Annotated in this window: 76 protein-coding genes (1 of these 76 cut by a window edge); 44 read left to right on the forward strand and 32 right to left on the reverse strand. The window is 69.7% G+C overall.

Annotation, left to right across the window (positions count from 1 at the left end):
* The 4 genes in view from FHU39_RS22055 to FHU39_RS22070 are tightly spaced (at most 8 nt apart) and all read left to right on the forward strand, a layout consistent with a single transcriptional unit that may run on beyond the window.
* Positions 1–233: the 3' portion of a DivIVA domain-containing protein gene (locus FHU39_RS22055; protein ID WP_183322883.1), read on the forward strand. 73 nt of this gene lie to the left of the window's left edge; only the last 233 of its 306 coding nucleotides appear in the window; its start codon lies beyond the left edge, outside the window; the stop codon is at positions 231–233.
* Between the two features lie 8 nt (positions 234–241).
* The gene (locus tag FHU39_RS22060; protein WP_183322884.1) at positions 242–685 is read left to right on the forward strand and encodes an SRPBCC family protein; all 444 of its coding nucleotides are present in this window, start codon (positions 242–244) and stop codon (positions 683–685) included.
* On the forward strand, positions 678–1,262 hold the full coding sequence (locus FHU39_RS22065; RefSeq protein ID WP_183322885.1) for a DNA-3-methyladenine glycosylase I: 585 nt from the start codon (positions 678–680) through the stop codon (positions 1,260–1,262). Before FHU39_RS22060 ends, FHU39_RS22065 begins: the two co-directional genes overlap by 8 nt.
* Positions 1,262–2,548, forward strand: coding sequence for a hypothetical protein (locus FHU39_RS22070; protein WP_246336827.1), 1,287 nt, complete (start codon positions 1,262–1,264; stop codon positions 2,546–2,548). The genes FHU39_RS22065 and FHU39_RS22070 overlap by 1 nt, the downstream gene beginning before the upstream one ends.
* 162 nt (positions 2,549–2,710) lie before the next feature.
* Here the strand turns inward: FHU39_RS22070 and FHU39_RS22075 are convergent, their stop codons facing one another.
* Together FHU39_RS22075 and FHU39_RS22080 are read right to left on the reverse strand one after the other, a co-directional pair.
* Positions 2,711–4,096: an SPFH domain-containing protein gene (locus tag FHU39_RS22075; protein ID WP_183322886.1), complete on the reverse strand. Its 1,386-nt coding sequence runs from the start codon at positions 4,094–4,096 to the stop codon at positions 2,711–2,713.
* Positions 4,096–4,527 carry an NfeD family protein gene (locus FHU39_RS22080; RefSeq protein WP_183322887.1) on the reverse strand — a complete coding sequence of 144 codons (432 nt, stop codon included), beginning with the start codon at positions 4,525–4,527 and terminating at the stop codon, positions 4,096–4,098. The genes FHU39_RS22075 and FHU39_RS22080 overlap by 1 nt, the downstream gene beginning before the upstream one ends.
* A gap of 186 nt (positions 4,528–4,713) precedes the next feature.
* Between FHU39_RS22080 and kdpF the strand changes: the two genes are divergently transcribed.
* The 7 genes from kdpF to FHU39_RS22115 all read left to right on the forward strand — a co-directional run bounded on the left by kdpF (position 4,714) and on the right by FHU39_RS22115 (position 14,206).
* Positions 4,714–4,800 (forward strand): K(+)-transporting ATPase subunit F, encoded by an 87-nt coding sequence (kdpF, locus tag FHU39_RS25275; protein ID WP_183322961.1) that lies wholly within the window; start codon positions 4,714–4,716, stop codon positions 4,798–4,800.
* Positions 4,800–6,446, forward strand: coding sequence for a potassium-transporting ATPase subunit KdpA (gene kdpA / locus FHU39_RS22090; protein ID WP_183322888.1), 1,647 nt, complete (start codon positions 4,800–4,802; stop codon positions 6,444–6,446). The genes kdpF and kdpA overlap by 1 nt, the downstream gene beginning before the upstream one ends.
* Entirely contained in the window at positions 6,443–8,515 is a 2,073-nt protein-coding gene (kdpB, locus tag FHU39_RS22095) for a potassium-transporting ATPase subunit KdpB (RefSeq protein ID WP_183322889.1), read from the forward strand. The genes kdpA and kdpB overlap by 4 nt, the downstream gene beginning before the upstream one ends.
* Positions 8,516–8,521: 6 nt before the next feature.
* Entirely contained in the window at positions 8,522–9,100 is a 579-nt protein-coding gene (kdpC, locus tag FHU39_RS22100; protein WP_183322890.1) for a potassium-transporting ATPase subunit KdpC, read from the forward strand.
* An 84-nt stretch (positions 9,101–9,184) separates the two neighbouring features.
* Positions 9,185–11,638, forward strand: coding sequence for an ATP-binding protein (locus FHU39_RS22105; protein WP_246336851.1), 2,454 nt, complete (start codon positions 9,185–9,187; stop codon positions 11,636–11,638).
* Entirely contained in the window at positions 11,638–12,312 is a 675-nt protein-coding gene (locus FHU39_RS22110; RefSeq protein WP_183322892.1) for a response regulator, read from the forward strand. Before FHU39_RS22105 ends, FHU39_RS22110 begins: the two co-directional genes overlap by 1 nt.
* On the forward strand, positions 12,302–14,206 hold the full coding sequence (locus FHU39_RS22115) for a potassium transporter Kup (protein ID WP_246336828.1): 1,905 nt from the start codon (positions 12,302–12,304) through the stop codon (positions 14,204–14,206). The genes FHU39_RS22110 and FHU39_RS22115 overlap by 11 nt, the downstream gene beginning before the upstream one ends.
* A gap of 12 nt (positions 14,207–14,218) precedes the next feature.
* Here FHU39_RS22115 and FHU39_RS22120 read toward each other — a convergent pair whose 3' ends face one another.
* Positions 14,219–15,022, reverse strand: coding sequence for an enoyl-CoA hydratase/isomerase family protein (locus FHU39_RS22120; protein WP_183322894.1), 804 nt, complete (start codon positions 15,020–15,022; stop codon positions 14,219–14,221).
* A gap of 269 nt (positions 15,023–15,291) precedes the next feature.
* Here FHU39_RS22120 and FHU39_RS22125 point away from each other — a divergent pair, with 269 nt between their 5' ends.
* A complete protein-coding gene (locus tag FHU39_RS22125) occupies positions 15,292–15,459 on the forward strand; it encodes a DUF3117 domain-containing protein (protein WP_183322895.1) in 168 nt (55 codons plus the stop codon).
* 68 nt (positions 15,460–15,527) lie between these two features.
* Here the strand turns inward: FHU39_RS22125 and FHU39_RS22130 are convergent, their stop codons facing one another.
* Positions 15,528–16,160 (reverse strand): O-methyltransferase, encoded by a 633-nt coding sequence (locus tag FHU39_RS22130; RefSeq protein WP_183322896.1) that lies wholly within the window; start codon positions 16,158–16,160, stop codon positions 15,528–15,530.
* A 194-nt stretch (positions 16,161–16,354) separates the two neighbouring features.
* Here FHU39_RS22130 and sigE point away from each other — a divergent pair, with 194 nt between their 5' ends.
* From sigE to FHU39_RS22145, 3 genes are all read left to right on the forward strand, one after another.
* Positions 16,355–16,990: an RNA polymerase sigma factor SigE gene (sigE, locus tag FHU39_RS22135; protein ID WP_246336829.1), complete on the forward strand. Its 636-nt coding sequence runs from the start codon at positions 16,355–16,357 to the stop codon at positions 16,988–16,990.
* Positions 16,987–17,592: a zf-HC2 domain-containing protein gene (locus FHU39_RS22140; RefSeq protein ID WP_183322897.1), complete on the forward strand. Its 606-nt coding sequence runs from the start codon at positions 16,987–16,989 to the stop codon at positions 17,590–17,592. Before sigE ends, FHU39_RS22140 begins: the two co-directional genes overlap by 4 nt.
* A 103-nt stretch (positions 17,593–17,695) precedes the next feature.
* A complete protein-coding gene (locus tag FHU39_RS22145; protein ID WP_183322898.1) occupies positions 17,696–18,079 on the forward strand; it encodes a twin-arginine translocase TatA/TatE family subunit in 384 nt (127 codons plus the stop codon).
* A gap of 623 nt (positions 18,080–18,702) precedes the next feature.
* Here the strand turns inward: FHU39_RS22145 and FHU39_RS22150 are convergent.
* From FHU39_RS22150 to FHU39_RS22165, 4 genes are all read right to left on the reverse strand, one after another.
* A complete protein-coding gene (locus FHU39_RS22150) occupies positions 18,703–19,836 on the reverse strand; it encodes an Mrp/NBP35 family ATP-binding protein (RefSeq protein WP_183322899.1) in 1,134 nt (377 codons plus the stop codon).
* Between the two features lie 302 nt (positions 19,837–20,138).
* Complete coding sequence (locus tag FHU39_RS22155; RefSeq protein ID WP_183322900.1) at positions 20,139–20,717, reverse strand: DUF1003 domain-containing protein; 579 nt, start codon at positions 20,715–20,717, stop codon at positions 20,139–20,141.
* A complete protein-coding gene (locus FHU39_RS22160; protein WP_183322901.1) occupies positions 20,717–22,024 on the reverse strand; it encodes a magnesium transporter MgtE N-terminal domain-containing protein in 1,308 nt (435 codons plus the stop codon). Before FHU39_RS22160 ends, FHU39_RS22155 begins: the two co-directional genes overlap by 1 nt.
* A gap of 10 nt (positions 22,025–22,034) precedes the next feature.
* The gene (locus FHU39_RS22165; RefSeq protein WP_183322902.1) at positions 22,035–22,517 is read right to left on the reverse strand and encodes a hypothetical protein; all 483 of its coding nucleotides are present in this window, start codon (positions 22,515–22,517) and stop codon (positions 22,035–22,037) included.
* Between the two features lie 239 nt (positions 22,518–22,756).
* Here FHU39_RS22165 and FHU39_RS22170 point away from each other — a divergent pair, with 239 nt between their 5' ends.
* On the forward strand, positions 22,757–23,458 hold the full coding sequence (locus FHU39_RS22170; RefSeq protein ID WP_183322903.1) for a L,D-transpeptidase family protein: 702 nt from the start codon (positions 22,757–22,759) through the stop codon (positions 23,456–23,458).
* 182 nt (positions 23,459–23,640) lie between these two features.
* On the opposite strand, the gene FHU39_RS22175 is transcribed toward FHU39_RS22170, so the two are convergent.
* Genes FHU39_RS22175 through cysC form a run of 4 tightly spaced genes read right to left on the reverse strand, consistent with a single transcriptional unit; the run spans position 23,641 to position 27,956 of the window.
* On the reverse strand, positions 23,641–25,149 hold the full coding sequence (locus FHU39_RS22175; protein WP_183322904.1) for an aminopeptidase P N-terminal domain-containing protein: 1,509 nt from the start codon (positions 25,147–25,149) through the stop codon (positions 23,641–23,643).
* A gap of 45 nt (positions 25,150–25,194) precedes the next feature.
* Positions 25,195–25,812: a hypothetical protein gene (locus tag FHU39_RS22180; protein ID WP_183322905.1), complete on the reverse strand. Its 618-nt coding sequence runs from the start codon at positions 25,810–25,812 to the stop codon at positions 25,195–25,197.
* A gap of 52 nt (positions 25,813–25,864) precedes the next feature.
* Positions 25,865–26,794, reverse strand: coding sequence for a sulfite exporter TauE/SafE family protein (locus FHU39_RS22185; RefSeq protein ID WP_183322906.1), 930 nt, complete (start codon positions 26,792–26,794; stop codon positions 25,865–25,867).
* Position 26,795: 1 nt separating this feature from the next.
* Complete coding sequence (cysC, locus tag FHU39_RS22190; RefSeq protein ID WP_221185807.1) at positions 26,796–27,956, reverse strand: adenylyl-sulfate kinase; 1,161 nt, start codon at positions 27,954–27,956, stop codon at positions 26,796–26,798.
* A 96-nt stretch (positions 27,957–28,052) separates the two neighbouring features.
* Between cysC and cysD the strand changes: the two genes are divergently transcribed.
* On the forward strand, positions 28,053–28,964 hold the full coding sequence (cysD, locus tag FHU39_RS22195) for a sulfate adenylyltransferase subunit CysD (RefSeq protein WP_183322907.1): 912 nt from the start codon (positions 28,053–28,055) through the stop codon (positions 28,962–28,964).
* Between the two features lie 21 nt (positions 28,965–28,985).
* Complete coding sequence (locus FHU39_RS22200) at positions 28,986–30,230, forward strand: sulfate adenylyltransferase subunit 1 (RefSeq protein ID WP_183322964.1); 1,245 nt, start codon at positions 28,986–28,988, stop codon at positions 30,228–30,230.
* Positions 30,231–30,284: 54 nt separating this feature from the next.
* On the opposite strand, the gene FHU39_RS24845 is transcribed toward FHU39_RS22200, so the two are convergent.
* Entirely contained in the window at positions 30,285–31,112 is an 828-nt protein-coding gene (locus FHU39_RS24845) for an acyltransferase (protein ID WP_183322908.1), read from the reverse strand.
* A gap of 204 nt (positions 31,113–31,316) precedes the next feature.
* Between FHU39_RS24845 and FHU39_RS22210 the strand changes: the two genes are divergently transcribed.
* The 3 genes from FHU39_RS22210 (at position 31,317) to FHU39_RS22220 (ending at position 35,341) form a co-directional block, all read left to right on the forward strand.
* Positions 31,317–32,129, forward strand: coding sequence for a CDP-alcohol phosphatidyltransferase family protein (locus FHU39_RS22210; RefSeq protein WP_183322909.1), 813 nt, complete (start codon positions 31,317–31,319; stop codon positions 32,127–32,129).
* Positions 32,126–33,838, forward strand: coding sequence for a CDP-glycerol glycerophosphotransferase family protein (locus tag FHU39_RS22215; protein WP_183322910.1), 1,713 nt, complete (start codon positions 32,126–32,128; stop codon positions 33,836–33,838). The genes FHU39_RS22210 and FHU39_RS22215 overlap by 4 nt, the downstream gene beginning before the upstream one ends.
* An 87-nt stretch (positions 33,839–33,925) precedes the next feature.
* On the forward strand, positions 33,926–35,341 hold the full coding sequence (locus FHU39_RS22220) for an SDR family NAD(P)-dependent oxidoreductase (RefSeq protein WP_183322911.1): 1,416 nt from the start codon (positions 33,926–33,928) through the stop codon (positions 35,339–35,341).
* A 31-nt stretch (positions 35,342–35,372) separates the two neighbouring features.
* Here FHU39_RS22220 and FHU39_RS22225 read toward each other — a convergent pair whose 3' ends face one another.
* Positions 35,373–37,970: a CDP-glycerol glycerophosphotransferase family protein gene (locus FHU39_RS22225; RefSeq protein ID WP_183322912.1), complete on the reverse strand. Its 2,598-nt coding sequence runs from the start codon at positions 37,968–37,970 to the stop codon at positions 35,373–35,375.
* 189 nt (positions 37,971–38,159) lie between these two features.
* On the opposite strand from FHU39_RS22225, the gene FHU39_RS22230 reads away from it, so the two are divergent.
* Entirely contained in the window at positions 38,160–40,277 is a 2,118-nt protein-coding gene (locus FHU39_RS22230; protein WP_183322913.1) for an SGNH hydrolase domain-containing protein, read from the forward strand.
* An 18-nt stretch (positions 40,278–40,295) separates the two neighbouring features.
* On the opposite strand, the gene FHU39_RS22235 is transcribed toward FHU39_RS22230, so the two are convergent.
* Positions 40,296–43,040 carry a UPF0182 family protein gene (locus tag FHU39_RS22235; RefSeq protein ID WP_183322914.1) on the reverse strand — a complete coding sequence of 915 codons (2,745 nt, stop codon included), beginning with the start codon at positions 43,038–43,040 and terminating at the stop codon, positions 40,296–40,298.
* Between the two features lie 337 nt (positions 43,041–43,377).
* On the opposite strand from FHU39_RS22235, the gene FHU39_RS22240 reads away from it, so the two are divergent.
* The 3 genes from FHU39_RS22240 to FHU39_RS22250 all read left to right on the forward strand — a co-directional run bounded on the left by FHU39_RS22240 (position 43,378) and on the right by FHU39_RS22250 (position 46,318).
* Complete coding sequence (locus tag FHU39_RS22240) at positions 43,378–44,289, forward strand: ABC transporter permease (protein ID WP_183322915.1); 912 nt, start codon at positions 43,378–43,380, stop codon at positions 44,287–44,289.
* Positions 44,282–45,145: an ABC transporter ATP-binding protein gene (locus FHU39_RS22245; protein ID WP_343066068.1), complete on the forward strand. Its 864-nt coding sequence runs from the start codon at positions 44,282–44,284 to the stop codon at positions 45,143–45,145. Before FHU39_RS22240 ends, FHU39_RS22245 begins: the two co-directional genes overlap by 8 nt.
* A 135-nt stretch (positions 45,146–45,280) precedes the next feature.
* A complete protein-coding gene (locus tag FHU39_RS22250; protein ID WP_183322917.1) occupies positions 45,281–46,318 on the forward strand; it encodes a sulfotransferase family protein in 1,038 nt (345 codons plus the stop codon).
* Between the two features lie 3 nt (positions 46,319–46,321).
* On the opposite strand, the gene FHU39_RS22255 is transcribed toward FHU39_RS22250, so the two are convergent.
* Both FHU39_RS22255 and FHU39_RS22260 read right to left on the reverse strand, forming a co-directional pair.
* On the reverse strand, positions 46,322–47,092 hold the full coding sequence (locus FHU39_RS22255; protein ID WP_183322918.1) for an inositol monophosphatase family protein: 771 nt from the start codon (positions 47,090–47,092) through the stop codon (positions 46,322–46,324).
* A gap of 10 nt (positions 47,093–47,102) precedes the next feature.
* Positions 47,103–47,636: a hypothetical protein gene (locus FHU39_RS22260; RefSeq protein ID WP_183322919.1), complete on the reverse strand. Its 534-nt coding sequence runs from the start codon at positions 47,634–47,636 to the stop codon at positions 47,103–47,105.
* A 78-nt stretch (positions 47,637–47,714) separates the two neighbouring features.
* On the opposite strand from FHU39_RS22260, the gene FHU39_RS22265 reads away from it, so the two are divergent.
* The gene (locus FHU39_RS22265; RefSeq protein ID WP_183322920.1) at positions 47,715–48,563 is read left to right on the forward strand and encodes a PHP domain-containing protein; all 849 of its coding nucleotides are present in this window, start codon (positions 47,715–47,717) and stop codon (positions 48,561–48,563) included.
* A 306-nt stretch (positions 48,564–48,869) separates the two neighbouring features.
* On the opposite strand, the gene FHU39_RS24480 is transcribed toward FHU39_RS22265, so the two are convergent.
* Positions 48,870–49,856: a helix-turn-helix transcriptional regulator gene (locus FHU39_RS24480; protein WP_343066069.1), complete on the reverse strand. Its 987-nt coding sequence runs from the start codon at positions 49,854–49,856 to the stop codon at positions 48,870–48,872.
* Positions 49,857–49,864: 8 nt separating this feature from the next.
* Positions 49,865–51,340: a DEAD/DEAH box helicase gene (locus FHU39_RS22275; RefSeq protein WP_183322921.1), complete on the reverse strand. Its 1,476-nt coding sequence runs from the start codon at positions 51,338–51,340 to the stop codon at positions 49,865–49,867.
* Between the two features lie 268 nt (positions 51,341–51,608).
* Between FHU39_RS22275 and FHU39_RS22280 the strand changes: the two genes are divergently transcribed.
* On the forward strand, positions 51,609–52,319 hold the full coding sequence (locus tag FHU39_RS22280; protein ID WP_183322922.1) for a ferritin-like fold-containing protein: 711 nt from the start codon (positions 51,609–51,611) through the stop codon (positions 52,317–52,319).
* A gap of 73 nt (positions 52,320–52,392) precedes the next feature.
* Here FHU39_RS22280 and FHU39_RS22285 read toward each other — a convergent pair whose 3' ends face one another.
* On the reverse strand, positions 52,393–52,665 hold the full coding sequence (locus FHU39_RS22285) for a GlsB/YeaQ/YmgE family stress response membrane protein (RefSeq protein WP_183322923.1): 273 nt from the start codon (positions 52,663–52,665) through the stop codon (positions 52,393–52,395).
* A 343-nt stretch (positions 52,666–53,008) separates the two neighbouring features.
* Between FHU39_RS22285 and FHU39_RS22290 the strand changes: the two genes are divergently transcribed.
* Both FHU39_RS22290 and FHU39_RS22295 read left to right on the forward strand, forming a co-directional pair.
* Positions 53,009–53,806: an ABC transporter ATP-binding protein gene (locus tag FHU39_RS22290; RefSeq protein WP_183322924.1), complete on the forward strand. Its 798-nt coding sequence runs from the start codon at positions 53,009–53,011 to the stop codon at positions 53,804–53,806.
* 6 nt (positions 53,807–53,812) lie between these two features.
* Entirely contained in the window at positions 53,813–56,386 is a 2,574-nt protein-coding gene (locus FHU39_RS22295; RefSeq protein WP_221185808.1) for an ABC transporter permease, read from the forward strand.
* 136 nt (positions 56,387–56,522) lie between these two features.
* Here FHU39_RS22295 and FHU39_RS22300 read toward each other — a convergent pair whose 3' ends face one another.
* Together FHU39_RS22300 and FHU39_RS22305 are read right to left on the reverse strand one after the other, a co-directional pair.
* Positions 56,523–56,744, reverse strand: coding sequence for a DUF3107 family protein (locus FHU39_RS22300; RefSeq protein WP_183322925.1), 222 nt, complete (start codon positions 56,742–56,744; stop codon positions 56,523–56,525).
* A 64-nt stretch (positions 56,745–56,808) separates the two neighbouring features.
* Positions 56,809–57,438, reverse strand: a complete 630-nt coding sequence (locus tag FHU39_RS22305; RefSeq protein ID WP_343066070.1) for a TetR/AcrR family transcriptional regulator — start codon at positions 57,436–57,438, stop codon at positions 56,809–56,811.
* Positions 57,439–57,513: 75 nt separating this feature from the next.
* Here FHU39_RS22305 and moeB point away from each other — a divergent pair, with 75 nt between their 5' ends.
* The 5 genes from moeB (at position 57,514) to FHU39_RS22330 (ending at position 66,815) form a co-directional block, all read left to right on the forward strand.
* On the forward strand, positions 57,514–58,680 hold the full coding sequence (gene moeB / locus FHU39_RS22310; protein WP_343066072.1) for a molybdopterin-synthase adenylyltransferase MoeB: 1,167 nt from the start codon (positions 57,514–57,516) through the stop codon (positions 58,678–58,680).
* A 1-nt stretch (position 58,681) separates the two neighbouring features.
* A complete protein-coding gene (locus tag FHU39_RS22315) occupies positions 58,682–59,047 on the forward strand; it encodes an MGMT family protein (RefSeq protein WP_183322926.1) in 366 nt (121 codons plus the stop codon).
* A gap of 141 nt (positions 59,048–59,188) precedes the next feature.
* Positions 59,189–62,308 (forward strand): ATP-dependent helicase, encoded by a 3,120-nt coding sequence (locus FHU39_RS22320; protein WP_183322927.1) that lies wholly within the window; start codon positions 59,189–59,191, stop codon positions 62,306–62,308.
* Complete coding sequence (locus FHU39_RS22325) at positions 62,305–65,646, forward strand: UvrD-helicase domain-containing protein (RefSeq protein ID WP_183322928.1); 3,342 nt, start codon at positions 62,305–62,307, stop codon at positions 65,644–65,646. The genes FHU39_RS22320 and FHU39_RS22325 overlap by 4 nt, the downstream gene beginning before the upstream one ends.
* A gap of 347 nt (positions 65,647–65,993) precedes the next feature.
* Positions 65,994–66,815, forward strand: coding sequence for a 3-oxoacyl-ACP reductase family protein (locus FHU39_RS22330; RefSeq protein WP_183322929.1), 822 nt, complete (start codon positions 65,994–65,996; stop codon positions 66,813–66,815).
* Positions 66,816–66,825: 10 nt separating this feature from the next.
* Here FHU39_RS22330 and FHU39_RS22335 read toward each other — a convergent pair whose 3' ends face one another.
* The gene (locus tag FHU39_RS22335) at positions 66,826–68,028 is read right to left on the reverse strand and encodes a phosphotransferase (RefSeq protein WP_183322930.1); all 1,203 of its coding nucleotides are present in this window, start codon (positions 68,026–68,028) and stop codon (positions 66,826–66,828) included.
* A 41-nt stretch (positions 68,029–68,069) separates the two neighbouring features.
* On the opposite strand from FHU39_RS22335, the gene nudC reads away from it, so the two are divergent.
* The 4 genes from nudC to FHU39_RS22355 all read left to right on the forward strand — a co-directional run bounded on the left by nudC (position 68,070) and on the right by FHU39_RS22355 (position 72,112).
* Complete coding sequence (gene nudC / locus FHU39_RS22340; RefSeq protein ID WP_183322931.1) at positions 68,070–68,996, forward strand: NAD(+) diphosphatase; 927 nt, start codon at positions 68,070–68,072, stop codon at positions 68,994–68,996.
* Positions 68,997–68,998: 2 nt separating this feature from the next.
* Positions 68,999–71,125 carry a UvrD-helicase domain-containing protein gene (locus FHU39_RS22345; RefSeq protein ID WP_183322932.1) on the forward strand — a complete coding sequence of 709 codons (2,127 nt, stop codon included), beginning with the start codon at positions 68,999–69,001 and terminating at the stop codon, positions 71,123–71,125.
* Between the two features lie 222 nt (positions 71,126–71,347).
* Positions 71,348–71,623: a hypothetical protein gene (locus tag FHU39_RS22350; protein ID WP_183322933.1), complete on the forward strand. Its 276-nt coding sequence runs from the start codon at positions 71,348–71,350 to the stop codon at positions 71,621–71,623.
* A 96-nt stretch (positions 71,624–71,719) separates the two neighbouring features.
* Positions 71,720–72,112 (forward strand): WhiB family transcriptional regulator, encoded by a 393-nt coding sequence (locus FHU39_RS22355; protein ID WP_425484821.1) that lies wholly within the window; start codon positions 71,720–71,722, stop codon positions 72,110–72,112.
* Between the two features lie 880 nt (positions 72,113–72,992).
* Here FHU39_RS22355 and FHU39_RS22360 read toward each other — a convergent pair.
* The 5 genes from FHU39_RS22360 to FHU39_RS22380 form a co-directional block, all read right to left on the reverse strand.
* Entirely contained in the window at positions 72,993–74,315 is a 1,323-nt protein-coding gene (locus FHU39_RS22360; protein ID WP_183322934.1) for an AarF/UbiB family protein, read from the reverse strand.
* Positions 74,312–75,166 (reverse strand): TOMM precursor leader peptide-binding protein, encoded by an 855-nt coding sequence (locus tag FHU39_RS22365; RefSeq protein WP_183322935.1) that lies wholly within the window; start codon positions 75,164–75,166, stop codon positions 74,312–74,314. Before FHU39_RS22365 ends, FHU39_RS22360 begins: the two co-directional genes overlap by 4 nt.
* A 98-nt stretch (positions 75,167–75,264) precedes the next feature.
* Entirely contained in the window at positions 75,265–77,934 is a 2,670-nt protein-coding gene (locus FHU39_RS22370) for a multicopper oxidase domain-containing protein (protein ID WP_183322936.1), read from the reverse strand.
* Positions 77,931–79,070 carry a hypothetical protein gene (locus FHU39_RS22375; RefSeq protein ID WP_343066074.1) on the reverse strand — a complete coding sequence of 380 codons (1,140 nt, stop codon included), beginning with the start codon at positions 79,068–79,070 and terminating at the stop codon, positions 77,931–77,933. The genes FHU39_RS22370 and FHU39_RS22375 overlap by 4 nt, the downstream gene beginning before the upstream one ends.
* The gene (locus FHU39_RS22380) at positions 79,043–79,333 is read right to left on the reverse strand and encodes a DUF2249 domain-containing protein (RefSeq protein WP_183322937.1); all 291 of its coding nucleotides are present in this window, start codon (positions 79,331–79,333) and stop codon (positions 79,043–79,045) included. The genes FHU39_RS22375 and FHU39_RS22380 overlap by 28 nt, the downstream gene beginning before the upstream one ends.
* Before the next feature lie 124 nt (positions 79,334–79,457).
* Here FHU39_RS22380 and FHU39_RS22385 point away from each other — a divergent pair, with 124 nt between their 5' ends.
* The gene (locus tag FHU39_RS22385; protein ID WP_183322938.1) at positions 79,458–80,021 is read left to right on the forward strand and encodes a M48 metallopeptidase family protein; all 564 of its coding nucleotides are present in this window, start codon (positions 79,458–79,460) and stop codon (positions 80,019–80,021) included.
* Between the two features lies 1 nt (position 80,022).
* Here FHU39_RS22385 and FHU39_RS22390 read toward each other — a convergent pair whose 3' ends face one another.
* On the reverse strand, positions 80,023–80,253 hold the full coding sequence (locus tag FHU39_RS22390) for a hypothetical protein (RefSeq protein ID WP_183322939.1): 231 nt from the start codon (positions 80,251–80,253) through the stop codon (positions 80,023–80,025).
* Positions 80,254–80,425: 172 nt separating this feature from the next.
* On the opposite strand from FHU39_RS22390, the gene FHU39_RS22395 reads away from it, so the two are divergent.
* Together FHU39_RS22395 and FHU39_RS22400 are read left to right on the forward strand one after the other, a co-directional pair.
* Positions 80,426–82,444, forward strand: a complete 2,019-nt coding sequence (locus FHU39_RS22395; protein ID WP_183322940.1) for a sensor histidine kinase — start codon at positions 80,426–80,428, stop codon at positions 82,442–82,444.
* Entirely contained in the window at positions 82,441–83,103 is a 663-nt protein-coding gene (locus FHU39_RS22400) for a response regulator (RefSeq protein ID WP_183317822.1), read from the forward strand. The genes FHU39_RS22395 and FHU39_RS22400 overlap by 4 nt, the downstream gene beginning before the upstream one ends.
* 16 nt (positions 83,104–83,119) lie before the next feature.
* Here FHU39_RS22400 and FHU39_RS24485 read toward each other — a convergent pair whose 3' ends face one another.
* On the reverse strand, positions 83,120–83,671 hold the full coding sequence (locus FHU39_RS24485) for an NUDIX domain-containing protein (protein ID WP_183317824.1): 552 nt from the start codon (positions 83,669–83,671) through the stop codon (positions 83,120–83,122).
* Between the two features lie 20 nt (positions 83,672–83,691).
* The gene (locus FHU39_RS22410) at positions 83,692–85,155 is read right to left on the reverse strand and encodes a zinc-dependent metalloprotease (protein WP_183317827.1); all 1,464 of its coding nucleotides are present in this window, start codon (positions 85,153–85,155) and stop codon (positions 83,692–83,694) included.
* A gap of 141 nt (positions 85,156–85,296) precedes the next feature.
* On the opposite strand from FHU39_RS22410, the gene FHU39_RS22415 reads away from it, so the two are divergent.
* Complete coding sequence (locus FHU39_RS22415) at positions 85,297–85,725, forward strand: molybdenum cofactor biosynthesis protein MoaE (RefSeq protein WP_183317829.1); 429 nt, start codon at positions 85,297–85,299, stop codon at positions 85,723–85,725.
* A gap of 5 nt (positions 85,726–85,730) precedes the next feature.
* The gene (locus FHU39_RS22420) at positions 85,731–86,882 is read left to right on the forward strand and encodes a YlbL family protein (protein ID WP_183317831.1); all 1,152 of its coding nucleotides are present in this window, start codon (positions 85,731–85,733) and stop codon (positions 86,880–86,882) included.
* Between the two features lie 50 nt (positions 86,883–86,932).
* On the opposite strand, the gene FHU39_RS22425 is transcribed toward FHU39_RS22420, so the two are convergent.
* Positions 86,933–87,475, reverse strand: a complete 543-nt coding sequence (locus tag FHU39_RS22425; protein WP_183317833.1) for a PPA1309 family protein — start codon at positions 87,473–87,475, stop codon at positions 86,933–86,935.
* A 113-nt stretch (positions 87,476–87,588) separates the two neighbouring features.
* On the opposite strand from FHU39_RS22425, the gene FHU39_RS22430 reads away from it, so the two are divergent.
* A partial coding sequence (locus FHU39_RS22430; protein WP_183322941.1) for a UPF0182 family protein occupies positions 87,589–87,958 on the forward strand: 370 nt, incomplete at its 3' end.

Genomic DNA, 87,958 nt, shown 5'->3' on the forward strand with positions numbered 1-87,958 from the left:
GCACCCACCTGGAGGACCCGACCCACACCTCGCCCTTCGAGTCGTTGCCGCGGGGCATCGTCACTCCGGAGGACATCGACGACATCCGCTTCGACCAGACCCTGCGCGGTTACCGGATGGGGCAGGTCGACGAGGTGCTCGATCGACTGCGCGCGGAGCTGGAGGCGCGCGACGACGAGATCGCGATGTTGCGCGGAGAGAACGTCGGCGGCACGCACCCGCCGCGAGCCTAAGGCGCGACATGGGGGATCTGGTGGTGGAGCGCGCGAGTTCGGCGTCGGTCGCCGAACTCTGGCAGGTGGCGACCGACTGGGACGGTCACGGCCGCTTCTTCCCGGGCACCTCGGTGCGTGCCCTGACGCCTGATTCAGCTGTGGGGCAACGTGTTTCGGCGATCACCCGGATCGGGCCGTTGCGCTTGCACGACGAGATGCGGGTGACCCGCTGGGAGCCGCCGGGGGCGAGCGGTCGCTGTGAGGTCCGCAAGGTCGGCCGGGTGTTCGGTGGCCGCACCGTGATCGAGGTCGAACCCGTCGGCTCCGGCTCACTGCTGCGCTGGACCACCGACGTCGGACCGGCGCCGCGGCTGGCGCATCGGCTGCTCTCGCCGGTCTCGAAGCTGATCGCGGCACCGCTCTACCGGCGGGTGGTCGGCGGCATGGTGGCGGAGGCCGGGCATGGCTGAGGCTGCCTCGGTGGCCGTCGGACCGGACGGTCTGGCGCGCTGTGCCTGGGGTGACGGCAGCGACGACTACCGGATCTACCACGACACCGAGTGGGGTGTGCCGGTCCACGGCGAGCGGGCGCTTTACGAGCGCATCACCCTGGAGGCTTTCCAGTCCGGCCTGTCCTGGATCACCATCCTGCGCAAACGGCCCGCCTTCCGCGCGGCCTTCGCCGATTTCGACCCCGAGGTCGTGGCGTCGTATGGCGCCCGCGACGTGCAGCGTCTCATGCAGGACGCCGGCATCGTGCGTAACCGGCGCAAGATCGACGCGGCGATCACCAACGCGCAGGCGGTGCTGCGGTTGCGGGACGGCGGCGGCCTCGACGAGCTGATCTGGTCGCACCGGCCCGCCTCGCACCGTCGGCCCCGCGACTTTTCCGAGACCCCGGCCCAGACCACCGAATCCGTCAGCCTGGCAAAGGCGTTGAAGAAGGCCGGCTTCGCACACGTCGGTCCCACCACCATGTATGCCGCGATGCAGGCGTGCGGCCTCGTCGACGACCACGTGGTGGGCTGCTTCCGGGGCGGCGCGTGATGGCCGCGGCGACGACGACCGCGAGCGACCGGGCCGACGGCGAGCAGCCTGACGTCATACCACCCACCCGGCTGCAGGACTGGCGGGCCCGGGGGAGTGCGTTGGTGCAAGGGCACCTGCTGCTGTGCGTGGTCGCCGCCTACCTGGTGCTGCGGGTCTTCTCCGCCGTCGTGATGCAGGCCGTGGCGTGGCGGCAGGACCCCAGCTACATCTTCTACTCGACCGGGCACCAGGACTACTGGCAGATGACCCATGTGTGGGACGGCCGGTGGTACCAGACGATCGTGGAGGAGGGCTACCCGGCGCAGCTGCCGGGCAGCGACGGCACGGTCGACCAGAACCAGTGGGCGTTCTATCCGATGTACCCCTTCCTGGTCTGGGTGCTGATGCACCTCACCGGTGGGTCGTTCGCCGTCGTCGGCTCGCTGCTGTCGCTCGCGCTCGGCGCGGTCGCCGTGTGCCTGATGGCGGTGCTGATCCGGGAGAAGGTCGGCGCGTTCGCGGCGTTCTGTGTGGTCTGCGTGTTCGCCGCGTCGCCGCCGTCACCGGTGCTGCAGATGACCTACACCGAGTCGTTGGCGCTGGTGCTGCTGATCGGCGCGCTGCTCGCGCTGCAACGCCGGCAGTGGTGGCTGGCCGCCAGCCTGGCGCTCGCGACCGGCCTCGCCCGCCCGGTGGCGGTTCCGCTCGCGGTCGTCGCCGTCGTCGCGCTGTGGCTGCGCTGGCGCGCCCGCGCGGACGACCCGATCGAACGCCGGGAATGGGTCGCCATGGGCTCCACCCTCGTCGGGTGCGGCATCGCGAGCGGTATCTGGCCGCTCATCGCGTGGTGGCGGACCGGCGTGCCTGCGGCATACACCGAGACGATGGGTGCCTGGCGCGGCGGTGGCAAGGTCGTCTACTTCGAGCCGTGGGTGGCCAATTTCGACCAGCTGTTCGGCAACGGCCTCCTGGCCGTCACGGTCCTGGTGGTCCTGCTCGTCGGCTTCATGGTGATCACCATCGGTCCCTGGTCGGACGCGATGGGCCCGATCATGCGCACCTGGCTGCTCGCCTACGGGTTCTACCTGCTCGCGGTGCTGGACGTGTGGACCAGCACCTACCGCTACCTGCTGTTCATGTTCCCGATCCTGATCGCCTTCATCGGCGCCGGCTCGACGCAGCGGTCGCAGCGGCTGCTCGTCGGCTGGCGCACGGTGATCTGGGTGGGTCTGGGTCTCGGCTGGCAGGTGTGGTGGTGCTGGACGCTGCTGGTGCTCAAGCACGTCAGCGGCGACCCGATCTGAGCCTCGCCGACCCTGGCGATCCGACCAGCACCGGCTCCGCCCGGTCGGGGCACCGCCTCGCCTCGCCGAGAGGACACAAAAACGCCGAGCGGCCCAGTAGATCCGACGGTACGAGCCGGATCTAACTGGGCCTCTCGATCATTGCTGGGCCTCTCGCGCTGACTACTGCTGTGGCGGCTGCCCCTGGCCGGGTTGTCCCGGCTGGTATGGCGGTTGCTGCTGGGGCGAACCCTGGTGCGGAGCACCCTGCGGCGGCGCGGGCTGCTGGTGACCCGGCAGCTGCACACCCTGCGGCGGGTACTGCGGCGGCGGGCCGGCGATCTGCGGCTGCGCCTGGGTGGCCTCGATGTCGGGTGCGGGCTCCGCATCGTCCTCGTCGGGCTCCGGTGCGGATGTCGACGGGGGCAGCGCGGTCGACGGCCGCTGCGACCGGGCCGGTCGCGGCGGCCGGACGTCGTCCAGGTCCGTGGTCTGCCGGGCGACGGCCTCGGCAGCAGCGACGGCCTCAGCGACGGCCGGGTCGCGCTCCAGGGTGAACCAGTCGGCCACGTCCTCGTCATCGACGGGAGCACGCTCCTCCGCCGGCGGCATCTCGTAGCGGAAGGTGCCGTCGTCACCCTGGGCGCCGAACGACTTGGCGAAGCCCTGCAGCGCGGAGCCGAAGTCGCTCGGCACGACCCAGACCTTGCTCGCCTCGCCCTTGGCCATCTCCGGCAGCATCTGGAGGTACTTGTAGGCCAACAGTTCGGGGGTGGGTTTGCTGGACCGGATCGCGTTGAACGTCTTCTCGATCGCCTTGGCCTCGCCCTGCGCGTGCAGGTACTTGGCGGCGCGCTCGCCCTCGGCGCGCAGCACCTGGGACTTGCGGTCGGCCTCGGCCTCGAGGATCGCCGCCTGCTTGGCGCCCTCCGCGGCGAGGATCCGGCTCTGCTTGTCACCCTCGGCCGACTTGATCGCGGCTTCCCGGTGACCTTCCGCGGCGAGGATGGTCGCCCGCTTCTCGCGGTCGGCCTTCATCTGCTTCTCCATCGACTCCTGGATCGACGGCGGCGGGAAGATCGACTTCAGCTCGACGCGGGCGACGCGCAGCCCCCAGTGGCCGGTCGCCTCGTCCAGCACCCCTCGCAACTGGGCGTTGATGGTCTCGCGCGAGGTGAGCGTCTCCTCCAGCGTCATACCACCGACGACGTTGCGCAGCGTGGTGGTGGCCAACTGCTCGACACCGACGATGTAGTCGTTGATCTCGTAGACCGCCGACCGCGGATCGGTCACCTGGAAGTAGACGACGGTGTCGATGTTGACCGTCAGGTTGTCCTCGGTGATCACCGGTTGCGGCGGGAAGGAGACGACGCGCTCACGCAGGTCGACCCGGGCCCGGACCCGGTCGATAAACGGCATCAGCAGCGTCAGCTGCCCCGACACGGTCTTGGTGTAGCGACCGAGTCGCTCGATCACCGCGGCCTCGGCCTGCGGGATCAGTGCCACGGATTTCGCGACGACCGCGATCACCAGGATCACGATCACCGCGACGACTATCAGGACTACCATCAGTCATCTCCCCTTCTCACGACGGCCGTTGCGCCGTCGATGTCTTGGACGATCACGCTCTCGCCGGTGCGGAACGTGTCGTTCTCGTCCGCCGGGCGGGCCGACCAGATCTGTCCGGCGAGCCGCACCTGGCCGCCGTCGTTGCCGAACGCGCGGAGGACGGTCGCCTCCCGGCCGCGTAGCGCCTCGATGCCGGTGGGGACCGTCGGGCTGCTCAGCAGGTGTCGTTTGAGCACCGGCCGCAGTCCGAAGACGAGACCCACCGAGACGATCGCGAACACGATCGTCGCCAGCCACAGCGGTGCTCCGATGAACATCGCGATGCCGGCGGCGATCGCTCCGCCGCCGATCATCAGCAGCACGAAGTCACCGCTGAGCGCCTCCGCGGCGGCCAGCAGCACCCCGCCCGCGAACCAGATCAGTGCCGCCATGACGAGAGTCTTTCATGTATGCCGGGCCGCGGCGTGACCGCCATCACAAGTCAACGCCCCGGAAACGGGATTCCCCGTGTGGGTCCGCACGGGTGGAGGGGCCGCGGCCGTCAAGAACGCGTGAGGAAGCGTTAAGACCGCGTCAAGACCCCGACCTGACCGGTCCGGCACGGGTTCGCTGGAGACATGACTGAATATGTCGTTGCGGGTGTCATCGCCGCGGCGTTGCTCGCGTACCTCGTCTACGCACTCGTCCACCCGGACAAGTTCTGATGAGCGAGCAGGCAAGTGGGCTGTTGACCATCGCCCTCCTCGTGGCAGTGCTCGCCGTCGTGCACGTACCGCTCGGTGACTACATGGCGCGCGTGTTCAGCAGCGACAAGGACCTGGCGATCGAGCGTGCCTTCTATCGGGCCAGCGGCGTCGATCCCAAGTCGCAGCAACGCTGGTCGCGGTATGCCGTGTCGGTGCTGGCCTTCTCGGGCGTGAGCATCGTGGTGCTGTGGGCGCTGTGCACCTGGCAGGGGCGGCTCCCGCTGGACCGTGGCGCGTCCATGGACTGGCACACGGCGATCAACACCGCGATCTCCTTCGTCACCAACACCAACTGGCAGAGCTACGCCGGCGAGGCGGGCGCGAGCGCCCTGCTGCAGGCGCTCGGGCTGGCCGTCCAGAACTTCGTCTCCGCGGCCGTCGGCATCGCCATCGCGGTCGCCCTCGTCCGGGGTCTGGTCGCGCACAAGACCGGCGTGGTCGGCAACTTCTGGGTCGACCTGACCCGTGCCACGGTGCGCATCCTGCTGCCGATCGCGTTCCTCGGTGCCCTCGTCCTGCTGGCCGGAGGCGTGATCCAGGACCTCGCAGCGCCGCAGGTCATCGACACGATCACAGGCGGCCACCAGACGATCGAGAGCGGACTGGTCGCGAGCCAGGAAGCGATCAAGGAACTCGGCACGAACGGCGGCGGCTACTTCAACGCCAACTCCGCGCACCCCTTCGAGAACCCCAACGGCTTCACCAACTTCATCGAGATCCTGCTCATCCTGGTGATCCCGTTCTCACTCCCTCGCACCTACGGCCGGCTGGTCGGCGACAAGCGCCAGGGCCTTGCCGTGCTCGGTTTCATGGCCTTCCTCTGGGCGGCGATGCTCGTCGTCATCACCTGGGCCGAGCAGGCGGCGTCCACTGCCCCGACCGGTGCCATGGAGGGCAAGGAAGTCCGCTTCGGGGTCTGGGCGTCGTCGCTGTTCGCCAACTCCACGACCGCGACATCGACCGGTGCCGTCAACTCGTGGCACGAGTCATTCAGCCCGATCGGCGGCGGTGGCGCACTGATCAACATGCTGCTCGGCGAGATCACGCCCGGCGGCGTCGGTTCCGGGCTGTACGGCGCACTCGTGGTCGCCGTCCTCGCGGTCTTCATCGCCGGCCTGATGGTCGGCCGCACACCCGAGATCCTCGGCAAACAGGTGGGGCGCAAGGAGATCACGTATGCCGCGCTCTACTCGGTCACCACTCCGGCCCTGGTGCTGCTGGGTACCGCGACGGCGCTGGCGGTGAAGAGCGCGACGGGCGCCATATTCGCGACCGGGCCGCACGGGCTGACCGAGATCCTCTACGCCTACGCGTCCGCCTCGAACAACAACGGCTCCGCCTTCGGCGGGCTGAGCGCCGACCAGCCGTATCTCAACCTCACACTCGGCGCGTGCATGCTGCTCGGCCGGTTCCTGCCGATGCTGGCCGTGCTCGCCCTGGCCGGCTCGTTCGCGGCACAACGCCGTCGGCCGGCCACGGACGGCACGATGCCGACGCACACCCCGCTCTTCGGAGCATTGATGGTCGGCGTCGCCCTGCTGGTCACCGGCCTCACCTTCCTACCCGTACTCGCGCTCGGGCCGCTCGCAGAGGCTTTGTCGTGACGACTCGATCCACTTCGCCCGCAACACGACCCGAAAAATCGAGGACTCCTGGTCGGGCAACCGCTGCCTTGTGTCGACAAGCGGGCACCGCCCTGCCCAGCGCGCTGGCCAAGCTCGATCCGCGGCACGTGTGGCGTCAGCCGGTGATCTTCGTGGTATGGGTCAGCGCCGTTCTCACGACCGTGCTGGCGGCGCTGCACTCTTCCTGGTTCTCCTGGCTCGTCGCGATCTGGCTCTGGGCCACCATCCTGTTCGCCAATCTCGCCGAGTCCGTCGCCGAGGGGCGGGGGAAGGCGCAGGCGGACACACTGCGCAATACCCGCGCTACTGCCACAGCCCGGCGACTGACCGGCTCCGGCGAGGAGCAGATCGCGGCCGCGGAGTTGCGGCTCGGTGACCGGGTCGTGGTGGAGGCCAGTCAGCTCATTCCCGGTGACGGAGACATCGTGGAAGGCATTGCCACGGTCGACGAATCAGCGATTACCGGCGAGTCCGCGCCCGTCGTCCGGGAGGCGGGCGGCGACCGGTGCGCGGTCACCGGCGGCACCACCGTGCTGTCGGACCGGATCGTCGTGCAGATCACCGCGAAGCCCGGCGAGACGTTCATCGACCGGATGATCGCGCTGGTCGAAGGCGCCGAGCGGCAGAAGACGCCGAACGAGATCGCCCTCGGCATCCTCCTCACGGTGCTGACGATCATCTTCCTGCTCGCGGTCAGCACCATTCCGGCGTTCGCCGGCTGGGCCGGGCACAGACCGAGTGTCCTGGTCCTCGTCGCACTGCTCGTGTGCCTCATCCCGACGACGATCGGCGCGCTGCTGTCGGCGATCGGCATCGCCGGCATGGACCGGCTGGTCCAGCACAATGTGCTCGCGATGTCCGGACGCGCCGTCGAGGCCGCCGGTGACGTGTCGACCCTCCTGCTCGACAAGACCGGCACGATCACGCTCGGCAACCGGCAGGCGTCCGACATCGTCGTGCTTGGCGGCCACGACGCTGCCGAGGTGCATTGCGTGGCGCACCTGTCATCACTGTCCGACGAAACACCGGAGGGTCGCTCCATCGTCGCGTGGACCGCGGACCGCATTGGTATGACCATGGATTTGCCATCGGAAGTGGTCGTCGTACCTTTCACGGCACAGACCAGGATGAGCGGCCTGGATCTGGCCGACGGCACGCAGCTGCGCAAGGGCGCGGCCAGCTCGGTGTGCCGCGTGGTGCGGGAGTCGGGAGGTTCCGGCGCCGACGAGGCGATGGCCGCCGCGGACCGCATCTCCGCGGCGGGAGGCACGCCGCTGGTGGTCGCCGCCGGCGCAGCCGGAGCCGCGATGGACGCGATCGGTGTGATCCACCTGAAGGACGTCATCAAGCCCGGGATGGTCGACAGGTTCGCGCAGTTACGCCGGATGGGCATCCGGACCGTGATGATCACCGGCGACAACCCGCTGACGGCCAGGGCGATCGCCGACGAGGCCGGAGTCGACGACTTCCTGGCGGAGGCGACTCCCGAGGACAAGATGCGGCTGATCAAGAGTGAGCAGGAAGGCGGCCGGCTGGTCGCCATGACCGGCGACGGCACCAATGACGCGCCGGCGCTGGCCCAGGCGGACGTCGGTGTCGCCATGAACACCGGCACGTCGGCCGCGAAAGAGGCCGGCAACATGGTTGACCTCGACTCGAATCCCACCAAGCTGATCGACATCGTCGCGATCGGCAAGCAACTGTTGATTACCCGCGGCGCGCTCACGACGTTCTCGATCGCCAACGACCTGGCCAAGTACTTCGCGATCATCCCCGCAATGTTCGTGGCGAACTATCCCGGCCTGTCGGACCTCAACATCATGGGGCTGCACTCGCCTGACTCCGCAATCCTGTCTGCGGTCATTTTCAACGCCCTGATCGTCGTCGCGCTGATTCCGCTGTCGCTCAAAGGCGTTCGGTACCGGCCGTTGCGAGCCGATCAGCTCCTCGCGCGCAACATCCTGATCTATGGCGTCGGTGGCGTGATCGCACCGTTCATCGGGATCAAGCTCATCGACCTCATCATTTCGCTACTCCCCGGGATGTGATCTCACATGGCAACCGCCTCACTCACCATCGGCCGGCAGTCGCTGGCGGCGGTGCGCATCTTCCTCGTCCTCACCGTGCTGCTGGGCGTGCTCTACCCCGCAGCGGTCTGGGGTGTCGGCCGCATCGCATTCCACGACCAGGCGACCGGATCACTGATCCGCAGTAATGGCAAGGTGATCGGCTCGTCATTGATCGGCCAGCAGTTCACCGGCCGGCAATGGTTCCACGGTCGTGCCTCGGCCACGGACTACGCGGGCAACTCCAGCGCCGGCTCCAACCTGGCGGCGGACGACAAGCGGCAAGAGGCAACGGTCATTGCTCGCGAGAAGGCGCTGTCGCCGCTGGGTGGCACAACACCGGACGCGCTCACCATGAGCGCGAGCGGCCTGAACCCGGACATCTCCCCGGCATACGCCCGGTTGCAGGCACCACGGGTCGCGAAGGCTCGCGGGGTGTCGGTCGCGCAGGTCCGCAGACTGATCGGGGACGCCACCACCGGACGCGCTGCCGGGTTCCTCGGCGCACCGAAAGTGAACGTGCTGCAGCTAAATCTCTCGCTGCAGCGCCTGGCCAGCGGACAGTGACGAACGATGGACAATCGACGTATGACGCGTGGCCGACTTCGCATCTACCTGGGGGCTTCACCCGGTGTGGGCAAGACCGTGAAGATGCTCCAGGAAGCTCATCGCCGGCAGCAACGCGGCACCGATGTCGTCGTCGGCATCGTCGAAACCCATGACCGCGCTTACACCGCCGAGCAGCTCGAAGGTCTGGAAATCGTTCCACCACGGGAGATCCAGCATGGTGGCACCACGTTGAACGAGCTCGACGTCGAGGCGGTCCTGCGGCGGCGGCCGGATGTTGTGCTCGTTGACGAGCTCGCGCACCGCACGATCGGCGGTCCGCACGAGCGTCGTTGGGAGGACATGGAGCAACTGCTGGAGGCCGGCATCGATGTGCTGTCGACTGTCAATGTGCAACACCTGGAGTCCCTGAACGACGCGGTCTCGCAGATCACCGGTGTCCGGCAGCAGGAAACCGTACCGGACGCTGTGGTCCGCGCCGCCGACCAGATCGAGCTGGTCGACATGACGCCAGAAGCGCTTCGCCGCCGCCTCGCCCACGGACACGTCTATCCCGCGGAGCGGGTCGATGCCGCGCTGGCCAACTACTTCCGTGCTGGCAATCTCTCGGCATTGCGAGAGCTCGCGCTCCTCTGGACCGCCGATCGGGTGGACGAGGTGCTTGCCCGCTACCGCGATGACCACGACATCGAGTCGATCTGGCCGGTCCGCGAGCGGGTCGTCGTCGCGCTCACCGGCGGTCCGGAGCAGGAGACCTTGCTGCGCCGCGGCGCCCGCATCGCCGGCCGAGGTGCTGGGGGAGAGTTCTATGCCGTGCAGGTCGTCGCGGACACGGGTCTGCGCGATGTGAGGGTCGAATCCGCCGCCGCAACAAGGCAATTGGTGACCGAGTTAGGCGGAACGATGCACACCGTCACCGGCTCGGACGTCGGAGGGGCGATCCTGGAGTTCGCTCGTGGGGTAAATGCGTCCCAGATCATCATCGGCGCGAGCCGCCGGACACGGTGGCAGCGGATCGCCGGCCGTGGTGTCGGCGACACCGTCGTCGACGGTTCCGGCGACATCGACGTGCTGATGGTCACTCACGAGCTGGCACACAGTGGCCGGCGACCGGCGGTCAGCTGGGGCGAGATCGGACGTGGTCGTGAAATCGCTGGCTGGTTGCTCGCCACGGTCGGCCTGGCGCTGCTCACGGCGATCCTCGACGTCACCGGTTCGTCGCATGCGTTGCCTCTTGAGGTCCTGATCTATCTCGCGTTCACCGTCGCGACCGCCATCGTCGGTGGCATCTGGCCGGCGCTGGTCACGGCGGTGCTGGCAAGCCTGTCGCTCAACTGGTTCTTCGCGCCACCGACCGGCACACTCACGATCAATCATCCGCAGAACGCCGTGGCCCTGCTCGTCTTCGTGATCGTCGCCGCCTCGGTCGCGTCCGTCGTGCATCTGTCCGCCCGACGTGCGGCGCAATCGGTTGCCGCTGAATACGACTCCCGCGTGTTGGCGGAACTCACGCACTCGCTGCTCGCCGTCAAGGACCCGTTGCCGGAGTTGCTGGCGCAGGCACGTGACATCTTCGCCACCGACGGTGCGGCGATCGTTCGCACCACCCACACAGGGGTGCCCGGACAGATCGTGGTTCTCAGCGGTACCGTCCCGCTGGCCGACCTGGACGCCCGGCTGAGCCGCGTTCGTGTCGACGACGAGCACCAATTGGTGCTCGAAGGCGATGTCGTGGACGCCGGCCGGCAGCGGCTGATGGAGGCATACGCGAGCGTGGCAGCAGCGATCCTCCATCGCAACGAACTCGCACTCCAGGCCGCGGCCGCTGCCGGACTGGCGAAGGACAACCGCTCGCGGGCGGCACTGCTCGCCGCCGTCTCCCATGACTTGCGCACGCCCCTGGCCGCGATCAAGGCTGGAGTGTCCAGCCTACGCAGCACGGATATAGAGCTGTCCGCCGAAGATCAGCGTGAACTGCTGGAAACCGTTGAGGATGCTACGGATCGGTTGGACGATCTGATCGAGAACCTGCTCGACATGTCGCGGATCCAGTCGGGCAACATCACCGCCCGCACAGACGACGTGCTGGTTGCCGACATGGTGGCGGCAACGTTGCGCACCCTCAGTGCTCCGGACCGGGTCCACCCGTGGCTGCCAGACCCGCAGATCAGCGTCCTGGCCGACGCCGGCCTGGTGGAGCGGGTGCTGGCGAACTTGTTGGAGAACGCCCTGCGCTACTCTCCCGGCCGCCAGGAGGTCGTGCTCACCGCCGAACGCCTGGGCCGCTGGGTCGAGTTGCGCGTCATGGACCGGGGCCCCGGCGTGCCGGAGTCGGAGCGGACCGGTATTTTCGCGCCGTTCCAGCGGTACGGCGACGGTCACCGCGGCGACGGTGTCGGCCTCGGGCTCGCCGTGTCGAAAGGGCTCACCGAGGCCATGGACGGCACGCTGGAGGCCGAGGACACACCCGGCGGCGGCCTCACCATGTGCGTGCGGCTGCCCGTCGCCGGACAAAGCGCTATGACGCGAGGGGCGTGATGACCAGAGTGCTGGTAGTTGACGACGAGCCCGCCCTGGTGCGAACACTCAGCATCAATCTGCGCGCGCGGGATTACGAGGTGGAGCATGCCTTCGACGGCCGCACCGCGGTGCAGTGTGTTGCCGAGGACGAGCCGGATGTGATGGTGCTCGATCTGGGCCTGCCGGACCTGGACGGGGTCGAGGTCATCCGGCGGGTGCGACAGATCAGCGAGCTGCCGATCATCGTCCTGTCCGCGCGGCACGGCGGTGACGACAAGGTGGAGGCGCTGGACGGAGGTGCCGACGACTATGTAACCAAGCCCTTCGGCATCGACGAACTGCTGGCGCGACTACGCGCCATCCGGCGCCGGACGGGTGCGAGTGCGCATCCGGAGCCGGTCATCACCGAGCACTTCTCTCTCGACTTCTCCGAGCGCATCGCAAGCAAGGGTGGGGTTGCCGTCCGGCTGACCCCGACCGAATGGCATCTGCTCGAGGTCCTCGCCGTACAGCCGGGCCACTTGGTGCCCCAGCGGGAGCTGCTCCGTCAGGTTTGGGGTCCCGGGTACGAGAGCGACACCAACTACCTTCGGGTCTATGTCGCGGGTTTGCGCCGGAAGCTGGAGCCGACACCTGCGCGGCCGCGGTATCTGCTCACCGACTCCGGGCAGGGGTACCGGCTTGTTCTCTGAACGCCGAGCCCACCAGGGGCGTCGTGCAGGCTTCTGGACGCTGGCGGTCGGCGCAATGGGCGTGGTCTTCGGCGACATCGGCACCAGCCCGCTCTACTCGCTGCAGACGGTTTTCTCGATCGACCACAACACGGTGCGCACGACGCCCGGTGATGTGTACGGCGTGGTCTCGCTGGTCTTCTGGTCGGTCACCGTCGTCGTCAGCATCAAGTACGTCAGCCTGATCCTGCGCGCAGACAACGACGGCGAGGGCGGCATCATGGCACTGGCTGCCCTCGTCCGCCGGCACGTGCGGCCGGGTGGTCGGCGGTTCGGTCTGGTGATGCTGCTGGGCGTGCTCGGCGCGTCGCTCTTCTACGGTGACAGCGTCATCACGCCGGCGATCTCGGTCATGTCGGCGATCGAGGGCCTCGAGGTGCCGGCGCCCGGTCTTGCTGAATGGGTCGTCCCGCTCGGCGCCGTCATCATCACAGCGCTGTTCCTGGTGCAGCGGTTCGGAACGGCGATCGTCGGTCGCTTCTTCGGGCCGGTGATGATCCTGTGGTTCCTGGTCATCGGGGTGTTGGGGCTGGCCAAGATCATTCCGGATCCGGGTGTCATCAAAGGTCTTTCACCGACCTACGCACTCGCCTTCCTCTTCGATCGCCCGTTCGTGGCCTTCATCGCCATGGGTGCGGTGGTGCTGTCGATCACCGGTGCCGAGGCGCTGTATGCCGACATGGGTCATTTCGGCAAGGCACCTATCCGCAGGTCGTGGTTCGCGCTGGTCTTTCCGTGCCTGACGCTGAACTATCTGGGCCAGGCGGCGCTGATCCTGCGGAGGCCGACAGCGGTGCGCAATCCGTTCTTCCTCCTGGCGCCGTCCTGGATGCAGTGGCCGCTCGTGGTGCTCGCGACCGCGGCCACGGTCATCGCTTCTCAGGCGGTCATCTCCGGCGCCTATTCGGTGTCGCGACAAGCGGAGCGGCTCGGTTATCTGCCGCGGCTGACCGTCCGGCACACGTCACAGAGCGAAGGAGGCCAGATCTACCTGCCGGCGGTCAACTGGATCCTGTTCGCCGGGGTGATGGTGCTCCTGCTGTCCTTCCGGTCCTCCGCGCGGCTCGCCACGGCATACGGGCTGGCGGTGACCGGGACCTTCCTGCTCACCACGACCCTCTTCCTGCTGTATGCCGACTCGGCCTGGCACTGGTCCCGGCGCCGACTGATCTTGGTCGGGTTGTTGTTCGGAATCCTCGAGATCATCTACTTCGCCGCAAATCTGACCAAGATCGTGCACGGCGGCTGGCTGCCGATCCTCATCGCAGTCGCGGTGGCGACGTGCATGATCACCTGGCGCAAGGGTGGTCGAGTCGTGACGGAGCACCGGACCGCGAAGGAGGGCTCGCTGGGCCAGTTCGTCGACTGGCTGGACCAACACGAGCCGACCCGGGTGCCGGGGACTGCCGTGTTCCTCCACCCCGACCTGCCCACCGTGCCGCTGGCGCTGCGCGAGAACGCCGCCGTCAATCACGTCCTGCACGAGCATGTTGTCATCGTCTCGGCGATCTCGCACAACGTGCCGCACATCAGGGGCAGGGGCCGGGTGGAGCTCGAGGCGATCGGTCGCGAGTCCGACCGCATCACCCGGGTCCGGCTGCACTTCGGCTTCCAGGACGACCAGGACGTACCGGCAGCATTGCGGCTTGCGCGCGACCGCGGGGTCGATGTCGATCCTGAGGCGGCGTACTACTTCCTGTCGCGGATCACCCTGCACCGCGGGACGGCGCCAGTCATGCCTACCTGGCGCAAGCGGCTGTTCCTGGCGATGGCGCACAACGCGGCGAACCCCACCGACTACTACCGGCTGCCGGAGGAGCGCACCGTCATCATGGGCGCCCAGGTGAAGTTCTGAGGCGCTGCGCGGTCAGCGGCCCTCGAAGACCGGCTTCTCCTTGGCGAGGAACGCGTCGACGGCCGCCTTGTGGTCCCGGGTGCCGCCGGTGAGGTTCATCAGGTCACCCTCGTGCGCCAGCGACTCGGCGAGCGTGTGCGTGGCCGAGAACTCCACGGCGCGCCGGATGGCGCCATACGCCTTGGTGGGGCCGGCCGCCAGCCGCGCCGCCAGTTCGTGCACGGTGCCCTCGTAGTCGTCGGCGGGCACGACCTGGGTCGCCAGCCCCAGCGACAGCGCCTCGTCGGCCTTGACCGTGCGCGGCATCAACAGCAGTTCCTTGGCCTTGGCGACCCCGACCAGCCGCGGCAGCCAGAACGACGAACCCGAGTCGCTGGACAGGGCGATGCCGGTGAATGCCAGGTTGAACCCGGCCGACTCGTGCAGGATCCGCAGGTCGGCCGCGAATGCGAACGCCGCACCCGCACCGGCCGCGACACCGTTGACCGCCGCGATCACCGGCTTGTCCATCGTCGACAGCAGCGTGACGATCGGGTTGTAGTGATCGGGCACGGTGGTGAACAGCCGCTCCGCGCCCTCGGCGAGCAGGCCGACGTGCTCCTTGAGGTCCTGCCCCACGCAGAAGGCACGTCCGGTGCCGGTGAGCACGACGCACCGGACCGTGTCGTCTTCGGCCACCTCCTGGAGGTCGGCGAGCAGGGCCTCCTTGGTCGCCAGATCCAGCGCGTTCATCGCATCCGGCCGGTTGAGCCGCACGACGGCGACGCCGTCCGCCTTCTCGGTGACGACGGGAGCGGGGGCGGACGACTCGGTCATGCGGTCTCCTGGTCGGTGGTCGGGAGGTGCGTCGAGGTGCCCGCCGGTATGCCGGGGCACAGGACAGCAGGGTAGCCGTGGGCGCGGCTGCGGCTTCGCCGGGCGCGACCGCACAGTGCGTCCACAGTGGCAGGATTTCCCTCCGCGCGACAACAACTGAAATAATGCTTCGGACTGTTGGTCGCACCCGCCGGGAAGCCGGCGCCGAAATCACCGCGTGGCAGTGGTGCGCCCGAAGATTTGAGCCGCGCGGACGGAAGGGGAAGCCCATGGCGGCAATGAAGCCGAGGACCGGAGACGGCCCTCTCGAGGTCACCAAGGAAGGCCGCAGCATCCTTCTGCGTATGCCGCTCGAGGGTGGTGGCCGCCTGGTCGTCGAGATGAACGCCGAAGAGGCCGAGGCCCTCGGCGCGGCCATCAAGGGCTGCATCGGCTGACGTTCGGCTCCGTGAGCAACGAAGCGGCCGCCCACCGACGTTCGGTGGGCGGCCGCTTCGCGTCCCCGTCAGACCTTGACCGCGGCGAGCAGTCCGTCCCCGACAGGCAGCAGGGTGGTCGTCCAGTCGGGGTCGTCGCGCAGTTGTTTGCCCAGATCACGCAGCAGGACCGTCGTCTCGTCGCGTACGGCCGGATCGGCCACCTTGTCGTGCCAGAGCATGTTGTCCATCAGCAGCAGCCCACCGGCGCGCAACAGTCGCCCGGCGGCGTCGACGTAGGCCGGGTAGTCCGGTTTGTGGCCGTCCACGAACACCAGGTCGTAGCCGCCGTCGGTGAGGCGGCCCATGACCTGCAGGGCGTCGCCGGTGATCAGGCGCGTGCGTGCCGCGGGTATGCCGGCCTCGGCATACGCCTTGCGCGCGGCGTTCTGGTGCTCGGCCTTGATGTCGATGGTGGTGAGGACGCCGTCGTCCGGCATACCCAGCAGCAGCCACAGGCCCGACGAGCCCGCGCCGGTGCCGACCTCGACGGCGGACCGGGCGCGGCAGGCCGCGGCGAGCAGCCGCAGGGCCGGTCCGGTGCCGGGGCCGACCGGGACCGCACCGAACTGCTCGCCGCGCACGCGGGCGCGTTCGATGACTTCCGGCTCGGGCACGAAGTCTCCGGCATACCCCCAGCTGGCCGCTCGCTGTGTTGACATACCACCGAACCTAGTGCTTTGTGAGCCGTCGCGCCGAACCGACCAAAACAGACCTGACCGGCGGGTAACGATCCGGGGGTGTCGTTCGTTGTGCTGGGGGAGCGGGTTGGTGTGTCACCGACATCGGCGACACAGCAGGCTCATAGGGACGTGCGACACAATGGGATCGCTCGACCGACTACGGGATGGATGCAATGACCGACCAACTGCTGCGGGGCGCAGTGAAGACCGAGGTGCCCGATGTGGCGCCACCGGGGTGGGAGCCACCGACCTGGGAGGAGATCGTCACCGAGCACTCGGCGCGTGTCTACCGCCTGGCCTACCGGCTGACCGGCAATGTCCACGACGCCGAGGACCTGACGCACGACGTCTTCGTGCGTGTCTTCCGCTCGCTGCACTCCTACCGCCCCGGCACCTTCGAGGGCTGGCTGCACCGCATCACCACCAACGTCTTCCTGGACAAGATGCGCCGCAAGCAGCGCATCCGCTTCGACGCACTGGCCGACGACGCCGCCGCGCGGCTGCCCAGCCGCGAGGGCAGTCCCGAGCAGTTGTATGCCGACGCCCACTTCGACGACGACATCCAGCGGGCGCTCGACGCGCTCGCACCGGACTTCCGCGCCGCCGTCGTGCTGTGCGACATCGAGGGCCTGTCCTACGAGGAGATCGCCGCGACGCTCGGCATCAAGCTCGGCACCGTGCGGTCCCGGATCCACCGCGGACGGGCGCAGCTGCGGGAGGCGCTGGCGCACCGCGCGCCCGAGAACCGCCCCGCTGCGCGCAGCCGGGTCGGCATACCGACCCTGCGACCGGCGGGAGCCGCGCAGTGATGCTCTTCTCGCGCGATTTCGCGCGCGCCGAACACGAGCATCTGGGTGACCGCGTCGGCGAGTATGTCGACGGCATGCTCGACGCGGACGACGAGTACCGCGCCGACCTGCACCTGACCGTCTGCGAACACTGCCGCTACGCGGTGCAGCAGGAGCGCGCGATCATCGCCCAACTGCGGTCGGTCAGCTTCGACTCCGGCGGCCACGAGCAGTTGATGGCCGGCCTGCTGTCGCTCGCCTCCTCGGAGTCGGGTGCGCCGCTCGGCGCGTCGTCGCAGCTGTCGAAGGACCTCGACCGCCCGGCGCCCGCAGTGGTCACCTGCAGCGCACCCCCGCAGTACCAGTCGGCGCGCAAGTCGATGGCGTTCGCACTGTTCGCGGTCGCCGGCTGTGTCGGCGTCGCGCTCGTCGCATCGACCGCGTCAGGGGTGGCGCAGGGACCGCAGTCGCCCAGCAGACAGGCGCCCGGTCAGGCGGCGCTCGTGCGCGACGTGTCCACGCCGCAGGTGTCCGAGACCGCCAAGAAGAGGGAAACCTCCGGCGGGTCGACGCGCGAGACCGTGCCGATGTTCGTGCAGGTGGCGGCGAACCCCACCCCCTGATCCGCGGGTCGAACGGCCCGGTCGGTGACCGCTGCCACCGCGTGCATGCGCGGGTGCGACAATCGTGCGGCCGTGGCTTCAGCGGGAAAGGTACCGACGCGACATGTTTGGCATCAGCGGGTGGGAGCTCGTGATCCTCCTGGTGCTCGCCGCTGCCCTGATCGGTCCCGAACGGCTGCCGGAGTACGTCAGCAAACTGCGCACCTACATCCGGCAGGCGCGGGACATGGCCGAGGGCGCCAAGTCGCAGCTGAAGGACCAGATGGGTCCGGAGTTCGAGGACATCAACTGGCGGGCGTACGACCCCCGGCAGTACGACCCGCGCAAGATCGTGCGCGACGCGCTGTTCGACCCCGAGCCCGACCCGGACGCGGAGGAGGACGACGAGGCTCCGGCCGAGGCGTCCCCGGTCATCGGCGCGGCGTCATACGACCCGAACAGGTTCGACCCCGACCGCGCGACGCCCTTCGACGCCGACGCGACCTGAGCGCGGGTCCGACCTGAGCGGCGGTTGCCCGGGGGTGTGCCGGAGTCGCCACTGGGGTGACCTGTGTACGGGTATGTCGCCCGCGACCGTGCCGGAGTCCCCACTGGGGCGAGTTGTGTACGGGTGGGGCGGCTTCGCGGCTTCGGGGTGTGCCGGAGTCGCCACTGGGGAGAGGTATGACCGGGTTTCGCGCCTGTGACCGTGCCGGAGTCCCCACTGGGGTGACCTGTGTACGGGTGGGCCGGTTTCGCGGCTCCGGAGCGTGCCGGAGTCGCCACTGGGGTGACCTGTGTACGGGTATGTCGCCCGCGACCGTGCCGGAGTCCCCACTGGGGCGAGTTGTGTACGGGTGGGGCGGCTTCGCGGCTTCGGGGTGTGCCGGAGTCGCCACTGGGGAGAGGTATGACCGGGTTTCGCGCCAGACACCGTACCGGAGTCCCCACTGGGGTGACCTGTGTACGGGTGGGGCGGCTTCGCGGCTTCGGAGCGTGCCGGAGTCGCCACTGGGGTGACCTGTGTACGGGTATGTCGCCCGCGACCGTGTCGGAGTCGCCACTGGGGAGAGGTATGACCGGGTTTCGCGCCAGACACCGTACCGGAGTCCCCACTGGGGCGACGTACGCTCAGCGGCCTGTCGGAGTGAGGCCGAGCGACCGGCCGGCCAGCCCCCGCGAGCGGGTTCCCAGGCCCTTGGCGATGCCGCGCAGCGCGACGGCTGCCGGGGAGTCGGGGTGGCCGAGCACGACCGGGGTTCCTTCGTCCGAGCCCTCGCGCAACGACATGTCGAGCGGGATCTGACCGAGCAGTTCGACGGGTGCGCCGATCGACCGGGTCAGCGACTCGGCGACCTGTCGCCCGCCGCCGCTGCCGAAGATCTCCTGGCGGGTGCCGTCCGGCAGTTCCATCCAGGACATGTTCTCGATGACGCCGGCGACCCGCTGCTTGGTCTGCAGTGAGATCGCGCCGGCCCGCTCGGCCACCTCGGCGGCGGCCTGCTGCGGGGTCGTGACGACCAGGATCTCCGCGGTCGGGATCAGCTGCGCGACCGAGATGGCGATGTCTCCGGTGCCGGGCGGCAGGTCCAGCAGCAGCACGTCGAGGTCGCCCCAGAAGACGTCGGCCAGGAACTGCTGCAGTGCACGGTGCAACATTGGGCCACGCCATACGACCGGCTGGTTGCCGGGCACGAACATGCCGATCGAGATGACCTTCACGTCCCTGCTCTCCGGCGGCAGGATCATGTCGTCGACCTGGGTCGGGCGGTTCTCCACGCCCAGCATGCGGGGCACCGAGAAGCCGTAGATGTCGGCGTCGACGACTCCAACGCGCAAGCCCGAATCCGCAAGCGCTGCAGCCAGATTCACGGTCACCGACGATTTGCCGACGCCGCCCTTGCCGGACGCGACCGCGTAGACACGGGTCAGCGAGCCGGGCTTGGCGAACGGGATCTCCCGCTCGGCCTGGCCGCCGCGCAGCTGCTCCTTCAGCGCGGTGCGCTGCTCGTCGGACATGACGCCGAGCCGCACGTCGACGGCGGTGACTCCCTCAACCTTGCTGACCGCCGCGGTCACATCCGTCTGCAGCCGGGATTTCATCGGACAGCCGGAGATGGTGAGCAGCACGGTGACGGTGACTTTGCCGTCGTCGGCGACGTCGACCGACTCGACCATGTTGAGTTCGGTGATCGGCCGGTGGATCTCAGGGTCCTGCACAGTTGCCAGTGCAGCGCGAATGGCGTCCAACGAGGGGGTGGGCATGTCTCCCATGGTAGGTCCGTGGTGCAGATCACCCGGTGGTAGGTCGGAACTCCGCCTCCCCGGGTCGTACGAACCCGCACTCGCACGCCGTCACGACGAGCTGCACCGTCCCGAAGTGCCGACGGTCGCGGGAAAGGGACGGGGTATGGCGGGAAACGTGTCCCGAAGTGCCGACGGTCGGCGGGTGGGGACGGGGTATGGAGTGGACTGGCGTCCCGAAGTGCCGACGGTCGCGGGAAAGGGACGGGTTTGGCCCGGAAACGCGTCCCGAAGTGCCGACGGTCGGCGGGCAGGGACCGGGGTTACGCCGGAGCCGCCTCGTCGTCCGGGTCGTCGGCGGGATCCGCCGATCGCAGGTAGCCGCGCTCCTCCATCTCGTCCAGCAGCGAGCGCAGTTCGGAGCGGACGAAGTCGCGGGTCGCGGTGTCCCGCATCGCCAGCCGCAGCGACGCGACCTCACGGGTGAGGAACTCGGTGTCCGCGAGGTTGCGCTCGTCGCGCGCCCGGTCGGCCTCGAGAGTGACCCGGTCGCGGTCGTCCTGGCGGTTCTGGGCGAGCAGGATCAGCGGCGCGGCATACGACGCCTGGGTGGAGAAGAAGAGGTTCAGCAGGATGAACGGGTAGGGGTCCCACTTCAGCCCGAACAGCCCGACCAGGTTGAACAGGATCCACAGGATGACGAAGACCGTCATCCAGACCAGGAACTGCGCGGTGCCCATGAAGCGGGCGAAGTCCTCGGCGAACCGGCCGAACGTGTCCGAGTCGAGACTGGGTCGCGGCAGCCAACTGCGGACCGCCTCGCGCGGTTGGTCCAGGCGCGCGGACTCCTGGCGACGGCGTCCCTCCCGGCGCTCGCGACGCTCCTCGTCGCGGTCGGCCATCAGACGACCTCCTCGTCGGTCGCGGGTGCGTCGGACGGTCGCACGTCGTGGCGGGCCTCGCGCCAGTCGTCGGGCAGGATGTGGTCGAGCACGTCATCGACGGTGACCGCGCCGAGCAGCCGTCCCGCATCGTCGACGACGGGCATGCTCACCAGGTTGTATGTCGCGAGCTGACGCGTCACCTCACCCAGGGGTGCCTCGACACCGACCGGCTCGATGGTCTTGTCGACGATCGTCCCGACCGCGGTCTGCGGGGGCTCGCGCAGCAGCTTCTGGGTGTGCACCAGGCCGATGAACCGGCCGGTCGGCGTCTCCAGCGGCGGCCGGCTGACGAAGACCGCGGAGGCCAGTGCGGGCGCCAGCTCCTCCCGGCGCACCACCGCCAGCGCCTCGGCGATCGTCGCCTCCGGCCCGAGCACCACCGGCTCGGTCGTCATCAGGCCACCGGCGGTGTTCTCGTCGTACGTCAGCAACCGGCGCAGCGGCGCGGCCTCGTCCGGCTCCATCAACTGCAACAGCTGCTCGGCCTGCTCCGAGGGCAGGTTGGACAGCAGGTCCGCCGCGTCGTCCGGCTCCATCGCCTCGAGGACGTCGGCGGCGCGCTCGGTGTCCAGCCCGGCGAGGACCTCGACCTGGTCGTCCTCGGGCAGCTCCTCCAGCACGTCGGCCAGTTTGTTGTCGTCCATCGCGGCGGCCACTTCGGCGCGGCGTTTCGGGGACAGGTCGTGGATCACCTCGGCGAGGTCCGCGACGCGCAGGTCGTCATACTCCTCGAGCAGCCGCTCGGCGCTCTGGGCGCCGGCCTGCTGGTGCAGCCCGGTGACGTCGCGGGCGTCGACCAGGCGGGTCTTGCCGCTGCGCCGGCGGGTGAGACGCGACATCGCCTTCGACGCCGACGAGATGCCGTCGACCTGCCGGACGAACACCTTGACCAGCACCCAGTCGCGCCGCAGGTTCTGCTCGATCGCGATGTCCTCGACCAGGCCGGTGAACTCCTCGCCGGCCTCGCGGACCTGCACCCGGCGATCGAAAAGCTCTGCGAGCACGAGGGTTTCGCCAGCACGTTGCTCGAAGCGGCGCATGTTGACCAGGCCGGTCGTGATGACCGCACCGGCGTCGACGCTCGTCACCCGGGTCATCGGCACGAAGACCCGCCGTTTCCCGGGCACCTCGATGACCAGACCGATCGCTCTGGGTTCGGAGCCGCCGAAGGTCATGACGACGTCCCGGACCCGTCCCACGCGGTCCCCGAGGGGGTCCAGCACGGTCAGTCCGGCGATCCGGGCGACGAAGACTCGGCTGCTCACCTGCGAAAGGTTAGTCAGGTGTGGTCGGTTCCGGTTCCTCCGGATCGGCGTGGTGCTCGGGCAGACCCTCGGCACGGGGTCGTGTCGATCGGGGTGCCCGCGACGTATCGGGGGAGCGCAGCGGCGCAGAACCTTGTGGGGTGACTCGAATCGCCCAGACGACGCCGTGCTCCGCCCAGAAGGCCGCGCGGTCACCCGCAGGAGTGCTCTGGCGCGTCGCGAGCAGCGCCGCCGTGGCGGGGCCCCACTCGTCCGAGTCGGGCCAGACGCGTTCGGCCCTTGCCGGCACCGGACCGACCGCGGCGCGAGTTTCCTTGTCGCGCAGCATGATCCGCAGCTCGGCCGGCAGGGGAGGGATCGGCTGCTCGTCCTCGCCGGTCACGACGTATGCCGTCTCACCGACCCCGGCGTACCAGCACGGCACCCGCAGGTCCGGTGGCACGAGCAGCCACGCGACCTTCGACTTGGCCAATGCGGTCGTCACCTCAGTCACGGTCCCGACTCTAGTCACACCCCAAGGAAGTTCTTCGCTCGTGCCCGCACCGGGACACCGACCGGCCGGTCGCGCCCGGAGCCGGAAATTTTCCTGGACAACCGGACAACCGTTTGGAAGCGTTGTACGTCATACCCAGCAAGCGCGGGGGGTGGCAGTGGCCACTGAAGCGCTTCGACTGGAGAAAAATTCGCGGACCGTTCACCGGGCGGCCCGCAGGGACATCGGGGGATGGACAGATGGATACAGCGATCGGTCGTCGGCAACTGCTCGGCGGCACAGCGGCAGTCGGTCTGGTGGGTGCTCTCGGCTTCGTGGGCACCGGCAGGGCGGAGGCGGCCACGCGCGCCACGATCAAGTACGGCAGCCGCGGAGCCAACGTCACCTACCTGCAGAAACGGCTCAACGCGGTGAGCTACTGGTGTGGCGCGGCCGACGGCATCTTCGGCGCGCAGACGCAACAGGCGGTCTTCGCTCTGCAGAAGGCGTGGGGTCTGGCGCGGGACGGCATCGTCGGCCCGATCACCTGGGGCAAGGTCGCGTCCAACACGCGCCGCTCACCCCGGTACGGCGCCGGCCACCGCATCGAGATCGACAAGTCGCGACAGCTGCTGCTGGTCGTCTGGGGTTCGAGCGTGCGCTACACGCTCAACACCAGCACCGGTGCCAACAAGCCGTTCTACGCCTGGGGCCGCTGGTATGACGGGCGCACCCCGAGCGGGAAGTTCTCCGTCTACAGCCACGCGAACGGCTGGCAGCACGGCGCGCTGGGCGACCTCTACAAGCCGTACTACTTCAACGGCGGCATCGCGGTGCACGGCGCCACCAGCGTCCCCACCTACAACGCGTCGCACGGGTGCTGCCGCTTGTCGGTGGCGGCGCAGAACCACCTGATCGCCACCGGCGTGATGGTCAACCACCGTCAGGTCTACGTGTACTGAACCGCCGCTGATAACGAAACGGACACGACTGCAGATCCGTCGCAACGGAATCGGGAGCGGTGGCGTCTATCAGGTATCAGGACGGCGGGGGACTCGCCTCCGGCCTCGGGGGGCCGGAGACCGGGGGGACGAACGGCGGGTGCCGACGCGAACGGGGAGCGTCGGCACCCGCCGATCACGTGTCAGGCGGATGCGCCGCCGCGCACCCGTGCGATCCACGCCTCGACGTCGGCGAGTTCGCTCGGGATGTCGGACGACAGCACCTCGTGGCCGGTCTCGGTGACGAGCACGTCGTCCTCGATGCGGACACCGGTCCCGCGCAACTCCTGCGGCACGAGTTCGTCGTCGGCCTTGAAGTACAGACCCGGCTCGACCGTCAGGATCATGCCGGGCTCGAGCTCGGCGTCCATGTAGTCCTCGCGCAGCGCGAGGGCGCAGTCGTGCACGTCGATGCCGAGGTGGTGGCTGGTGCCGTGCACCATCCACCGGCGGTGGAACTGCCCCGTCTCCTTGTCGAGTGTCGCCTCGACGTCGACACCGTCGGGCAGCAGTCCCCACTCGAACAGGTGCTCCGCGATGACCCGGATGGCTGCCGCGTGGATGTCGGAGAACTTGTTGCCGGGCTGCACGGCGGCGATGCCGGCCTGCTGGGCGGCATACACCGCCTCGTAGACCTTGCGCTGCGCTTCGTCATACGTCCCGTCGACCGGCAGTGTGCGGGTGATGTCGGCGGTGTAGAGCGAATCGACCTCGACACCGGCATCGACCAGCACCAGGTCCTCCTCCTGGACGTCGCCGGTGTTCTTGATCCAGTGCAGCGTGTTGGCGTGATCCCCTGCGGCACAGATGGATTCGTAACCGACACCATTGCCGCGATGACGCGCGCGCAGGCCGAACGAACCCTCGAGCCAGCGCTCGCCCCGGCCGCGGCGCACCGCTTCCGCCAGCTCGGCGATGATCGCCTCGAAGCCCTCCGCCGTGGCCGCGATGGCCTGCCGCATCTGCTCGATCTCGAAATGGTCCTTGACCAGCCGCAGTGTCGACAGGAAGCGCGCGAGCTCCTCGTCGGCCTCGGCCCGCTGCTCGACGGATCCCTCGGCCTCCGCCTCGCTGGCCCGCGCCTTCTCGACCGCCGCCGTCACCTCGCCGTCGGCGTCGCGTACGACGCGCACGCCGATCTCACCGGCGTCCTTGGCGACCGCGTCGGCGAACTCGTCGATGTGCCGGGCGCTGAGGCCCAGCTCCGCCTCGACGTCCTCGATGGTCGGGCGGCGCCCGACCCAGAACTCGCCGTACCGCGCATCGGCGAAGAACTCCTCGGTGTCCCGGCCCGCGAGCGGCCGGAAGAACAGCACCGCGTCGTGCCCGCCGCCGTCACGCGGCTCCAGTACGAGCACGGCGTCCGGTTCGCGGTCGGCGCCCAGGCCGGTGAGGTGCGCGAACGCCGAGTGCGGACGGAAGATGTAGTCGGTGTCGTTGCTGCGGACCTTCAGACCGCCGGCAGGTATGACGAGCCGCTCGCCGGGGAACGCGTCCGACACCGCAGCGCGACGCTTCGCGGCGAAGTCCGCGACCTCCGCGCGGGCCGGGCAATCGGTGCCGCGGGGCGCCCACCCGGTGGCGATGAAGGACCGGAAGGCCTCCGGCGACGGTTGGCTGCGGGACTGCGACTTCTGCTGCTTCTCACTCACACAGGCCATCGTCGCACGCGTGCGGGGCGCCCGGCAGCACGCCCGTCAGCTCCCGCCCCACGCCCAGGTCGACAGGATCGCGTCGAGTGCCTGGTCGGCGCCCGCGGACGCCTTCGCGGTCGCGGCGCTGGTCATGGTGAGCGAGTAGACGTGCTCGCGGTAGACGACGAAGAACTGGGTCTGGGTGAACTTCGCACCCTGCGCGGTCCGGGTGAAGGTGTAGCCACTTGCCGGTAGGCCGCCGATCGTGCGGTCCGGCTTGTCGACGATGTGAACGCCCTGCTGACGCCACGCGATCTCGGCCTGCGACACCACGTCGTCGAGGGCCGGGACCGGCTCGGGTGCCTGGACGACGACCGTGAAGTTGGTCGTCACCGCGTTCTGTGGGGCCGGCGCCTTGATCGCCAGGGTCGACCCCTTGCCGGCGAACTTGCGCCAGCCGGTGGGTGCCACCACCGAGAACGACCCGTCCCCGCTGGTGACGCTGCCGGCAGCGGCGGAGGTGCTGAGCGTGGGTGTCGGCACCGCGGTGACGGTGGTCGGCACCGACACCTGGCCGGTCGGTCGGGTGGGCGTTTCGCCGGAGGAGCACGCGGTGATGCCGAGAGCGAACAACGCGGCCGCGGTGACGGCGAGTGAGCGCGACGACGATGGGGTGCTCATATGGCGCGATCCTAGCCAGCGGTGCTGACCCGGATGTCGGGCAGACCCGCTGTCAGTCGTCGTCGCCCGAGGTGGCCGACCCGAGATGGTCGAAGGCCGGCAGCCCGTGCTGGCGGCGGATCGCTCCCCACACCACCGGTCCGAGGATCACCATCCCGGCGCCGAGGATGCCGACCCAGGTCGGGTCGACACCGAGCATCCCCAGGCCGGTGAGGGTGAGCACCATGACGATGCCGCGCCGGATCACCGACTGGTTGACCAGGCTCGCCAGCCGGGCGCCCAGGGCCGTTCCGAGGCTGCCGCCGATCATCAGCGGGATCAGCACCGACCAGTCGACTCCGGTGATCAGGATGTGGCCGATGGCTGCCGCCACGACGAGCGGGATCGCCTGCAGCAGATCGGTTCCCACCAGCCGCAGCGACGACATGGTGGGGTAGAGCAGCAGCATCCCCACCATGATCAGCGACCCGGACCCGACGCTGGTGATGCCGACGAGCAGACCCCCGAGGGCGCCGATCGCCAGCGTCGCCAGCGGCCGGATGGTCGGGTTCTGCTCCGTCCGCCGCCGCCCGGTCGCCTGCCGGACCAGGTTGAGGTACATCCGCACCACGTAGGTCGTGGCGGTGAGCAGCAGGGCGCACCCGATGGCGGCCTTGAGGAACTTCTGCTGGTCGCCGGACGGCCCGATGAGCTTGACGATGAGCGACCCGACGAGTGCCATCGGTACCGAGCCCAGGACCAGCCACTTGATCAGTTGCTTGTTGGGGGATCCGTTGCGCAGGTGCACCGCGGCGCCGACGGACTTGGTGATGGCGGCCGACACCAGGTCGTTGGCGACCGCCGACGTCGGAGGTATGCCGAGGAAGACCAGGGCGGGTGTCATCAGGGCGCCACCGCCCATGCCGGTCAGGCCGACGGCGATGCCGACACCGAAGGCGACGATCAGCAGCTGCAGCGCGTCGAAACTGAGAACTCCGCTCATCTCACCGGCCGAGGCTGAGCAGGTCGCGGCGGGTGAGCAGGCCGAGCACGTCGTCGCGCACCGCCTCGATCGACCGGTCGGTGGTGTCGAGCACCAGGTCGGCGTCCTCCGGTCGTTCGTACGGCGCGCTGATGCCGGTGAAGTTCGGGATCTCGCCGCGGCGCGCCTTGGCGTACAGGCCCTTGCGGTCCCGCCGCTCACACTCCTCCACGGGGGTGGCGATGTGGACCAGCACCAGCGTTCCACCACGCTCGGTCACCATGCGGCGCACTTCCTTCCGGGTCCGGTCGTACGGTGCGATCGGGCTGCAGATCGCCAGTCCGCCGTGGTGGGCGAGCTCGGCGGCCACCCAGCCGATCCTGCGGATGTTGGTCTCCCGGTCCGCCGGGGAGAACCCGAGTCCGGCGGACAGGTTGCGCCGCACGACGTCGCCGTCCAGCAGGGTCACCGGCCGTCCGTCGCGTTCCAGGATCCCGTTGCGGACGGCGCGTGCGACGGTCGACTTGCCCGACCCGGACAGTCCGGTGAAGAACAGCACCAGCCCTCCGGCGTTCCCTGGGGTGTCCGTCGTCGCGGGCAACCGGGCGGCGGCTCCCGCCCCGTAACCCGTCGTCACCGTCTCCAGCAGCGCCGGTTCGGCGGTTGCCCTGGCGGCGGTGAGCGGCACGGCGACGACACGAGTGTCGGCGCGTTGCGCCGCGGCCGTCAGCGCCGACCGGATGCTGGACAGCGCGGCGGCACCGGGTTCGATCGACGGGCCGGCCAGCACCAGCAGGGTCAGCTCGGCGTCGCCGAACCGGTCAAGGTCACCGGCCTGCAGCGGACGGTCGACGATGACGGTGGTCCCGTCCCCGTCCAGGTCCGCGCGAACCGACGCGGGCGGCGTGTAGAGCTGCTCGAACGGGCGCGTCGACACCGTCCCCAGCCACTCCGGCGGTGCGGTGAGGGTGGCGTGGCCGTCACTGCTCTGCGTCAGATCGACCCGGGCGAACGGGACGCCCTCCGGGTCGACGAGCTCGACCCGACCGGGCTCGGTCGCCTCCGGCAGGTAGAGCCGCTGGGCGGCCTCCGGGCCGAGCACCGGGATCCCGTCGCGCAGCAGCAGCAGATCGTCGAGTGTTTCGAGCGGTGGGCAGATCTGGGGCGCTCTCGGTTCCGGCATATAGTCAGTCTTTCAACAAGGCAGCCCAACACCGGAGCCAGGTCTGCAGCTATCCTCCGGCGTGTCCACAGTAATCCAGCAGGAGTTATGCCCAGCATGCAGACTCATCCCGACTATCGACTGAGCCAGCTCGACGAGCTCGAGGCGGAGTCGATCCACATCTTCCGCGAGGTGGCGGCGGAGTTCGAGCACCCGGTCCTCATGTGCTCCGGCGGCAAGGACTCGATCGTCATGCTCCGCCTGGCGGAGAAGGCCTTCCATCCGGCAAAGCTGCCGTTCCCCGTGCTCCAGGTCGACACCGGGTTCGATTTCCCCGAGGTGTTGCAGGCACGCGACAACTGGGTCCGTCGCCTCGGCGCGCGCCTGGTCGTGGCCTCCGTCGACGAGGCGATCAAGAACGGCGTCGTCGTCGACGACGGCAAGACGAGTCGCAACCGGTTGCAGATCGGCACCCTGTTGAACGTCATCGAGGAGAACGGCTTCACGGCGGCCTTCGGTGGCGGTCGCCGCGACGAGGAGAAGGCGCGCGCCAAGGAGCGGATCTACTCCCACCGTGACGAGTTCGGCCAGTGGGACCCCAAGAACCAGCGTCCCGAGCTGTGGTCGCTCTACAACGGCCGCCTGCACGAGGGCGAGCACATGCGGATCTTCCCGCTGTCCAACTGGACCGAGCTGGACATCTGGAACTACATCGCCCAGGAGCAGATCGAGATCCCCTCCATCTACTACGCACACCGGCGCAAGGTGATCGCGCGGGACGGCATGCTGCTGTCCGCGTCCGACGCCGTGCAACCCAGGGACGGCGAGACGGTGGAGGAGCGGACCGTGCGTTTCCGGACGGTTGGCGACATGACGCTCACCGGCTGCGTGGAGTCGGAGGCGGACACGCTGGAGAAGATCATCGAGGAGATCGCAGTGGCTCGGGTCACCGAGCGGGGGGCGACCCGAGGGGACGACCGGTTCTCCGAGGCAGCGATGGAGGACCGGAAGAAGGAAGGTTACTTCTAAATGACCCAGGTGATTCAGGACATGGATCTGCTGCGATTCGCGACGGCGGGCTCCGTGGACGACGGCAAATCGACGTTGATCGGCCGGCTGCTGCTGGACTCGAAGGCGATCTTCGAGGACCAGCTGGAGTCGGTCGAGGCGACCAGCCAGTCCCGCGGCTACGACTACACCGACCTCGCCCTGCTGACCGACGGCCTGCGCTCGGAACGGGAGCAGGGCATCACCATCGACGTCGCGTACCGCTACTTCGCCACCCCGAGGCGCAAGTTCATCATCGCCGACACCCCGGGCCACGTGCAATACACCCGCAACATGGTCACCGGCGCCTCCACCTCCGACCTCGGCCTGGTCCTGGTCGACGCGCGGCAGGGCCTCACCGAGCAGTCGCGGCGGCACGCGGTGCTGCTCTCCCTGCTGCGGGTGCCGCACCTGCTGCTGGCGGTCAACAAGATGGACCTGGTCGACTACGACCAGGCGACCTTCGAGAAGATCGACAAGGAGTTCACCTCGTTCGCGTCGCGGCTGAACATCCCCGACCTGCAGGTGATCCCGGTCTCCGCGCTCCAGGGCGACAACGTGGTCACCCGTTCGGAGAACATGCCCTGGTACCAGGGCCCCTCCCTCATGCACCACCTGGAGAACGTGCACATCGCTTCGGACCGCGCGATGCGGGACGTGCGCTTCCCGGTGCAGTACGTCGTCCGCCCCAAGTCCGACGAGCACCACGACTACCGCGGTTACGCCGGTCAGGTCGCCGGTGGTGTCCTCAAGCCGGGTGACGAGGTCATGGTGCTGCCGAGCGGGATGACCTCCACGATCGAGGGCATCGACCTGTACGACCGCGAGCTGGACGAGGCCTACGCGCCGATGTCAGTGGTCGTCCGGCTCACCGACGACGTCGACGTCTCGCGCGGGGACATGATCTGCCGGACCAAGAACCTGCCGGCCCAGACGCAGGACCTGGACGCGATGGTGTGCTGGATGACCAGTGCCCCGCTGAAGCCCAAGCAGAAGCTCGCGATCAAGCACACCACGCGGACGGCGCGCGCGATCGTCAAGGACGTGCAGTACCGGTTGGACGTCAACACGCTGCACCGGGATCTCGCCGCGGGTGAGCTCGCACTCAACGAGATCGGCCGGGTGCAGCTGCGGGTGACGACCCCGCTGATGACCGACCCGTACGAACGCAACCGCACGACCGGCTCGTTCATCCTCATCGACGAGGCCACCGGCAACACCGTCGGTGCCGGGATGATCAACAGCTGAGCAGACTCATGGAAGGGCCGCCGCGTCACCCGGCGCGGCGGCCCTTTCACGTTCTCAACCGGTGCGGTCGGCCAGCGCGTTGCGCAGCCGGCCGGCCAGCCGGCGAGCGCGGGTGACCGATCGCCGCGCAGTGGACACCGGCCGCTGGGGTCGGACGGTTGGCGGATGTGCCTCGACCAGGTGGTCCGCGCTGAACTCCGGGTCGGTACGCCGCCAGTACTTCGACTTCTTCACGGTCGAGGAGTGCGGCTTGTAGAACGGTTCGGTGAGGCCGAGGTGGGGCCGTTCCCAGGCGATGTCGGTGCGGACCACCACCGCGGGGGACCCGACCGCGATGACGTTGTTGGGCAGGCTGCGGGTGACGATGCTGTTGGCGCCGACGACCGTGCCCTCCCCAATCTCGACGCCGCCGAGCACGATGGACCCCCAACCGAGCCAGGTGTGCGCGCCGATGTGGATCGATCGGGCGAGGTTGATCCGTTCCCCGGTCCGTACGTCGAAGATCGGGTGCCCGTCGTCCGCACGCACCTGGTTCTGACTGGCGAACATGGTGTCCTCGCCGATGTCGACCGTCACGCCCTCCACTGCGGAGATGACGACCTTGGCCGTCGCGGACACCCCGTCCCTCACCCGCACCGTGGCGTCCTGGCCGACCCGCACCTGGGCGGCGAACCCGCGCCGCTTCGGGTTCGCGCCGAGCTCGAAGGTCCCGTTGCTGGCGTTGAAGTCGACCTGCAGGCTGCGCGTATGGGCGTCGGCGTGGATGCGCGCGACGTTGTCGCGGCCACGGAAGGTGATCTGCACCGCCTCCGACGGAGGCCCGGTGTATTCGATGCGATTGCCTTCGTCGTCCTCGTACGGTGCGAGTGGAACGGTCTTCATTCAATTACCAGACGGGTCGGTGGTGACGGGTGGGGCGGGTGGGGTGACGGTCCGCCCGCGCATTCAGCTTCGACCATTGTTCAGCAGCTATCACGGAATCGTGGAACAACACACCCCGGAATCGTCGGCGAACGGCTCCTGCCTGCCCGGTGTCCGGCACGTGACCTGCGACAATCGTGCCGGTGAACAACTGTGAGGACTCTCGTGAATGATCAGCGTCGCCGACCGGCGATCGCCGAGCTGCGGGCGGTGTGCCAGCCGGAGTCGGTGCGGGGGCGCAAGAACGCCGAGCACTGGTCCGGCTTCTACATGCGCGACGGCTCGGTACACCTGACCCGGCTGCTGGTGCCGACGCGGATCACCCCCAACGGGGTCACCGGCATCATGATCGTGTCGGGGTGGTGCGTCGGTGCGTCGCTGCTCATCCCGGGCATCTGGGGTCCGATCCTCGCCGTGCTGTTCGGCCAGCTGCAGATGTTCCTGGACGCGGTCGACGGCGAGCTCGCGAGGTGGCGGCAGCGTTTCAGCCCGGCCGGCATCTTCCTGGACCGGGTCGCGCACTACACCACGGAGGGCTTCGTCGGGCTGGCGTTGGGCCTGCGGGCGGCCGGCGTCGTCGGCGGCCACCCGGCCGATGTCGATCCGTGGAAGTATGCGTTCCTCGGCGGCCTGCTGATGGGCGGGATCCTGATCAACAAGTCGCTCAACGACATGGTGCACGTCGCGCGCGCGCTCGCGGGGCTCGACCGCCTGCCGGACACGGCGGAGGCGAAAGCGGTTCCGACGACGAGCCTGATCGGTATGGCGCGCAAGGTTTTCCGCTTTCTGCCGTTCCACCGGATCTTCCACTCGGTTGACCTCGGTCTGGTGTCCCTCGGCCTCGGGATCGTCGGGCTCGTCCTGGGCGACGACCAGCAGGTGTTCCGGGTCGCGGTCCCCGTCCTGGTGGTGCTGGTCTGGCTGGCCGTGATCGGGCACTTCGCGGCGATCATGGCATCGCCGCGGGTGAAGGCATGAGCGTCTCGGTCCGCAACCGGCTGGTGTCGGTCGCCAAGCGCCTCCTGCGGTCCCACGAGGTTCTGCTCCTCCTCGCCGCAGGCACGGCGGCGCTGGCGGCCCTTCCGGCTCCGGGACTCCTTGTCGGCATACTCGCCCTCGGGCAGCAGGCCCGGGTCTACTCGCTGGCCCGCCGGCAGCAGCCGAGCGCGGCGATGACCACGTCCTCGGTGGTCGCCGTGCTGTCCTGTGCACTGAGCCTCGGCGCGCACGGCGCGGCCACCGTCTGGGTGGCGCTCCTGGTGGGTGCCGGCGTGCTGGTCGGCCTCGGCCAGGGGCAGTTGCACCAGCGCGTCGTGCCACGCATCCGCGCGGTCAACCTGCCCGGTGTGCCCACCGATCGACGGGCGCAGGAGCCCGGGGCGCTCTCGACCGCCGTACCGGTCGCCGGCATCCTGCTCGCGCTGCTGCTGATCGCCGAGTCCATCCGGGACGTTCCGTCCTACGTCGGTGCGCTGGCGCTCGTGCTGGCACTGGCCTGGATGGCCCGGTGCGCCGCCCGGCTGCGCGCCATCGTGCACGCCCGCCGGGACGGCAGCGCCGACCGTGCCGTGGCACTGGCCATCGAGCGGTACGCGCCGCAGTTCTACGTCTACTTCAGCGGCCCGGTGGCTGGCGACTATCAGCTGAAGATGTGGCTGCCCTACCTGGAGCAGCTCGGTGTTCCGTTCGCGATCCTGTCCCGCACCGCGCAGCTGCTGCCGCGGGCCGCACGGCTGAACACCAGCGCTCCGGTGATCGCGTGCCCGGCGGTGACCGGCCTGGACGTGTGCATGGTGCCCAGCGTGCGAGCCCTCTTCTACGTCAACATCAACGGCTCGATCTCGGACGGGGTCCGCTACCTGGACCGCACACACGTGCACCTCAACCACGGCGACTCGGACAAGCCGTCCAGTTACCACCCGATCTTCGCGATGTTCGACCGCGACTTCGTCGCGGGACCGGCGGCGATCGACCGGTTCGCACGCCACGGCGTCGTCATGCCGAAGGAGAAGTTCGTCATCGTGGGCCGCCCGCAGGTCGCGGCGGTCGCCGAGACCAACAGCGACCCGGTGCCGGAGCGCCCCACCGTGCTGTACGCGCCCACCTGGCAGTCCGGGATGCGGGAGATGAGCCTGAGCTCGCTGGAGCACGGCGAGCGGATCGTCCGGACCCTGCTCGACACCGGTGCCCGCGTCATCTTCCGCCCGCACCCGCTGTCGGCGGGTCACCGGCAGCAGGCCGGCATGATCGCCCGCATCGACGCGCTGCTGGCGGCCGCCAGTACCCCGCAGTGTCCGCACCTCACCAGTTCACGGGCTCTGCGGGAGAGCATCATCGGCAACTACAACCGGTCGGACGCCCTGGTGACGGACGTCTCGAGCGTCGCGTCCGACTACCTCGCGTCGTGCAAGCCCATGGCGGTGGTGCTGCCCATCGGGACGTGGCGGCTCGCCGACGCCGAGGAGTACCCGGTGCTGCGGGCGACATACCTGATCGATCTGGGCGAGGACGACCTGGCGTCCGGTCTGGCACCCCTGGTCGGCGCGGCCCCCGACCCGCTGGGACCGGTGCGGCAGGAGTTGCGCTCCTACTACTTGGGCGACGAGCGGGACAGCGTCCGGCTTTTCCTGGACGCCGCGGCGTCGGTGCTGCGGGACACCCCCGAAACGGCCACCACGAGCGGCTGACCGACGGGGCGCCCTTGTTAGGCTGGCCCAGCCCTGGCCGGAGGCCGGGGCGCGACCGGTGTCGACGAAATTCTAGGGAGTGACCGCGTGAAGACGTATGGCGTTGTGCTGGCCGGTGGTGTCGGGGCACGGCTCGGGCTGAGCGTGCCCAAGCAGATGGTCAAGGTGTCCGGCAAGACCATTCTGGAGCACACTGTCGCGGCCCTGCACGACTCCGCGGTGATCGACGAGATGATCGTGATGGTGACCCCCGGATGGGCGGAGAAGACCGCCACGATCCTGGGCGACAAGTACCCCAAGGTCTCCCGGATCCTGGACGGCGGTTCGAGCCGCAACGAGACCACGATGCGTGTCCTCAACGCGATCGAGGAGGAGGAGGCCAAGATCCTGCTGCACGACGCCGTGCGGCCGCTGGTCGACGGCCGCATCCTCAAGGACTGCGCGGCAGCCTTGGACAGCTACAACGCCGTCGATGTCGTCATCCCGTCCGCCGACACCATCGTGACCGTCGACGAGGACGAGATCATCACGCACATCCCCGACCGGGGTTTCCTGCGGCGCGGGCAGACGCCGCAGGGGTTCAAGTTGTCGGTGCTGCGCGCGGCCTACGACCTGGCCGTGGACGACCCCTACTTCTCCGCGACCGATGACTGCGGCGTGGTGTTGAAGTACCTGCCCGACGTGCGGACCAAGACGATCCTCGGGTCCGACCGCAACATGAAGGTCACCTACCCGCTCGACATGTACATCGTCGACAAGTTCTTCCAGCTGGGCACCCAGGAGGCGCCCGTGCCGGAGGAGGACCTGCGCGAGTACTTCACCGGCAAGACGATCGTGATCCTCGGCGGCAGCTACGGCATCGGCGCCGAGATCGACCGGTTGGCACGCAGTTTCGGCGCGACCGTGGTCGCCCACGGACGCTCGACGACCGGTCTGCACGTGGAGGACGCCGACCAGATCGCGGAGGCGTTCGAGAAGACCGCGCAGGAGCACGGAAAGATCGACGCGGTGGTGCTGACCGCCGGTGTGCTGCAGATGGGGCGGCTGGCCGACGCCAGCGCCGAGGATGTCGCCAAGGTGATCGACGTCAACTACCTGGCGCCGGTCAACGTGGCGCGTGCGGCCTACCCCTACCTGAAGAAGTCGGGTGGCCACCTGCTCAACTTCACCTCCTCGTCCTACACCCGGGGCCGGGAGAACTACGCGCTGTACTCCTCGACCAAGGCGGCGGTGGTCAACCTGACCCAGGCGCTGTCGGAGGAATGGGCCGCCGACAACATCAAGGTCAACGTCGTCAACCCCGAGCGGGCCGCCACGCCGATGCGGCTGGCCGCGTTCGGTGAGGAACCGCCGGGCACCCTGCTGTCCGCGGAGCAGGTCGCCGAGTCGTCCCTGGCGGTGCTGGCCTCGGAGCTGACCGGTGCGGTCATCGACGTACGCCGGAAGCTGCCCGCGGCGCAGCCTGCGGACGCCGCGAGCGTGGACACGCCGGCCGGCCCCTGACCCACCGGGTCCGCCGGCCGCGGGCGGCGGGTCAGCAGCCGAACTTGGTCTGGATCAGCTCGGTGATGCGGCGGGCGGAGTCGCCGTCCGCGAGGGGCAGCGTCCGCTCGATCCGCTCGCGGTACAGCTGCGGCCACTGCGTCCCCTGCGCCGAGTACGCGTCGGCGGTCAGCCGTGCCGCGCCGTCCAGGTCGGTCGCGACCGGGCCGAAACCGTGCTCGTCGTAGTCCCAGTAGCCCGGCAGGTAGGTGTGGGATCCGCTGAGGAACTCGGCACGGTCGAACTGGAAGTAGACGATCCTCGATCCCGCGAGCGCCGCATCGAAGAAGATGGACGAGTAGTCGGTCACGGTGACCCGTGCGCTCGCCATCAGGTCGTGTAGGTCCGGGGTCGAGTCGATCACCGTCACATGGTCCGGGTAGGTGACGTCCGGAGTGTTGCCGCGGAAGTTCGGGTGGGGGAGGTAGACGATCCGGGCGTTCTCCTCGTCGACGAGCCGCTGAAGGGCCGGGTGCCGCAACAGCCCCATCCAGTTGCGGCCGTACTCGGTCTGCAGGAACGGGTCCCGCAGCCTGCGCCGCGCCGCGAACGACGGCTTGGGCAGGAAGAGGCTGTTGCGCCAGGTCGGGGCGATGAGCACCACCGACCGGTCGTCGTACGGGTGCCGTCGCGCCGCCCGCAGGATGTCGTCGTGCCGGGGGAACCCGGTCAGCACCACACTGTCGGACGTCAGCCGGTAGGAGCTCCCGTCGGCGACGATCGACTCGTCCTCGTCGACGCTGGCCGTGGTCAGCAGGTCGATGCTCTTGCCGTTGAACCAGTGCGACAGGTCGTGCTGCAGCACACCGTGTTGCAGGTAGACGAACCTCCAGGGCCGGTTGCTGCCGGGGTAGAAGTCCGCCGGGATCGGCTGGATGACCTCCACGTCCAACTGGGACGACGCGACGATCGCCGCATGCTGCAGCGCGGCCTGGTGCTCGACGCTGCGGTACGCGATCAGCCGGAAACCCTGTTTACTCAGCCGGTCCCACTCCGGGCTGTTCTTCTGCAACACGAACCACGCGTTGATGTCGGGTCGCTCGGAGCGCAGGTACTCGTAGAGGTACTCGCCGTTGTCACGGGCCGAGCCCAGCCGATCCATGATCAGCCACGCGCCGGCGAACCTCTTCGCGAAGTACGGCGTGCGGGACAGCGTGCGCAGCGCCGTGCGGTACCGCTTGCGCCGCAACGCGACCGCCTTGCGGGTGGCGGTGGGTGCGTTGATCGGGGCCTTGGTGAAGCAGATCAACTCCACAGCGCCACGGAAGGCGACCCGTCGCCACAGCGGCGCGGCGGGCCTGCCGCCCTTGTCCGGTCCGGCTCCCGAGGCTGACACCTCCGACGCACCCAGGTCGTAACCGCCGTCCCGCAGCGGACGCGGTCTGCCGTCCAGGACGAGCCCGACGTCGGTGAGTTCGGGCAGTCGCAGGATCCGTTCGCGCAGCAACTGCTGGCCCAGGTAGTCCAGTCTGCGGGTCTTCGCCGCAACGGGTGTGACCGGCCGGCCGTCGCTCTCGACGAGCTCCTCGGGCAGCTCGCCCTGGTAGAGGTAGCAGATCTCGAACGCACCGGGAATGTTCCGGGAGACGCGGACCGTGCCGGCGTCGGGCAGCGGGCGGCCGCTGAGGGTGAGCATCAGTGCGCGGACCTCGGAGTTCACCCGGGTCAGCCGGTAGTTGACGATCGCCGCCTCGCTGATCTGCTGCAGCACCGCCTGCAACAGCTCGACGGCCCGGGCCTTCTCGGCGTCCGACAGGTGGATCGCCTTGCGGTCGCGTTCCATCTCGCGGGGGAAGTACCAGCTCAGGTCGTACAGGATGAGGTATTCCAGCCACCGCGGGACGTCTCCCAGGGACCGGGCGAGTTCCAGCAGCGGCAGGTAGCCGCGCTCGAACCGGCCGAAGTAGAAGTCGGGATTGGTCGTGTAGGAGTTGGCCGCCGACGAGCCGTCACCGCGCCGGCGGTAGTAGTAGAGCGACCTGCGCAGCGGCGCCATCAACCTGTTGGGGGCGTGCAACAGGTAGGTGGCGGCGAACACCGCGTCCTCGGCCACCCGCAGGCCGTCGACGAACGCGATGTCGTGTTCGCGGATGATGTCGAGCCGGAAGAACGCCGACGCGGCCTGGGTCTGCAGGAAGGTCGGCGAGTGCTGCAGATCCACCGTGCCGTCCGCGCCGTAGAACTTGTGCCGCAGGTGGTGGGTGTTGCGCCGTGCGCCGGTCGCCTCGTCGTAGTACCAGACGTTGGCGCTGAGCAGGGCCGCCTCCGACCCCGCGCCCCGCAGTGCTCCCGCGGCCTCGGCGAAGTAGTCGTCGCTCAGCAGGTCGTCGGAGTCCGGGAAGGTGACCCAGTCCCCGGATGCCGCGCCGATGCCGGTGTTGCGGGCCCGTGAGACACCGCCGTTCTCCTGGCGGACCACTCGGCCGTCGGCAGCAGTGCGGTCCAACCACGCCTGCGCGAGATCGCCCGACGCATCGTCGGACCCGTCGTCGACGAAGATGAACTCGAGGTCGTAGTCGCCGGGTCGTTGCGCGTCGAAGCAGTCCAGCAACTCGCTCACGTACTTCTCGGTGCGGAACAACGGCACCACGACACTGAACTTTGAGCGTGCCCGGTTCAAGTGATCTCGCTTCCTGTGCGTTCGACCGACCGGCCCATGGCCGCACGCTGAAGGATGTCAGATGAAGCTGCGCGATCCCAATGTCGGCCCGGCGCGCGCGGGGGTGGTCCCGGTGCGGGAGCAGCCTGCGCACAGCAGCGGCACGTAGGCTGTGCTGCCGTGCCGACCGCAACCCGACCTGTCGCGCTGCCGCGGAGGAGCATCGGCAGTTCCACCGGGTTCCGGCCCGACATACAGGGTCTGCGGACCATCGCGGTGCTCCTGGTGGTCCTCTACCACATCTGGCCGAGCCGCCTGACCGGCGGATTCGTCGGGGTCGACGTCTTCTTCGTGATCTCCGGTTTCCTGATGACCGCGGTGCTGCTGAAGACCCCGCCACGGTCGGGCCGTGCGTTCGCGGAGTTCTGGGCGCGCCGCATCCGCCGCCTGGTGCCCGCGGCACTGGCGGTGCTGCTGGCCACCGGGGCGGCCACCTGGTTGATCGCACCGTCGACGATCTGGGTCAGCACCGCACGCCAGATCCTCGCCAGCACCTTCTACGTCCAGAACTGGGTCCTCGCGGCCCACAGCGTCAACTACCTCGCCGAGGACGACGCCCCGAGCCCGTTGCAGCACTACTGGTCGCTGTCGGTGGAGGAGCAGTTCTACGTGGTGTGGCCGTTCCTCATGGCGCTGGCCGTGTGGTGGGCCTACCGTCGCACGACCGCGGAGCCGGCGGACACCGCCCGGGCCACGTGGCGGCTGCAGACGGTGATCGGCGCGGTGTTCGCCGCATCCCTGGTGGTGTCCGTCTGGTACACCGGGAAGAACCCCGCGGGCGCCTACTTCGTCACCCCGACCCGGATGTGGGAGCTGGCACTCGGCGGGATCGTCGCCGCCCTGCCGGCAGCGAGTGTTGAGGGTATGACGCGCCCGGCGCGTGCGGTCCTGGCCTGGCTGGGCATCGCCGCGATCCTCGTCTCGGGCGTCCGGTATGTCGGCAGTATGGCGTTCCCCGGCTACGTCGCGCTGCTGCCGACGCTCGGAACGGCACTGGTGCTGTGGGCCCGCCCGGACGGTTCGTCGATCCTCGGCCGGCTGCTCGGTCTCCGGCCGGTGCAGTACGTCGGCGACATCTCCTATTCGCTCTACCTGGTGCACTGGCCGCTCATCGTCCTGTTGCCCTACGTCAGCGGCGACCTCGGCATACTCGACAAGTGCGCGGTCCTCGTCGCATCGATCGCGCTCGCGGGACTGTCCAAGCGGTTCGTCGAGGACGTCTTCCGGCAGCGCCGCACGCCCCGGGTGCTGCGCAACACCTACCGCTACGGGGTCGCGGCGATGGTGGCGTTGGCGCTGGCGGCGGCCGGCTGGTGGTGGGCGGGCAACGCGCACATCCAGGCCGAGCAGCGCGCCGCCGAAGCAGCCATCGCCGATGCCGGACCCTGCTTCGGTGCGGCGTCGATGGCCAAGGGGTTCCGGGCCTGCCCGCAGGACCCGGCGAAGACCCCGGTGCCGTCGCCCGATGCCGCCAAGGACGACAAGGAGGACGCGTACGCGGACAACTGCTGGTCCTATTCGCCGTTCACCAGCCGCCCGGTCTGCCACTTCGGCGACGGCTCCGTCAAGGTCGCACTGGTGGGCAACTCGCACGCCGGGCACTGGCAGCCGGCGTTGCAGGAGCTCGCCAGGAAGAACAACTGGACGGTCACGACCTACCTCATCTCCCAGTGCGCTCCGAGCGACACCCGCCAGCAGTTCGCCACCGAGGAGATGGCGGACAACTGCCACGACTACGGCCAGTGGGTGCTGGACCAGACCGCGCACGGGCAGTACGACCTGATCCTCACCTCCAACCGCGAGTCGGTGCAGGCGGCGGGCCAGCACGACTGGTCCACGAGCGAGAAACTCGCGCAGGCCGGCTTCCACAGCTACCTGAAGAAGTGGTCCGCCGGGGGCACCCCGATCGTCGTGCTGCACGACCTGCCCTATCCCGGCCGGACCGTGCAGAACATCCCCGACTGTCTGGCCGAGCACGCCGGTGCGAACGACGCGTGCTCCGGCACGCCGGCGTCGTGGAAGTGGTACTACCCGTACACCGCCGCCGCGGCGGGGGTGCCGGGTGTGCACACCATCGACCTGACGAAGTACTTCTGCACCAGGACGACCTGTCCCGCGGTGATCGGCGGCGTCACCGTCTACTTCGACGCGTCACACATGACCGCGACCTACTCCCGCACCCTGGCGCCCTACCTGGAGAAGAAGCTGGACGCGCTGGGTTTCGGTTCGCCCGGCTGAGCGCCGGGCGACGGGCCGTCAGCCCTGTGCCCGGGTCGCCGCCGAGTCCATCGCCGCCCGCACCGCCGACCCGAGGTTGTTCTCGAACGACGGGGCGCCGTTGCCGTACAGCGCGATGACGTGCCGCAGGATCGGGAACGACTGGCTGCCGGTGGACTGGGTGTATACGGGTTCGACATACAGCAGCTGTCCGGCGACGGGGATGGCCTCCAGCGAGCCGAGCACCACCTTCGACTGGCCCCCGCGTTGCAGGGTGAGGGCCTCGGTGATCGTCGTGTCCGACTCGATGTCGTTCTGCACCTGCGACGGGGACTCGCCGCCGCCGTCGGACGGGAAGTCGAGCACGGTGATCTTGCCGTAATCGGGGCCGGGTTTGGCGTTGACCGACATGAAGGCCGCCAGGTCCCTGCCGTTGTAGGTGACCAGCGGGCTGGACAACGCGTAGCGCGCCTTGCCGTAGCCGGTCGCGGACAACGAGATGTATGCCGAGGCCTGGTTCGGGCTGCTCGCGCTGGACGCGCTGCCGGTGGCGTTCATCGTCTTGGTGGCGGCCACCGTCGGGTCGGTCGGGACGGTCCAGAAGTCGTTGCCGCTGTAGAAGTTCGCCGCGCCGGTGACGTGGTACTTGGCCAGCACGGTGCGCTGCATGTTGAACAGGTCGGTCGGGTAGCGCAGCTGCGACAACAGCGCGGACGGGATGCTCGACTGCGGCTTGACCAGTCCGGGGAAGACCGACTCCCACGCGCTCAGCAGCGGATCGGCTTGAGCCTTCTGGTTCCACGCATACAGCGTCACCTTGCCGGTGTATGCGTCGACGACGGCCTTCACCGAGTTGTGCATGTAGTTGACGCCGCTGCTCGACTGCGAGACCGACGACCCATCCTGGGTCAGCGTGGTGCCGGTGGCGCTGCGCAGGTTGAACAGCTGCGAGTCGGGATACTTGTTGGTCGTGGTGTAGCCGTCGACCACCCACTTGATCTGCCCGTCGACCACGGCCGGATACACGTCGCCGTCCAGGGTCAGCCAGGGCGCGATCTTCGCGACGCGCGCGCGTGGGTTGCGCACCTCCAGGAGCTGGGAGGCGCTGTTCAGCTCCGAGCTGAACAGGATGCTCGGGCTCTTCAGCTGCACTGCGAACAGGAAACGGCGCAGCGTCGAGCCGATCGGGATCCCGCCGTCGCCGCGGTAGGTCGTGGTCGCCGATCTCGACGAGCCCTTCGCCGCCGGGTGGTCGAACTCGAGCTGCTGCTTGCTGCCGGCCGGTTCGCCCACGATGGAGTAGGCCGAGGGCGAGAAGCTCTGACCGAAGTAGATCTGCGGGCGGGTCACCCGGATCTCCTGGGACGGCGGCATGCCACCGTCCAGGAACACGGGGCTCTCGGTGTTCGTATCGGTCCGGGACGACGGCGCCGCCACCACGCCGTAGCCGTGGGTGTACACGAGGTGGCTGTTGACCCAGCTGCCGCTCGGGATGCTGGACAGGTTCAGTTCGCGTGCCGCGATGACGACGTCCTGGGCCTTGGTCCCGGGCAGGTCGTAGTTGCCGACGTCGAGGGTCGACTTGAACTGGTAGTACGGCTGCAGTTGCTGCTTGACGGTGAACGTCGGGGACAACTTGTTGGGGTCGAGCACCGGGATCTGGGCGGTGCTGCCCGCCAGCTTCGTCAGGTCGGCCGCTTTCGTCGTGCTCGACGACTTGTACGGCACGGTGGTGACGTTGTTGTGCAGGTCGAACGCGGTGAGCGTGGCCTGCTGGTTCCGCGCGATCTCGGGCAGGTCGACCTGCGCCTGGCTGGGGGCCTCGCGGAACCGGTAGACCATCTTCGGCCAGCCGATGCCGACGACGACCGCGGCCACCAGGAGCGCCGCCAGCGCGCCCACCAGCATGCGGGTCCGTCCGAGCACGAGCGCATTGGCCACCAGCACTGCGGCGCACAGGATGGCGATGACCACCATCACGTCCTTGCTGGGGACGAGCGCGTGCACCGCGGTGTACCCGGCACCGGTGACCGGCCCCTGGCCGGAGGTGGTTGCGGCATACCGCGCCAGCCAGTAACCGACCGCCTTGAGGATCACGTACCCGGCGAACAGCACCGACAGCAGGACGATGAACGGCCGGGTCACCTTCTGACGCCCGCCACGCACCCGCCAGCCGCCGTACCAATACCCGGCGACGAGCGTGATGCCCAGGGCGTACGTGACGACGACGGTCAGCAGCGAGTCGACGGCGACGTGGAAGGGGTAGACCTCGATGTAGAACGAGATGTCCTTGTGGAACACCGGGTCGGTGGCATGCCACGGCTGCGCGTGGCTCCACAGCAGGTAGGTCTGCCAGCGGGCTGCCGCGCGCTCACCGACCCGCACTCCCGGCACGACCGTCGCGAGCAGCACGAGGAACCAGCGGAAATACGGCTCGTACCGGCGGAACGCACCGCGGAACACGTCGTTCTCCGGGTGGATCCACAGTCGGTTGCCGGCGCGGGCGACGGCGAGCATGGTGGCCGCTCCGACGGCTGCCGCGATGCCGCCGAACACGACGAAGAGCAGCACCTTCGCCCAGATCTCCTTGGAGTACACCGAGCCGGCGTCCACCGAGTCGAACCACATGTAGGACGTGGCGATGCGCACCGCGACCTGGAAGAGCACGACGGCCGCGATGACGACGAGGGCGGCGATCCCGAGTCGGATCAGCCACCGCCGCGCGAGCGCGACGACCTTCGCCCGCTGCTCCGGTTCGCTCAGTTGCCGTGCTGGCAGACGCACCAGACTCACCGCCGATCGCCTCGGTGTACCGAGCCGTCGACGTTCCCGGGGTGTCGCATGGCAGCCTCCTGCGCGGGGGCCTCCTGGATGAGTGCAGGTGCCCGAACGAGATATGGCGGGGAGGCGAGCGCGACCCCGTCAGGTCGCACGCATGCTAGGGAAAGAATCCGAATGCGCCATTCAGGAATGCCCTGAGCGGGTGTGATCTTGCTCATGCGCCCTGCGCCGGGCACGTCCACCGATCGGCCCGGGGCCTGAAGGGACGGGCGATTCGTGCACATCCGGCGCGCTCGCGCGCGACACGGAACGGGCGGTGGAATGCCGTATCCTGCACGACGTGACACAGTCCGATCAGGCCTACCAGACGCCGCCGGGGAGCGCCAAGACGACCCCGGCGGAGGTCCAGGCCCTCGTGGCTCGCTACGGCCTGAAACGTGCGGGGGCACGGGCGTCGTTGGCGGACTACACCCGTGAGTTGTGGAAGCGGCGCTACTTCATCGCCGAGTTCTCCCGGGCGACCAACGCCTCCACGTACTCGCGCGCGATGCTCGGCCAGGTCTGGCAGGTGCTGACGCCCCTGCTGAACGCCGCCGTCTACTACCTGATCTTCGGGCTGCTGATCGGCACCCGCCGGGGCGTCCCGAACTTTCTCGGCTTCCTGGTGACCGGCGTGTTCGTCTTCCAGTTCATCCAGAACTCGGCGATCGGCGGCGCCCGTTCGCTGCAGACCAACCGGTCGCTGGCGCGGACGCTGCGGTTCCCGCGGGCGGTGTTCCCGCTCTCGGCGACCGCGATCGCGCTGGAGCAGTTGCTCACGTCCGTCCTGGTGCTGATCCCGATCGTGCTGCTCACCGGTGAGCCGTTGCGGTGGCAATGGATCTTCCTGCTGCCGGTGCTCGTCATGCAGACCCTGTTCTGCATCGGCCTGGCGTTCATCTTCGCGCGCATCGGCTCCAAGATCCCCGACATCCTGCAGATGCTGCCGTTCGCCATGCGGGTGTGGCTCTACGCGTCCGGCATCATGTTCAGCATCCCGGTGATGACCGCGCACAAGCCCGCCATCATCAGAGACATCATGGAGGCGAACCCCGCGACGTGTTACGTCGACCTCTACCGCAGCGCGTTCATCGCGTCCGGGCCCGGTGCGACGCCACGGGACTGGGTGCTGGGCCTGGTGTGGGCCGTGGTCACCCTCGTCGTCGGCTACGTGTTCTTCTGGAAGGCAGAGGAGGAATACGGCCGTGACTGATCCTGTCGACGAGCGCAAACCGACCGTGATCGCCGATGACGTCCACCTGACCTACAAGGTGTCCGGCAAGTACGCCAAACGCGGCGGGGCGATGGCGCTGGCCCGCACGGTGACCCGGACGTCGACGCCCGGGCTGCGCGAGGTGCACGCGGTGCGCGGTGTCACCTTCACCGCCTGGGAGGGTGAGGCGATCGGCCTGATCGGTCCCAACGGTTCGGGCAAGTCCACCCTGTTGCGCGGCATCGCCGGCCTGCTGACCCCGTCCGCCGGTGCCATCTACACGCTCGGCGAGCCCGCACTGCTCGGCGTCAACGCCGCGCTCATCTCCACGATGAGCGGCGAACGGAACATCACCCTCGGCTGCCTCGCGATGGGTATGACGCCCGAGGAGGTCGAGGAACGCTTCGACGACATCTGCGAGTTCTCCGGCATCGGCGATTTCATCTCGCTGCCGATGAACGCCTACTCCAGCGGCATGGGGGCGCGGCTGCGCTTCGCGATCGCATCGAGCAAGGCACACGACATCCTGCTGATCGACGAGGCGCTCGCGACCGGAGACGCGGAGTTCCGCCGGCGCAGCGAGGACCGGATCAAGGAGTTGCGCAAGGAGGCCGGAACGGTGTTCCTGGTCAGCCACTCGCTCGGGGTCGTGCGCGAGACCTGCGATCGTGCGATCTGGCTGGAGGACGGCCTCATTCTCATGGACGGCGCCACGGAGGAGGTGCTGGACGCCTACGAGGAGCGGCACGACCCGAAGAAGGCTGAGTTCCACCGGCAGCAGCGCGGTGCCGCGAAGAAGCCGGGCGCGAAGAAGCGGGCCGCGGCGAAGCCGAAGGCCGCCAAAGCCGCCGGTTGACGGCTGGTTCTGCGCCGCCGGGGACCCGTGCCGGCTGAGTGCGGGCTGTGGATCCGCGTCGGGCGCTGAGCTGAGCCTGTGGGTGTGCGCAGCAGGTGCGCCGGGTGCGTTCAGGCTCGATACAGTTGATTCTCGATGTTTGACACGAAAACTCTGCTCCTCGTGGTCGGCCCCGGGCGCAGCGGCACCAGTACCCTCGCCGGCACCCTGTCCAAGCTGGGCGCGCATGTGGCGGGCCCCCACCTGAACGCCAACGAGACGAACCCGATGGGTTTCTTCGAGTCGTCCTGGTCGGTGAACTTCCACAACGACGTCCTCGGCCGGGGACCGGTGGCACTGGCCGACGCCCGTCCGGAGGCCGCGCGGCTCGCGGAGCGGCTGGTCACCGCCGCCGACCGGGCCGCCCTGCGGACCTACCTCACCGAGCAGGCCGCGGGCCGGGGACTGGTCGTCCTCAAGGATCCCCGCATCGTCTGGCTGCTCTCGACGTTCAGGTCGGTGGCGGCGGACCTGAGGATGAACCTGGCGGCCGCGGTGATGCTGCGTCGCCCGGTCGAGGTCATCGCCAGCAGGCTGGACTACTACCACAAGCCCGGCGCCGAACTGGCCGAGCTCGGCTACCAGGCGCGCGACCTCGCCGGCTGGATCAACCAGCTGACCACGTGCGAAGTGCAGACCCGGGGTATGCCGCGCGCGTTCCTCAGCTACGACGAGGTGCTCACCGACTGGCGCACCGCGGTCGGCCGGGCACTGGACGACGTCTCGGTGCAGCTGCCGGTCCCGGAACCCGGTGCGCACCACGCCGTGGACGACTTCATCGACCCCGGGCTCAACCGGCACCGGGGACGGTGGCCGGAGGGTTCGGCGATCCTCGACGAGCTGCGTGCCCTGGCGGAGCGGACCTTCGACGCCTGCGACGCGCTGGCTCGGCATACCGGCGCGGCGGCGGATGCGACGGCGCAGTTGGACGAGGTGCGGGACAGGTATGCCTTCGCCTACGGCCTGGACCGGGCGATCACCCATGACGCGGCCGTGGCCCGGGCCGCCCGGGAGCGGCGCAAGGGCCAGCACACCTCGGTGGCGGGCAGGGCGCGCACGACCGCGGCGCGCGTGGGTGCAGGAGTCGCGCGCCGCGTCGGCCGGATCAGCCGCGACCGCCGGGCCCGGACGTGACGATCACCGGTTCGCGGCGACAGCGTCCAGACCACGCCGGATCTGCGCCAGCACGCCCGGGCGGGCGATGATCAGGTCCGGCAGCCACGGGTTCTGCTGGTTGTAGAGCAGCGGGGAGCCGTCGAGCCGGCTGGTGTGCAGACCCGCCGCCCGGGCGACCGAGACCGGCGCCGCCGAGTCCCACTCGTACTGCCCGCCGGCGTGCACGTAGGCGTCCGACTCACCCGTGACCACGGACATCGCCTTCACCCCCGCCGAGCCCATCGGCACCAGTTCGGCGTCCAGCACGTCGGCAAGCTCGGTGACGAACTCCGGCGGGCGGGACCGGGACACCGCCAGCCGGACGCGCTCGTGCTCGGTGGGGGAGACGACCTTGGGGTCGTCGGTCGAGTGCACGACACCGGCGGCGGGCCGGGCCACCGCCCCGGCGACGAGATCACCGGCCTGCCACAGGGCCACGTGCACCGCCCAGTCCGAGCGGCCCGGCTCGGAGTACTCCCGGGTGCCGTCCAGCGGGTCGACGATCCAGACCCGGTCCGCCGACAGGCGCGCCGCGTCGTCGGCGCCCTCCTCGGACAGGACCGCGTCCTCGGGCCGGTGCTGGGCGAGCGCGGCCATCAGGAACTCGTGGGAGGTGCGGTCGCCCGCATCCTTCAGGTCCTTGCCGGTGAGACCCCCGTCGCGCAACTCCAGCAGCACCCTTCCGGCGGCGACCGCCAGGTCGCTCGCGAGCTGGGCATCGGTGGGCGGGGCGGCGGCATCGTTGACGGTCACGCCGCCGAGTCTAGAGGTCGGGGTCGGAGACCCGAGGAGCGCGCCCGACCGCCCGCAGGGTTGCGCAACGGTCGAAGAACGTCGTGCTCGGCGGCTGCCACAGCAGCCACACGACGGCGGCACCGACGACCACCGTGGGCGCCTCCGCGATCGCGCCCGCCGCGGTGCCGCGTGTCGCCATACCGATGGTGAGCAGGAGATTCATGACGGCGAGCACGGTCGCGACGATGCGCGCCCACCCCTGTCCGCGGCTGTTGGTCACCGCCATCACCAGCCAGGTGACGACGGCGATCGAGGACATGACGATGAACGCCGTGTACGTCAGTCCCGCGGCGTGGTGCAGTTCGTGCGTCGTGAGTCGGTCCGCGGGCGCACGAGAGGCGTTCGTGTGCTCGAGCGTGCTGGTGATCGCGTCCCGGGAGAGGGCGTTGATCAGCACCCCGATGAGGGCGAGCAGCACCCCGACATACATCAGCCGGGTGGCCATGACGACCTGCCGGGGTCGCAGCTGGGCCAACCGGGGCGGTCTGGGCGCGGTGCTCATGGGTCCCAGCTTGTCAGGCACGGGTCGTCGGTCGCACGGTAATCGGTTCGCCGGGCGCGGCACGGGTACAGTCGGCCCGTGCGCATCGACCTGCATACCCATTCCAACCAGAGCGACGGCACCCAGACGCCGGTCGAGCTCATGCGTGCCGCCGCCGACGCCGGGCTGGACGTCGTGGCGCTCACCGACCACGACACGACGCGGGGGTGGGGGCAGGCGGCGCGCGCGGTCCGCGACACCGGCGTGAGCTTCGTGCCCGGCATCGAGATCTCGTGTGCGTCCGACGGCATCAGCGTGCACCTGCTCGGATACTTCATCGACCCGCTGAACGCCGCCCTTCTCGCCGAACTCGAGCGGACCCGCGCCTCGCGGCGTACCCGCGCGCAGCGGATGGTGGAGCGGCTGGGTCCCGACACCGGACTGACCTGGGCGCAGGTGCAGGAGCAGTCGGGGGAGGACGTCACCGTGGGCCGGCCGCACATCGCCGACGCGCTGATCGCCTCGGGGGTCGTGGCGTCGCGGGAGGAGGCGTTCGCGTCATACCTCAGCTCGAGGTCGAAGTACCACGTGTCGCACTACGCACCCGACCCGGCACACGCCGCCCGGCTGGTGCGCGCGGCCGGCGGGGTGCCGGTGATGGCGCACCCCTTCGCGGCCGCACGCGGTCGCACCGTCGAGGTCGACGTGATCGAGCGGATGGTGGACGCCGGCCTGGCCGGTCTGGAGGTGCACCATCGCGACCACACCGCCGAGGCGATCGGGCGCGGCCTGCAGCTGGCCGAGCGGCTCGGCCTGCTGGTGACCGGGTCCAGCGACTACCACGGCACGGGGAAGGTCAACGGCCTCGGCGAGAACACCACCAGCCCGGAGGTGTTCGAGCAGCTCGTCGCGCAGGCGACCTCCGGCACGGGCCCCATCCGGCCCTGACGCGGGCCGGGCGTGCGGCGTCGCGGCGGGCGGCGGCGGCCGGGGCGAGGAAGTGCCGACAGTAGCGAGTTGTTCGCCGGGCGTGGGGTCCGTGCCGGGACAGTAAAGACCGCCGGCACATCCCCGCATGTGCCGGCGGTCTCTCCCCTGGACCGTCGTCCGCTCCCCCCAGTGCGCGAACGATCTGGGATCCATAGTGGTCGATCAGCTGTCAATCAGCTATGGGACTCGGGATGAACTTTCGCCCGGGCGGTCCTAGGTCCAAGACCTAGTCGTCCGGGGCGGGCCGGGTCACCGGCCCGGGCGTCAACTCTGCCGCGCGCGGCCGTTGAGCACGAGCTCGATGCCGGCGCGCTGGGACACCCCCAGCTTGCGCAGGACGTGCCCGACGTGGGTCTTCACCGTCTTCTCCGAGATGTGCAACTGCCGGGCCAGCTCGGCGTTGCTGGCGCCGTCGCGGGCGATCAGCTGCGCGATCTCGCGCTCGCGGCCGGTCAACCCGGCGGTCGGATCGGGTATGTCGGCCCGGGACGGGTCGGCGAACTCGCCGAACAGGTCGCCGATCTCGATCTGCAGCGTCTCGGAGAGCTGCTGCACGTTCTGCGCGGCCTCGGCCAGCTCACCGCCGGCACCGGCCGCGAGCTGCGCCAGTTCGCGCACCGCGCGGTGCAGCTTGTTGACCCGCGAACTGAGTTCATCGATCAGGTCGGTCTCGTCACGGACCTCCGAGGTGTCGAGCTCGGGGTAGATCGTGTAAAGGTCGAGCTCGTCCTGCGCCGCCGCGTCGCGGGCGAACGAGTGCATCAGGGCCCGGCCCAGCCAGTCCAGGGCGCGCAACGCCTCGTCGTCGTAGACCCGTGGCTGCAGGCTCTGCGCGCTCATCAGACCGCTCACCTCGCCGGTGACCGCGTCGAGCAGCGGCACGACCACGGCGTCCAGGGACACCTCGTCGGTGTTCCCGAACGGGATGGCGTTGGTGAGCAGCCGGCCACCGTCCTCGCTGTAGACGTAGGGCCGTTTGCTGCTGCGGATCCAGTACGACACGCCACGCTTGCCGTAGCGGCCGATGCTGGGCCGCAGGAACTGGTCGTGGTCGAAGATGTACGGGATGAAGACGGTGTCCTCGCCCCGGAAGAACCCGATGTAGAAGCTGTCGACCCGGGTCAGCGTGGAGAACGTCGTGCGGCACACGGCGTACCGCGCGGCGTGCGCGTCCCGCTCTGAGGAGCGCAGCCAGCGGTCGGCGGCGCGCAGCCGGTCGACGTATCGCGGGCTGAACCTCGGGCCGGTCACCGGCCCGGTCAGCCTTGCTCGGCGGACGTCCGCCCTGCGCCCTCGCCGCGACGGGTGCGACGGCGGCGGCGCGGGGTCGTCCGCGTCGAACCCTCGCTCTCGGACTTGCCGTGCCCGGAGGGCTTGGCCGCGTGCTTGCGCCCGCCCGCGGACCGCGCGCCGTCGCGGCCACCGTGCCGCTTGCCGGTCTCGCCCAGGTCTTCGACCCGTTCGGCACGCAGGCCGGCGCGGGTGCGTTGGGCACGGGGCAACTCACCGGTCGCCGAGGTCGGGATGTCCAGGTCGGTGAACAGGTGGTCGGAGGAGGAGTAGGTCTCCGGCGGCTCCGGGATGCCCAGGTCGAGGGCCTTGTTGATCAGGCCCCACCGGCTCAGGTCGTCCCAGTCCACGAACGTGATCGCGGTCCCGGTGTTCCCGGCGCGCCCGGTGCGTCCGATCCGGTGCACGTAGGTCTTCTCGTCCTCGGGACACTGGTAGTTGACCACGTGGGTGACGTTCTCGACGTCGATGCCGCGTGCCGCGACGTCGGTGGCGACGAGCGTGTCGACCTTCCCGGTGCGGAACGCGCGCAGGGCCTGCTCCCGGGCGCCCTGGCCCAGGTCGCCGTGCAGGGCGGCGGCGGCGAAACCGCGTGCGGTGAGCTCGTCGCTCACCTTGGCCGCGGTGCGCTTGGTGCGGGTGAAGACCACGGTGAGCCCACGGCCCTCGGCCTGCAGGATGCGGGCGAGCATCTCGACCTTGTCGAGGGCGTGCGCGCGGTAGACGAACTGTTCGGTGGCGGCCACCGTCTGGCGGTCGTCGCCGTCCTCGCTCATCGCCCGGATGTGCGTGGGCTGGGTCATGTAGCGGCGCGCCAGCGAGACAACGGCGCCCGGCATGGTCGCCGAGAAGAGCATCGTCTGGCGGGACGCCGGGGTCATGGCCAGCAGCTTCTCGACGTCGGGTAGGAAGCCCAGGTCGAGCATCTCGTCGGCCTCGTCGAGCACGACGCTGCGGACGTAGCTGAGGTCGAGGTGGCCCTGGCCCGCGAGGTCGATCAGCCGGCCCGGGGTGCCGACGACGACCTCGACGCCCTTGCGCAGCGCCTCCACCTGCGGCTCGAAGGCGCGACCGCCGTAGATCGTGGTGACGCGGATGCCACGGCGCTTGGCCGCGGTCTGCAGGTCGCCGGCGACCTGGACGGCCAGCTCGCGGGTCGGGGCCACCGCGAGCGCCTGGGGTTTGCCCGGTGCCGGCAGCTCGTCGAAACCGGGGTCGGACGGTGCGACCGACTGCTGCAGCATGGGGACGGCGAAACCGAGGGTCTTGCCGGTGCCGGTCTTGGCCTGGCCGATGATGTCGTGGCCGGACATCGCGACCGGCAGGGTCATCGCCTGGATCGGGAACGGCGTGGTGATGCCGGCCTCGGCGAGGGCGGCGACGATCTCCGGGTGTACCCCGAAATCGGCGAAGGACTGGGTGGCGGGAGCCTTTTCGTCGGTCATGAGATTGAGTTGAAGTGTCTTTCTGTATCGGCGTGCGCCGCTTCCAGCGCCGACGGACGTGTCGCGCCGGCGCGAGCATTGCGTCGCGGTATGGCGGAGCCGATCGGAGTTTTTCGAAAGCGGGGACGTCCCCCGCGCACAGTCTTCATGAGCCGACCGGGCACCGTGGTCCGGGTGTTTCTCGTGCGAGACGGGCAGCCTCCTGCAGCCCGTCCGCCGCAATTGTACCGTGCCGTAGCTCAGACTCCGGACAGCTACCATGCGGGGCATGACGGAGAGCCCCACATCCCCCGGAGTCCGCACCGAGGCCGACCTGGCCGATCCGGCATACCGGCAGGGTCTGGTGGCCCTGCTGGGTGTGCTGGCGTATGGCGAACTGGTCGGCTTCCTCACCATCGCGCAGGAGGCCGGATTCGCGCCGTCGTCGCGCGACAAGGCGACGTTGGCGCACGTCGCGACCCAGGAGTTCGGACACTACGAGCGGCTGGCGGCCCGGATCGGGGACCTCGGGGCCGACGTGCACCAGGCGATGGCGCCGTTCACCAGGGCCGTCGACGACTGGCACCGCCGGGCGACGCCGACGGACTGGCTGGAAGCGCTGATGAAGGTCTACGCCGGCAACTCCATCGCCAACGACTTCTACCGCGAGGTGTCCGACCTGGTCGACCCGCAGACCCGCGAACTCATGCGGGAGGCGCTGGAGGACAGCAGCCAGGTCGAGTTCGCGGCGGGGGAGCTGCGCCGCGCCATCGCATCGGACAAGAAGGTCGCCGGCCGGCTCGCGCTGTGGGGTAGGCGGCTGATCGGTGAGGCGCTGTCCCAGGCGCAGCGGGTCGCCGCCGACAACGACGACCTGATGGGCCTGCTGGTCGACACCGGGTCCGGCTACGGCCTGGACCTCGGCGGCTGGATGCACATGTTCACCCGGCTGACCGACGCGCACACCGCGCGGATGGAGGCGCTCGGCCTGTCGGCGTAGTGCCCGGACCGATCCGAAACGACAAGTGCCCGCAACCTGTCGGTCGCGGGCACTGTCGATGTGCGGTGTGGAGTCAGCGGTTGAGCTGCTTCTTGCCGGTCATGTTCCCGTAGATGACGATGATGATCGCCGCGAAGACGATGCCGACGATGAACGGGACCCAGGCGAAGCCGCTCTTGTTGTGGTAGCCGATGAGTCCCACGACGAGGCTGGCGACCAACGAGGCGACGATGCCGATGATGATCGTCATGACGATGGATATGTCCTGCTTCCCGGGCAGCACGAGCCGTGCGAGTGCGCCAATGATGAGACCACCGATGATGGCCCCGATGATTGCGCCGATCATGTGCATTCTCCTTCACTAGAGGCCCGTCGGTGGACGTGCCCTGAACGCCGACTGTGCTACACCCGGGAAGAACGTGCAACGACTGGTCCGGGTGTGCCGGGTATCGGTTTTGTAAACTCTTTCCGTGACGGTGAACACCGTCGGGTATGTCGTCCCGGCTCATTCGGGGACGCGGTCGGCACGGCCCGGGACAACCCCGAAACACGGTTGCTCTCCCGGGTGTGATGAGTAAGGGTCGACCCGGGCACGATCAGGGTTGAACCGCATAGCGCCAGGGTCGTGACCGGGGCGATAGTCGTCTACGACACTGCGCCAGATCCATGAAATCTCGGGAGGAAACCACATGTCCAACCCAGCCATCGCCGAACAGGTGGCCGCCGAGGCGAAGGCACCGCCCGCCGCCGCGGCATACAAGCTGGTCAAGACCTACGGCAAGGGTGAGACCACCGTCCATGCCCTGCGCGAGGTCTCGGTGGAGTTCGCCGCCGGCGAATTCACCGCCATCATGGGGCCGTCCGGCTCCGGAAAGTCGACCCTGATGCACTGCCTCGCCGGCCTCGACACGGCGACGTCGGGCAACGTGCAGATCGGCGACATCGCACTCACCGGCCTCAGCGACAAGCAGATGACCAAGCTGCGTCGCGACCTGGTCGGCTTCGTCTTCCAATCGTTCAACCTCGTGCCGACCCTGACCGCGCGGGAGAACATCACCCTGCCGCTCGACATCGCGGGGAAGAAGGTCGACAAGGACTGGATGGCCACGGTCGTCGAGCGCCTCGGCCTCGCCGACCGGCTCGGGCACCGGCCCAGTGAGTTGTCCGGCGGCCAGGTGCAGCGCGTCGCCTGCGCCCGCGCCCTCGTCGGCCGGCCGCAGATCATCTTCGGCGACGAGCCGACCGGCAACCTGGACTCCCGGTCGTCGGCGGAAGTCCTGTCGATCCTGCGCACCTCGGTCGACGACTTCGGGCAGACCGTCGTCATCGTGACCCACGACCCGCGCGCGGCGTCATACGCCGACCGGGTGATCTTCCTGGCCGACGGCCAGATCGTGAACGACCAGCGCGGCCTCGCGACCGACGACATCTACGAGTACATGAAGCACCTGGACGAGCACGCACCCAGCCAGCTGGCGCAGGACTGAGGCGCCATGGCTTCCACGATGCGCAAGGTCTCCTTGCGAAATCTCGCGGCGCACAAGGTGCGCCTGCTGCTGACCGTGCTGTCGGTCGTGCTCGGCACGTCGTTCATCGCCGGAGCGCTGGTCTTCACCGCCACGATGAGCAACTCGTTCAACAGCATCTTCGACCAGGTCGCCGTCGGTGTTGACGCCCAGATCAGCCCGAAGACCACGTCCACCAACGCGTACGGCGGGATCGAGAGCCTCGGCGTGCCCGACTCCGTGGTCCAGCAGATCGAGCAGGACAAGGGCCGGCTCGGTGTGGCGAAGATCGTGCCCGGCTACCAGTCGATGATGACGATCGCCGGCTCCGACGGGAAGGCGTTGCCGACCGGTGGCGCGCCGACCATGGGCGCCAACTGGGTCTCGAAGAGCCAGGCGCTCGACCCGACCGGCGCCACCATCCTGCCCGGCGGTCGTGCCCCGCACGGCCCGCACGAGGCGCTGCTCAACAAGAGCGCGGCCGAACGCGGGCACCTGAAGGTCGGGTCGACGACGCGCGTGCTGGTCTCCGCCGGTGACGCCAAACCCTTCCGGGTCAAGATCGTCGGCCTGGTGGACATGGCGGGCGACACCTCCGGTTACACCGAGATGGACTTCGACACCGCTACCGCGAAGAAGCTGTTCACCGACGGCTCGCACGTGTCGATGGTGCAACTGGGTGCGGTCAAGGGTGTCTCCGCCGACACGCTGAAACAGCGGATCACCAAGGAGTTCCCGGGCTACAAGGTCCAGACCGGCGCCGAGGTCCGCCAGGAGAACAAGGACGCGATCAACTCGTTCCTGCAGATCTTCAACTACATCCTGCTGGCCTTCGCGGCGATCGGCCTGATCGTCGGTACGTTCATCATCTACAACACGTTCTCGATGATCGTCGCGCAGCGGGTCCGTGAGCTGGCGTTGCTGCGGGCCATCGGCGCCGCACGCGGCCAGGTGCTGCGCTCGGTGATGCTCGAGGCGGTCGTCGTCGGCTTCATCGGGTCGGTCATCGGCCTCGCGGTCGGCACCGGGCTGGCCGCCGGGTTGCAGGCGTTGCTGTCCAGCACCGGCACCGGGTTGCCGAGCGGCTCGCTGGTCGTCGGCGCCGGGCCGATCATCGCGTGCATCGTGGTCGGCGTCGTCGTCACCACCGTCAGCGCGCTGGCCCCCGCCCGTCGGGCGTCCCGGGTCGCGCCGGTGGAAGCGATGCGGGAGAGCCAGACCGACGGGTCCGGGTCCCTGCGGGTGCGCACCATGATCGCGTCGGTGCTGGCCGTGCTCAGTGTGGCGGCGCTCGCGATCGGGGCGAGCGGCAAGGGTGGTGGCGCGGCCGGCATGGTCGGTCTCGGTGCCGTGGGCACGATCCTCGCGGTCGTCTGCGGTGCTCCCGCCCTGGCCCGCCCGGTGGTGGGTGTGCTCGGCGCCGTCATCGCCAAGCCGTTCGGCAAGCTCGGGCAGCTGGCCCGCACCAACGCGGTCCGCAACCCGCGCCGTACGGCGGCCACGGCCTTCGCGCTCACCCTCGGCCTGATGCTGGTGGCGATCATCGGCACGCTCGGTGCGTCGTTCAAGTCGACGATCGACAGCGCGGTCAACGAGCAGGTCCGTGCACCGATCCTGGTGGTCGGCACCGGGGCGACCGGCGCGCTGCCGCCGACGGTCAGCAAGGCCGTCGCGAACGTCGACGGTGTCGACAGTGTGGTGTCCATCCACGGTGTGACCGCGACCCTCAACGGCAAGGGTGTCACCGGCGACTCGCCGAGCGGCGACATCACCAAGGCCGCGAACATCAACCTGGTCGAAGGCACCTCGAAGCTGCCGCCGAACGGGTTGCTCGCCTCCGACAAGTACGCGAAGAACCACGGCTGGAAGGTCGGCGACAACGTGACCTTCAACGGTCGGTTCGGCCAGGATGCGACCGTGAAAGTTGTTGGCATCTATAAGAGTTCAGCATTGCTGGACCCCTGGCAGATGGGCACGGCGGCTTTCCAGAAGCTGACGCCGCCGAGTCTGCGCGCCGACTTCGTCGACCTCGTGCTGCTCAAGGACGGTGCCGACCAGGCCGCCGTGCAGCAGCGCATCGAGGACGTGACCGGCCGCTACCTGACCGTCAAGGTCCAGACCAAGCAGGAGTTCGCCAACTCCAACGCCCAGCAGATCAACCAGATGCTCGTGGTGCTCTACGGCATGCTCGGCCTGGCGCTGGTGATCGCCGTCCTCGGCATCATCAACACGCTGGCGCTGTCGGTGGTCGAACGCAAGCGGGAGATCGGGATGCTGCGCGCGGTCGGCATGCTGCGTAAGCAGGTCCGCCGCACGATCTACCTGGAGTCGGTGCTGATCTCGATCTTCGGGGCGCTGCTCGGGATGGTGCTGGGTGTGATCATCGGCTGGTGCCTGGTGCGGACCTTCCGCGAATGGATCACCGGGATCACTCCCGTCGTCCCGTGGGGCACGGTGTTGTTCACGCTCGTCGCAGCCGCCGTCTGCGGTGTGCTCGCGGCGCTGTGGCCCGGCATACGAGCCGCGCGGACGAAACCGCTGGAGGCCATCGCCGACATGTGATCACCGGTGTGGCGCTCGGATCGAGCGGCATACGACAGCATTGAGCGGCATACCGATTCCAGCCGAATCGGTATGCCGCTCAATGCATTGGTGTGCCGGTCGATCAGGAGGTGCTGCGCACCGCGACCACGGGGCTTCAGCCGCCGAAGCCGACGCGACCGCGTTGTTCGCTGCCGATGTCGATGTAACCCAGGACGTTCGCCGGCACGACGACGGTGTGGCCACGCTCGTCCTTGAGCGTCAGCGGGGTGCCCTTCTCCAGCGACTCCGCCACCAGAGCGCGCACCTCCTCGGGTGCCTGCTCGGACTCGAGGACGACTTCGCGTGCCACGTGCTGCACACCGATCCGGATCTCCACCTTCAAAGCTCCTTCGCGTAGGGCGATCTCACGTTCTGCGCTCACTCTACGTGGGGGTGGGTCCTCAGCCGTCGGCCTGGTCCGGGTGCAGGGGGAAGCCGGCCAGACCGCGCCAGACGAGGCTGGACACCAGGGTCTCGGCCTCCTTGCGCGGCACCGTCCGGGACTGCATCCAGGAGCGGGCGACCGTGTGCGACATACCGACGGTGGCGATGCCGAGCAGCAGTGCCTTCTCCGGCGGCAGATCGGTGTCCTCCTGGATCACCTTGGCCACCGCGTCGGCGCACTCGGCGCTCATCTTGTCGACGCGCCGGGCGACCTCCGGCTCGCCGAGCAGATCGGACTCGAAGACCAGCCGGAAGGCGGCGTCCTCGCGTTCGACGAAGGAGAAGAACGTGGCGACCGCGGCCGCGACGCGCTCCTGGTTGTCCGAGGTGGAGGCCATCGCCTGGCGCACCAGCTCGGGCAGCTCCGCCGTGTGCTGCTCGATCAACGCGAGATAGAGGTCGAGTTTGCCGGGGAAGTGCTGGTAGAGCACCGGTTTGCTGACGTGGGCACGATCGGCGATCTCGTCCATCGCCGCGGCGTGGTAGCCGGACTCGGCGAAGACCGATTGTGCCGCTTCCAGCAGCTGGGCCCGGCGCGCCGATCTCGGCAGCCGTCCTCCGCGGGTTCCCGCGTCCGCAACACTCACTCCAGGGTTCCTTTCTCGCCGGCGTCACAATGGCGACTCCAGCGGCATCCTATTGCCGGACTAGAATTCGACGGTGTGACTCGACCTACTACGTTACGCGGCAGTACAACTGTCGGGTACACCCAGGCTGAGCGCTATTCACGGCAGACCCTCCTCCCCGAGGTCGGCGCGGTGGGTCAGCGCAAGCTCGCCGACGCGCGCGTGATGGTCGTGGGTGCCGGGGGCCTCGCGGCGCCGGTGCTTCCGCTGCTCGCCGGCGCGGGCATCGGGCGCATCACGGTCATCGACGACGACACCGTCGACGTGAGCAACCTGCACCGGCAGGTCATCCACCGCACCCAGGACATCGGGGTGCCGAAGGTCGACTCCGCCGTGCGCGTGATGCAGGACCTCAACCCCGACATCGAGGCCGTAGGCGTCCATGCGCGGCTGACCGCCGACAATGCCCTCGAGCTGTTCGCCGACCACGACGTCGTGGTCGACGCCTCCGACAACTTCGCGACCCGCTACCTGGTCAACGACGCGTGCGTGATGCTGGGGCTGCCACTCGTGTGGTCCTCGATCAGTCGCTTCGACGGTCAGGTCACGGTGTGGGGGTATGGCGAATCCCCTTGTTACCGCTGTGTTTTCCCGAGCGCACCGCCTCCCGGGGCGGTGCCGTCGTGTGCCGAGGGCGGAGTCATCGGTTCGTTGCCGGGCGTCATGGGTTCGATGCAGGCGACCGAGGTCTTCAAGATCGTGCTCGGCATCGGCAAGCCGCTCGCCGGGCGGATCGTGGTGCACGACGCGCTGCTCGGGACCTGGTCGACCGTGACGGTCGCGCGTGATCCCGACTGCCCGGTCTGCGGTGAGGACGCCGAGATCACGGTGCTGGAGGACGAGGACGTGTCCTGTGCAGTCCCGGTGCAGCAGCCGGTGCCGCTGATCGAGCCGGTCGAGCTGGCATCACTGATCGACGCGGGGCGGGCGCCGTTGCTGGTCGACGTGCGCTCCACGCAGGAGCGCGAGATCGTGAAGCTGCCCGGCGCCATACACATCGACGTGGCGGGGTTGCGGGACGGCAGTGCGCTGTCCCGCCTGGACGAGGTCGACGCCGACACGGTCTTCTACTGCAAGGGCGGGACCCGGTCCGCCGAGGCGGTGCGACTCGTCGAGGCGGCGACCGGTGTGCGGGCGCGCTCGCTCGACGGGGGCGTGCTCGGCTGGATCGACGCCGTCGACCCGTCGCTGCCGCGTTACTGAGATGACCGTCCACGAGCTCCCGGAGCTGGCCGATGCCGTGTTGGAGGTCGTCGACCAGGTGCCGGAGGGCAAGGTGGTGACCTACGGCGACATCGGCAAGGTGGTCGGTGCCGGCCCGCGGCAGGTCGGCTCGGTGATGTCGCAGTACGGCGGGATGGTGACCTGGTGGCGGGTGCTGCGCGCCGACGGCCGGCCCCCGCAGTGCCACGAGGGCGAGGCCCTGGCCCACTACCGCGAGGAGGGCACCCCGCTCAAGGGCACCTTCCTGGACCGCGTCGATCTGGCGCGTGCCCGTTTCGATCTCAGCGGTGTCGTCCTGCCCGGCTCCGACGGTGCCGGGGACGGGGACGGGGCCGGTCGCCCCTGACCGAGAGGCCCAGAACCGACCGAGAGGCCCAGAACCGACCGAGAGGCCCAGAAAATGCGGGCTCTGGGGCCGGGAAGTACTGGGCCTGTCAGTCTTATGTTGTCCTCTCGGTGATTGGGTATGTCGGTCGCGCGTGATGGGATGAGACACGTGCTGGAACTGCGACGTGGCCCCGACCTGTCGGTGCGCCCGCCCGAGCTGGACGAGGTCCAGCAGACGGCGCGCGACAGCGAGGAGCGGGCGACCGTCGTGCTGGGAGCGCCGGGCACCGGCAAGTCGACGCTCGCGGTCGAGTGTGTCGTCGCCGCGGTCGGACGCGGCACACGTCCCGACCACTGCCTGCTGCTCGCACCGACCCGGCTGGCGGCCGCCGAGCTGCGTGATCAGGTCACGGCGCGGCTGCAGGGCACCTCGACGCAACCGCTCGCCCGCACCCACCAGGCGCTGGGATTCGGCATCCTCCGCCAGGCCGCTGCGCTGGATGGCGAACCGGCACCTCGACTGCTCAGCGGTCCGGAGCAGGACGTCGTGCTGCGCGAGCTGCTCGACGGCCATGCGGCGGGTGACGGCCTCCCTCCCGACTGGCCGGACTTCGTACGAAATGCATTGCCCACCAGGGGTTTCCGAAGCGAGCTGCGTGACCTGCTGATGCGCGCGGTCGAGTGGGGGCTCACCGCGCAGGAGCTTGCAGAGCTGGGGCGACGGCACGACCATCCCGAGTGGGTCGCCGCAGCGCAGGTGCTCGACGAATACGACCAGGTCACCGCGTTGTCCAGGCCGGGCGCGTTCGACCCGGCATGGATCCTGTCTGCTGCCGCTGACCTGCTGGAGGCCGACCCGGACGCGCGCGAGCGGGTGCAGAACACCTTGCGGCTGGTGGTGATCGACGACGCACAGGAGCTGACCCGCGCCGCGGCCCGACTGCTCCGGTTGGTCGTGGCGCCGCGCACCAGGATCGTCCTCATCGGCGACCCCGACGCCGCGGTGCAGGGCTTCCGCGGCGCCGACCCGATGATGTTCGGCGCACTGGGTGATCACTTCGGTGCGGTCGACCACCGCACCCTGCCGATCGGCTACCGGCAACCTGAGCTGCTGCGGGCTGCGGCCGTGCGGGTGAGCGAGCGCATCGGTGCCGTCGCCGGAGCCGAACACCGTTCCGTCACAACGCGACCCGGCGGCACGGTCGACGTCGCGTTGCTGCGCGCGGCACCTCAGGAAGCCGCCCACATCGCGGCCCAGCTGCGGCGCGCTCAGCTGCTCGACGGCGTGCCGTGGTCGCAGATGGCGGTGATCGTGCGTGGGCAGGCACGGGCGGGAACACTGCGCCGCGCCCTCGCCAACTCGGGTGTCCCGGTGAGTTCGCCGCCGACGGTCGTGCCGCTGCGCGACGAGCCGGCGGTGCGGCCCTTCCTGGCACTGCTGGAGGTCATCGGCCGGCTGATCGACGACGACCCGGACCCGGTCACGCCGGACCTCGCCGCCGACATCCTGGGCTCGCCGCTGGGCGGCGCCGACGCGGTCGGACTGCGCAGGCTGCGCCGTGCGTTGCGAGCGGAGGAGTTGGGGGCCGACGGCTCCCGCTCGTCCGACGAGTTGCTCGCCGCTGCGATCACCGGGCTGCCGTGGCTGGAGCTGATCGGCCCGGTGGCGACGCCGGCGCTGCGCGTCGCGGGCGTCATACGGGCCGGGCGGGAGGCGGCGCTCGCAACCGGTGCCACCGCCGAGAGCGTGCTCTGGGCCATGTGGGACGCCAGTGGGCTCGCGCCGGTGTGGCAGGAGCAGGCGCTCGCCGGTGGGCGCGGGGGGAAACGTGCCGACGAGCGGCTGGACGCGATCGTCGCACTCTTCTCCGACGCCGCCGCCTACACCGACCGGTTGCCCGGCGCGGCGCCACTGGACTTCCTGGAGCACGTTCGCGGGCAGGACGTCCCGGGTGACCGGTTGGTTGCCGCCGCTCCGGACGACGAGACCGTGGCACTGCTCACCCCGCAGGCGGCCGCCGGGCGGGAGTGGCAGTTCGTCGTGGTGGCCGGCGTCCAGGAGGGGGTCTGGCCCGACCTCCGGTTGCGCGGCTCGCTGCTCGGCTCGGAGCGGCTGGTCGATGTGCTCGCCGACCGCGGCGACTCGTGGCGGGCCGCGCAGACCGCGGTGCGGTATGACGAGACGCGGCAGTTCCTCGTCGCGGTGACCCGGGCGAGCCGCCGGCTGCTGGTGACAGCGGTCCGCAGCGAGGACGAACAACCTTCGCCATACCTCGACGTGGTGGATCCGCTGGACGTTCCCGACGACCCGGATGCACTACGCGAGTTCACTGAAGTGGCAAGGGCGACAACGCTTCCCGCCGTCGTCGGTGAGCTGCGACGCGAGCTGGCGACCGGCGATGACCAGCAACGCGGGCAGGCGGCTCGTCAGCTTGCGCGGCTGGCCGCGACCGGGGTACGAGGGGCCGACCCCTCGCAGTGGTGGGCGCTGCGGGAGCTGTCCGACGACCGACCGCTGCGTGCCGCGGAACAACGGGTGCAGGTGTCACCGTCACGGGTCGAGTCGTTCGGCGAGTGCGGGCTGCGCTGGTTGCTGACCGCCGCCGGTGGGGAAGGACCCGACGTGGGTGCGGCGGCGCTCGGCACCCTGGTGCACGAGGTGGCGCAGGAGTTCGCCGACACCGACCCGGAGGCGATGGCTGCGGCCCTCGACGAGCGTTGGGCGCGGCTGGGACTCGGCGACACGTGGGTGTCGGAGCAGCAGCGCAACACCGCCCAGCAGATGCTGACCCGGCTGATCGGGTACCTCGACGAGGCGAAGGCACAGGGCTGGAAACCGGTCGGGGTGGAGGTGCCGTTCTCGGTGCTGATCGGCCGCGCCCAACTGGCCGGTCGCGTCGACCGGCTGGAGGAGCGCGAGGGCGAGTTGCGGGTGATCGACCTCAAGACAGGGTCGTCGAAGCCGACCGCGGCGGAGCTGGTCACCAACCCACAACTGGCCGCCTACCAGGTGGCGGTCGCCGAGGGCGCGTTCCCGGAGGGCACGACGTCGGGTGGCGCCGCCCTCGTGCAGGTCGGCAAGGCGGCCGGCAAGAGCGCGGCGACCCAGGTGCAGGCACCGCTCGCCGAGCAGGACGACCCGCGGTGGGCCTACAACCTCATCGCGGAGACCGCCGACGGCATGGCCGCAGGCACCTTCACGGCGCAGCTGAACAAGCGCTGTCGCACGTGCGCGGTGATCAAGAGCTGCCCGCTGCAGCCGGAGGGATCCCGGTCGTGAACGTCGAAAAAAACTATGGGGCAGTCGATCTCGCGGCAGCACTCGGGCTGCCGCGGCCGACCGAGGAGCAGATCGCGGTCACCGAGGCCAGCCCGGACTCACCACTGCTGGTGGTGGCCGGTGCCGGCTCCGGCAAAACCGAGACGATGGCCGCCCGCGTCGTGTGGCTGGTGGCGAACAGGCACGTCGAGCCCGACCAGATCCTCGGCCTCACCTTCACCCGTAAGGCAGCCGGTCAACTCGCCGAGCGCATCGGGCTGCGGCTGCGGCGGCTGCGGCGCGAGGGCATCTGGCTGCCGACGACCGACGACGGCACATCGGCCCTGGCCGAACTTCCGACGGTGCAGACCTACCACTCCTACGCCGGCCGCATCGTGGGCGAGCACGGGCTGCGGCTGGGTGTCGAGCCGGAGTCACGGCTGCTGTCGGAGGCGGCCGCCTGGCAGCTCGCCTCCGAGGCGGTGCTGTCGTACGACGGGCCGATGGACCTGGTCACGTCCGCCGCGAACAACGTGACGACCGCGGTGGTGTCGATCGCCGGCGAGCTCGCAGAGCACCTGGTCAGTGTTGCGCAACTGGAGGAATACCTCGACCAGTTCCTCACGGACACAGCGCAATTGCCGCCCAAAGGACGGACCAAGGTGACCGCCGGCGAGATCAAGAAGGTCACCGATGCGCTGGCCGCTCGCAAGCAGATCGTGCCCGTCGTCGAGCGCTACCTCAGGTTGAAACGGGCGCGGTCCGCGCTCGACTTCGCCGACCAGATGGCGCTCGCGGCGCACCTGGCGCGCAGTTTCCCGGAGTTGAGCGTCCTTGAGCGGCAACGTTTCCGGGCGGTGCTGCTGGACGAGTTCCAGGACACCAGCGAGGCACAGATGGTGCTGTTGCGCTCCCTGTATGCCGGCAACGACGAGGCGGCGGTCGACGGGGTCCGGGTCACTGCGGTGGGCGATCCCAACCAGTCGATCTACGGTTGGCGCGGCGCCAGTGCGACCACGCTCGCGAGTTTCCCCGAGCTCTTCGCGGACGGAACCGGCCGGGCGAAGGTCCTTCAGCTGTCGCGGAGCTGGCGCAATGACAGCGGAATCCTGTCGGCGGCCAACCGGGTGTCGAGCCCGCTGCGGTCGGCCAGCACCGTGCCGGTCGAGACGCTGCGACCACGGCCGGGTGCCGGGGAGGGCTCCGTCGTCGCCGCGCGGTTGATCGATCAGTCCGCGGAGGCGGCCCACATCGCCGACTGGATCGCGGCCCGCCACCTCGACGCCGACGGTGAGTGGACGCGCCGGACGGCTGCCGTGCTGTGCCGCAAACGGTCGCAGTTCGCCGCCGTCACCGAGGCACTGCAGCAACGCAACCTGCCGGTGGAGGTCGTCGGTGTCGGCGGTTTGCTGACGACCTCCGAGGTGGCCGACATCGTGAGTTTGCTGTGGGCGGTGCAGGATCCGACCCGTGGGGACCAGTTGATGCGGCTGCTGACCGGACCGCTGATGCGCCTCGGCCCGGCCGATCTGGACGGGCTCGGGGAGTGGGCCCGTGAGCTGGAGAAGCGGGACCGACCGCAGCCCGCCGAGGGCCGCGGCGCGGCTGCGGACATCGAGTCGGAGACACGGGAGCGCGCATCCGTCGTCGAGGCGCTCGACGAGCTGCCCGACCCCGACTGGCGAGGGACGGCAGGCCAGCGCATCAGCGACACCGCCCTGCAGCGGTTGGCCGGGCTGGCGCACGACGTGCGACGGTTGCGGTCGCTGACCGGGCTGCCGCTCGGTGAGCTGGTGGTGGAGGCGGAGCGTGCGCTCGCCCTCGACATCGAGGTGCTCTCCAGGCCCGGGCAGACACCCGAGACAGCGCGCGTGCACCTCGACGGATTTGCGGAAGTCGCAGCGGGATTCGCCTCATCGTCGGATCGTCCGACGCTCGGTGGGTTCCTCGACTGGCTGGCCGCGGCCGAGCGGGAGGAGCGCGGGCTCGACCGCCCCTACCTGGAAGCCGAACCCCGTGCGGTGCAGGTGCTCACGGTGCACGCCGCCAAGGGTCTGGAGTGGGACATCGTCGCGGTGCCCGGCCTGGTCGAGGGCACCTTCCCCGACCACTCCGGCGTCGTGGGCTGGAGCGCCGATCACCACGGTTGGAAGATCAGCAAGGACGGCAAGCCCGGCGATCCGTCGAGCTGGGCGGTGAACGCAGCCGAGTGGATCGGTGGTGTCGAGGGCCTGCCGTTCGACCTGCGTGGCGATGCCGACGGGCTGCCGCAACTGCGCTGGGCGGAAGCCACCGATGCGGCCGAACTACGCGACGCGATCACCGAATTCCGTGCCGCAGCAGGACAACACGGGCTGGATGAGGAGCGCCGCCTGGCTTACGTCGCATACACCAGGGCACGGTCCGAGTTGCTGCTGACCGCCTCGGTGTGGTCGACGGCGAGCACGCCACGGGTCACCTCGCGCTACCTGACCGAGCTGGTCGACGCAGGCCTGGCCCGGCGGGACACATGGGAGCCGATGCCCGAACCGGAGCCGGGGGAGACCAAGGTGGCGAACCCGCACGACGGTGCGGACTCGGTGCTGTCCTGGCCGACCGACCCGTTGGCGCCGCGGCGCGCGCAGCTGGCCGACGGGGTGCGCCGCGTCTCGGACGCATTGATGGACGGGGTCCAAGACGTGCTGCCGCTCGACGACCGCGAGCAGGAGATCGAGCTGCTGTTGCGCGAGCGCGACCGGCACCGCAGGCGCGGACCGAGCGCTGTGATGTTGCCCCGACACCTGTCCGCCTCCGCCGTGGTCTCGCTCGCCGCCGACCCCGCCGAGTTCACCCGGGAACTGCGCCGGCCGATGCCGTCCCCGCCGGCGCAGGCAGCGCGCCGCGGTACCGCGTTCCACGCCTGGATCGAACAGCACTACGCACGTGCCGCGCTGGTCGACGTCCTGGAGTTGCCCGGGGCCGCCGACGAGGACGCGGACGACGGGGCCGACCTGGAGGCGTTGAAGGACCGCTTCCTCGCCTCCGAGTGGGCGAACCGCACCCCGGAGGAGATCGAGGTGTCCGTCGAGACCTGGATCGACGGCATCGCGGTGCGTGGCCGGATCGACGCGGTGTTCCCGCGCGCTGACGGCGGATTCGTCATCGTCGACTGGAAGACCGGCGCGCGTCCGTCCGGCGCCGCCATGCGGGCGCGTGTCCTGCAGCTGGCGGCATACCGGCTGGCCTTCGCACGGCTGCGCGGCATACCGACCGAGCAGGTGGACGCGGCGTTCTACTACGCCGGAACCGGTGACACCGTCCGGCCCGACCTTCCGGCCGATGACGCGATCGGCGAGCTGCTGCGGGCGATCCCGGGCTGACCGCGGTGAGCCCGGGAGGAACGACGGGGCAACGAGACCCGGAGGAGGCCTTCGCCAAGGCGCCGGGCGCCATACCGCGTGAACGGCACGGACGCGTCACGGCAAGCCCCTGGCCGAGATGTGGATCGTTGGAATCTCGGTGCATGGACGGCGGGTGATCGGCGGCTGGACGACAGTCGAGGGACTGACGGATTCCGTTCCGCCCGCACCACTTCGGCGCTAGCCTCGGCAACGAGTCGGCTCACCGTGAGCCCCTCGAGAAGGAGCCGCCAGACCCGAGCACACGACAGCGGCGTGAGGACCGGGCCCGCCTGATCCGGACCCTCCGACCGCTCGAGGAGGAAGTCATGACCGAGACAGCAGCTGCCGACCCGAACACCCCGCGCCGTCCACGCCTGCACGGCAAGGTCGCCTTCGTCACCGGGGGCACCCGCGGCATCGGGGCCGCGATCAGTCGCAGCCTCGCCGAGCAGGGAGCCGTCGTGGCGGCCGGATACAGCTCCAACAGCACCAAGGCGGAGGAGTTCGCGGCCGGCCTGAAGGAGGCCGGACTCGAGGGTTCGGTGGTCCAGGGCAACGTCGGTGAGGTGGACGACTGCCGCAACGCGATCAACGAGGTCATCGAGCGGCACGGCCGGCTGGACATCCTGGTCAACAACGCCGGCATCACGATCGACAAGACCGTCCTCAAGCTCACCGCCGAGGACTGGATGAAGGTCATCGCCGTCAACCTCAACGGTGCGTTCTTCATGTCCCAGTCGGTGCTGCCGCACATGATCGAGCGTGGCACCGGGCGGATCATCAACATCTCGTCGATCATCGGAGAGACCGGCAACATCGGTCAGGCCAACTACGCCGCCTCCAAGTCCGGTCTCTTCGGGCTCACCAAGACCCTGGCGCTGGAGGCCGCGTTCCAGCTCAAGCGGGCCGGCAAGCTCGACGAGGACTCCGACGGAATCACCGTCAACACCGTCGCACCGGGGTTCATCGCGACCGAGATGCTCGAGCACATCCCGGACAAGGTCCTGGACGGGATCAAGGCGAAGATCCCGGTCGGCCGGCTCGGTCGTCCCGACGAGATCGCGCGCGTCGTGCACTTCCTCGCCGCCGACCAGTCGTCCTACATCACCGGCGCCGTATGGGGCGTCAACGGCGGCATGGACATGTGACCGGCGGGGGTCAGGAGTCCTTGTCCTGCGGATCACCGTCCGGGCCGGACTCGCCCTGACCCTCCCCGTCGTCCACGGACGCGTCCGCGGAGCCGTCGGCCTCATCGATCGGATAGGTCGACGGCTCCGGTTCGTCGTCCGACTCCGCACCCGGACGCTGCGCGACCGGGATCTCCACGGTCTCGTCGTCGGAGCCGGCGTCCTCGAAGTCGACGACCTCGATGTCGTCCGGATCGACGGCCGGTTTCGGATCCTGCGGGGCCGGCTCGGGCATCGTGCGCCTGCCGGGTGCCGGTGGCAGCAGCGACTCGTCGCCGTCCACCGACTCGGCGAGCCTGGCCAGGGCAGCCGCCCTCCGGCGCACCAGGCCCTCCTCGCCCGCGGTCACCGCGTCCATCAGCGCGTTGACCCGCTGGAGCTCCGCGGCCAGCCGGACCCGGCGCTCCAGATGCGTGTCGACCCCGTCGTGACGCGCCCCGGCATACGCCTCCAGCACGGTGTCGAAGGCGGCGGGCTCCGCGAGCACCGACAACACGGCGAAGTCGGCCGCCGGGTCGGACACCCCGGCCTGCTCCCAGCCGGTCATCGCCACGACCTCGTTGCCGTCGACGAGGACGTGCGATCCCTCCAGCGGACCGTGCACCGTGCAGGTCGCGAACTTCCAGAGCGCGACCTCTTCCAGCGCCCGCTCCCAGCGCGACAGCAGAGCCGGCGGAACGTGTCCGGTCGCCGCGGCACGGTCGAGGGTGGCCAGCCGGCGGGCCCGGTAGGCGTCCGCGTCGTAGGTGGGCAATCCGGCCTCTTCGACCGCGCGCGGATCGACGTCGTGCACCGCGGCCAGCGCGCGACCGATGCTGCGGGCGATCACCGAGCCCGGTCGAAGCTCCCGCCATACCATCGACGTCCCCGGCAGTCGCGGCAGAACGGCCGCCACGGTGCCGTCCTCGGCGACGGCCGTGCCCTCGATGCGCGGCACCGCGAACGGCACCCGCTTGGTGAGCAGGCGGAGCAACCCGTCCGATTGCTCCATCTGCGCCCCGGCGGCGGTGCTCAGGCCGGCGCGGACCACCCACTGCCTGCCGTCGGAGGTCGTCACATAGGCGACCTGGAAGCGGGCGTCGTCGGACGCCGACGTGCCCTGGACGCTGGTCGGGTCGAAATGGGGGACTGCGGCGGTCGCGAGGGCGGCGAGGGTCAACGGGCTGCGGAGCACGGCCCCACGGTAAGCCGAAGCGACGGCATAACCTTGATGGCGTGCCCGCAGCTTCGCAAACTCGTTTCGATCTCGTCCTCGACAGCAGCACCCTCGACCGCCAATCGTTGCGGCGGCGTGACCCCGAGCTGATCCCTACCCTCCTGGCGCAGCGGTCGACCGCCGTGCTGGACGTGTATGGCGACAGGCTTCCCAACGTCGGTGACGGCAACCGGCTGCGCTTCCGCCGCCCGGAGGCGGGTGACCGCGACGAACTGCTGGTCTACCTCGGGGAGGTGACCGGGCGCGAGGTGCTGGCGGTCCTGCGGGACCGGGACGACGAGGTGCCGGCCGACGGACTGCGCTATCTCGGGATGCGGCTGCACCCCGAGGATGTGCCGATCGCCGTCGCGGCCACCGGTATCGGGCGGTGGCACGCGGTCACCGGCTTCTGCTCCAAGTGCGGCTCGGCGACCCGGGTGACGGACGCCGGCTGGGTGCGGCACTGCGAGAACTGCGGCCGCGACCACTTCCCGCGCACCGACCCGGCGGTCATCATGTCGGTCGTCGACACCGATGACCGGCTGCTGCTCGGCCGCGGCCGGAACTTCACCGGCAACGGGATGTCGGTGCTGGCTGGTTTCGTGGAGCCCGGCGAGTCGCTCGAGACCGCCGTCGCCCGCGAGGTCATGGAGGAGGTCGGGGTGGCCGTCACCGATGTGCAGTTCCTCGGGGATCAGCCGTGGCCGTTCCCGGCATCGCTGATGGTCGGGTTCACCTGCCGGGCGACCTCCACCGAGCTCACTCTCGACCCGGAGGAGATCGCCGCGGCCCGGTGGTTCACCCGCCCGGAGCTGGCGGCCGCCGTCGCGAGCGGCGAGGTGCACCTGTCGCCCCGGCTGTCGATCGCCCGGCACCTCATCGAACACTGGTACGGCGTTCCCATCGAGCAGCCGGACGACGGCGCCTCGCTGCGGCGGGGGTCCTGAGCGTGGAGGTGACGCAGGCGGACCAGGTCCTTGCCGGGCTCGACCCGGAGCAGCGTGAGGTGGCGAGCAACCCGCTCGGCCCGATGTGTGTGCTGGCCGGCGCCGGCACCGGCAAGACGCGCGCCATCACGCACCGCATCGCCTACGGCGTGCACTCCGGCGCCTACCGCCCCGACCGGGTGCTGGCGGTGACCTTCACCGCGCGTGCGGCCGGTGAGATGCGCACCCGGCTGCGCGGGCTGGGTCTGCCGACCGTGCAGGCGCGCACCTTCCACGCGGCGGCGCTGCGCCAGTTGCAGTACTTCTGGCCGCAGGCGATCGGTGGGCCGATCCCGCAGATCCTGAAGCAGAAGGCGCCCGCGGTCGGCGAGGCCGGTGCGCGGCTGCGGCTGGAGCTGGACCGGGTGGTGATCCGCGACCTGGCCGCCGAGATCGAGTGGGCGAAGGTGTCGATGCTGACGCCGGACACCTACCGGGCGGCGGCGGCGAAGGCCGGCCGGTCACCCGCCGATCTCGACCTGACGGCCATGGCACGGCTGTGGGAGACCTACGAGGAGGTCAAGACCGCGCGGGAGGTCATCGACTTCGAGGACGTGCTGTTGCTGATGTCCGGCATCCTGGCCGAGCGGGACGACATCGCCGCGACGGTGCGCGGCCAGTACCGCCACTTCGTGGTCGACGAGTACCAGGACGTCAACACCGCCCAGCAGGCGTTGCTCGACCTGTGGGTGGGCGACCGCCCCGACCTGTGTGTGGTCGGCGATCCGGCGCAGACCATCTACTCGTTCACCGGTGCGACACCGCGGCATCTGCTCGACTTCGCCGGCCGGAGGCCGGGCACCCGGACGGTGCAGCTGGTGCGCAACTACCGCTCCACCCCGCAGGTCGTGGACCTGGCCAACCTGGTGTTGCAGTCCGGCACCCGGCACGCGGAGACGGTGCGTCTGCAAGCCCAGCGCGAGCCTGGTCCGGCGCCCCGCCTGACACAGCTGGCCGATGACGACGCTGAGGCGTCATACATCGCCCAGGAGGTGAAGAAGCTTCTCGCACAAGGGATTCCGGCGAGCGAAATCGCCGTTCTCTACCGCGTCAACGCCCAGAGCGAAGCTGTCGAGCAGGCGTTGTCGGCCGTCGACATCCCCTACCTCGTGCGGGGTGGGGAGCGCTTCTTCCAACGGTCCGAGGTGCGCCAGGCGCTGGTCCTGCTGCGTGGTGGGGTGCGCGGCGACGACGGCACCGAGCAACTCGGCAAACTCGTCCGCGACATCGTCACGGGTGCCGGTTGGTCGCCGCAGCGCCCGTCGGGCGGATCCGTGCTGGAGCGTTGGCAGTCACTCAACGCCCTCGTGGAGTTGGCGGACGACCTCGGCGGCGCGGACGACGACTTCCGGCTGCGCGACCTGGTCGCCGAGCTCGATCGGCGCGCGTCCGAGCAGCACGCGCCGACCGTCGAGGGGGTGACGTTGGCGTCGCTGCACGCGGCCAAGGGGCTGGAGTGGGACGCGGTCTTCCTCATCGGTTGCTCCGACGGGCTGCTGCCGATCTCCCTGGCCGAGGGCCAGCAGGCCATCGAGGAGGAACGCCGGCTGCTGTATGTCGGGCTGACCCGCGCTCGCAAACACCTGCTGCTCAGCTGGGCGGCCGCACGCAATCCGGGCGGCCGCGCCAGCCGTCGCCCCTCGCGCTTCCTCGACCCGGCCGCGTCGTTGCTCGGGGCAGGCGCCCGCAGCGCCCCGAAGACGCGCCCGGCCGGGACGGCCAAGAAGCCCACCAAGCCCAGGACGTGCCGGTCGTGCGGCGCCACGCTGGACACCGCGGCGGAGCGCAAGATCGGCCGTTGCGCCGACTGTCCTGCGACGTATGACGAGGCGCAGTTCGAGGCGTTGCGAGCGTGGCGGCTCCAGGTGGCCACGCTGACCAAGGTGCCCGCGTTCGTGGTCTTCACCGATGCGACGCTGATCGCCATCGCCGAGCGTCGGCCCGACGACATCGCCGGTCTCGCGTCGGTGTCAGGGGTCGGCAAGCACAAGCGCGACACCTACGGTGCTGCGGTGCTCGCCGTGCTCGGCGGCACCGACCCGCACGAGGCCGCCGAGGAGTGCGTCGCGGCCGGGCGCGACGGTGCATGACCGGGTGTCGGGGGAGGCGCGCCATACCTCCGGCGTGCTGCAAATTTTCTCGCGATGAATCCCGTTGCACTCCAATGCTTTTCATGAAGTCGCGAAATCCAGGAAAAAATTTCCGTTAAATCGGTTGCTCACGTGCGCGCGCACACCGTAGCCTGTTGCAAGTCCAGCTCGCGCGTCCAGGCGACGTGGCGGGGTCCGCGAAAGCGAGAGGAGGGGTTCGACGTGGGAAACATCCAGATGACGCAGCCGTGCGATGAGCACGTCGCGATGACGTCTGCCCTTCCGATGCTGACGAGTGTCCATGTCGCTGCCGCTCGCGGTTCGGTCCAGGGGACCGGTGTCTTCGCTGCCGGCAGCGCCATCGACGTCATCATGCGCGAGCGCGCCGTCGACGGGATCTCCGTCGCCGATCTCGGCGCCGAGTGCGATGTCCAGACCTACAACTCCAAGTTTGCCGGCGGTGTCCGGTGTTCCGTCTTCAAGAGTCCACCTGTCTGACTCAGACGAAGGTCCTTTTCGAGGCCGCGGAACCCGACACCAGGGTCCGCGGCCTTTTTGTGTCGTTGGCCTCCATCCACCACCAGGAAGAGCTCCATGCACGAGCACACGACCACCGAACGAGCGGTCCACGCCGACCCGGCGCAGACCGAGCAGGAAGGGCCCCGTACCCGGGGCCGCCACGACAAGGAGGTGCCACCGATGATGTTGACCGACCTGATAGACGCGACTGGCCTGGCCATTGAGGCCGGCGAGCAGTTGCCTTGCCACCAGAACGACCCCGAGCTGTGGTTCGCCGAGCGGCCGGAGGACGTCGAGTTCGCCAAGGCGCTGTGCACCAGCTGCCCGCTCCGGGAGGCCTGCCTCGCCGGCGCCAAGGAGCGCTCCGAGCCGTGGGGCGTCTGGGGCGGCGAACTGTTCGCCCAGGGCGTGGTCATCCCGCGGAAGCGGCCCAGGGGCCGTCCGCGCAAGGAGACCGTGGCCGCGTGATGACGATGCTCACCAACTCTCGACTTCATGACACCGGTATGCCGCATGACCGGTGTGTCCCGTCCGGACAACACCGGTCATGTCGGGATGCCCATCCCGAAAGAGCTTTCACCATGTTCCAGTTGCTGCGGGTCGAACCGACCCGACCTCGACCACCGACGGGGCAGCCGGCGACCAGGCGAAGCAAACACGTGACGCGTGTGCTTCCCCCGCCGATCACTCCAGGTCGATGAACCCCGTCCAACCGCCACTCGTCGGCGGTCCGATCGCAAAGCCGGTCGCGGCTTACCGCGGCCGGCTTTGCCATGTCCGGGGGCTGTTCGCGGCACGCGTGCCGGGGGCGGGGCGTCGCGAGCCGTCGGGTGGGGCGGCGTACGCGGTCGTAGGTCGCCCCAGTGGGGAGTGCGGTACGGTGGGGACGGGTTACGCGGTCATAGGTCGCCCCAGTGGGGAGTGCGGCGCGGGAGGGGACGGTTACGCGGTCATAGGTCGCCACTGGGGGGACTCCGGCACGCGCGCGGCGGCGTACGCGGTCATAGGTCGCCCCAGTGGAGTGCGGTACGGGTGGGGACGGGTTGCGCGGTCATAGGTCTGCACCGGGGGGACTCCGGCACGCGCGGGACGGGTTACGCGGTCATAGGTCGCCCCAGTGGGGACTGCGGTACGGGTGCGGACGGGTTGCGCGGTCATAGGTCGCCCCAGTGGGGACTGCGGTACGGGCGCGGACGGGTTACGCGGTCATAGGTCGCCACCGGGGGGACCTACGCGCGGGTGGGGGCGGCCTATACGCGGTCATAGGGCGCCCCAGTGGGGAGTCCGGCACCCGGCCGGCCAGCCATGAGCCGGGAGACGGCGCGACACCGGGTATGGCGGAAGCGCCTCAGCCGAGCGGCGGCAGGTCCGCCCCGGGGACCCAGCGGTCGAAGATCTCCCGCGCGGGGACGTTGCCGCCGATCTGGCACAGCACCGCGATGCCGCCCAGCCAGGCCCGGTGGATCATCACGTAGCTCGGCGGCAGGTTGAGCCGCAGCCCGACGGTGAACGTCGCGTTGCGTGGGTCGTTCAGGAAGTTGAAGATGCCCCGCAGCCAGTCCCGGTCGAAGCGGAACTCGTCGGTGCGCAGCGGCTTCAGGAACACCCCGAGGTAGTCGAGCACGTCCTGGGCGTCGACGTCGATCGACCGCTTCACGAAACCCTCGTCGCGCAGCCCGTCGAGCAGAGTCAGCTCGTCGCCCTGCAACGCCGCGGTGATCAGCTCACCCATCGGCTGCGGCAGGCCGTCCGGCAGGCGGTTGACGGCACCGAAGTCGAGCACGCCGAGCCGGCCATCGGGCAGCAACCGGAAGTTGCCCGGGTGCGGGTCCGCGTGCAGCAGGCCGGCCCGCTCGGGCCCGCTGACCAGGAATTCGAAGTAGTGCGCGGCCGCCTGGTTGCGCTCTTCGTCGCTGCCGGACTCGATGATCCGGGACAGTGGCACGCCGTCGATCCACTCGCTGACGATGACGCGCGGGGTGGCGAACACGACCTCCGGCAGCAGGTAGTCGGGGTCGTCGGCGAACGCCTCGGCGAACTGCTCCTGCATCGCCGCCTCGAGGCTGTAGTCGGTCTCCTCCGCCATCCGACCCTTGAGCTCGGTGAGGATCGGCACCACGTCGAGGCCCGGCACCCAGCTGGTGCTGACCCGGGCGACGCGGGAGAGCTGGTTGAGGTCGGACATCAGGGCCTCGGCCGCGCCGGGGTATTGCACCTTGACCGCGACCTCGCGGCCGTCCTTCCACACCGCGTGGTGCACCTGACCGATCGACGCCGCGGCGCGCGGTTCGTCGTCGAACTCGGCGAACTTCGACCGCCACCGCGTGCCGAGCTCCTCGCGCAGCACACGGTGCAGGGAGGTGGTCGGCATCGCGGGCGCGGTGTCCTGCAACTTGGTCAGCATGGAGCGGTATGGCGCTGCCAGTTCTTCCGGAAGCGCCGCCTCGAACATCGACAAGGACTGGCCGAACTTCATCGCGCCGCCCTTGAGGTTGCCGAGCACCTTGAACAACTGCTCCGCGGTCTGTGCCTGCAGCTCCGCGGTCACCGCCTCCGCGGGCCGACCACCGACGCGCTTGCCGAGGCCCACCGCAGCGCGTGCGCCGAAGCCGATGGGCAGCGTCGCGAGTCGTGCCGCACGCACGACGGTTTTGCGGGGGAGATCGCTCACGCGTCCATTGTCACCCCTGCACCGGCGCAGCCGCTGCAGGACGGGTGCCGCGTCCACAGATGGTGGCGCAGTCGTGGGTGCGGACGCTCCATGCTGAGGCTCACGCCCGGGGGCAGTGCCCGGTCCAGGTGATCGCCGGACGCGATCCACGCGGTGAGTGCGGCTGCCGCGCCGCGCAACTCGGGTGCGGCGTCGAGGTCTTGTTCGTGGTCGGGCACACCGGCCCGCACCGCCTGCCAGGTCGCCCAGTCGGGATCGCGTGCCCCACGGTGCAGGTCGAGACAGTGCAGGCAGGGGCCGGTGTGGGGTCGCACGAGCGGCCCGATGTGCAGCTGGCCGCCGGATACGACGACCGGCAGCTGGCGGATCCCCCGGGCGTGCCAGGGTCGCCCGGCGAATGCGGTGATCGCGTCGACCGCAGGCAACACGACCAGATCGGGCGGGTGTATGGCGGCATCCGCGTGGAGCGCGGCGCGTGCCTCCGGCTCCGGGACGATGCGGTGCACGACGGGCTCGAGTGCCCGGCGGATCTCGCCGGGGAGCGGCCCTTCTCCGAGCACGACGACCCGAGCACGTTCCGCGACCGGGGACAGTTGGCGCGCGGCCTGGTGCAGCAGGGTGAGCAGCGCGTTCCAGCGCTGCGACGGGGACGTCCAGGCGCGCAGGCCGGGTGGTGTCCGTGACGCGGCCCCGAGACCGAGGACGGCCGTGGTCTCGGCGACGGTGAGCCCGGAGAGCAACAGACCGCCCGGATGCGGCCCGGTCACGAGCACCGAACCGGCACCGCGCCGGCGCAGGCCGATCCGGTCGGGCAGCCCTGGTTGCTCGAAAGCCTCCGGCAGCGCTCCCATGGCCGTGTCTCCCTCCGTCCGACGAACTGGCGAGGCAGCCACCGTGCCACCGGAGGGGAGCACCGCGCAGAAGTTGTCCACAGGTGCGGCGCGCGCCGCTACTTGCCGGTCACCCGGAGGTAACCGTGGGCGCCGGCTTCGGCGTCGCTCATGATGTGGCTGACGATGGAGTAGGTGCCGGCGGCCGGCGGGGTGAACTCCACGAACCCGCCCTGGGCGGGCTCCAGGTCCAGGGCCTGCGAGCCGCCGTCGGTGTCGCCGAACGCGTCCTTCCCGTGCTTGAGCAGGTAGCCGCCCTCCTTGTACACGGTGTCGAACTGCGTGCCGACGACGTGGAAGCTGGATGCCTCGTTCGGCCCCGCGTCCAGCACCCAGATGCGGACCCGTTCACCGGCCTTCGCGGTCAGCGGGCGGTAGTCGTACTGGTTCGCCATACCGTTGAAGGTGATGAAACTCGGCGTCCGTGCCGCGACCGCGTCGGCGTTCACCTCCTTGACGGAGGAGCGGCCGTTGCCGTCGACATACGCCTCGGACTGCACCAGGACGTAGCTCTTGTCGACCGCCGGCAGGTTCGGCGGGTCGATGATCACCGCGCCCGCCATACCGGCCGCGATGTGCGCCGACATGGGCATCGTGGAGCAGTGGTAGAGCCAGATGCCGGCCCGGTGCGCGACGAAGGTGTAGGTCAGCGACTGCCCGGGTTGGATGGTGCGCATCGGCTTGTCCGGCGACACGTCGCCGGCGTGGAAGTCGATGGAGTGACCCATCGTGCCGTCGTTGATCAGCTTGACGACGAACGTGTCGCCGACGCGACCGTGCAGTGTCGGCCCCGGGACCTGGCCGTTGTAGGTCCACCGGGTCTGCCAGATGCCGGGTGCCACCTGCAGCTTCTTGTTGCGGACGACCAGCGTGACGTGATGGACCGTGGCGGCGGTGAGCGGCGGCAGGGACGCATCGGCGGCGCGGAACGACGCCGGCACACTGGTGTTCGGATGTATGGCGGAGGTCGTTCCACCGGACGACATGTCCATCGAGCCATCGGCCATGGTCGCCGACGAAGCCTTGACCTTGACGTCGAACACCATGCCCATCGCGCGGTGACCGATGACGGTGCACCAGCCCTGCATGCTCTTGCTGATCACGCCGACGTCGACCCGCGCGGTCTGGCCCTTCGAGAGCAGCGGTGCCTTGGCGCCGTTCGGGAAGTAGATGTCGTGCGACGTGGTGCTGTCGGTGTTGGTGAGCACGACCACGAGCTTGTTGCCCTTGGGTACGGTGACCGACGACGGGTGGAAACGCATGTCGTTCGCGGTCACCCGCACGGTCGTGGTCTTGCCCGTGACCTGGACCGAACCCGCCGCTCCCGCAGCGGAATTCACCGATGTGACACCTGCGGGGTTCCAGGCGACGGCGACGCTGACGGCGAGCGCGAGCACCGCGACGCCGGCCACCAGCTGCCCCGGTGACCAGATGCCGGGGTCGACGCCGAGCTTCCGGCCGCGCAGGCTGTGGTCGTCGGCGAGCTGCCGGCGCATCCGGACCGCGGCGGTGATGCCGAGCAGCATGAGGGGAACGATCGCGACGAGGGCGAGCAGCACCAGCACCTGGGCGGTGTCGCGGATCGCCGGCGGGGTGGGCGTCACCCACAGCAGCAGCCCGAGGTTGACGACCGTGATCCGGGCGACCGCGAAGCGGTCGAAGTGGGTTTGCGCGGCGCGGATCACCTGCGCGCCACCGCCGATCACAACGGGCACGAGGTGCGACATGGCTCCGGTCAGCAGCTGTAGCGCGAAGCCGACGGCCGCGATGGTCGCGATGGCGTCATACCCCTCGTGGACGCCGGCCCACGAGCCGGCGGTCGCGACCTTGACCGGCACGAGGACCAGGGTCACCGCACCCCACACCACGGCGGCGCTGACGAAGTATGCCGAGGCGTGTCGCGGCGGGCTGGTGCGCACCGGCCGGATGAGCGCTCGGCCCCACCAGCAGACCCCGGCCAGGTAGATCAGCAGACCGGCCACCGTGGCGGCGCGCAGACCCATCACGGCCGCGGAGTCGATGCCGATGAGTCCGACGATGACGATCGGAAGTGATTGTCGGGCAAGGGTTTCGGCGCGATCGTCCATCCGGGTGCGCAGCATCGTGGGCCACAGCGTGAGCAGCGTCCCCAGCACGGTCAGCCCCAGCCAGCCGAGCAGCATGGTCATCGAGTGGGCCACCATCAGCCGGCCGTGCCAGTCGCCTCCGGGCCCCTTGGCCAGGGCGGTGCCGAATCCTGCACCGACCGGCACGCACACGGCGGCGGCGAGGTAGTAGAAGACGGTGGTGCGGAAGCGCCGCGCCACGCTCCTGCGCAGTCGCAGCGCGAGCGCGACGGCGTGCCAGAGGACGGCGCCGGACACCAGGGTGGCACCGGCGACGACCAGCGGCCAGTGCACCGTCGGGACACCGACCAGCACGCACAGCACGCCGATGATCACCAGCACGATCCGGGTGGACTGCAGGCGTCGCGGGTCGACGTCCTCGGAGGTCTTGAGCAGGGCCTGGGTGAAGTAGGTGCTCCAGACGATCGCCGCGTGCGTCATGGCGCCCAGCAGGATCATGTGCACCATCAACCAGTGCGAGTCGTCGACGAAAGGGTGCAGCAGCGCGACGACCACGGCGGCGACCAGCCAGCCGATGGCGGGTTGGTCACGCAGGGCCCACTTGCCGCGCGGACCGCCCGGTTGTGTCGTGCCGGTGGGCCGGGTCGACGGTGAGCCGATCATCGAGCAGCCTTTCGCGCGGTGAGCATGCTGGCCAGCACGGTCACGGGCAGTAGCAGCAGTGCGATCACGCCGAGTACGGCTCCTGTCGTCCAAAGATGTTCGTTTCCAAGGGCATTCCCGCCGAAGATGCGGATCACGAGGCTTGCCTGGAGTACGACGAGCGGGGCCCACTGGATCCGCCGGTAGGGCATCGGGCGGCGTATGACGGCGGGCAGGATCACCGGTGCGTGTGCGATGACCATCGACATACCGAAGCCGAGGAACACGCCGTGCACCGCGGTGTCGTACTGCGCCTGGCTGGTCGGGGTGCCGGCATACAGCCAGACGACGGCTGCGACCGCCAGCCACACGTAGCCGCACAGCAGCGCGGCCGCGGACAGCCGCGGCAGTCCGGGCAGCCGGATGGTGCGGCGCGCCACGTCATACACGACCAGGGTGGCCGTCAGGACGAGCAGGACGGCACCGGCGGCGCGGTCGCCGAGGTCCGGCCAGGCGAGCGACGCGACCGCGGTGGCCAGCACCAGGACCGCGGCGGCGAGCAGCAGCCGCCCGGCCCGGGCCGGCAGGTGCAGGCGGGCCAGTTCGACACGCTCGGCGGCGATCGTCAGCACGACGAATGCGACCAGCCAGAGCAGGAGTTCGGCGATCGACAGGCGCAACCAGAGCACTGCCGCGCCGGTCGCGGCAACCGCGGACAGCGCCTCCACCGCCGTGGACTCGTCGTGCTGGCGCTGGTAGAGCAGCGTGTAGACCGCGAGCAGTGCCGCGCTGCCGTCGGCCAGCAGCACGGCGCCGACGTGGGCCGGCAGCCCGATGGTCAGGGCCACCCCTCCGGCGCCGAGCAGGCCGGGCGCGGCGTACCCCCACGGTGCGCGCAGCGCGACCGCGCGCTCCAGAGCGATCAGGGTGCCCAGGAAGCCGAGCGTCATCAGCACCCCGTGCCGCCCCGGAAGCGCCGCGCCGTGCACCGGTGCGGCGACCCCGGACAGCATGAGCGCGGCGTCCAGGCCGGCCAGCAGGCTGAGTGCCGCGGGGAGCATCAGCCAGGCACGCGAGGGTGCGCGCACCGCGCGCACCGCGCGCACCGCGCGCGTTCGCGGGGTGGTTTTCAGCGACGGGTCATGCGCAGGTGCCACGCTTCGGGGCCCTCGACGAGATATTCGATCTCGATGCTGTCGCCCTCGAGCTGCGCGATCTGGGCGAGCAGTGGCTTCGGGTCGTGCGAGGCGATCAGGACGAGGCCGGTGCCCGGCTGGCGGGTGGCCAGCGCGCCGAAGACGGCGCCGTGCCGCAGCTCGTGCGGGATCACCCGGGTGTCGAGCTCGGGCAGGTGGGCCGCGTGGGACTCGCCGCAACCGCAGCTGTGGGTGGTCTCGGTGATCGGCAGTTCGGTGGTCATCAGGTTCCTCGGTGTCTGGGGAAGGTAATTAATACAAGATTACCTTGTGAAAAATACTCCGTCACCCCCGGCGCGGCCAATCCGGGTGGTCGCGATTGTCACCAGGATCACTTAGGTTCGAGGTATGACGTCGCCCACGCCCGAGGTGGAAGTGCGGCGCTCGACCCGCCGCCGACGCACGGTGTCGGCCTATCGCGACGGGGAGCGCATCGTGGTGCTGGTGCCTGCCCGGTTGTCCAAGAAGGACGAGAAGCGCCTGGTCGCCGACATGGTGCGCAAGGTGCAGGCCGCGGCCACCCGCGGTCGGTCCACCGATGCGCAGCTGATGGAGCGGGCGATGCAGCTGTCCGGGCGTTACCTGGGCGGGCTGGCGCATCCGACGTCGGTGCGCTGGGTCGGCAACCAGCGCGCCCGATGGGGGTCGTGCACCCCGGTCAACGGCACGATCCGGCTGTCCGACCGGTTGCAGGGGATGCCCGACTACGTCAGTGACTACGTGCTGCTGCACGAGCTGGCGCACCTGCTGCAGCCCGACCACGGCAAGAGCTTCTGGGCGCTGCTCGAGGCCTATCCGCACTTGGAGCGGGCCCGCGGCTACCTCGACGGTGTCGCGTTCGGCGCGGGCCTGCCGGCCGAGGGCGCCGACCCGGTGCCGGACGTGTCCGGCACCGCCGCGCTCGACGACTGAGTCAGGAGACCCGCCGGGTGCGGGACGCGGCGCGGGCCAGGGTGTAGGCGCCGGCGATCAGGAAGACCAGTGCGGTCAGCATGAATCCGAACCAGCAGATGTCGCCGAGCACCAGGTCGACCCCGTGCGTGGCGTCCTTCCACGCCGGAACACCACTGCCCATGAACAGCACGAACGCCACTGCCAGCAGCGCACCGAGGGTCCTGCCCGGGTGCTCACGTAGTTGAGTCATCTCGTCCTCCGATGTTCGTGGCCGTCCTTCGTGGACGGCCCCGGCATCGAGGGTCCCCGCCGCGGGTCCGGTCGGCACAGGGTCTGCTGTCCCGCCGACCCGGGACGGTTTCCCGGTCGAAGGTGCAGACGCGAGCCCCGCCCCGGGACGAAGATTGGTTCCTGGAGGAACCATGACAACAGCCATCACCCCGACCGCGCCGACGGTGCTGCGCGGGCCCGGCATCGGCGCGCGCTGGCTGAGCATCGCGTGCGGTGTGCCGGTCGTCGTCGCGTCCCTGGGCGGCGGCTGGCTGGCGCACGGGCCTGGCCACCGGAGCCTGGTCGGCATGATGCACGACAACGTCCTGAACAACCTGGTCAACGGGCTGGTGTTCGGTGTCATCGCGACGGTGCTGATGTGGCTGCGCCCGGCCAATCGGGTCGGCTGGCTGCTGATGTATGTCGGAGCCGTGAACGCGGTCGCCATCCTCGGCGAGGGTTGGGTGCTCGCGTCGTACCACGTGCCGTTGCCCGGCCGGACGGTCATGGCCTGGCTGGGCTCGTGGGTGTGGGCGACGGCCCTGTTCCTGGGTGCGACGGTCCTTCCGGCGATCTACCCGAGCGGGCACGCCGGCACCCGGTTCGGTCGCTGGATCGTCCGGGTCGGCTGGACCGCGAGCGTGCTCTTCGGGCTCGCGCTGTCCGGCCTGGACGACGTGTACGACGGGGTCGCCCCCGGTCACCACCTGGGCCGGAACCCGATGACCGGCGGGCAGGCGCAACCCTGGTTCCTGGGCGTCGCCGTGCTGGCGGCCGGTTGTTCGGTCCTGCTGAGCGCGGTCACCATCGGCTGGACCATCCGCCGGCTCGCCAGGGCGGCGTCCCCCGAGCGCGAACAGCTGGCCTGGCTGCTGGTTTCCGTGCTGCCGATCATCGTCGCGATCCTGGTCGGGCCGCCGGTCGTCCTCTTCGTCGTCACCCTGCTGACGACGGTGACGCTGCTGGTCGGGATCGTGCGGTACGAGTTGTTCGACGTGAAGCTGATCCTGCGCAGCGGGCTGCTGTACGGCGCGCTCATCGGTCTCGCCGCCGGTGCCTATTTCGCGGCGGTCGCTGCCGCCGGCATCGTGTCGTCCTCCACCGCGGTGCCGACGTTCTTCGCGGCCGCCGTGGTGGCGCTGCTCGCGCGCCCGGCATACATCGGCCTCTCCCGCTGGATCGGCCGGTTCGTGTATGGCGACCGCACCGACCCGGCACGCGCCCTCGGCCGGCTCGGCCCGGGCATGGAGGGCGCGCTCGGACCCGACCTGGACGCGGTGGTCGCCGCGGTGGCCCACTCGCTGCGCTCGCCCTACGTCGAGGTGGTGGGTGCGGACGGTCAGGTGCTGGCGACCGCCGGTCGACCGCAGCAGCATGCGGCGCAGGAGATCGCCCTGAGCCGGGACACCGACCGGGTCGGCACGCTGCGGGTCTGCTGGCGGACACCCACCGACCCGCCGTCGCGCGCGGAACGTGCCCTGGTCGAGGTGCTCGCGGTGTCGGTCGCCGTGGCGGTCCACGCCACCCGGCTCGCCCGGGACGTGGAGGAGTCACGGGCGCGGGTGATCGAGGTGCGGGCGGCCGAGCGCAGCAGGTTGAGGGCGGACCTGCACGACGGCGTCGGCCCGTCCCTGTCGGGGGCCGCGCTCGGCATCGAGGCCGCGTTGCGCACCGACCGGCTCGAAGACACCCGCGAGATCCTGGCAGTGGTGCACGGTGAGATCAAGCAGCTCGTCCGTGAGATTCGTTGCCTGATAGACGATCTCGGCCCTGCCGGGCTGGAGCACGGTCGTCTGCCGGAGGCATTGGCGGCACATGCGTCGGCCGTCAACGCGCTGGGCGTGGTGCACGTGACCGTCGCCGTGGACGCGCTGCCGCCCGTCACCCTCCCGGTCGAGGTGGCGGCGCACCGGATCGCCACGGAGGCGATCACCAACGTGGTGCGGCACTCCGGCGCCACCACGGCGCACGTGTCGTTGCGTTGCGACGAGCGGTCGCTGGTGCTGGAGGTGTCCGACGACGGCGTCGGGCTGGACGGGTCGACGCCGGGTGTCGGCAGGGGATCGATGCGTGAGCGGGCCGAGTCGGTCGGCGGCACCCTCACCCTGGGCGACCGGTCGCCGCACGGCACCTGCGTGCGGGCGGAGCTGCCGCTGCAGGAGCCGCGGTGAGCGCCGACGCGCCCGTCCGGGTGGTCCTGGCGGACGACCACCCGATGTACCGCTACGGAGTGGCGGCGGTGCTGGCCTCCGAGCCGCGGGTCGAGCTGGTCGGCGAGGCGCAGAGCGGGCGGGAGTTGCTCGCTCTGGTCGAACGGACCGGGCCGGACGTCGTCGTCACCGACCTGCGGATGCCGGACCTGGACGGCATCGCCGTCACCCGCGAACTGGGTATGACGAACCCGGACCTGCCGGTGCTGGTGCTGACGATGCACGACGACGACGAAAGCGTCTTCGGCGCGATGCGTGCCGGCGCCAGGGGGTATCTGCTCAAGGGCGCCGACGCGGACGAACTGATCGCCACGATCCGGACCGTTGCTGCGGGTGGCACGGCCTTCGGCCCGTCGGTCGCGCGCCGCATCGTGGGCTTCTACCTGGAGTCCACGAGCCGCTTCGCGCAAGGGGCCTTCCCCGAGCTGACCACGCGCGAACGCGAGGTTCTGGACCTGCTCGCGGCAGGTCGCCGCAACTCGGCGATCGCGGCCACGCTCGGGCTCAGCGACAAGACCGTCCGCAACCACCTGTCGGCCATTCTCACCAAACTGCAGGTGTCGGATCGCTCGGCCGCGATCGTGCGGGCGCGAGAGGCGGGTCTGGGACGCGAGCGGTGACCGATGCGCCGGCCGGTCAGGCCGAAACCAGTTGGCCCCGAAGGAAACCGATGCAGTCGGCCAGGTCCGGGTCGGTCGGCTCCGGCAGCGCGTGTGCGGGCCACCAGCGCACGTCGTCGGACTCGTCCGAGACCGCGATGCGTGCGCCCTCGGGGGCCACGGCGGCGATCCGCAGGTCCCAGTGCGCGGTGCACCGGCCGAAGGCCGCGGTCAGGTCGTGCCGGTGCAGGAAGAGCGCACCGGGCACCGCGCGCAGCCCGTCGATGCCGGACTCCTCGGTCGCCTCACGCACGGCGGCGCCCGCGACGGTCCGGTCGCCCGGCTCGAAGTGCCCGCCGGGCTGCAGCCACAGCCGGGCCTTCTTGTGCAGCACCAGCAGCACCCGCGTCAGGTCGTGGGAGAAGACGACCGCGCCGGCGGTGAAGTGCTCGGGCGGGCCGTCGCGCCAGAGCGCGTCGTCGTATGCCGCGAGGTGATCCACGAAAGCATCCCGGGTGGGGCTGGGAGCAGCCGCGCGAAGCACCTCGAAGGCGTTGTCCCGCAGTGCTTTTCGGCTCTCGTCCGTCACGATCGGCAGGCCGTCGGGCGTCACTCGTCGCCCTGGGCGCCGCCGGAGCCGTCGTCCTTCGTGTCCTTGCCCTCCCGCTCGGCGTCCAGCTCCGCGGTGCCCTGGGCGAGCAACGCCTCCAGGGCTGCGTCGACCTCGTCCGGCGCGGCGGACTCGGTGTCGGGGGACTGGCGGCGGCGCACGTAACCCTGCGGGTCGTCCAGGTCGTCCGCTGTCGGCGCGAAGTCCGGGTGCTTCCACGCGTCGTCCCGCGACTGCTGGCCGAGAGCGTCCTCCAGCTGGGTGAACACCTGCGCGGCGTCACGCAACCGGCGGGGGCGCAGCTCCAGCCCGACGAGGGAGGCGAAGACCCGCTCGGCAGGACCACCGGTCGCGCGGCGGCGCCGGACCGCCTCGGACAGCTGCGTGGTGTGCGGCAGATGCTTGCCCGCCGCCTCGTTCGTGACGACGTCCACCCAGCCCTCGACGAGTGCGAGCAGCGTCTCCAGGTGGGCGAGCGCCCGCTGCTGCGCCTCGGACGGCTCGGCGCTGAACAGCGAGCCCTGCAACGCCTCCTGCATCGCGGCGGGGTCGCTCGGGTCGGCGTCGGCGACGGCACGTTCGATGCCGTCGGTGTCGATTGAGATGTCCCCGGCATACGACTGCACGGCTGCGATCAGCGCCGGGCCGAGCCAGGGCACCGCAGCGAACAGCCGGGCCCGGGCGGCCTCGCGCACCGCCAGGTAGAGGTTGACCTCGCCCGCGTCGACCTCGAGTCCGTCGGCGAACTCCGACACGTTGGCCGGCAGCATCGCCACGCCGTCGGTGAGGGGGAGGCCGACCTCACTGCCGCTGACCAGGTCGCCGGCCAGGGCGCCGACCGCCTGGCCGACCTGCGCGCCGAACATGCCGGCACTCATCCGCGCCATCATCGGCTGCATCTGACCCATCAGCGCGGCCGGGTTGATGCCGGCGGGCAGCCCGAGCTGCTCCGCATCGCCCGGGTCGAGGCGGCGCAACTGTTCTCCCATGGCCTTCTCGATGGCGCCGTTGACCCCGGCCGCGACCGGCTCGACCAGCTGCCGCCACATGGGCATCGTCTGGTCGACCCACTCGGCGCGGCTGAGCGCCTTCGCCGGGCCGATCGCCGGGAAGTCGGTGACTTCGTCCAGCCACAGGTTGGCCACCTGCACGACCTGTTCGACGTCGCGGGTCGCCGCGGCGCCCACGCTGGCGTCACCGGCGGCGGAGACGGTCTTGCGGGCGACGTCGGTCGCGAGCTCCAGGTTGACGGCGCCGTCCACCGGCCCGGACATCATCGCCTGCAGCTGACTCTGCAGCATCTGCATCATCTGCGGGTTCATGTCCTGCACGCCCATCTGTTCCAGCGCGCTCGCCAGCTGATCGTTGCCGGAGTCGCCGCCGAGGATGGATCGCAGCAACTCGGACAGGTCCGGCTGCTGTGCGTCGTCGTCGTCAGGGCGCTCGGGTGGGTTGTTCGACATCTCTTCTCCTGGCCCGGATGGGACACGCGGTCGGCGCGCGCCTGCCTACCGTGAATAGGCTGTCCACTAGACAACCACGAACTCGGCCCCGTCGTTCCGCGACGGCGCCCGTGTTCGCCCTTAGCGCAATCGGGAGAATGTATGACGCAGCCGGACCCTCGCGTACGCCTGGTCGACCTGCGCGACACACCGCTGTCGGTCGACGAGGCGCTGGCCGCCGTCACCGATCCGGCAGCCGGCGGCATGGCGCTCTTCGTCGGGACCGTCCGGCAGCAGGATCACGCGAAAGCTGTTGATCTGCTTGACTACTCGGCACACCCGTCGGCAGTGGACGTGATGCGTGAGGTTGCGGAGTCGGTGGTCACCGACGAGATCACCGCGCTGGCGGCGGTGCACCGCGTGGGCCGACTGCACGTGGGGGACCTGGCCGTGGTGGTTGCGGTGAGTGCTCCGCACCGGGGAGCCGCACTCACAGTTTGCAGGGAGATGATCGACACTCTCAAGCACCGGGTGCCGATCTGGAAGCACCAGGCGTTCAGTGACGGAAGCGACGAATGGGTCGGGCTGTAGGAGATATGGCGGCAGGTACGAACGAGCGGGGCAGGTTGGACGGGGCGACCGGCGGGGGTTCCGAGTCCTCGGGGAGCGTTGGCGCGAAGAAACGGGAGGCCCCACGCAGCCTCAGCCGCTCCAACATCGCCCTGCTGATCACGGCGCTCGTCCTGGTGGTCGCGGTCGCCGCGCTCAACCTGATCCACGTGCCGAAGGTGATCCTGCGGCCCGGGCCGGTGACCAACACCCTGGGCGAGACCGACGGGAAACCGGTCGTCGAGATCAAGGGCGTCAAGACCTACCCGACCTCGGGGAACCTGGACTTCGTCACCATCTCGATGGCGGGTGGGCCGCAGTACCCGGTCAGCGTGATGGAGTGGCTGAAGGCGAAGTACATCGACAACGACGCCGAGATCGACCCCGAGAGCATGTGGTTCCCCAAGGGCATCACCTCCAAGCAGGTGGAGCAGCAGAGCACCTCCGAGATGACCAACTCGCAGGAGACCGCCGAGGTGGTCGCGATGCGCGCGGCGGGCATCACCGTCCCCGAGTCGATCACGGTCGTGCAGTTGCAGCAGGGCGCGGCCGCCGCGGGCGAACTCAAGCCCAAGGATGTGCTGGTGTCGCTCAACGGCAGCAAGGTCACCGACCTGAAGTCGGTCTCGACGACGATGTCGAAGGTCACGCCGGGCGCGACCGTGCCGGTCGTGGTCAAGCGCGCCGGCAAGCAGGTCCGGCTGCGGGTCCCGACGGGCAAGGGCGAGGACGGCGGCGCCGTCTTCGGGATCGCGATCTCCCCGTCATACAAGTTCCCGTACGACGTGAAGGTCAACGTCGGTGCGGTGGGTGGCCCGTCGGCGGGCACGATGTTCACCCTCGCGATGTACGACATGCTCACGCCGGGGGCGCTGACCGGGGGCAAGAAGGTGGCCGGCACCGGCACCATCAGCGAGGACGGCTCGGTCGGCCCGATCGGCGGCATCCGGCAGAAGCTGATCGCGGCGAAACGCGCCGACGCGCAGTTCTTCTTCGCCCCGGGCAGCGACTGCCAGGAGGCCAAGGGTCACGTGCCGAGCGGGCTGACGGTCATCAGGATCAACACCCTGCAGGACGCCCTGAAGGCGCTGAAGCAGATCCGCGGCGGCAAGACCACCGGCTTCGTGGGGTGTGGCTGAGCTCCGGATCCGCACGGGTCCCCATGATGTATCGAAGGAGCAGAGCGGGGTTACTCGAGGGTGACCCGCAGCGCGTGCACCAGGCCCGGCGCGATGTCCTTGCCGACGGCGACCTTGTCGTCGGCGTCGTGGGCGCGCTGGCGTAACAGGCAGATCGAGTCGCCGTCGCGCAGCACGGCGACCAGCAGACGGACGTCGGCCCGGTCGGGGTGTGCGGCCAGCACGTCGGTCGCCTCGGTGGGGTTGTCGGGCAGGCCCTGCTCCGCCTCCGGCGGCACGACGATCCGCTCGATGGCCAGCGCGACACCGTCGACCTCCGGCGGCCACGCGAGTTGCCGCAGCAGGCTCTCGATGTTGGAGGTCTGCGGCAGCCCCTCCTGCTCGATGGTGCTGTATGCCGACGGGTCCGCGCCGCGCAACTGACCCGCGAGGCCCGGCTCCCGCTGCAGCAGATCCTCGTTCCGGGCGATCGCGAACAGCCGCGGAGCCTGGTCCCAGCCGGCAGCGGCGACGTGCCGCTCGGTGTCGATCGCGCACTCCGCGAGCGGGCTGAGCACGGGCTTGGCGACGGGAATCGGGTCCTCGGACGGCATACACCCATGCTGCCGCACGCCGGTGAAACCCAGACTGCTCGGGTCGCCACATAGCCCCGCGGGTTACCGTGTCCCCACCTGACCCATTGCTCACACCCAACTTCGAGGCCGACGTGACTTCTTCGGACGAGCCGACCGGCGGCGACGGGCGCAACCCGGAGCACGCGGGCGCTGTGCGGCGCTTCGGGCCGACGGGTGCGCGTCGGACGCTGATGGTTGCGGGCGCGATCATCGTGCTGGCCGTGCTGGTGCAGGTCTGGGCCAACGTGTGGACCAACAAGCTGTGGTTCGACAGCCTGGGCTTCTCCTCGGTGTTCCGGACCGAGTACCTCACCAAGGCGCTGATGTTCCTCGGTGGCGCGCTCATCGTCGGCGGGCTGATCTGGTTCAGCATGTGGATCGCGTTCCGGCAGCGGCCGATCTACGCGCCGTCGACCGGCGACCTGGACGCCATGGACCGCTACCGAGAAGCCATCGAACCCA

The sequence above is a fragment of the Flexivirga oryzae genome (genome assembly GCF_014190805.1).
Taxonomy (GTDB): domain Bacteria; phylum Actinomycetota; class Actinomycetes; order Actinomycetales; family Dermatophilaceae; genus Flexivirga; species Flexivirga oryzae.

Bases quoted from the DNA above. Each gene is read 5' to 3' on its own strand.
- FHU39_RS22060 (WP_183322884.1), top strand. From the start codon at position 242: ATGGGGGATCTGGTGGTGGAGCGCGCGAGTTCGGCGTCGGTCGCCGAA.
- FHU39_RS22065 (WP_183322885.1), top strand. From the start codon at position 678: ATGGCTGAGGCTGCCTCGGTGGCCGTCGGACCGGACGGTCTGGCGCGC.
- FHU39_RS22070 (WP_246336827.1), top strand. From the start codon at position 1,262: ATGGCCGCGGCGACGACGACCGCGAGCGACCGGGCCGACGGCGAGCAG.
- FHU39_RS22075 (WP_183322886.1), bottom strand. From the start codon at position 4,096: ATGGTAGTCCTGATAGTCGTCGCGGTGATCGTGATCCTGGTGATCGCG.
- FHU39_RS22080 (WP_183322887.1), bottom strand. From the start codon at position 4,527: ATGGCGGCACTGATCTGGTTCGCGGGCGGGGTGCTGCTGGCCGCCGCG.
- kdpF (WP_183322961.1), top strand. From the start codon at position 4,714: ATGACTGAATATGTCGTTGCGGGTGTCATCGCCGCGGCGTTGCTCGCG.
- kdpA (WP_183322888.1), top strand. From the start codon at position 4,800: ATGAGCGAGCAGGCAAGTGGGCTGTTGACCATCGCCCTCCTCGTGGCA.
- kdpC (WP_183322890.1), top strand. From the start codon at position 8,522: ATGGCAACCGCCTCACTCACCATCGGCCGGCAGTCGCTGGCGGCGGTG.
- FHU39_RS22105 (WP_246336851.1), top strand. From the start codon at position 9,185: ATGCTCCAGGAAGCTCATCGCCGGCAGCAACGCGGCACCGATGTCGTC.
- FHU39_RS22110 (WP_183322892.1), top strand. From the start codon at position 11,638: ATGACCAGAGTGCTGGTAGTTGACGACGAGCCCGCCCTGGTGCGAACA.
- FHU39_RS22120 (WP_183322894.1), bottom strand. From the start codon at position 15,022: ATGACCGAGTCGTCCGCCCCCGCTCCCGTCGTCACCGAGAAGGCGGAC.
- FHU39_RS22125 (WP_183322895.1), top strand. From the start codon at position 15,292: ATGGCGGCAATGAAGCCGAGGACCGGAGACGGCCCTCTCGAGGTCACC.
- FHU39_RS22130 (WP_183322896.1), bottom strand. From the start codon at position 16,160: ATGTCAACACAGCGAGCGGCCAGCTGGGGGTATGCCGGAGACTTCGTG.
- sigE (WP_246336829.1), top strand. From the start codon at position 16,355: ATGACCGACCAACTGCTGCGGGGCGCAGTGAAGACCGAGGTGCCCGAT.
- FHU39_RS22145 (WP_183322898.1), top strand. From the start codon at position 17,696: ATGTTTGGCATCAGCGGGTGGGAGCTCGTGATCCTCCTGGTGCTCGCC.
- FHU39_RS22150 (WP_183322899.1), bottom strand. From the start codon at position 19,836: ATGCCCACCCCCTCGTTGGACGCCATTCGCGCTGCACTGGCAACTGTG.
- FHU39_RS22155 (WP_183322900.1), bottom strand. From the start codon at position 20,717: ATGGCCGACCGCGACGAGGAGCGTCGCGAGCGCCGGGAGGGACGCCGT.
- FHU39_RS22170 (WP_183322903.1), top strand. From the start codon at position 22,757: ATGGATACAGCGATCGGTCGTCGGCAACTGCTCGGCGGCACAGCGGCA.
- FHU39_RS22180 (WP_183322905.1), bottom strand. From the start codon at position 25,812: ATGAGCACCCCATCGTCGTCGCGCTCACTCGCCGTCACCGCGGCCGCG.
- FHU39_RS22185 (WP_183322906.1), bottom strand. From the start codon at position 26,794: ATGAGCGGAGTTCTCAGTTTCGACGCGCTGCAGCTGCTGATCGTCGCC.
- cysC (WP_221185807.1), bottom strand. From the start codon at position 27,956: ATGCCGGAACCGAGAGCGCCCCAGATCTGCCCACCGCTCGAAACACTC.
- cysD (WP_183322907.1), top strand. From the start codon at position 28,053: ATGCAGACTCATCCCGACTATCGACTGAGCCAGCTCGACGAGCTCGAG.
- FHU39_RS22200 (WP_183322964.1), top strand. From the start codon at position 28,986: ATGGATCTGCTGCGATTCGCGACGGCGGGCTCCGTGGACGACGGCAAA.
- FHU39_RS24845 (WP_183322908.1), bottom strand. From the start codon at position 31,112: ATGAAGACCGTTCCACTCGCACCGTACGAGGACGACGAAGGCAATCGC.
- FHU39_RS22215 (WP_183322910.1), top strand. From the start codon at position 32,126: ATGAGCGTCTCGGTCCGCAACCGGCTGGTGTCGGTCGCCAAGCGCCTC.
- FHU39_RS22250 (WP_183322917.1), top strand. From the start codon at position 45,281: ATGTTTGACACGAAAACTCTGCTCCTCGTGGTCGGCCCCGGGCGCAGC.
- FHU39_RS22260 (WP_183322919.1), bottom strand. From the start codon at position 47,636: ATGAGCACCGCGCCCAGACCGCCCCGGTTGGCCCAGCTGCGACCCCGG.
- FHU39_RS22275 (WP_183322921.1), bottom strand. From the start codon at position 51,340: ATGACCGACGAAAAGGCTCCCGCCACCCAGTCCTTCGCCGATTTCGGG.
- FHU39_RS22280 (WP_183322922.1), top strand. From the start codon at position 51,609: ATGACGGAGAGCCCCACATCCCCCGGAGTCCGCACCGAGGCCGACCTG.
- FHU39_RS22285 (WP_183322923.1), bottom strand. From the start codon at position 52,665: ATGATCGGCGCAATCATCGGGGCCATCATCGGTGGTCTCATCATTGGC.
- FHU39_RS22290 (WP_183322924.1), top strand. From the start codon at position 53,009: ATGTCCAACCCAGCCATCGCCGAACAGGTGGCCGCCGAGGCGAAGGCA.
- FHU39_RS22295 (WP_221185808.1), top strand. From the start codon at position 53,813: ATGGCTTCCACGATGCGCAAGGTCTCCTTGCGAAATCTCGCGGCGCAC.
- FHU39_RS22315 (WP_183322926.1), top strand. From the start codon at position 58,682: ATGACCGTCCACGAGCTCCCGGAGCTGGCCGATGCCGTGTTGGAGGTC.
- FHU39_RS22320 (WP_183322927.1), top strand. From the start codon at position 59,189: ATGAGACACGTGCTGGAACTGCGACGTGGCCCCGACCTGTCGGTGCGC.
- FHU39_RS22330 (WP_183322929.1), top strand. From the start codon at position 65,994: ATGACCGAGACAGCAGCTGCCGACCCGAACACCCCGCGCCGTCCACGC.
- FHU39_RS22355 (WP_425484821.1), top strand. From the start codon at position 71,720: ATGCACGAGCACACGACCACCGAACGAGCGGTCCACGCCGACCCGGCG.
- FHU39_RS22365 (WP_183322935.1), bottom strand. From the start codon at position 75,166: ATGGGAGCGCTGCCGGAGGCTTTCGAGCAACCAGGGCTGCCCGACCGG.
- FHU39_RS22370 (WP_183322936.1), bottom strand. From the start codon at position 77,934: ATGATCGGCTCACCGTCGACCCGGCCCACCGGCACGACACAACCGGGC.
- FHU39_RS22380 (WP_183322937.1), bottom strand. From the start codon at position 79,333: ATGACCACCGAACTGCCGATCACCGAGACCACCCACAGCTGCGGTTGC.
- FHU39_RS22385 (WP_183322938.1), top strand. From the start codon at position 79,458: ATGACGTCGCCCACGCCCGAGGTGGAAGTGCGGCGCTCGACCCGCCGC.
- FHU39_RS22390 (WP_183322939.1), bottom strand. From the start codon at position 80,253: ATGACTCAACTACGTGAGCACCCGGGCAGGACCCTCGGTGCGCTGCTG.
- FHU39_RS22395 (WP_183322940.1), top strand. From the start codon at position 80,426: ATGACAACAGCCATCACCCCGACCGCGCCGACGGTGCTGCGCGGGCCC.
- FHU39_RS22410 (WP_183317827.1), bottom strand. From the start codon at position 85,155: ATGTCGAACAACCCACCCGAGCGCCCTGACGACGACGACGCACAGCAG.
- FHU39_RS22415 (WP_183317829.1), top strand. From the start codon at position 85,297: ATGACGCAGCCGGACCCTCGCGTACGCCTGGTCGACCTGCGCGACACA.
- FHU39_RS22420 (WP_183317831.1), top strand. From the start codon at position 85,731: ATGGCGGCAGGTACGAACGAGCGGGGCAGGTTGGACGGGGCGACCGGC.
- FHU39_RS22425 (WP_183317833.1), bottom strand. From the start codon at position 87,475: ATGCCGTCCGAGGACCCGATTCCCGTCGCCAAGCCCGTGCTCAGCCCG.